General features: G+C 68.5%; 104 protein-coding genes (2 of these 104 cut by a window edge). 65 read left to right on the forward strand and 39 right to left on the reverse strand.

The genetic code is table 11. The features are described from left to right. On the reverse strand, positions 1-769 hold the 5' portion of the coding sequence (locus HNR11_RS06325; RefSeq protein WP_179441594.1) for a methyltransferase domain-containing protein. 11 nt of this gene lie to the left of the window's left edge; 769 of the gene's 780 nt are visible here — the first part of the coding sequence; the start codon lies at positions 767-769; its stop codon lies beyond the left edge, outside the window. A gap of 177 nt (positions 770-946) precedes the next feature. Between HNR11_RS06325 and HNR11_RS06330 the strand changes: the two genes are divergently transcribed. Then, positions 947-2392 (forward strand): hypothetical protein, encoded by a 1446-nt coding sequence (locus HNR11_RS06330; RefSeq protein WP_218849662.1) that lies wholly within the window; start codon positions 947-949, stop codon positions 2390-2392. Positions 2393-2425: 33 nt separating this feature from the next. On the opposite strand, the gene HNR11_RS06335 is transcribed toward HNR11_RS06330, so the two are convergent. Continuing rightward, the gene (locus HNR11_RS06335; RefSeq protein WP_179441596.1) at positions 2426-3385 is read right to left on the reverse strand and encodes a DMT family transporter; all 960 of its coding nucleotides are present in this window, start codon (positions 3383-3385) and stop codon (positions 2426-2428) included. A gap of 11 nt (positions 3386-3396) precedes the next feature. After that, entirely contained in the window at positions 3397-3708 is a 312-nt protein-coding gene (locus HNR11_RS06340; protein WP_179442888.1) for a metal-sensitive transcriptional regulator, read from the reverse strand. A 150-nt stretch (positions 3709-3858) separates the two neighbouring features. Between HNR11_RS06340 and HNR11_RS06345 the strand changes: the two genes are divergently transcribed. From HNR11_RS06345 to HNR11_RS06375, 7 genes are all read left to right on the forward strand, one after another. Then, positions 3859-4080 (forward strand): heavy-metal-associated domain-containing protein, encoded by a 222-nt coding sequence (locus tag HNR11_RS06345; protein WP_179441597.1) that lies wholly within the window; start codon positions 3859-3861, stop codon positions 4078-4080. Between the two features lie 41 nt (positions 4081-4121). Continuing rightward, positions 4122-6389 (forward strand): heavy metal translocating P-type ATPase, encoded by a 2268-nt coding sequence (locus HNR11_RS06350; RefSeq protein WP_179442889.1) that lies wholly within the window; start codon positions 4122-4124, stop codon positions 6387-6389. A 59-nt stretch (positions 6390-6448) separates the two neighbouring features. Beyond that, complete coding sequence (locus HNR11_RS06355; protein ID WP_179441598.1) at positions 6449-7318, forward strand: PhzF family phenazine biosynthesis protein; 870 nt, start codon at positions 6449-6451, stop codon at positions 7316-7318. A 179-nt stretch (positions 7319-7497) separates the two neighbouring features. Further along, the gene (locus HNR11_RS06360) at positions 7498-8163 is read left to right on the forward strand and encodes a GNAT family N-acetyltransferase (RefSeq protein WP_246310336.1); all 666 of its coding nucleotides are present in this window, start codon (positions 7498-7500) and stop codon (positions 8161-8163) included. A 109-nt stretch (positions 8164-8272) separates the two neighbouring features. Next, complete coding sequence (locus HNR11_RS06365) at positions 8273-9835, forward strand: HNH endonuclease signature motif containing protein (RefSeq protein WP_179441599.1); 1563 nt, start codon at positions 8273-8275, stop codon at positions 9833-9835. Between the two features lie 162 nt (positions 9836-9997). Beyond that, positions 9998-10789: an ABC transporter ATP-binding protein gene (locus tag HNR11_RS06370; protein WP_179441600.1), complete on the forward strand. Its 792-nt coding sequence runs from the start codon at positions 9998-10000 to the stop codon at positions 10787-10789. Between the two features lie 102 nt (positions 10790-10891). Next, positions 10892-11446 carry a dihydrofolate reductase family protein gene (locus tag HNR11_RS06375; protein ID WP_179441601.1) on the forward strand — a complete coding sequence of 185 codons (555 nt, stop codon included), beginning with the start codon at positions 10892-10894 and terminating at the stop codon, positions 11444-11446. 25 nt (positions 11447-11471) lie between these two features. Here the strand turns inward: HNR11_RS06375 and HNR11_RS06380 are convergent, their stop codons facing one another. Further along, positions 11472-12920: a GntR family transcriptional regulator gene (locus HNR11_RS06380; RefSeq protein WP_179441602.1), complete on the reverse strand. Its 1449-nt coding sequence runs from the start codon at positions 12918-12920 to the stop codon at positions 11472-11474. 164 nt (positions 12921-13084) lie between these two features. Here HNR11_RS06380 and HNR11_RS06385 point away from each other — a divergent pair, with 164 nt between their 5' ends. Continuing rightward, entirely contained in the window at positions 13085-16675 is a 3591-nt protein-coding gene (locus tag HNR11_RS06385) for a proline dehydrogenase family protein (RefSeq protein ID WP_179441603.1), read from the forward strand. 12 nt (positions 16676-16687) lie between these two features. On the opposite strand, the gene HNR11_RS06390 is transcribed toward HNR11_RS06385, so the two are convergent. Then, the gene (locus HNR11_RS06390) at positions 16688-18181 is read right to left on the reverse strand and encodes a M14 family zinc carboxypeptidase (protein ID WP_179441604.1); all 1494 of its coding nucleotides are present in this window, start codon (positions 18179-18181) and stop codon (positions 16688-16690) included. Between the two features lie 49 nt (positions 18182-18230). Here HNR11_RS06390 and HNR11_RS06395 point away from each other — a divergent pair, with 49 nt between their 5' ends. Together HNR11_RS06395 and HNR11_RS06400 are read left to right on the forward strand one after the other, a co-directional pair. Beyond that, positions 18231-18905, forward strand: a complete 675-nt coding sequence (locus tag HNR11_RS06395; RefSeq protein ID WP_179441605.1) for an FMN-binding negative transcriptional regulator — start codon at positions 18231-18233, stop codon at positions 18903-18905. Further along, positions 18902-20455 carry an amidohydrolase gene (locus tag HNR11_RS06400; protein ID WP_179441606.1) on the forward strand — a complete coding sequence of 518 codons (1554 nt, stop codon included), beginning with the start codon at positions 18902-18904 and terminating at the stop codon, positions 20453-20455. The genes HNR11_RS06395 and HNR11_RS06400 overlap by 4 nt, the downstream gene beginning before the upstream one ends. A 41-nt stretch (positions 20456-20496) precedes the next feature. Here HNR11_RS06400 and HNR11_RS06405 read toward each other — a convergent pair whose 3' ends face one another. Then, complete coding sequence (locus tag HNR11_RS06405) at positions 20497-21537, reverse strand: iron chelate uptake ABC transporter family permease subunit (RefSeq protein ID WP_179441607.1); 1041 nt, start codon at positions 21535-21537, stop codon at positions 20497-20499. Further along, positions 21534-22604, reverse strand: coding sequence for a FecCD family ABC transporter permease (locus tag HNR11_RS06410; protein WP_179441608.1), 1071 nt, complete (start codon positions 22602-22604; stop codon positions 21534-21536). The genes HNR11_RS06405 and HNR11_RS06410 overlap by 4 nt, the downstream gene beginning before the upstream one ends. 117 nt (positions 22605-22721) lie before the next feature. Here HNR11_RS06410 and HNR11_RS06415 point away from each other — a divergent pair, with 117 nt between their 5' ends. Together HNR11_RS06415 and HNR11_RS06420 are read left to right on the forward strand one after the other, a co-directional pair. After that, positions 22722-23741 carry an ABC transporter substrate-binding protein gene (locus HNR11_RS06415; RefSeq protein ID WP_246310337.1) on the forward strand — a complete coding sequence of 340 codons (1020 nt, stop codon included), beginning with the start codon at positions 22722-22724 and terminating at the stop codon, positions 23739-23741. Then, positions 23738-24757: a siderophore-interacting protein gene (locus HNR11_RS06420; protein ID WP_179441610.1), complete on the forward strand. Its 1020-nt coding sequence runs from the start codon at positions 23738-23740 to the stop codon at positions 24755-24757. Before HNR11_RS06415 ends, HNR11_RS06420 begins: the two co-directional genes overlap by 4 nt. A gap of 12 nt (positions 24758-24769) precedes the next feature. Here HNR11_RS06420 and HNR11_RS06425 read toward each other — a convergent pair whose 3' ends face one another. Continuing rightward, positions 24770-25996, reverse strand: a complete 1227-nt coding sequence (locus HNR11_RS06425) for a metal-dependent hydrolase family protein (RefSeq protein WP_179441611.1) — start codon at positions 25994-25996, stop codon at positions 24770-24772. An 85-nt stretch (positions 25997-26081) separates the two neighbouring features. Between HNR11_RS06425 and HNR11_RS06430 the strand changes: the two genes are divergently transcribed. The 5 genes from HNR11_RS06430 (at position 26082) to HNR11_RS06450 (ending at position 33544) form a co-directional block, all read left to right on the forward strand. Continuing rightward, the gene (locus HNR11_RS06430; RefSeq protein ID WP_179441612.1) at positions 26082-26924 is read left to right on the forward strand and encodes a MurR/RpiR family transcriptional regulator; all 843 of its coding nucleotides are present in this window, start codon (positions 26082-26084) and stop codon (positions 26922-26924) included. A gap of 103 nt (positions 26925-27027) precedes the next feature. After that, complete coding sequence (locus tag HNR11_RS06435) at positions 27028-28464, forward strand: sodium:solute symporter family protein (protein ID WP_179441613.1); 1437 nt, start codon at positions 27028-27030, stop codon at positions 28462-28464. Between the two features lie 251 nt (positions 28465-28715). Further along, positions 28716-29954 carry a 23S rRNA (adenine(2503)-C(2))-methyltransferase RlmN gene (gene rlmN, locus HNR11_RS06440; protein ID WP_179442891.1) on the forward strand — a complete coding sequence of 413 codons (1239 nt, stop codon included), beginning with the start codon at positions 28716-28718 and terminating at the stop codon, positions 29952-29954. Between the two features lie 15 nt (positions 29955-29969). Continuing rightward, on the forward strand, positions 29970-32339 hold the full coding sequence (locus HNR11_RS06445; protein ID WP_179441614.1) for an ATP-binding cassette domain-containing protein: 2370 nt from the start codon (positions 29970-29972) through the stop codon (positions 32337-32339). A 26-nt stretch (positions 32340-32365) separates the two neighbouring features. After that, positions 32366-33544: a pyridoxal phosphate-dependent aminotransferase gene (locus HNR11_RS06450; protein ID WP_179441615.1), complete on the forward strand. Its 1179-nt coding sequence runs from the start codon at positions 32366-32368 to the stop codon at positions 33542-33544. A 6-nt stretch (positions 33545-33550) separates the two neighbouring features. Here the strand turns inward: HNR11_RS06450 and HNR11_RS06455 are convergent, their stop codons facing one another. From HNR11_RS06455 to HNR11_RS06475, 5 genes are all read right to left on the reverse strand, one after another. Beyond that, positions 33551-35233: a molybdopterin-dependent oxidoreductase gene (locus HNR11_RS06455; protein WP_179441616.1), complete on the reverse strand. Its 1683-nt coding sequence runs from the start codon at positions 35231-35233 to the stop codon at positions 33551-33553. A gap of 45 nt (positions 35234-35278) precedes the next feature. Further along, a complete protein-coding gene (locus HNR11_RS06460) occupies positions 35279-36085 on the reverse strand; it encodes an anti-sigma factor (RefSeq protein ID WP_179441617.1) in 807 nt (268 codons plus the stop codon). After that, the gene (locus HNR11_RS06465; RefSeq protein WP_246310338.1) at positions 36082-36690 is read right to left on the reverse strand and encodes a sigma-70 family RNA polymerase sigma factor; all 609 of its coding nucleotides are present in this window, start codon (positions 36688-36690) and stop codon (positions 36082-36084) included. Before HNR11_RS06465 ends, HNR11_RS06460 begins: the two co-directional genes overlap by 4 nt. A 174-nt stretch (positions 36691-36864) precedes the next feature. Further along, a complete protein-coding gene (locus tag HNR11_RS06470) occupies positions 36865-37596 on the reverse strand; it encodes a fasciclin domain-containing protein (RefSeq protein WP_246310339.1) in 732 nt (243 codons plus the stop codon). Positions 37597-37738: 142 nt separating this feature from the next. Then, positions 37739-39214, reverse strand: coding sequence for an SDR family oxidoreductase (locus tag HNR11_RS06475; protein ID WP_179441618.1), 1476 nt, complete (start codon positions 39212-39214; stop codon positions 37739-37741). 292 nt (positions 39215-39506) lie between these two features. On the opposite strand from HNR11_RS06475, the gene idi reads away from it, so the two are divergent. From idi to HNR11_RS06505, 6 genes are read left to right on the forward strand one after another with little or no spacing between them, the layout of a single operon-like run. Then, entirely contained in the window at positions 39507-40115 is a 609-nt protein-coding gene (gene idi, locus HNR11_RS06480) for an isopentenyl-diphosphate Delta-isomerase (protein WP_179441619.1), read from the forward strand. Continuing rightward, positions 40112-40987: a squalene/phytoene synthase family protein gene (locus HNR11_RS06485; protein ID WP_179440559.1), complete on the forward strand. Its 876-nt coding sequence runs from the start codon at positions 40112-40114 to the stop codon at positions 40985-40987. The genes idi and HNR11_RS06485 overlap by 4 nt, the downstream gene beginning before the upstream one ends. Next, positions 40987-42639 carry a phytoene desaturase family protein gene (crtI, locus tag HNR11_RS06490; RefSeq protein WP_179441620.1) on the forward strand — a complete coding sequence of 551 codons (1653 nt, stop codon included), beginning with the start codon at positions 40987-40989 and terminating at the stop codon, positions 42637-42639. Before HNR11_RS06485 ends, crtI begins: the two co-directional genes overlap by 1 nt. Positions 42640-42645: 6 nt before the next feature. Continuing rightward, positions 42646-42999 (forward strand): lycopene cyclase domain-containing protein, encoded by a 354-nt coding sequence (locus tag HNR11_RS06495; RefSeq protein WP_157075397.1) that lies wholly within the window; start codon positions 42646-42648, stop codon positions 42997-42999. Further along, positions 43000-43350 carry a lycopene cyclase domain-containing protein gene (locus HNR11_RS06500; RefSeq protein ID WP_179441621.1) on the forward strand — a complete coding sequence of 117 codons (351 nt, stop codon included), beginning with the start codon at positions 43000-43002 and terminating at the stop codon, positions 43348-43350. It begins immediately after the preceding gene. Then, positions 43347-44219, forward strand: a complete 873-nt coding sequence (locus tag HNR11_RS06505; protein ID WP_179441622.1) for a prenyltransferase — start codon at positions 43347-43349, stop codon at positions 44217-44219. Before HNR11_RS06500 ends, HNR11_RS06505 begins: the two co-directional genes overlap by 4 nt. Before the next feature lie 19 nt (positions 44220-44238). On the opposite strand, the gene HNR11_RS06510 is transcribed toward HNR11_RS06505, so the two are convergent. From HNR11_RS06510 to purB, 3 genes are all read right to left on the reverse strand, one after another. Further along, on the reverse strand, positions 44239-44649 hold the full coding sequence (locus tag HNR11_RS06510) for a VOC family protein (protein ID WP_179441623.1): 411 nt from the start codon (positions 44647-44649) through the stop codon (positions 44239-44241). A 114-nt stretch (positions 44650-44763) separates the two neighbouring features. Further along, positions 44764-45351 (reverse strand): sugar O-acetyltransferase, encoded by a 588-nt coding sequence (locus tag HNR11_RS06515; protein WP_179441624.1) that lies wholly within the window; start codon positions 45349-45351, stop codon positions 44764-44766. Positions 45352-45359: 8 nt separating this feature from the next. Beyond that, positions 45360-46805, reverse strand: coding sequence for an adenylosuccinate lyase (purB, locus tag HNR11_RS06520; protein ID WP_179441625.1), 1446 nt, complete (start codon positions 46803-46805; stop codon positions 45360-45362). A 174-nt stretch (positions 46806-46979) separates the two neighbouring features. On the opposite strand from purB, the gene HNR11_RS06525 reads away from it, so the two are divergent. Then, positions 46980-47444 (forward strand): hypothetical protein, encoded by a 465-nt coding sequence (locus HNR11_RS06525; protein WP_179441626.1) that lies wholly within the window; start codon positions 46980-46982, stop codon positions 47442-47444. A 6-nt stretch (positions 47445-47450) separates the two neighbouring features. Beyond that, positions 47451-48956 (forward strand): alpha/beta hydrolase family protein, encoded by a 1506-nt coding sequence (locus HNR11_RS06530; protein ID WP_179441627.1) that lies wholly within the window; start codon positions 47451-47453, stop codon positions 48954-48956. On the opposite strand, the gene HNR11_RS06535 is transcribed toward HNR11_RS06530, so the two are convergent. Continuing rightward, on the reverse strand, positions 48912-49301 hold the full coding sequence (locus tag HNR11_RS06535) for a phage holin family protein (RefSeq protein WP_179441628.1): 390 nt from the start codon (positions 49299-49301) through the stop codon (positions 48912-48914). The genes HNR11_RS06530 and HNR11_RS06535 overlap by 45 nt on opposite strands. 1 nt (position 49302) lies before the next feature. Between HNR11_RS06535 and HNR11_RS06540 the strand changes: the two genes are divergently transcribed. From HNR11_RS06540 to HNR11_RS06555, 4 genes are all read left to right on the forward strand, one after another. Further along, complete coding sequence (locus HNR11_RS06540) at positions 49303-50409, forward strand: histidinol-phosphate transaminase (RefSeq protein ID WP_083504734.1); 1107 nt, start codon at positions 49303-49305, stop codon at positions 50407-50409. Between the two features lie 78 nt (positions 50410-50487). Then, positions 50488-51624: a thiamine pyrophosphate-dependent dehydrogenase E1 component subunit alpha gene (locus HNR11_RS06545; RefSeq protein WP_343050604.1), complete on the forward strand. Its 1137-nt coding sequence runs from the start codon at positions 50488-50490 to the stop codon at positions 51622-51624. Next, positions 51621-52616: an alpha-ketoacid dehydrogenase subunit beta gene (locus tag HNR11_RS06550; protein WP_058888255.1), complete on the forward strand. Its 996-nt coding sequence runs from the start codon at positions 51621-51623 to the stop codon at positions 52614-52616. The genes HNR11_RS06545 and HNR11_RS06550 overlap by 4 nt, the downstream gene beginning before the upstream one ends. A gap of 2 nt (positions 52617-52618) precedes the next feature. After that, complete coding sequence (locus HNR11_RS06555) at positions 52619-54163, forward strand: dihydrolipoamide acetyltransferase family protein (RefSeq protein WP_179441630.1); 1545 nt, start codon at positions 52619-52621, stop codon at positions 54161-54163. Positions 54164-54224: 61 nt separating this feature from the next. Here the strand turns inward: HNR11_RS06555 and HNR11_RS06560 are convergent, their stop codons facing one another. Next, entirely contained in the window at positions 54225-54932 is a 708-nt protein-coding gene (locus HNR11_RS06560; protein WP_179441631.1) for a GerMN domain-containing protein, read from the reverse strand. Positions 54933-55481: 549 nt separating this feature from the next. Between HNR11_RS06560 and HNR11_RS06565 the strand changes: the two genes are divergently transcribed. Both HNR11_RS06565 and HNR11_RS06570 read left to right on the forward strand, forming a co-directional pair. Beyond that, the gene (locus tag HNR11_RS06565) at positions 55482-56327 is read left to right on the forward strand and encodes an HpcH/HpaI aldolase/citrate lyase family protein (protein WP_058888258.1); all 846 of its coding nucleotides are present in this window, start codon (positions 55482-55484) and stop codon (positions 56325-56327) included. Between the two features lie 68 nt (positions 56328-56395). Further along, positions 56396-57511 (forward strand): enoyl-CoA hydratase/isomerase family protein, encoded by a 1116-nt coding sequence (locus tag HNR11_RS06570; protein ID WP_179441632.1) that lies wholly within the window; start codon positions 56396-56398, stop codon positions 57509-57511. A gap of 30 nt (positions 57512-57541) precedes the next feature. Here HNR11_RS06570 and ald read toward each other — a convergent pair whose 3' ends face one another. Beyond that, complete coding sequence (gene ald, locus HNR11_RS06575) at positions 57542-58654, reverse strand: alanine dehydrogenase (protein WP_179441633.1); 1113 nt, start codon at positions 58652-58654, stop codon at positions 57542-57544. A 243-nt stretch (positions 58655-58897) separates the two neighbouring features. Here ald and HNR11_RS06580 point away from each other — a divergent pair, with 243 nt between their 5' ends. Further along, positions 58898-59710, forward strand: a complete 813-nt coding sequence (locus HNR11_RS06580) for a winged helix-turn-helix transcriptional regulator (protein WP_246310340.1) — start codon at positions 58898-58900, stop codon at positions 59708-59710. Between the two features lie 57 nt (positions 59711-59767). Beyond that, the gene (locus HNR11_RS06585) at positions 59768-60322 is read left to right on the forward strand and encodes an acyl-CoA thioesterase (protein WP_179441634.1); all 555 of its coding nucleotides are present in this window, start codon (positions 59768-59770) and stop codon (positions 60320-60322) included. Positions 60323-60346: 24 nt separating this feature from the next. Here the strand turns inward: HNR11_RS06585 and HNR11_RS06590 are convergent, their stop codons facing one another. From HNR11_RS06590 to HNR11_RS06600, 3 genes are all read right to left on the reverse strand, one after another. Continuing rightward, the gene (locus tag HNR11_RS06590; RefSeq protein ID WP_179441635.1) at positions 60347-61591 is read right to left on the reverse strand and encodes a hypothetical protein; all 1245 of its coding nucleotides are present in this window, start codon (positions 61589-61591) and stop codon (positions 60347-60349) included. Between the two features lie 241 nt (positions 61592-61832). Next, positions 61833-62834, reverse strand: coding sequence for an aldo/keto reductase family protein (locus HNR11_RS06595; protein ID WP_179441636.1), 1002 nt, complete (start codon positions 62832-62834; stop codon positions 61833-61835). A 52-nt stretch (positions 62835-62886) separates the two neighbouring features. Next, entirely contained in the window at positions 62887-63555 is a 669-nt protein-coding gene (locus HNR11_RS06600; protein ID WP_179441637.1) for a GntR family transcriptional regulator, read from the reverse strand. Positions 63556-63682: 127 nt separating this feature from the next. Here HNR11_RS06600 and HNR11_RS06605 point away from each other — a divergent pair, with 127 nt between their 5' ends. Together HNR11_RS06605 and HNR11_RS06610 are read left to right on the forward strand one after the other, a co-directional pair. Further along, positions 63683-64714, forward strand: a complete 1032-nt coding sequence (locus HNR11_RS06605) for a D-2-hydroxyacid dehydrogenase (RefSeq protein ID WP_179441638.1) — start codon at positions 63683-63685, stop codon at positions 64712-64714. A gap of 115 nt (positions 64715-64829) precedes the next feature. Continuing rightward, positions 64830-66284, forward strand: coding sequence for an amidase (locus HNR11_RS06610; protein WP_179441639.1), 1455 nt, complete (start codon positions 64830-64832; stop codon positions 66282-66284). Here HNR11_RS06610 and HNR11_RS06615 read toward each other — a convergent pair. Beyond that, positions 66226-67149 (reverse strand): EamA family transporter, encoded by a 924-nt coding sequence (locus tag HNR11_RS06615; RefSeq protein WP_179441640.1) that lies wholly within the window; start codon positions 67147-67149, stop codon positions 66226-66228. The two genes, HNR11_RS06610 and HNR11_RS06615, sit on opposite strands and share 59 nt — an antisense overlap. Before the next feature lie 363 nt (positions 67150-67512). On the opposite strand from HNR11_RS06615, the gene rpmB reads away from it, so the two are divergent. From rpmB to HNR11_RS06675, 12 genes are all read left to right on the forward strand, one after another. Beyond that, complete coding sequence (gene rpmB, locus HNR11_RS06620; RefSeq protein ID WP_036474464.1) at positions 67513-67749, forward strand: 50S ribosomal protein L28; 237 nt, start codon at positions 67513-67515, stop codon at positions 67747-67749. Next, positions 67749-67916, forward strand: a complete 168-nt coding sequence (gene rpmG / locus HNR11_RS06625) for a 50S ribosomal protein L33 (protein WP_022872124.1) — start codon at positions 67749-67751, stop codon at positions 67914-67916. Before rpmB ends, rpmG begins: the two co-directional genes overlap by 1 nt. 2 nt (positions 67917-67918) lie before the next feature. Beyond that, a complete protein-coding gene (gene rpsN / locus HNR11_RS06630) occupies positions 67919-68224 on the forward strand; it encodes a 30S ribosomal protein S14 (RefSeq protein ID WP_179441641.1) in 306 nt (101 codons plus the stop codon). 469 nt (positions 68225-68693) lie between these two features. Then, on the forward strand, positions 68694-68978 hold the full coding sequence (locus HNR11_RS06635; RefSeq protein WP_036474622.1) for an HU family DNA-binding protein: 285 nt from the start codon (positions 68694-68696) through the stop codon (positions 68976-68978). Between the two features lie 175 nt (positions 68979-69153). Next, complete coding sequence (locus HNR11_RS06640; RefSeq protein ID WP_179441642.1) at positions 69154-69429, forward strand: hypothetical protein; 276 nt, start codon at positions 69154-69156, stop codon at positions 69427-69429. Next, entirely contained in the window at positions 69426-71576 is a 2151-nt protein-coding gene (locus tag HNR11_RS06645) for a cytochrome c oxidase assembly protein (protein ID WP_179441643.1), read from the forward strand. Before HNR11_RS06640 ends, HNR11_RS06645 begins: the two co-directional genes overlap by 4 nt. Beyond that, positions 71573-72424, forward strand: coding sequence for a hypothetical protein (locus HNR11_RS06650; protein WP_179441644.1), 852 nt, complete (start codon positions 71573-71575; stop codon positions 72422-72424). Before HNR11_RS06645 ends, HNR11_RS06650 begins: the two co-directional genes overlap by 4 nt. A gap of 26 nt (positions 72425-72450) precedes the next feature. Beyond that, positions 72451-74439: an NHL domain-containing thioredoxin family protein gene (locus HNR11_RS06655; RefSeq protein ID WP_179441645.1), complete on the forward strand. Its 1989-nt coding sequence runs from the start codon at positions 72451-72453 to the stop codon at positions 74437-74439. Positions 74440-74517: 78 nt separating this feature from the next. Continuing rightward, complete coding sequence (locus HNR11_RS06660; RefSeq protein WP_058888272.1) at positions 74518-74994, forward strand: flavodoxin domain-containing protein; 477 nt, start codon at positions 74518-74520, stop codon at positions 74992-74994. A gap of 26 nt (positions 74995-75020) precedes the next feature. Beyond that, a complete protein-coding gene (locus HNR11_RS06665) occupies positions 75021-75824 on the forward strand; it encodes a methionine ABC transporter ATP-binding protein (RefSeq protein WP_179441646.1) in 804 nt (267 codons plus the stop codon). Further along, a complete protein-coding gene (locus HNR11_RS06670; RefSeq protein WP_343050605.1) occupies positions 75821-76498 on the forward strand; it encodes a methionine ABC transporter permease in 678 nt (225 codons plus the stop codon). The genes HNR11_RS06665 and HNR11_RS06670 overlap by 4 nt, the downstream gene beginning before the upstream one ends. 121 nt (positions 76499-76619) lie before the next feature. Beyond that, on the forward strand, positions 76620-77459 hold the full coding sequence (locus tag HNR11_RS06675) for a MetQ/NlpA family ABC transporter substrate-binding protein (protein WP_246310341.1): 840 nt from the start codon (positions 76620-76622) through the stop codon (positions 77457-77459). Between the two features lie 31 nt (positions 77460-77490). On the opposite strand, the gene HNR11_RS06680 is transcribed toward HNR11_RS06675, so the two are convergent. Next, entirely contained in the window at positions 77491-77979 is a 489-nt protein-coding gene (locus tag HNR11_RS06680) for a pyrimidine dimer DNA glycosylase/endonuclease V (protein ID WP_179441647.1), read from the reverse strand. 144 nt (positions 77980-78123) lie between these two features. Between HNR11_RS06680 and HNR11_RS06685 the strand changes: the two genes are divergently transcribed. The 7 genes from HNR11_RS06685 to HNR11_RS06715 all read left to right on the forward strand — a co-directional run bounded on the left by HNR11_RS06685 (position 78124) and on the right by HNR11_RS06715 (position 85587). Further along, on the forward strand, positions 78124-78948 hold the full coding sequence (locus tag HNR11_RS06685) for an amino acid ABC transporter substrate-binding protein (protein ID WP_179441648.1): 825 nt from the start codon (positions 78124-78126) through the stop codon (positions 78946-78948). A gap of 14 nt (positions 78949-78962) precedes the next feature. Then, positions 78963-79622, forward strand: a complete 660-nt coding sequence (locus HNR11_RS06690) for an amino acid ABC transporter permease (RefSeq protein ID WP_343050692.1) — start codon at positions 78963-78965, stop codon at positions 79620-79622. Continuing rightward, the gene (locus HNR11_RS06695; protein WP_281366234.1) at positions 79609-80388 is read left to right on the forward strand and encodes an amino acid ABC transporter ATP-binding protein; all 780 of its coding nucleotides are present in this window, start codon (positions 79609-79611) and stop codon (positions 80386-80388) included. Before HNR11_RS06690 ends, HNR11_RS06695 begins: the two co-directional genes overlap by 14 nt. Positions 80389-80481: 93 nt before the next feature. Continuing rightward, positions 80482-80835 (forward strand): VOC family protein, encoded by a 354-nt coding sequence (locus tag HNR11_RS06700; protein ID WP_179441650.1) that lies wholly within the window; start codon positions 80482-80484, stop codon positions 80833-80835. Positions 80836-80924: 89 nt separating this feature from the next. After that, positions 80925-81878 (forward strand): L-lactate dehydrogenase, encoded by a 954-nt coding sequence (locus HNR11_RS06705; protein ID WP_179441651.1) that lies wholly within the window; start codon positions 80925-80927, stop codon positions 81876-81878. A gap of 136 nt (positions 81879-82014) precedes the next feature. Further along, positions 82015-83721, forward strand: a complete 1707-nt coding sequence (locus tag HNR11_RS06710; RefSeq protein WP_179441652.1) for a sensor histidine kinase — start codon at positions 82015-82017, stop codon at positions 83719-83721. A 12-nt stretch (positions 83722-83733) separates the two neighbouring features. After that, positions 83734-85587, forward strand: a complete 1854-nt coding sequence (locus HNR11_RS06715; RefSeq protein WP_179441653.1) for an XrtP-associated glycosyltransferase — start codon at positions 83734-83736, stop codon at positions 85585-85587. Positions 85588-85606: 19 nt separating this feature from the next. Here HNR11_RS06715 and HNR11_RS06720 read toward each other — a convergent pair whose 3' ends face one another. The 4 genes from HNR11_RS06720 to purS form a co-directional block, all read right to left on the reverse strand. Beyond that, a complete protein-coding gene (locus HNR11_RS06720; protein ID WP_179441654.1) occupies positions 85607-85981 on the reverse strand; it encodes a response regulator transcription factor in 375 nt (124 codons plus the stop codon). Between the two features lie 101 nt (positions 85982-86082). Beyond that, positions 86083-88443 carry a phosphoribosylformylglycinamidine synthase subunit PurL gene (purL, locus tag HNR11_RS06725; RefSeq protein ID WP_179441655.1) on the reverse strand — a complete coding sequence of 787 codons (2361 nt, stop codon included), beginning with the start codon at positions 88441-88443 and terminating at the stop codon, positions 86083-86085. A gap of 20 nt (positions 88444-88463) precedes the next feature. After that, positions 88464-89243: a phosphoribosylformylglycinamidine synthase subunit PurQ gene (gene purQ, locus HNR11_RS06730; protein ID WP_179441656.1), complete on the reverse strand. Its 780-nt coding sequence runs from the start codon at positions 89241-89243 to the stop codon at positions 88464-88466. Then, positions 89240-89497 carry a phosphoribosylformylglycinamidine synthase subunit PurS gene (gene purS, locus HNR11_RS06735; RefSeq protein ID WP_179441657.1) on the reverse strand — a complete coding sequence of 86 codons (258 nt, stop codon included), beginning with the start codon at positions 89495-89497 and terminating at the stop codon, positions 89240-89242. Before purS ends, purQ begins: the two co-directional genes overlap by 4 nt. Before the next feature lie 502 nt (positions 89498-89999). Between purS and HNR11_RS06740 the strand changes: the two genes are divergently transcribed. After that, positions 90000-90491 (forward strand): YchJ family protein, encoded by a 492-nt coding sequence (locus tag HNR11_RS06740; protein ID WP_179441658.1) that lies wholly within the window; start codon positions 90000-90002, stop codon positions 90489-90491. A gap of 200 nt (positions 90492-90691) precedes the next feature. Further along, a complete protein-coding gene (locus tag HNR11_RS06745; protein ID WP_179441659.1) occupies positions 90692-91348 on the forward strand; it encodes an NADPH-dependent F420 reductase in 657 nt (218 codons plus the stop codon). 57 nt (positions 91349-91405) lie between these two features. On the opposite strand, the gene HNR11_RS06750 is transcribed toward HNR11_RS06745, so the two are convergent. The 10 genes from HNR11_RS06750 to HNR11_RS06795 form a co-directional block, all read right to left on the reverse strand. Continuing rightward, positions 91406-92269 (reverse strand): 3-methyladenine DNA glycosylase, encoded by an 864-nt coding sequence (locus HNR11_RS06750; RefSeq protein ID WP_179441660.1) that lies wholly within the window; start codon positions 92267-92269, stop codon positions 91406-91408. A 128-nt stretch (positions 92270-92397) separates the two neighbouring features. Next, positions 92398-92985: a GNAT family N-acetyltransferase gene (locus HNR11_RS06755; protein WP_179441661.1), complete on the reverse strand. Its 588-nt coding sequence runs from the start codon at positions 92983-92985 to the stop codon at positions 92398-92400. A 7-nt stretch (positions 92986-92992) separates the two neighbouring features. Continuing rightward, positions 92993-94276 carry an aspartate kinase gene (locus HNR11_RS06760; protein WP_179441662.1) on the reverse strand — a complete coding sequence of 428 codons (1284 nt, stop codon included), beginning with the start codon at positions 94274-94276 and terminating at the stop codon, positions 92993-92995. 60 nt (positions 94277-94336) lie between these two features. After that, positions 94337-95131: an ectoine/hydroxyectoine ABC transporter ATP-binding protein EhuA gene (gene ehuA, locus HNR11_RS06765; RefSeq protein WP_179441663.1), complete on the reverse strand. Its 795-nt coding sequence runs from the start codon at positions 95129-95131 to the stop codon at positions 94337-94339. Then, positions 95115-95813, reverse strand: coding sequence for an ectoine/hydroxyectoine ABC transporter permease subunit EhuD (gene ehuD, locus HNR11_RS06770; RefSeq protein WP_179441664.1), 699 nt, complete (start codon positions 95811-95813; stop codon positions 95115-95117). The genes ehuA and ehuD overlap by 17 nt, the downstream gene beginning before the upstream one ends. Continuing rightward, complete coding sequence (locus HNR11_RS06775; RefSeq protein ID WP_179441665.1) at positions 95810-96568, reverse strand: ABC transporter permease subunit; 759 nt, start codon at positions 96566-96568, stop codon at positions 95810-95812. Before HNR11_RS06775 ends, ehuD begins: the two co-directional genes overlap by 4 nt. Positions 96569-96679: 111 nt before the next feature. Continuing rightward, the gene (locus tag HNR11_RS06780) at positions 96680-97582 is read right to left on the reverse strand and encodes a transporter substrate-binding domain-containing protein (protein WP_246310343.1); all 903 of its coding nucleotides are present in this window, start codon (positions 97580-97582) and stop codon (positions 96680-96682) included. Positions 97583-97915: 333 nt separating this feature from the next. Continuing rightward, positions 97916-98512, reverse strand: coding sequence for a recombination mediator RecR (recR, locus tag HNR11_RS06785; protein ID WP_179441666.1), 597 nt, complete (start codon positions 98510-98512; stop codon positions 97916-97918). A 48-nt stretch (positions 98513-98560) separates the two neighbouring features. Continuing rightward, positions 98561-101434, reverse strand: coding sequence for a DNA polymerase III subunit gamma and tau (locus tag HNR11_RS06790; RefSeq protein ID WP_179441667.1), 2874 nt, complete (start codon positions 101432-101434; stop codon positions 98561-98563). A 22-nt stretch (positions 101435-101456) separates the two neighbouring features. Next, positions 101457-102494, reverse strand: coding sequence for an acyltransferase family protein (locus tag HNR11_RS06795; protein ID WP_179441668.1), 1038 nt, complete (start codon positions 102492-102494; stop codon positions 101457-101459). Positions 102495-102758: 264 nt separating this feature from the next. On the opposite strand from HNR11_RS06795, the gene HNR11_RS06800 reads away from it, so the two are divergent. The 7 genes from HNR11_RS06800 to HNR11_RS06830 all read left to right on the forward strand — a co-directional run bounded on the left by HNR11_RS06800 (position 102759) and on the right by HNR11_RS06830 (position 110456). Then, the gene (locus HNR11_RS06800) at positions 102759-104123 is read left to right on the forward strand and encodes an MFS transporter (protein WP_179441669.1); all 1365 of its coding nucleotides are present in this window, start codon (positions 102759-102761) and stop codon (positions 104121-104123) included. A gap of 239 nt (positions 104124-104362) precedes the next feature. After that, complete coding sequence (locus tag HNR11_RS06805) at positions 104363-105439, forward strand: ABC transporter substrate-binding protein (RefSeq protein WP_179441670.1); 1077 nt, start codon at positions 104363-104365, stop codon at positions 105437-105439. Between the two features lie 183 nt (positions 105440-105622). Then, positions 105623-106573 (forward strand): ABC transporter permease, encoded by a 951-nt coding sequence (locus HNR11_RS06810; RefSeq protein ID WP_058888295.1) that lies wholly within the window; start codon positions 105623-105625, stop codon positions 106571-106573. Position 106574: 1 nt separating this feature from the next. Then, entirely contained in the window at positions 106575-107366 is a 792-nt protein-coding gene (locus tag HNR11_RS06815; protein WP_179441671.1) for an ABC transporter ATP-binding protein, read from the forward strand. Between the two features lie 174 nt (positions 107367-107540). Beyond that, positions 107541-108746: an acetyl-CoA C-acyltransferase gene (locus tag HNR11_RS06820; protein WP_179441672.1), complete on the forward strand. Its 1206-nt coding sequence runs from the start codon at positions 107541-107543 to the stop codon at positions 108744-108746. Positions 108747-108771: 25 nt separating this feature from the next. Further along, positions 108772-109578: an enoyl-CoA hydratase/isomerase family protein gene (locus HNR11_RS06825; RefSeq protein ID WP_179442899.1), complete on the forward strand. Its 807-nt coding sequence runs from the start codon at positions 108772-108774 to the stop codon at positions 109576-109578. Then, positions 109575-110456, forward strand: a complete 882-nt coding sequence (locus HNR11_RS06830) for a 3-hydroxyacyl-CoA dehydrogenase family protein (RefSeq protein ID WP_179441673.1) — start codon at positions 109575-109577, stop codon at positions 110454-110456. Before HNR11_RS06825 ends, HNR11_RS06830 begins: the two co-directional genes overlap by 4 nt. 109 nt (positions 110457-110565) lie before the next feature. On the opposite strand, the gene HNR11_RS06835 is transcribed toward HNR11_RS06830, so the two are convergent. After that, complete coding sequence (locus HNR11_RS06835) at positions 110566-111477, reverse strand: sugar-binding transcriptional regulator (protein ID WP_058888299.1); 912 nt, start codon at positions 111475-111477, stop codon at positions 110566-110568. Positions 111478-111705: 228 nt separating this feature from the next. On the opposite strand from HNR11_RS06835, the gene HNR11_RS06840 reads away from it, so the two are divergent. Beyond that, on the forward strand, positions 111706-112681 hold the 5' portion of the coding sequence (locus tag HNR11_RS06840) for a glycerol-3-phosphate dehydrogenase/oxidase (RefSeq protein WP_179441675.1). It continues 773 nt past the right edge of the window; only the first 976 of its 1749 coding nucleotides appear in the window; the start codon lies at positions 111706-111708; its stop codon lies off the right edge, out of view.

Consider the following 112681-nt stretch of genomic DNA (forward strand, 5'->3'; position numbering starts at 1 on the left):
GTGCGATGAAGAAGAGCCGCCGGAACGGCAGGATCGTGCCGATCCGGGTCGCCGGGTAGGCCTCGCGCAGCGCGGCCTTGTACTCCGCGGTGAACTCCTCCCGGAGATCCGCCGGCAGCGCCTGGAGCACCGGCCGGGCCGCCGCGGCGGAGATCCAGTCGAAGACCGGGTCCTCGCCGTGCAGCACGTGGTGGTAGCGGGTCTCCCAGGCCTCGACCTCCCAACCGGGCAGCGAGACGTCGAGCATGTACTCGTGAAGCTCGGAGGTGGGCTGGAGCAGGGAGTCGGGGTCGATATGAGCCGCGTAACGGGGCGCGGCGGCGAACTCGGCGAGCAGCCGGTGGCTCGGGGCGCCGAAGTTGCCCGGGACCTGCACGGCCAGCGCACCGCCGGGGGCCACGTTGTCCATGATGCTCGGAAGCAGCTCACGGTGCTCGGGGATCCACTGCAGCGCCGCATTGGAGACGATCAGATCCGCCTTCTCCTTCAGATGCAGGTCCCGGATGTCGGCCTGCGCGTAGGAGATGCGCTCGTCGTCGGTGGCCGCGTCGGCTCGCTGGAGCATCTCGGCCGAGGAATCGATGCCGGTGATCCATGCCGTGGGCCACATCCCTCGCAGCACCGGCATCCCGTTGCCAGGGCCACATCCGAGGTCCACGATCCGATCCGCCTTGGGGGAGCGCACGCGCTGGAGCAGGTCGATGAAGGGCTGGGTTCGTTCGGAGGCGTAGGTCAGATACGCGCCCGGGTTCCACTGGGTGCTGGGCATGGTCTGAGTCTAAATCGAGGGATTCCGGCACCGCCCGGGGCTCGACATAATCCGACACCAGGTTCTCCCCGCAGCAAAGGTGGTGTAGGCACCCCTGCGGCGCGACGACCAAGCACCCCGACTCGCTTTAATGCGAACGATTTGCAATTGACGCCGAGATAACTAAGAATGATTCGCATGAACACCAAACATCTCACGCTGCCCTCTGTCTTCATGATCTCCGCGCTCGCGCTGGTCTCCTGTGCTGATTCCGCCGCCGACGGGGACGCCTCCGAGGAGGAGCCCGCCGCCTCCGCCACCCCGACCTCCGAGAGCAGTGAGGGCGCCGACGGCGGTGGGGACGAGGCGACCTCCGACGCCGCGGCCGTGGAACCCACAGACCGCGAGACCCATGAGGCCGGCGGTCCCAGCCCCCGTCTGGCGGTCACCTACGACGGCGGAGTCGCCGTACTCGACGGGGCCACTCTGGAGGTGCTCAGCGAGGATGAGGCCGAGGGGTTCGTCCGGGTCAACCCTGCGGGGGATGGACGACACTTCTTCCTCACCGAAGGCGAGAGCTTCCGGCTGATCGATGGTGGTACCTGGGGCGAGCCGCATGGGGATCACGATCACTTCTACACCACCGATCCCTACGTCAGTGACCTCACCGTGGACGGTCCCGCTCCGGGCCACGTGGTCTCCCACGAGGGCATCGGCACGCTGTTCTTCGACGGCAACGGTGAGATCCACAGCTATGAGCTCTCCGAGCTTGCAGACCTCGACCTGGGATCCGAGGAGCAGCTCGAGACCGAGGTCGCCGAGACCGAGGAGGCGCACCACGGAGTCGCGGCAGTCTTCCCTGACGGTGGGCGCTTCGAGACGCTCGGCAACGAGGATGAACGCAACGGGGCCCGGGTGCTCGACGCCGACGGCGAAGAGGTCGCCCGCAGCGAGGAATGCCCCGGTGTGCACGGTGAAGCTGCAGGGCCCGAAGGCATGCTGGCCGTGGGATGTGAGGACGGTGTGCTGATCTTCGACGGCACCGAGTTCACCAAGATTCAGGCCGACGAGGAGTATGCCCGGATCGGCAACCTCTTCCCGGCAGAGGACTCCCCGATCTTCCTGGGCGACTACAACACCGACTCCGAGGGTGAGGAGCCGATGACCCAGGTCTCCCTGGTGGATGCCGCAAGCGGAGAGATCTCCACCGTGGACCTCGAGGCCGCGTATAACTTCCGCTCCCTGGCCCGCGGGCCCGAGGGGGAGGCGCTGGTGCTTGCTGAGGACGGTCAGCTGCACGTGATCGACCCGGAGACCGGCGAGCACACCGATCACCTGGAGATCATGGCGGAGTGGACCGAGCCCGAGGAGTGGCAGGAGCCGCGCCCGGCCATCCGGGTGGTCGACGACATCGCCTACATCACCGAGCCTGATGCGCAGACCCTGCACATGGTGGACCTCGGCTCCATGGAGATCATCAATTCCGCCGAGCTGGACTTCACCCCGAACGAGATCGCCGCCGTCGACGGCCGGGCAGCTGAAGGCGCGCAGGAGCACGAGGGCGAGCATGAAGAGGGTGACCACGATGACGATCACTCAGACCACGATCACTCAGACGAGGATCATGAGGATCACGATCACTGATCCGTGCCATGGGCAGTGAGCTGCGCTGAGCTCTCAGCGCGGAGAGCGTGAACGGCGACCCGCAGGGTCGTCCACGGGAAGGGTCGGAGGCACTGCGCCTCCGGCCCTTCTGCGTGCCGCCACCGCGGTCCACCAGGCGCCCCCGATGATCATCGCGCAGCCCACCAGCTGCCAGGCGCTGGGGATGTCTGCGAAGAGGATGGCGGCGAGCGCCACGGCGAACACCGCCGAGAGCAGCATCAGCGTGCTGGAGGCGGTCTCGGAGATCGCGGTCATGGCGATGTTGAAACACAGGTAGGTGAGCACCTGCCCCACGAAGGCCAGTGCGAGCATCGGAGCCCACTCCTGGAGTCCCTGGGGCACCTCGAGCCGACCCAGTCCGGCGGCGGTCAGCGCCGTCGTCACCCCGGCGGAGAGGCAGACCAGGCTCAGGATGGTGAACGGCGCAGACCGGTGCCGGCGCGGCGCGCGCGGCGCGGTGCGTCGGATGATCGCCAGATAGAGCGCATAACCGGTGCCGGCGGCGAGTCCGGCGAGCACGCCGGCCAGCTGCAGGTTCTCCAGGTCCAGCGCCCCGGCGGTCAGCGCGACTCCGGCGAGCATCAGCGGGGTGATCAGCGCCAGCTGACGCATCGGGCGCACGCCCTCCAGCGCCCAGGCGATCAGCGGCAGGATCACGACCTGAATGTTGATCAGCACCGTGGCGATGCCGGGTCCGATCATGGTGATCGAGGTGTTGTAGAAGCTGTAGTCCACACCCAGGGCGACGCCGGCGACCACGGCTCCGATCAGGGTGCGAGGCGGGACTCGGGCCGGCCCGGGCCTGCGCAGCAGCTCCCAGGCGGCCAGCGGCAGCAGCATCGGCACCGCGAGCAGGCAGCGCCAGGCAGCCACGCTGAGCGGTTCGCCGTCGATGGCGGAGATCATCGCCGCCGAGGCGGCCAGGGCCAGGGTGCCCAGCACCATCAGGACGACGCCGCGCGCTGGTGTCATCACCGGCACGCTCAGGACTTCACGAGGCGACGGATGGCCGCAGTGGCCTCCTTCAGCTTCGCCTCAGCCTCATCGCCGCCGACGGCGACCGCGTCTGCCACGCAGTGCCGCAGGTGGTCCTCCAGCAGTGCCATCGCCACATTCTCCAGGGCCGAGGTGGTCGCGCTGATCTGGGTGAGGATGTCGATGCAGTAGGTGTCCTCCTCCACCATCCGGTGGATCCCCCTGGTCTGCCCCTCGATCCGCCGCAGCCGCCCCAGGTATCGGTCCTTCTGCGTCATGTACCCGTGATGCTGCTCTTCGGTCGAGGTCGGTTCCGGCATGCCGGTCGAGTGCTCGAGCGCTGCGCTGTCCATGGGGTCCTCCTCAGATGGCCGAGGCCACCACTATATGAGCCGTGCTCCACAAATATACCCTTAGGGGGTATATTTGGGTGTATTCGTATGCTTTGCCGCACTGCTGAGGAGCCCATCATGACCGAGACTCGCCGTTACCGCGTCACCGGAATGTCCTGCGGCCACTGTGAGAGCGCGATCCGTTCGGAGGTGGAGCAGCTTCCCGGTGTCCTCGGGGTGGAGGTCAGTGCCCAGAGCGGTGAGCTGGCGATCACGCTCAGCGAGGACCCGGTGCTGCGCGACGATGCCGTGATCGCCGCGGTGGACGAGGCCGGCTACGACGCGCTGCGCCAGCCGTGAACGGCCCCCACCCGGCGCATATCGATCTCGAGATCGGTGGGATGACCTGCGCCGCCTGCGCCCAGCGGATCGAGCGCCGGCTGAACAAGCTCGACGGCGTCACGGCCACCGTGAACTACGCCACCGAGAAGGCCGCGGTGCAGGTCACGGATCATTCCGAGGCTGTCGTCGCCGAGCTCATCGCAGCAGTGGAGAAGACCGGGTACAGCGCACAGGAGCCGACGCCGCACACCGAGGAGCCATCCGCTGCGAGCCCGGCCGCCCGGGACCTGGCGGGGCTGCGTCGTCGTCTGCTGATCTCCGCCGTGCTCACCCTGCCGGTGGTGCTGCTGGCCATGATCCCCGCACTGCAGTTCCCCTGGTGGAACTGGGTCTCGCTGGCGCTGACCCTGCCGGTGGTGCTCTGGGCTGGCTGGCCCTTCCACCGCGCCGCGGCGCGCAACGCCCGCGCCGGCGCGGCTACCATGGACACGTTGATCTCGCTGGGCACGCTCGCTGCCCTGCTCTTCTCGCTCTACGCGATGCTCTTCGGCGCCGCCGGGGACCCGCGGCTGCGCCATGACTTCGTGTTCTTCGCCGAACCGCCCTGGGCCCCCGACGCCGGCCACGCGATGGGGGCCAGCAACATCTACTTCGAGGTGGCCGCCGCGGTCACCGTCTTCCTGCTGCTGGGCAGGTACTTCGAGAAGCGCTCGAAGTCCCAGGCGGGCCAGGCGCTGCGCTCGCTGCTGAACATGGGAGCCAAGGAGGTGGCGGTGCTGCGCGAGGGCGCCGAGGTGCTCATACCGGTCCGCGAGCTCGCCGTCGGGGACGAGTTCATCGTGCGCCCCGGGGAGAAGATCGCCACCGACGGCACCGTGGTCACCGGGGCCTCTGCGGTGGACATGTCCATGCTCACCGGGGAATCGGTGCCGGTGGAGGTCGCTGAGGGGGACAGCGTCACCGGCGCCACGGTGAACTCTTCCGGGCGGCTGATCGTCCGCGCCACACGGGTGGGGGCGGACACCCAGCTGGCCCAGATGGCTCGGCTCGTGGAGGAGGCGCAGTCGGGCAAGGCTGAGGTCCAACGCCTGGCGGACCGCGTCTCGGGGATCTTCGTACCCATCGTGCTGGCGATCGCGCTGGTCACCCTGCTGGTCTGGCTCATCCTGGGCCCCTCGGCGGAATCTGCGTTCACCGCCGCGGTGGCGGTGCTGATCATCGCCTGCCCCTGCGCGCTCGGGCTGGCCACCCCCACCGCGCTGCTGGTCGGCACCGGCCGCGGCGCGCAGCTGGGGATCCTGATCCGCGGCCCCGAGGTGCTCGAGGCATCCCGCGGGATCGACACCGTGGTCCTGGACAAGACCGGCACCGTGACCACCGGTGCGATGAAGCTGGCCGCGATGCATTCGGCGCGCGGCTGGTCGCTGCGCAACGCCGCCGGCGACGACGACGGCGGGGACGACGTCGAGCTGCTCCGTCTCGCCGGAGCCTTGGAGTCCGCCTCGGAGCACCCCATCGCGCGCGCCGTGACCAACGCGGCGCGCGAGACCCTCGGATCGGTCGCCGGGAAGCTGCCTGCTGTGAGCGACTTCAGCAACCACCAGGGCTACGGGGTCTCAGGGATCGTCTCTGGGCACACCGTGATGGTGGGTCGCCGCGATCTGCTGCGGCAGCAGGGGATCGAGGTCCCGGATGATCTGGCCGGGCTGCTCGCGCAGGCCGAGTCCCAGGGCTCCACCCCGGTGCTGGTCGCCGTGGACGGCGGGCTCGCCGGTGTGCTGATCGTCTCGGATGCGGTGAAGGAGACCTCGGCCGAGGCGATCGCGCGGCTTGGTGCCATGGGCCTTTCCACCGTGCTGCTGACCGGGGACAACTCCGGGGCTGCGCATCGGGTGGCCGCCGAGGTGGGCATCGAGGAGGTGATCGCCGAGGCGCTGCCGAAGGACAAGGTGGCGGCCATCCGCGCGCTGCAGCAGCAGGGCCGGACGGTGGCGATGGTCGGCGACGGGGTCAACGACGCGGCCGCGCTCGCCCAGGCGGACCTCGGGATCGCCATGGGCACCGGCACCGATGTGGCCATCAACGCCGCCGGGATCACCGTGATGCGCGGTGACCTGCGTGCGGTGGCGGACTCGCTGGCGCTCTCGCGCCGGACGCTGCGGGTGATCAGGTCCAACCTGTTCTGGGCCTTCGGCTACAACGTCGCGGCCATTCCGCTGGCCGCCTTGGGCCTGCTCAACCCGATGCTCGCCGGGGCGGCTATGGTCTTCTCCTCGCTCTCCGTGGTCGGCAACAGTCTGCGGCTGCGCGGCTTCAAGGGCGTCTGAGGAGCAGGTAAGGCCGGCGACGGCGGCCGGCCCCCAGGCCAGCTGTCTAAGATGAGCCCATGTTGAAGCCATTTCGCCAGGTAGACGTGTTCGGTGACGGAGCATTCATGGGCAACCCGGTCGCGGTGATCGCTGAGGCTGAGGGGCTCAGCGACGATGAGATGCGTGCCATCTCGCGCTGGACGAATCTCTCTGAGTGCACCTTTCTGCTGCCGCCGAGCACTCCGGAGGCGGACTATCGGGTCCGGATCTTCGCTCTGGACAAGGAGCTGCCCTTCGCCGGGCACCCCACCCTGGGCTCGGCCCGCGCCTGGCTGGACCTCGGGCACGAGCCGCGTTCGGCCGGCGTCGTCGTCCAGGAGTGTGGTGTCGGTCTGGTTCCGGTGCACCTCGGAGAGCAGGCGCTCTACTTCGGCGCACCCGGTCTGGTGCGTTCCGGGCCGATCCCTAAGGCGGCGCGGGAGATGCTCACCGAGGCGCTCGGCGTCACTGCCGAACAGGTGGTGGACGCGGCCTGGGTGGACAACGGTCCCGGCTGGGTCGCGGTCCTGCTGGACAGCGTTCAGACGGTGCTCGCTGTGACCCCGGACCTGACTCGGATCACCGATCCGGAATACCGTCACCTCGGCGTGGTGGCCCTGCAGCCAGAGGAAGCAGAGACCGATCTGGAGGTGCGCGCCTTCTTTCCGGACGACGCCGGGGCGCTGCGCGAGGATCCGGTGACCGGGAGCCTGAACGCGTCCGTGGCGCAGTGGCTGGAGTACTCGGGCAAGATGTCTCCGCCATACGTGGCCAGTCAGGGCACGGTGCTGCAGCGTCGCGGCCGGATCCACGTCGAGGGTGAGGGCGAGGCCCTGTGGGTCGGCGGCCGCGCCGAGGTCGTGGTCAGCGGGACCATCGACGTGGGGGAGCCGAGCGCATCGGTGTGACCGGTGCGCTGGCGGGGATCACCGTGCTGGCGGCGCTGGACTCGGGCCAGCTCGCGCAGGCTCGGGCCAGTTCGCGCAGGCTCGGGCCAGTTCGCGCAGGCTGGGGCCGAAAGGGTTGAGCGAATGACTGATTCAGGCAAGCCCGGCACGTCGCCCGCCGCGCCGCTCAGGGGGGTCTCATGGCCGTGGTGATCAGGCGGCCGCGTCCTGAGGATGCGGAGCGCATCGCGGCTGTGCACGTGGCCACCTGGAGAGAGACCTACATCAACCTGCTCCCGGAGGGGTTCTCCACCGAGGAGCACTCCCGCATGCGCCGCGAGACGTGGACGCGGATCCTCACCGAGCAGAAAGATGAGTGGAGCATCCGCGTCGCCGAGGTCGACGGCGAGATCATCGGCTTCGCGATGGCAGGCCCGGCGCAGGACGCGGCTGAGTCGCCTGACCTGCCTTCCCGCACTCTCTACACCCTCTATGTCCTCCGAAACCAACACGGGACCGGGGCGGGGCAGGCGTTGCTGGACTCGACCCTCGGGGCGGGTTCTGGCACTGGGTCGGACACGGACGTCGGCGCTGCGCCCGGCGCTGAGGTCGGCGCTGAGGTCGGCGCTGGGACCGGCAATGGGTCGGGCACTGAGGCTGGCGCTGGCGCTGGGGCTGGGGCTGAGGCTGAGGCTGGCGCAGCGCCGTTCGAGGGGGTTCGCGCTGAGCCGGTCAGTCTGTGGGTGGCCAGGCAGAATCCGCGAGCCATCGCCTTCTACCTCCGCAATGGGTTCCGGTTCGACGGGTCGGAGCAGCAGGATCCGGGTGCTCCCGCCATCACAGATGCCCGGATGGTGCGCCCTTAGCGGTCGCCCACCGAGTTCTCGGGCCGTGCCGCTAAGCGCGTCCAAATGAGATCAAATTGGCAGCAGCTAGACTCTTGAGCCTCATGCGATTAGAAGATATATTCGAATCATGCAAGTTGCACTCACTGATCCGAATGCAGAGCCTCTGCGGGAGTCGCAGCGGCAGCTGAATCGAGGTCAGGCGGAGCAGCTCAGACTGCTGGTGGACTACGTCGAGTCGTTCATGCGTGACACCGAGGTGATCGAGCCGGAGTTCATGAGCAGGGCGCGCGGTCGTGCAATCGCAGAATCGGCGGCCATCATGAATGCGGCCGAGGCGATGGGCGCCAGCGAGGGGCACGTCTACACCCAGTACCACCAGGCCTGCTTCGCCCGGCAGCATCTGCCACAGGTGTGGCGCTCCGTGCGTGCCGGGGATGTCCCCGTTCGCTCCCTGGTCCGAGTGGTCTCCGCGGCAGAGCGCCTGGTCTCGCCCACACACCGCGAACGGCTTGATGCGCAGGCCGCAGCCTACGCTCTGACACACCGTCCGGCGCGGCTGACGGCCTGGTTGAACCGCTTCGTGGCGCGGGCCGAACCGGCTCAGCATGAGCAGCGGTGTCGCCGCGGGCACGCAGAACGCCGGGTCTGGCTGGAGCATCTGGAGGATGGAGTCAGCATTCTGCACGCGATGCTGCCCACACTCACTGCCGAGGCGATCAAGAACCGCCTTGTCGATGTGGCCCGGAGCCCGAAGCAGGACGTGCCCTACGATCCCTGTGTGGAGCGGCCCGATGCGGGTCGGTCTGCCTCATCCCAAGGAGGCCCCGGCTCCTGTCATCCAGGGACCGTGCAGGGAGGATTTGACTGGCTCGGCCTGCCGAGCGAGGGGCCCGATGCTGGGCTGCATCATGGGTCGGCTCTCACGCGGGTCTCATCCGAAGAGAGTGTTGCTGCTTCGGGGGTCGGCGGTCGTCTCGAGCATGCCGGACCGCCGATGAGTCGAGAAGCCGGCGACCCCAGGAGTCAGGCCCAGCGGGAGGCGGATCTGCTCTCGAGCTGGCTGCTCACCGGAGAGACCGGCTCTGGTATTCCGATCAACGGCCACGTCGGCATCCTCATCGAGCCCGAGACCCTGCTGACAAGCTCCGGCGCCACGGGGGTCGCTCCAGGCGTCGGTATGCCTGCGTTGAGCCGCAATCGTCGCCACGCCTACCCGGTAGAGATGATCCGTCGGATCATCCTCAGCGACGAACACCGGATCACCTGGACCCCGGTCCCTTTCGAGGCCGCTTCGAGTGCTCCCGCAGATGCTGTCGCTGCTACTTCGGATGCTCCCGCGAACGCTGTCGCTGCGACCACAGGGGATCCGCCGGATGCTGCGTTTCAGTCCCAGCCTCCGCCGCTGCCCGAGCCCCCGACTCCACCGCTGCCCGAGCCCCTGGCACGGGTCTACGAAGGCCGGTTCGTTCCCAAGCTGCTTCGCCGGGCGATCGAGTTCCGCGATGGCACCTGCCAGGCACCAGGATGCATGGTCGCCGCCGAGCACTGCGACATCGATCATCAGATTCCCTGGCCGCACGGCGCGACCACGGCGTCCAACCTGTGGGCGCTGTGCCGCAAGCACCATCGACTCAAGACCGCCGGATTCTTAGACGTCCCCACGGACCGGCCACCCCCGGCGAGCCCGTAAGCTGGGCGCAGAACCAGTCCTGCACAGTCCTGCCGAGCGCAGCCCGCAGGATTCCCTTGCCCCACGCCCAGCCGGGCATCCCGCCTGGCATCCCGCCCGGCGCCCCGACGGGCAGCCCGACCAGTGCCCCCGGCGCGGGAGACCGCCGACACGAAGGATCCGATGACCGACGAATACCGGCTCTCCGCCTCAAGCCTCACCTCCGGGTACGAGGAGCGCCAGGTGCTTGAAGACCTGACCATCAGGATCCCGGACGGGTCGTTCACCGTCATCATGGGCCCGAACGCCTGCGGGAAGTCCACCCTGCTGCGCAGTCTCGCCCGACTGATCAAGCCCACCGGCGGGCAGGTCCTGCTCGATGGCGAATCCATCTTCAACATGCCGACCAAGGAACTCGCGCGCACGGTGGGGCTGCTGCCGCAGTCCGCGATCGCTCCGGACGGGATCACCGTCTTCGACCTGGTCTCGCGGGGACGCCATCCGCATCAGCACATGTTCAAGCGCTGGGGCCACGAGGATGAGGCAGCGGTCCGCTCCGCGCTGGAGAACACCGGGATGACCCAGCTTGCCAGCCGTGAGGTCGACGCCCTCTCCGGTGGCCAGCGCCAGCGCGCCTGGATCGCGATGGCTCTCGCGCAGGAGACTCCGCTGCTGCTGCTCGATGAGCCGACCACCTACCTGGACATCGCCCACCAGATAGAGATCCTTGAACTCTGCTCGCGGCTCCAGCGCGAAGGTCGCACCCTGGTCGCCGTGCTGCACGACATCAATCAGGTGCTGCGCTACGCCTCGCACATCGTCGCGATGAAGGACGGCCGCATCGCCGCCGAAGGAACCGCCGAGCAGGTCGGCACCGAGGAGACGATCCACAGCGTCTTCGGCGTGGACTCCCGCGTCATCGAGGACCCCGAGACCGGCAAACCGCTGATGATCCCCAAAGCGCCGGTGCACTGAGCCTTCCGCCATGGACCCCGCGCGTGTGAGACTGCAGCGCAGCGACACGAGAGACACCAGAACGCGAGACACCAGCACGCACGACAGATCCAGGAGGTCGCCATGGGGAACCTGATCTTCTTCATGCTGGTCTCCGCCGACGGCTATATCGCCGATGCGGCGGGCGACTTCCAGTGGGGTGAGCCCGATGAGGAGGTCATGGCCGCCATCAATGATCAGACTCGCAACATCGGCACCTACCTCTACGGGCGGAAGATCTATGAGCTGATGAGCGTCTGGGAGACGGACCCCTCCTTGGCCGAGGATTCTGCCGCCTCGGCGGAGTTCGCAGAGATCTGGACCGCCGCGGAGAAGATCGTGTACTCCACCACCCTCACCGAGGTCACCACGAGGCGCACCAGGATCGAGCGCGAGTTCGATCCGGCGCAGGTGCAGCGGCTCAAGGAGTCCAGCGCCAAGGACTTGACGATCGAGGGCCCCACGCTCGCGGCGCACGCGCTGCGCCACGGACTCGTGGACGAGATCCACATGCTCATCTGCCCCGTGGTGATCGGAGGCGGCCTCCGCATGCTCCCGGAGTTCAGGATCGCGATGACGCTGCGTGATGTGCACCGATTCAGCAACGGCATGGTGCAGCTGAGCTACACCGTCCCCTGATCGGGGCGGCAGGCGTGGCGAGCCCCTACCGGCTCAGCCGCGACCAGAGTTCCGCGTCGAAGGACTCCGGCGCCAGGGCTGACATGTGACGGACCGCGTTGTCCAGCTTCAACCGCCAGGCGCGCACCGCGGCCTCAGCGTCTCCGGCAAGCACCGCGGTGAGGATCCGCCGGTCGTCACTGACGATGCGCTCCACGGCGGGGCTGTAGTCCAAGCCCAGCACCGCGATGAACATCCGCACCCGCAGCGTCAGTGCGTGGAACCCCCGGGCTGACTGGCTCAAGCCCGAGGCCTCCGCCAGCTCCTGCTGGAACTGCAGGTCCGCCAGCCCGACGTCGGACCGGGTGCCCTGGGTGGCGGCCGCCTCCACAGCGCCCAGCGCCAGTCTCACCGGCAGCATCCGATGGCGTGGCTGCACGGCACAGGCGCGCAGCAGAACCATGCCGAGGTGCAGCCGCGCAGCATAGAGATCGACGACGTCGGCACCGGTCACCGCCGGCACCCTGAAGCTGCCCTGACTGGAGTCCAGCAGTCCGTCGTCGACCAGTCGACTCATCGCTGAGCGCACCGCCCCGGGGCTGAGCCCCAGCCGATCAGCGAGCACCCGGGGAGAGAGCCGGTCGCCCGCGCGGAAGCCTGAATTGGTGATCTCACGGCGCAGCGCGATCGCGATCTGCTCGGTCACCGAAAGCTCCACCTGCGAGAACCAACGGTTCCGCGGCGAGCGTTCCATGTCCGCGGCAAGCCCGAGGCTGTCCTGATCTGAGTCAGAAATGGAGCCGCTTTGTCGGAGGCTTCGCTGCCAGGAGCTGCCGTGCAGCCCCCTGCCGGCGCGGCGCGCAAGCAGGTCCAGAAGATCACCGGGGATCGCCTCGACGGTTGGGGCGCAGCGGTCGAGCAGGCGCGCAGTCCGGTCAAGGAACGCCTCCCAGTCCCGGTCCCTGGCGTCCCAGACGGCACACAGCCGGTCAGAGGCCGGGGGCATCACCTCGGCAGACGGAGCTTCGCCGGCGTCCCGAACCCGCCACCTCGAAGCCTCGGAGGCATGCAGCGAGGCCATCAGGGCAGTGGCTCGCCGATCGGCGACAGTCCTCTGCATAGTCGCGATGACTGCGCCACGGCCTCCCGAGGAGACAAGGGGCGCCGGAGTGAACCGCAGGATGATCTGCGGGAAGCGCACCTGCATCTCCAGCAGCACCAGCTCCCGTGCGGGCCCCGCCCCGGTGCCGATGTCCGGGCTGCTCTGCACCGCGCCGCTCCCCACGGTGCTGCTCTGCACCGCGCCGCCTCCGGCCCGTCGTAGCCGCCGGCCGGCGCGACTGACCAGCGTCTGACTCAATCCGGTGAGCTCGGCGACGCGTCGCGTGGAGAAGTCGGGCGTGCTCACTCGCGCCCCGGCAGTGGCCAGGACGGCGGCGACGATGTCGTCCGCGGTGTCCTGAATGCGCGGGCGGCCCCGACCTGCGGTCTCCATACACGCCAGTATCGCCTATTTATGACTCAAACGATGCCGCGCCTGCCCGTGCCGCGGTGCGCCTCACATGTGGTTCGCCACACACTGGAAGTCAGCAGTCCGAGCGCCCCGCCAGCTGAACCAGTACCTGCGCGTGAAATACCGCCGTGTGAAATGAGGCCCCGATGTCCAGTCTGAACACCGCCGAGCTCACCGACCTCTCCGAGGCCGCGGTCGCAAAGGTCACCCAGTGGCTGAAGCGCGGGTCCCACGCCCCGGCCGCGGGACATGCCTCCAAGCCCAGCAAGAACCATTCCGCGGCAGAGAAGTCTGCGCAGCGGCTCTCCGCGGTGCTCTCCCACCCCAATGGGCTGGACTTCACCGTGGGCTTCGTGGACCGGGTGATCCGCACCGAAGACACCAGGGCGGCGGCCTCCGCGCTGTCTGAGCTGGGCGGTCTGGCCCCGGACACGCTCTCTTCGCTGGACCGGGCGCAGATCCGTGCCGGCAGCGTGCTGGCCAAGACGCTGCCCGACGTCGTCGTCCCCGCCGCCCGGGCGCGGATGCGCTCGATGGTCGGCCATATGGTGGTCGACGCCCGGGACAAGCCCTTCGGCAAGGCCGTCGCTTCGATCAAGCAGGACGGGCACCGGCTGAACATCAACCTGCTCGGTGAGGCGGTGCTCGGCGAGGCCGAGGCGGACAAGCACCTGCAGGACACCGTGGACCTGCTGCGCCGCGAGGACGTCGACTACGTCTCGATCAAGGTCTCCTCCATCGCCTCGCAGATCTCCATGTGGGGCTTCGAAGAGACCGTGGACTACGTGGTCGCCCGGCTGATCCCGATGTACCAGGAGGCCGCCAAGGCGCCCGCCGGCTCCAAGTTCATCAACCTGGACATGGAGGAGTACCGCGACCTCAACCTGACCATCGCGGTGTTCAAGACCCTGCTCTCCCGCCCGGAGCTGAAGCACTACGAGGGCGGCATCGTGCTCCAGGCCTACCTCCCGGACGCGCTCGCCGCGACCCAGGAGCTGGCGGAGTTCGCCAACGCCCGCGTGGCCGCCGGAGGCGCGGGGATCAAGATCCGCCTGGTCAAGGGCGCGAACCTGGCGGTGGAGAAGGTCCACGGCGAGATCGCCGGCTGGCCGCAGGTGACCTGTGAGTCCAAGGAGGCCACCGACGCGAACTATAAGCTGGTCCTGCACTGGCTGCTCACCGAGGAGAACATGGCCGGAGTGAGGATCGGCGTGGCCGGGCACAACCTCTTCGACATCGCCTTCGCGCACCTGCTGGGGAACCAGCGCGGAGTCACCGGGCAGATGGAATTCGAGATGCTCCAGGGCATGGCCACCGAACAGGCCGAGGCGGTCAGCGCCGACGTCGGCCAGCTGCTGCTCTACGTGCCCGCCGTGCGCCCCGCCGAGTTCGACGTGGCCATCTCCTACCTGGTGCGCCGGCTCGAGGAGAACGCCGCCACCGAGAACTTCATGTCCGGCATCTTCGAGCTGGGCGTGGACGAATCCGGACGTGGCAGCGAGGTCTTCGAGCGCGAGGCCCAACGCTTCCGCCACTCACTGGCGCTGCTGGAGGAGATCCTCGCCAAGCACGGTCACACCGCACCCAGCCCGCAGCACACCCAGGACCGGAGTCGTGAAGAGCTGGCGAACGACGACGACGTCGCCCTCCTGCCTCCCTTCGTGAACGAGCCCGACACCGATCCTGCCCTGCCGGCGAACCAGCGCTGGGCCGCAGACGCGATCGCGCGCGCCTCGCAGCCAGGCTGGCTCGAGGCGCAGTCGCTGCCAGAGAAGATCAGCGGGGACCGGATCGACGAGCTGGTCGCCCAGGCCCGCGCTGCCGCTGAGCCGTGGGCGGCGCGCCCCGCCGTCGAACGCGCTCGGATCCTCTACCGGGCGGCCGACATCCTCGCCGCGCGACGCGGTCACCTGGTCTCCATCGCCGCCGCCGAGGTGGGCAAATCGGTGGCGCAGACAGACCCGGAGATCTCCGAGGCGATCGACTTCGCCCGCTACTACGCGCACAGCGCGCTGCAGATCGAGCAGGTGGAGCAGGCCCGATTCGTCCCGGACCGCCTGGTGCTGATCACCCCGCCGTGGAACTTCCCGCTGGCCATCCCTGCCGGCGGCACCTTCGCGGCGCTCGCCGCAGGTGCCGCGGTGATCCACAAGCCCTCGAACCACACCCCGCACTGCTCCATGGCGATCCTGGATGCGCTCTGGGAGGCCGGGGTTCCCCGCGATGTGCTGTACGGGGTCTACCCCTTCGAAGGAGCGGACGGCAAACGCCTGGTCTCCCACGACGGGGTCGACCGGGTGATCCTCACCGGCGCCTCCGAGACCGCGGCGATGTTCCGCTCCTGGAAGCCTGATCTGGCCATCAATGCCGAGACCTCGGGCAAGAACGCCCTGGTGGTCACCCCCTCGGCGGACCGGGACCTGGCGGTGGCCGATCTGGTCACCTCGGCCTTCGGTCACGCCGGGCAGAAATGCTCCGCCGCCTCCCTGGGCATCCTGGTCGGCAGCGTCTACGAATCCGAGCGGTTCCGGCGCCAGCTGGTGGACGCCGCCGCCTCGATGGTCGTGGACTGGCCCAGCAGCCTCGCCGCCACCGTCGGCCCGCTCACCGAGGCGCCCAGCGAGAAGCTGCAGCGGGCATTGACGACGCTCGAGCCCGGGGAGTCCTGGCTTCTGGAGCCCAGGCAGCTCGATGACACCGGACTGCTGTGGTCTCCGGGGATCAAGGACGGCGTGAAGCCAGGCTCCTTCTTCCACCTCACCGAGGTCTTCGGTCCGGTGCTGGGGCTCATGGAGGCCTCGGACCTCGAGGAGGCGATCTCGCTGCAGAACCAGGTCGATTTCGGGCTGACCGGCGGAATCCACTCCCTGGAGCCGGCAGAGGTCAGCGCCTGGCTGGATCAGGTCCAGGTGGGCAACGCCTACGTCAACCGGGGGATCACCGGGGCCATCGTCCAGCGGCAGTCCTTCGGCGGCTGGAAGCAGTCCTCCGTGGGGCTGGGCTCCAAGGCCGGCGGCCCCAACTACGTCATGCTCTTCGGGCGCTGGGAAGATGACACTGTGGGCGCCGATGCTGCTGTTGCAGGCGCAGCCGGGGTCACGCTCGAGGAGACCGTGGGCCGGCTCATGGACTCGGCAGTCAGCTCCGGAATCGTCTCCGGGGCGGACCGAGCCTGGCTGGCCGCCGCCGCTGCCGATGATCAGCGCTGGTGGGAGGCCGAGTTCGGTCGTCCCACCGACCGCACCGGGCTCAGCAGCGAGGCCAACATCTTCCGCTACCTCGGCGAGGACGTGCTGATGCGCGTCGGGGTCGACGCCACCGCGGTTCAGGTGCTGCGTGCGCTGATAGCCGCCCAGCGAGCCGGGGCCGATGTGCGCATCTCCGCCTATCCCAAGCTCCCGAGCGCGACCGCCAAGGCGCTCCAGCTGGGCCGCAAGATGCTGAAGCTGACCGCGGTCCAGGAGACCACAAGCCAGTTCGCCTCGGCGCTGGCCGGCGGCAGACACGATCGAGGCGTCGGAGTCCGGGTGCGCATGCTCGGCACCGTGGATGCCGAGCTGCGGACTCGGCTGGCGGAGCGCCCCGAGGTGGCGCTGCTCGCCGATGAGATCACCGCCTCGGGTCGCGTGGAGCTGCGCTACTGGCTCAAGGAGCAGGCGGTCTCCATGACGCTGCACCGCTTCGGCAACCCTGCCCGGGACTTCCACCGGCTGGCCCAGGAGCTCAAGGCGGACTGAGGCTGGACGGCTTCACTCGCCCTGGCGCCGCCGCAGCGTGTGGGCCGCCAGGGCGAGGACGGCGCCGTACTGCATTCCCGCAGCATCCTTGATCGGGATGGGCACCAGATCCGCCTCCTGAAGCTCGGCCTCGGCGAGCCAGTCGGCGTAGAGCTCGGCCAGCTCGGCAGCCAGTTCCTTCGCCGCGATCTCGCGCAGCGCGCGCAGGAACATCCCGCCGAATCGCAGCCGAAGCATGTGCAGGATCCCGGTCAGGCCATGAAGCTCGGCCACGGTGGCCTCACGCTGGCAGGCCGGGTCCGCGGACCTCGCGCGCTGAGACTCCGCGGCCTGACCCAGCAGTGGCAGGAACGCCCGACTGGCGCGCAGCAGCGCAGGTTCGGTGGGCGCAGGTGCAGGTGCAGCGTGTACGGACTCGGTGTGCGCGTCCCAGCGGCCGAGCAGCGCCATGAGCAGCTCCCCGGCCGCAGCCAGCTGGTCGGCCTGGGCTCGTAGTGCTGCGGCGTAGTCCTGCCCGCTGGGGGAGACGTCGTCGGCGAGCAGATGCTTCCACTGCGGCATCTCCGCGACCATGGAGAGCGTGCCGTGGCGGCGCGCATAGCCGGTGGAGGACTCCCCGGTGGATCCCTCCGGAAAGGGATCCAGCCCGAGCGCCTCGACCCAGTCGTAGGCCTCCTCCAAGGTCCCCATGGCGAAGACCCCGGGAGAGAGCACCTTGAAATGCGCGGCCTCCGGCTCTCCCCGGTGCAGCGGAATGCCCAGGGCGGCGGGGAGCTCGCTGAGCAGCTCGTGCAGCGGCTCGAGGTGGCTCGACGGCGCGGTATCGGTGGACGGCGCGGTACACAGCGTGTCGGAGAGGTAGTAGTACGCCCCGCCGGATTCCGCATTGTGCAGCGGCATGTAGAAGTCTGGCCTGGTCAGGTCGATGGCTCGCTGCAGTGCGCGGGTCTCCGGGAGCATCGCATCGAAATGTGCCGCCTTATACCGGAACGGGAAGGTCCACTCCACCTGCTCCGGGCCTGCCGGGCGGTAGAAGTTCTCGAAATACCGGGCCCGGTCCGCCGGGGTCTGGAACCATCCCTGGTTCAGGCGCATCGAGTCCGGGTCGGCACAGGGGATCACATGGAAGCTGGTGGCCAAGGCCCCGTGCAGCTTGGTGTCCTGAAGCAGCTGTCGCACCAGATGCAGCAGGGTCCAGGAGCCGATCGGCTCATTCGGGTGCACCCCGCCGGCCAGCAGCCCGGATAGCCCCGCCGTCGTCGGCCCTGATTCCGGATCATGCTCGGGCCCGGCGATCGAATACAGCAGGATCGGCTCCCCGGCGCGCGAGTGGCCCAACGGGGTCACGCTGAGCTGCTCCGGATGCTGCGCAGCAAGCTCCGCGAAGCTCGCATGCAGCTCATCCACCGTGGGGTAGTGGTGCACCTCAGGCAGCTTCGCGGCCCGGTCCAGGATCTCCTCCCTGGTCAGCGGTTCCAGGGCGGTGAGTCCGCTGGTGTGCGTCACGCGGGTCCTTCCACTTGGTGCGTCAGAGGCAGCTCCCTATCCTAGGGGGATGCGGCACAACCCGGACTACGCGCTCGAGGATCTCGAGGTCATCAAGGAGCTGATCACGGCGCACCCCTGGTGCACCTTCGTGGCCCATCCTGCGGCGGGCCTGAGTGCCTCGCACTACCCCGTGATCATTGATGACCAGGCAGATGCCGACGACGGCGAGCTGGTCCTGCTCAGCCACGTGGGTCGCCCCGATGAGGCCAAGCTCGGGCTGGGCGGCGCCGACGGGGTCGAGCCCGGTGAGCTGCTCGCCATCATCCAGGGGCCCCACGGCTACATCTCGCCGAGCTGGTACGGCTATGGGCCCAATGTGCCGACGTGGAACTTCGCGGCGGCCCACCTCTACGGCGTGCCCGAGGTGCTCTCAGATGCCGAGAACCTGGCAGTGCTGCACCGGCTGGTGGAGCACTTCGAGAGCCGGCTGCCTGACCCGCAGCTGCTGGACTCCAGCGCGGAGACCAGCGACTACGCCCAGCGCATCGTGCGCGGAACCGTCGGGTTCCGGATGCGCGTGACCCGCATCGAAGCCAAGGAGAAGATGAGCCAGGACAAGCCGATGGACTCAGTGCGCACCATCCTCGAGCAGCTGCGCGGAACCGGACCCTACGCCGATCCAGCGCTCGCGGATCGGATGGAGCGGGTCAACGGGGCCGCCCTCGAGGAGGGTGTTCGATGATTCCTGCCTCCGCTGACCTTGAGACACCCAGCCCCGCCGCTCACCCCGAGTCGCTGCTGCTGCGCAATGTGCGCCTGCCCGGAAGCGAGGTCCTCCACGAGGTGCAGCTGACCCAGGGGAGGATCGCCTCGCTCGCGGCAACCGATTCCACCGCAACCGACTCCCTGGACGCCGAGGGGCGCTTCCTGATCCCCGGACTGTGGGACCACCACGTGCACTTCACACAGTGGGTGATCGCTCGGCGGCGGCTCGATCTCGCCGCCACCACCAGTGCGGCGGAGGTGCTGCAGCTGGTGCGCGGTGCGCTCAGCGCCGATCCCGAGCTCAGCGCCGCAGCTTCGCAGGGGGCGGGCGCCGGCGTCGTCGGCTATGGCTTCCGGGACGGGCTCTGGCCCGACCTCCCCTCGCTGAGCAGCCTGGATCAGGCGACTGGCTCGGTGCCGGTGGGACTGATCAGCGGGGATCTGCACTGCATGTGGCTGAACTCCGCGCTGCAGACCCGGCTCGGAGTCTCCACCGACGCCAGCGGGCTGCTGCGCGAGGCCGACTCCTTCGCGGTGATGGACCAGCTCCAGGACCCCGCCTCGCTGACCCCGGAGATCTACCGGCAGACCGCTCAGGCGGCCGCCGAGCGCGGGGTGGTGGGGATCGTGGAGTTCGAGAACGCCGACAACATCTCGGCCTGGCCGCTGCGCACCGCGGCCGGGGTGGACTCGCTGCGCGTACAGGTCTCGGTCTGGCCAGACCGGCTGCAGTCCGCGCTGCTGGCCGGGATCTCCACCGGCGATGTGCTCGACGAGCGCGGGCTGGTGACCATGGGGCCGCTGAAGGTGATCTCCGATGGTTCACTGAACACCCGCACCGCATGGTGCTGGGACCCCTATCCCGAGGTGGACCTGATGCATCCGCACAGCTGCGGGATGCAGACCGTGCCGATGGAGGAGCTCCAGGAGGTGATGCGCCAGGCCCGCGACGGCGGCATCTCTGCGGCGATCCACGCGATCGGCGACCGGGCCAACACCGCCGTGCTGGACGCCTTCGAGGCCCTGGCCATGCCGGGGGTGATCGAGCACGCCCAGCTGCTGCGCTGGGAGGACATCCCACGGTTCGCCCGGCTGGGACTCACCGCCAGCGTGCAGCCGGAACATGCCATGGATGACCGGGATGTGGCCGACGCCTACTGGGCGGGGCGCACCGATCGTGCCTTCCCGCTGGACGCGCTCACCCGGGCCGGGGTCCCGCTGCGGCTGGGCTCCGACGCCCCGGTCTCTCCGCTGGATCCCTGGGTGGCCATCGCGGCCGCGGTGAGTCGAAGCCGGGACGGCCGGGACCCCTGGCACCCGGAGCAGCGTCTGGACCCGACCACCGCGCTCGCGGCAGCCACCCGGGGCGGGACCGCGACGGGCGGCCACCAGGTCCGAGCAGGCGATGCGGCGGATCTGGTGCTGGTGGAGAGTGATCCGCTAGCGGGTGAGGGCTCGGGTCTGCGCGAGATGGGAGTCGCCGCGACGCTGCTCGGCGGTCGGTTGACCTACGACGGGATCAGCTAGCCGGGATCGGCTGCGCGGCGCCAGTGCGGCGTCAGTGCCCGTCAGTCCTTCCGGGCCTGATAGGCCAGCAGGGCCGCCAGGTAGCCGCCGCCAAGCACCACGGTGACCATGCCCACCGGGATCGGCTGAGCCAGCGCCTGCTGCGCGATGAGGTCAGAGCCGAGCAGCACCAGCGCGCCCATCAGCGCCGAGTTCACCAGCGGGATCCCGGGCGAGCGGGCGAGCAGCCGCGCGATCTGCGGGGCCGCCAGGGCGACGAAGGCGATCGGGCCGGTGGCCGCGGTGACCAGCGCGGTGAGCAGCACCCCGATCCCCAGGATCGCGAGCCGGGTCGGTTCCACGCGCACCCCGTGGGAGGCCGCGACGTCGTCGCCGAGCTCCAGCTGACGCAGCGGTCGCACCGCGAGCAGCAGCAGCGGGGTCACCGCGAGCACGATCCCGATCGCCGGCAGGACCGCGGACCAGCTGGTCAGACCCAGTGACCCGGCGCCCCAGATGGCTGCGCCCATCGCGGTCTCGGACTGGGCGCGCAGCAGGATCCAGGAGTTCACCGCATGCAGCGCGGCGGTGATCCCGATGCCCACCACGATCAGCCGGAACCCCTGGACGCCGTCGCGGTAGGCCAGGAGATAGACGATCAGCGCGGTGCCCAGACCTCCGATCAGCGCGCCCAGCGAGGTGCCGATCGCCCCGCCGGCCACGGTCGCGCCACCGAGCCCCACCGTGGCGAGCAGGACACCGGTATACGCTCCGGTGGAGAAGCCGATGATGTCCGGGGAGCCCAGCGGGTTGCGGGTCAGGGTCTGGAACAGCGCCCCGGAGAGGGCCAGCGCGGTCCCGAACACCAGAGCGGCGGTGATCCTGGGCAGGCGCCACTGCAGCACCACGGTGGAGTCGAAGCCGCCGCCGCCGGTGAGCGCCACGAGCACCTCGGCAGGGTTCAGCGGGTAGTCGCCCATCCCCAGGGCGGTGATGCTCAGGATCACGATGCCGGTCAGCAGGCCCGCCGCGACCAGCCAGGAGCGCACCGGACGGTGGGTCAGCCGGGCCTGGCGAGTTCGCGAGCCGGCCCCGGCGCTCACAGCTTCAGCGCCTTGCGTCGGCGGATCAGCAGCACCAGCACCGGGGCGCCGAGCAGCGCGCTGACCAGCCCCACCGGCATCTCCCCGGGCCAGACGATCAGTCGAGCCACGATGTCGGCGGTGAGCATCAGGATCGGACCGAAGACCAGTGAGATCAGCAGCACCCAGCGCTGATCGGCCCCGGCGAAGAAGCGGGCAGCATGTGGGACCATCAGCCCGATGAAGGCGATCGGCCCGGCGATCGCGGCCGCGCCTCCGGCCAGGATGGTGATCGCCAGGATGCTCAGCACCCGGGTCTTCCACAGTGAGACTCCGAGCGCGGCCGCGAGCTCATCGCCCAGCGCCAGCGTGTTCAACCCCTTGCCCAGGGGCAGCGCCACGATCAGGGCCAGCAGCACCAGCGGTGCCACGGTCAGGGTCACGTCGAGTCCGCGACCGGCGAGGATCCCGGCCTCCCAGACCTGCAGCGCGCCGAAGGTGCGCGGGTCCGACAGGCGCAGGGCGCCGATGACCCCGGAGAGCACCGCGGAGAGTGCGACCCCGGCCAGGACCATCCGCATCGGGTCCACCTTGCCCGCGGACATCCCGCCGATCAGCGCCACGGCCACGGTCGCGAAGAACGCCCCGGCCAGGGCGAACCAGATATAGCCCAGCGGGGAGGTGATGCCGAAGCCGACGATCGCAATCGCCACCGCGAAGGCCGAGCCTGCGGAGACCCCGAGCAGGCCCGGCTCGGCCAGCGGGTTCCTGGTCAGCGACTGCATCAGCGCCCCGGCCACTGCCAGCGCGGCCCCGACGACGACGGCGGCCAGTGTCCTTGGCAGCCGCAGGCCTAGCACCGCGTGCCGGTCTGTCGCGCTGACCTCCCCGCCACTCAGCGCCGCCCAGACCGTGTCCATTCCGATGCCGCGGCTGCCGATGCTCACGCTGGCCAGGCACAGCAGCCCCAGGACCAGGAGCCCGAGCAGCAGCGCCAGCGTGGTGCGCGGCGTCGCGCTGCGGCCCAGGGCATGCGGGTGCAGCCCGGGGCGTCCTGGGCGTCTGAGCGTGCCGGATTCAGCGGTCATGCCGGATGAGTCTCGCCTTAGTGGGAAATGGATACTGTCTCGTGCTCTAATTTGTTCTATTCTGGGGGAGTGGTCAACAGGCCATCCTCACATCCTTTCATCACAAGGAGTATCCTCTTGCACGGATCTCGTCGTCTCACCGGCCTCGCACTCGGCGCCGCAGCCGCCCTTCTCCTCTCCGCCTGCGCGGACTCAGCCGGGCAGGACAGCGGCAGCGCAGAAGGCGGCGACGCGAGTCAGGACGCCGGGGCGTCCAGCGGGGCCTACCCGGCCACCATCGACACCGAGTTCGGCGAGGTCACCATCGAAGAGGCACCCGAGCGGGTCGTCGCCCTGGGCTGGGGCGACGCCGAGGTGGCACTGGACCTCGGGGTCGAACCAGTCGGCGCCTCGGACTGGCTGGGCTTCGAGGATCCGGACGGGATCGGGCCCTGGGTGGAGAACACCTACACCGAATCCCCGGAGATCCTCGGCACCCTGGAGCTCTCTTATGAGGCGGTGGCCGCCCTGGAGCCGGATCTGATCCTGGACGTGCGCAGCTCGGGGGACCAGGAACGCTACGACCGACTCAGCTCCATCGCCCCCACGGTCGGCGTGGCCCCCGGCGGAGCGGGCTACCTGACCGAGTCCGAGGACCAGGTGCGCATGATCGCCGCCGCACTGGGCCAGCCGGAGGCGGGCGAGGAGATGCTCGCCGAGCAGGAACAGGCCTTCGCCGCGGCCGTCGAGGAGAACCCGGAATGGGAGGGCCAGACCGCCACGGTGGCCTCCCGCACCGCCGAGGGCTGGGGCGCCTACACGGCGGCCGACGGCCGAGTCGCCTTCATGGAGGACCTCGGGTTCGTGCAGAACCCAGAGATCGCCGAGCTCGGTGGAGAGGGGGAGTTCAGCGTGAACATCTCCGATGAGCAGCTCGAGCTGCTCGACGCAGACCTGCTCCTCGGCTTCCCGATCTTCATCGAGGAGACCGAGATCACCGAGGATGCGGGGTGGACGAGCATCCCCGCCGTGGAGGACGGACGCGAGCTGGTGGTCACCGGAGACCTCGCCAACGCCTTCTCGCTGGGCACCCCCGAGGCGCAGATCTACGCGCTCGATGAGCTCAGCGCCGAGTTCGAGGAGATCCTGGGTCAATGAGTCTGCGCTCAAGCCTCGCCGCGGTGGCGGACCGTGCTGTGGGAGATGGCGACGCCGTCGACCCCGCCACGCTGAATCCGCAGCGCGCCTACGCCACCGTGGTGGCACGGGTGCAGCGGCTGAGTCCGAACTATCTGCGCTTCACGCTCGAAGCCGAGGAGCTGCGGCACTTCCACACCGGCGGGCTGGACCAGCGGATCAAGCTGCTGCTGCCCCGCGCCGACGGCACGCTGCCTGATCTGGGCCTCTTCGACCAGCCGCAGCCGGAGATGATGCAGTGGTACACCACCTGGCGTCAGCTCCCCGAAGCAGAGCGCAACCCGATCCGGACCTACACCGTGCGAGCCATCCGCCCGTGGGCGCAGCAGATCGATGTGGACTTCGTGGTCCACGGCACCGAGGGTCCCGCCTCCGCCTGGGCGATGCGCGCCGAGGTCGGCGACGAGCTGGTGGTCATCGGCCCGGACGGCCGGTCCACCCGGGCCGGCGGCGGAATCGAGTTCGACCCGCACACCGCGCGCGATGTCCTGCTGGCCGGCGATGAGACGGCGGTCCCCGCGATCTGCGCGATCCTCGAGATGCTGCCCGAGCGGGTCCACGGCGAGGCATACCTGGAGATCCCCACGCGCGCGGATGCCCTCGACGTGGCCAACAGCTCCGGGGTGGAGATCTTCTGGCTGCCCCGCGAGGGTGCCGCCCGCGGCGCTCCGCTGACCAGTGCCGTGCAGAACTGGGGCCGGCGGCGCGCGGAGATCTTCGCCCAGCGCCGCGCCTCCTGGCAGCCTGCCCGCGGTGAACCGGTGGGAGCACCCTCGGGCGCCGAGGACCTCGCGGAGCTCGGCGAGGACGACCTGCTCTGGGAGGTCGGGGACGCCGATGGCTTCCGCGAGTACGCCTGGCTGGCCGGTGAGGCCGGTGTGATCACCGGCCTGCGCCGTCACCTGGTCAAGGACGTCGGGCTCAGCCGAAAGCAGGTCTCCTTCATGGGTTATTGGAAGCAGGGCCGCGCCAGCTGAGCGCGGACGGCCTCAGCGCCCGGTCACCAGCTGGCCACGAGTGAAGACGTGACTGATCGAGCTCTCCGGGGTGCTCAGCACGCTGACATCTTCCAGGGGATTGCGCTCGAGCAGGACGATGTCGGCCGCGGCACCCTCTGAGAGCGTTCCGAGGTCCTGACGACGCAGCAGCTTGGCAGCGGTGGTGGTGGCGGAGCGCAGGACCGCGCCAGGAGACTGCACGCGAGCCCGGATGGCGAACTCATGGCTCTGCCAGCCGCGCATTCCTCCGAGCAGGTCAGAGCCATAGGCGATGTTGACGCCCCCCTCGTCGGCCAGCCGCAGCGCTTCGATGCCCGCGTGCAGGACGTTCTCGACCTTGTCCTGACTCTCCTGTGGCAGCCCGTGAGCTGCGCCCTCGGCCTTGAGTCGTTCATAGGTCACCAGAGTCGGCACCAGGAACGCATCGAACTCTCGGAAGAGCCGCACGCTCTCCTCATCGAGCAGGTTGCCATGTTCGATGGAGCGCACGCCGAGCTTCAGGCCCCGGTTGATCGCTCTGGCCGTGTAGGCGTGGCCCAGGGCATAGCGGTTGGCGGCCTCGGCCTCCTCGACGGCGGCGCGGATCTCCTCGTCGGAGAACTGCGTGGAATCCACACGATCTGTGGGTGACGCGACCCCTCCAGAGAGCATGAGCTTGATATGGTCCGCCCCGGTGCGCAGCTGGTGGCGCGCTGCCCGTCGCACCTCGGAGACCCCGTCGCAGACGACGCCCATATGTGGGCAGCACTGATGGGAGTCCATGACCGAGCTGCCAGGTGCGCGCATGTCGGCGTGACCCCCGGTCTGTGAGATCGCTTTTCCGCCGTAGAAGAGCCTTGGTGCCGGGAAGAGCTCTTCCTCGGCGGCTCGGGCCAGTCCGAAATCCGCTCCTCCGGCATCACGCAGCGTGGTGAATCCCCGGCCGAGGGCGTCCTGCATGGAGTTCATCGCAGTGATGGCGAGGTAGGAAGGCGACTCCTCGCCGAGCCGTCCCAGGTCCGCGGTGTTAGCGAGCACGTGGACATGGCAGTCGATCAATCCGGGCATCGCGATCCGACCGCCGGCGTCCAGCGCCTCGGCCTCCGGCTCGGCCTCCCCGCCGATCGAGGCGATACGATCGTGAGCGATCCTCAGGGTGGTGGGTTCAGAGACGGTCTCCGTCTCTGGATCCAAGATTCGCACGTTGGTGATCGCCCGGTGGGAGTTCTCGAGTTGCATCAGACAGCCTTTCTCGGTTCTGGCAGCGCAGATCGTTCTCGCGCGGTCTGGTCAACATAACGATATGCAAAGGACTTTGCAAAGCATGAGTCACAGCGTCTCCACCTGGGTGGACAAACTTGTCGGCGGCCGCAGTCCGTCCCCTGCGTTGGGTCGGGTCGTGGCGGTGCTGCGCGCCGATCCGGAGCTTGCCGCCTTCGCCACCACGGCGCAGCTAGCCGCTGTCGCGCAGGTGAATATCGGGACCGTGACCCGTGCTGCTCAGTTCCTGGGGTTCTCAGGATGGCCGGACCTGGTGCTGGACTACCGCGGGCGCTACCTTGCCACGCTGACCGCCGATCGGATCCTCAGCGGGTCGACCTCGGGGGTGAAGGGGCTGGCGTCGATCATGGAGGACGTGCGGGCTCTGGAGTCGCTTGGGTCAACCTTGGACGACACGGTGATCGAGGCCGGCGCCGAGCTGATCGGCGGGGCCAGGCGTGGCGTGGTGCTGGCTACGGGAATATTCGCCGGAGTCGCCGCTCAGCTGGCCCACGGGGCGCAGCTGCTCGGATGCGACCTCTCGCTCCAGACTGGCGCGGTCTCGGCGCAGATGACCGCCGTGCGACAGCTTGGGCCGGCGGATCTGGTCATCACGTTCAACATCTGGAAGACCACCGAGGCGGTCAACCAGCTCGCCCTCCTGGCCGCCGAGCGCGGAGTGCCGCTGCTGGCGATCGTGGACCGCTCCACCCCTGTGGCGCAGCGGGCGGATCTGGCGATCACGGTCCCCAGTGATTCGTCCCGGTATCTGCCTTCGAGTGTTCCCGCCACCTCAGTCATCCAGGCGCTGCTGATGGGTGTCGCCGAGCGCGATCGTGCGCGAGCCGAGGCCAGCCTGCGTGAAGCGGATGAGATGTGGAGCCGGGTCGGCGTCGTCGTGGACTAGGGCAGAGACTCGGGGTGGAAATACGGTAGTAATGCAATAAATGTTGCAATGCTGTTCGTGGGCCGTCACTATAGACGAGTTCCACGTCACACTCGCCTCTTGGATGGAGTACCGCACCGTGACCAATATCGTCGTCCTCGTCTGCTACCTGCTGCTGATGGTCGCCTTCGCCGCGTGGCTGGGCAAGCGCGCCAAGATCAAGACGGGGACAGACTTCGTCCTGGCTGGACAGTCCCTGCCCGCGTGGGTTCTCGCCGGGACCATGTTGACCACCTTTGTCGGCTCCGGATCGATCATCGGTGGTGCCAGCTTCGTGTTCCAGAACGGGCCGCTGCCGGGGATCTTCTTCTTCCTGGGAACTCTGCTGGGCGCACTCACTCTGGGGTTCCTGGCGCAGAAGATCCGCCGCAAGTCCTTCCACACCGTGCCGCAGCTGCTTCGGACCCGTTTCGGGCGCAACACCGGAACGATCGGGACGATCATCGTGCTGATCGCGTTCATGGGAATCGCCGCCACGCAGTTCACCGGCGCCGGGTACATCTTCAGCCTCATCACGCCGCTGAGCCAGACGCAAGGCGCCATCGTGGCAGTCCTTCTGATCACCTTCCTGGCCCTGGTGGGCGGTCTGAAGTCCGTGGCCTGGACGGACTTCCTCTCCGCCATCGTGATCATCCTCGGACTCGTCGTGGCGCTCGGCTACGTCTTCGTACAAGACCTGGGAGGCTTCGGCACCTACGTGGACCGGCTGGATCCGGCGCTGAGCACCATCACGGGGCCGCTGACGCCGCTGCAGATCCTTGGCTATTTCCTTCCGCTGTTCCTGCTCTGTCTCGGAGATCAGAACATGCATCAGAGGCTTTCGGCGGCCAAGAGCCCCCGGACAGCGCAGCGGGCGGCATTCCTGTTCTTCCTCGGTGGTCTCATGATGATCATTCCGATCATTCTGCTCGCGTCCTCGGCCACGATCGTAAACCCCGATTCCGCGCCTGATATGGCGGTCCTCGGGCTGGCCGCGGGCGGTTTCACTCCGGAGCTGGTCGGCGCAGTCATCCTGGTCACCGCTCTGGCGCTCATCGTGACCACCGGGTCGTCCTATCTGCTGACCTGCTCGGGAAACATCGTCTACGACCTGATCTTCCGGGATAGGGCACGACGCGATGCATCTGCCCCGGGCAGCCAGGTGCTCACGGCGCGACTCGCGGTGATCGTCATCGCGATCTGCGCATATGTGCTCGTCCAGTTCTTCCCCACGTTGCTGGATCTGCAGATGTATGCGTACACGATGTACGGCGCAGCCGTGACTCCGGCGGTGCTCGCCGCTCTGTTCTGGAAGCGTGTCAGCGCTGCCGGAGCCACTGCCTCGATGCTGACCGGTGGAGTGGTCACAGTGCTGTGGGAGCTCTTCGGAGAGGGCATCAACTCTGTCGTCGTCGCCTTCCCGGTCGCGGTGATCGCCTTGGTGGCCGTCTCGCTGGCGACCAGGCCTGCCCCGGTTCTGGAAGACAGCACCGCGGTGCAACGGGAGACCGCTGCGGTCTAGACGGCCTCAGCCCGACCCCCGGGGACGTAGTGCGCCGGGCTCGCGCCCATGGGAGACTGGCGGGGATGGCACATCCCAAGAATCCCCGCAACGAAGTCCGCTCCCGCGACGAGCGTGAGCCGAAGATCTCCGCGCCCAAGTCGGCTGCCGCCCGCAGCGCAGCTGGGGCGCCCAGGACGGCAGCCTCGGGTCCCTCCTCGGACGCGGCGCGCCCGCAGATCCGGCCCAAGGCGGAGGGCTGGCAGCAGCCTATGGACGCCGAGGGGCGACCGAAGCTGCAGTTCGCCCAGCCCAAGGTCAAGCAGCCGCCGAAGCATCTGGCGGACATGACCCTGCAGGAGCGCACCGATCGCGCCAAGGAGCTGGGGATCTCTGGGTTCCGCGCCAAGCAGCTCTCGGTGCACTACTTCCGGCACTACACCTCCGACCCGGAGCAGATGACCGATCTGCCCGCGGAGACCCGCGAACAGCTGGTGGATGAGTTCCTGCCGCCGCTGCTCACCGAGGTCCGCCGGCTCAAGACCGACGACGGCGCCACGATCAAGTTCCTCTGGCGGCTCTTCGACGGTGCCATGGTCGAGTCGGTGCTGATGCGCTACCGCAGCCGGATCACGCTGTGCATCTCCTCGCAGTGCGGCTGCGGGATGAACTGTCCCTTCTGCGCCACCGGACAGAACGGGCTGACCCGCAACATGTCCTCGGCTGAGATCGTGGACCAGATCGTCCAGGCGAACCGGGTGATCGCCGCCGGTGAGCTCGACGCCCCGAATGCGGCCGAGCTCGCCGAGGAGCAGGATCACGCAGCCCTGGGCGAGGAGACCGACTTCGCCGAGTCCGAGGAATCGGCAGCGGCGGGCAAGGGCGCGTCGTCGTCCTCTTCGGTGGGCCCGCAGCGGGTCTCCAACATCGTCTTCATGGGCATGGGCGAGCCGCTGGCGAACTATAAGCGCGTGATGAACGCCGTGCGCCGCATGGTGGACCCCGCCCCGGAGGGCCTGGGCATGAGCGCCCGCGGGATCACCATCTCCACCGTGGGACTGGTCCCGGCGATCCGGAAGCTCGCCGATGAGAACCTGCCGATCACCTTCGCGCTGAGCCTGCACGCGCCCGATGATGAGCTGCGCGATGAGCTGATCCCGGTGAATTCGCGCTGGAAGGCCGATGAGGCCATCGACGCCGCGTACCACTACTACCAGACCACCGGGCGTCGTGTCTCGATCGAGTACGCGCTGATCAAGGACATGAACGACCACCTGTGGCGCGCCGAGCTGCTGGCCGAGAAGCTCAACGCCCGGGGCCGCGGCTGGGTGCACGTGAACCCGATCCCGCTGAACCCGACTCCGGGCTCGATCTGGACCTCCTCGGAGCCGGAGGTGATGCGGGCCTTCGTGAACCGGCTCGAGTCCCTCGGAGTGCCCACCACGCTGCGTGACACCCGCGGCAAGGAGATCGACGGCGCCTGCGGCCAGCTCGCGGCCGCGGAAGAATGACCGGAGAAGACTGAGATGAACGACCCCTCGCGCCCCCACGACGTCATCGAGGTCATCGGTGCGAGAGAGAACAATCTCAAGGGATTCAGCCTGCAGATCCCGAAGCGGGCCCTGACCGTCTTCACCGGGGTCTCCGGTTCGGGCAAGTCCTCGCTGGTCTTCGGAACCATCGCCGCGGAGTCCCAGCGGATGATCAACGAGACCTACAGTGCGTTCCTGCAGGGCTTCATGCCGAGCCTGAGCCGACCCGAGGTGGAGGATCTGCAGGGGCTGACCGCGGCGATCGTGGTCAACCAGGAGCGCCTCGGGGCGAACAGCCGCTCCACCGTGGGGACCGTGACCGACGTCAACACGCTGCTGCGGATCCTGTTCAGCCGGATCGGGGAGCCGCAGATCGGCGGCCCGCAGGCCTTCTCCTTCAACGTGGCCAGCATCAGCGGGGCCGGTGCGGTCAGCTTTGAGCGCGGCGGAGAGAAGACCAAGGAGCGCCGCGAGTTCAGCATCACCGGTGGCATGTGCCCGCGCTGCGAGGGTCGCGGGCAGATCAACGACATCGACGTCGCCCAGCTGATCGATGAGTCGCTCTCGCTGAACCAGGGCGCCATCACGGTGCCCGGGTACAAGGCCGGGGGCTGGTCGGTGCGGTATTACTCCGAATCCGGCTTCTTCGATCCGGACAAGCCGGTGCGCGACTACTCGGAGCAGGAGCGCCACGATCTGCTGCACCGCGAGCCGGAGAAGGTCAAGATGAGCGGGATCAACATGACCTATCAGGGTCTGGTGCCGCAGGTGCGCAAGTCCATGCTCGCCAAGGACCGCGACGCGATGCAGCCGCATATCCGGGCGTTCGTGGACCGCGCGGTCACCTTCGTGGCCTGCCCGGAGTGCGAGGGGACCCGGCTGAGCGCGCTCACCCGTTCGGTGACCGTTCAGGGTCGCAACATCGCCGAGGTCTGCGCGATGCAGCTCAGCGACCTCGCCGGATGGCTGCGAACGGTTCAGGCCCCCGGGGTCGCTCCGCTGCGTGCCTCGCTGCTGGAGACCGTGGAGCACTTCATCGAGATCGGGCTGGGCTACCTCAGTCTGGACCGGCCAGCCGGCACGCTCTCCGGCGGTGAGGCGCAGCGGGTGAAGATGATCCGACACCTGGGCTCCGCGCTGACCGACATCACCTATGTCTTCGACGAGCCCACCATCGGGCTGCACCCGCATGACATCGACCGGATGAACACGATGCTGCTGCGACTGCGCGATAAGGGCAACACTGTGCTGGTGGTCGAGCACAAGCCGGAGACCATCGAGATCGCCGACCATGTGGTGGACCTGGGCCCACGGGCCGGGGAGGCCGGCGGGGAGCTCTGCTTCGAGGGCACCGTGGCGCAGCTGCGCGGCAGCGACACCCTCACCGGCCGGCACCTGGACTACCGGGCGCAGGTCAAGGACGAGGTCCGCTCGGCCACCGGGGAGATGCAGATCCGCGGAGCCCGGCGCAACAACCTGCGTGAGGTCGACGTGGACATCCCCACCGGGGTGCTCACCGTGATCACCGGAGTGGCCGGATCGGGAAAGTCCACGCTGATCGAGGGCAGCCTCGCCGGACGGGAGGGAGTGACCTTCATCGACCAGAGCGGGATCAAAGGCTCCTCGCGTTCGAACCCCGCCACCTACACCGGGCTGCTGGAGCCGATCCGAAAGGCCTTCGCCAAGGCCAACGGGGTCAAGCCCGCGCTGTTCAGCGCGAACTCCGAGGGGGCCTGCCCCACCTGCGGCGGCGCCGGGGTGATCTACACCGAACTGGGCGTCATGGAGACGGTGGCGAGCCCCTGTGAGGACTGTGAGGGCCGCCGCTTCCGGCGCGAGGTGCTGGCATACACGCTCGGCGACGAGCACGGCGGAGCCAAGAACATCAGTGAGGTGCTCAGCCTCTCGGTGGACCAGGCGCAGGCGTTCTTCTCCGCCGGGGCCGCCCGCGTCCCGGCCGCGATGAAGATCCTGACCCGACTCTCCGACGTCGGCCTGGGCTACCTGCGGCTGGGGCAGCCGCTGAACACGCTCTCCGGGGGTGAGCGGCAGCGGATCAAGCTGGCCACGAAGATGGCCGACCCCGGCGGGGTCTACGTCCTGGATGAACCCACCACCGGGCTGCACCTGGCTGACGTGGCGAACCTGCTGGGCCTGCTCGACCGGCTGGTGGACTCCGGAACCTCAGTGGTCGTGATCGAGCATCACCAGGCCGTGATGGCCCACGCGGACTGGATCATCGACATGGGGCCAGGGGCAGGCAGCGACGGCGGCCGGGTGGTCTTCACCGGCACCCCGGCCCAGCTGATCGCCCAGGCGCAGACGCTCACCGCGCAGCACCTGGCGCGCTACGTCGCCGGGTGATCGTTGGGTCTGGATAGGCTGGGGCGATGATGCCTTCGCAGAGATCACAGGTCCCCGGCTTCGAGGTGATGAGCATCCTGGCGCGGATCGATGCGATGCGCGCCGCCGGAAAGGACGTCGTCTCCCTGACCGCAGGAGAGCCCGGCTCCGGCGCCCCGGTGGCGGTCAACCAGGCGGCCGCGGCGATCCACGCCAGCAACACAGTGCTGAACTACACCGCGGCGATGGGGATCGCCCCGCTGCGCGAAGCGATCGCAGCACACTACGAAAGCTGGTACGGGGTCACTGTGCCGCCGGAGCGGATCGCGGTGACCACCGGCTCCTCGGGGGCCTTCATGCTCAGCTTCCTGGCGGCCTTCGACCCGGGAGACCGGGTCGCGCTGGCGCGCCCCGGGTACCCCGCCTACCGCAACATCCTCACCGCGCTCGGCATCGAGGTGGTGGACCTGGACTGCGGCCCGAAAGAGCGGTTCCAGCCCACGATCGCACAGCTGCAGGACCAGCTCGACGCCGGCAACTCCCTGGCCGGACTGATCCTCGCCTCACCGGCGAACCCCACCGGCACCATGGTTCAGCGGGCACAGCTGGAAGAGCTCGCCGCGTGGTGCGTCGAGCACGGAGTCCAGCTGATCAGCGATGAGATCTATCACGGGATCAGCTACGGGTCCGAGAACGTGAGCGCCACCGAGATGGGGGAGGACCCGGTGGTCATCTCCTCCTTCTCGAAATACTGGGGGATGCCCGGCTGGAGGCTGGGCTGGATGGTGCTCCCGGAGCACCTGGTGGACCCGGTGTCCCGGCTCGCCGGGAACGTGTCGCTCTGCCCGCCGCACGCCACCCAGCTCGCGGCCGTCGAGGCGTTCACGCCGGCTTCGCTCGACTTCGCCGCCTCGCAGGTGAGCGGTTATGCCGCTGCGCGCGAGCGCGTGCTGGGGCTGATCCCACAGCTGGGCTGGGGCGAGGTCGCCCCGGCCGACGGCGCCTTCTACGTCTACGCGCATCTGGGCGAGCAGCTCGAGCGCTTCGGTGATTCACCGGCCTACTGCGCAGCCCTGCTGGAGGGTGCCGGTGTCGCCGTCGTCCCAGGCACCGACTTCGATCCGGTGGCCGGGCAGCACTGGATCCGGCTCAGCCTGGCCCCCGGGGAGCAGGCTGTCGCGGAGGGACTGCGCCGGATCCTGGCATTCCAGGCCGTCCGGGCATGAGCCCGATCAGTCCACGCTGAATTCGATCCGGTGCTGACCGGTGGCGGCATTGGGGATCGGATCCCGGCGCTCATCGGTCTGGGTCTCCCCGGCGGCGTTGATCGCGCGCACGGTCACCGCATGTCGCCCTGAGCTGACATCGGCGAAGGTGTGCCGCCACTGCCGCCAGGTGTCGATGTTGACCTCATCGGCCAGCTCCACGGACTCCCAGTCCCCGTCGTCCAGGCGCACCTCGACCTCGGCGACACCCTCGTGCTGGGCCCAGGCGGTACCGGCGACGACGAGCTCCTCGCCGCTGTCCACGCGGGCCAGCGGGCGGGGCACATCGATCCGCGAGGCGACCAGGATCGGGCCCCTCGCGTCCCAGCCCCGATCGGTCCAGTACGCGGTCTCGGCATCGAAGCGAGTGACCTCCAGCTCGGTGACCCATTTGGTGGCCGAGACGTAGCCGTAGAGGCCCGGCACCACCAGCCGAGCCGGGTAGCCGTGCTGGGCGGGAAGCGGCTCGCCGTTCATCCCCACGGCCAGCAGGCAGGCGCGGTCCTCATCGGTGAGCACCTCCAGCGGGGTGGAGGCGGTCCAGCCGTCGATGGAGCGGGAGAGCACCATATCGGCCTCGCCCAGCGGGCGGGCCCGGGCGAGCAGCTCCCGGATCGGGTAGCCGAGCCAGGTGGCGTTGCCCAGCAGATCTCCGCCCACGGGGTTGGACACGCAGGTCAGGGTGATGTGGTGCTCCTCCAACGGCAGCTCCAGCAGCTCAGCCATGGTGATGGTGACCTCCTCCTCGACCAGGCCGTGGATCCGCAGCGTCCAGTCCTCGGGGGAGAGCTCCGGCACCACCAGGGCGGTGTCGATCCGGTAGAAGTCGTTGTTCGGGGTGATGAACGGTGCGACCCCGTCCACCCCGACGCTGGCCCCGGCCGGGATCGCCGGGGCGGGCACCGCGGGGGCGGGCAGGACCAGCCGTGCTGCGGCCTCCCCGGCGCCGACGCCGAAGGCGTTGACCGAGCGGCCGAAGGTGATCGAGCCCGCGGCGATGGCGGTGCCGGCGGCTGCCAGGCCCAGGAAGCGGCGCCGCGAATGGGCGCGGTCATCTTCGGTGCTGGGGCGGTCGGCGGCGGGGGATGAGGTGGCGGAGGGGGTTGTGGGTGAGCCGGCGCTCGAGCCAGCACGGTCGGCCTGGGAGGCGCGGGTGAAGCCCGTGGCCGCGCCGCTGAGCAGCAGCAGGCTCACGATGCCGAGTCCGCCGCCGATCAGGGTCGGCAGTGCGTCCAGCGGCGAGCTCTCGGGTCGCAGCAGCACCACGACGAGCAGGGTCACCACGACCGCGGAGAACACGATCACGGCCAGGCGCAGGCTGCGCCGGGCCAGGGCCCCGATCAGGGCCGCCAGGATCATCCCCACGATGCCCATGCTCAGGTAGAGCACCAGCTTGTTGTTGCTCCCGAAGTAGGAGATCGCGAAATCCTGCAGCCAGCTCGGTGAGAGCGTGATGATCGTGGAGCCCAGCGAGACCAGCGGAGAGGAGGCGGGACCGAAGAGCCTGGAGATGAGATCCGCCAGGCCCAGGAAGATCGCCGCGGCAAGGACACCTGCCAGCAGGTGCGGGATCAGGTCACGTCGGCGCCGAGGATCTCGGCCTGCGGCTGGTTCCTGGGTGCCGGGCGTCTCGTGCACTGTCTCAGTCATGTCTTGAGTTCGTAGCCGAGGCGGCATTCGGATGGGTGGACCGGGTCAGAGATCTGCGAGAACCACGGGGTCGCTGGTGGGGGCCTCGGAGCCGCCCGCCGGTTCCACCGTGACGCCGAAGGTCATGTCCTGGTCCATGGGGAGGTCCGTGAGCAGCTCGGTGCTGGTGCCGGTCATCAGTCCGGCGCTGTGCGGGCCCTCTTCATCGATCAGCCAGAGCTGCATGGTCTGGTCCTCACTGAGCTCGGGCATGTCGTGAGGTGTCAGGTGCAGCATCTGCTCGGAGACCGAGTAGGCCAGGGTCAGCCGTCCGCCCACGGTCGCCTCCGCCTCGGTGAAGGCCAGATCAGAGGCGCTGAGCAGACGCTGGGTACGCTCGCGCTCCGCCTCCGCCACGGTCAGCGATTCCTGGATCTCGGTGGTGTCCTGCTGCTGGTTGATTAGCGCTCCGGCCAGGACCGCGGAGAGCAGCAGCAAGGTGGAGGCGGCCAGCGCGAAGAGCATCGTGGCCGGTCGGCGCGACCGCGACGCCGCAGCCGGGCGCTCCCGCTGCTCCTGCGGTGCGTCAGGGGCTGACGCGGGGGCTGGCACAGTGGCTGACACATCCTCCGGCGCCGAGTCAGGCGCCTGCTGGTGCAGCCGGGGGATGGCGAGGATCGCCGCTTCGGTCTCTGGGCTGGGCGCGATGGCGTCATCAGACTCGGCCAGCAGTCCCAGCGTCTCGCTGAAGGACTGGACCTCCTCGGCGAAGCTGGGGTCGGTGGCCTCGAGGTCGAGGGCCTGGAGCATCTCGGCATCGGCCAGGGTCCCGAGGGCAAGGCCAGCTGCCAGGTATTCGCGATCGGCGTTCATCCGGCACCTCCTAACTGGGCCCTGAGTCTTCGCATGCCGTCTCGTATTCTGGATTTCACTGTCCCAAGCGGGACATCGAGTCGCGTGGCGATCTCTGAGTGAGACAGTTCCTGGTAGTAGGCCATCGCAATCGCGGTGGCCTGCTCTTCGGGGAGTCTCTGCAGCGCGGTGCGCGCCCGATCTGCCTCCACCTGTGTGAGGACTGAGTCCTGGACATCTGGCTCATGCTCGTGAGCCTGCTTCACCCCCTGGGTGAAGTCTCGGTTCTGCTGGGCCTGGACCGCTCGTACCCGGTCGATCGCTCGACGCCGGCACATCGTGGTCAGCCAGGCCCGTCCGCTTCCGGCGTTCGGCCGGTAGCTCTTGGCGTTGATCCAGACTTCGGTGAAGATCTCTTGGAGAACTTCCTCCGCCAGGGATCTGTTCCGCAGCACCCGAAGTGCAGTCGCCAACAGAATCGAGCCCTGGTCGTGGTAGAGCTGCTCGAAGGCCCGCTCGTCGCCCTGCTGGATCCGCAGCAGCAGATCGCCGCAGGGATCCGCCGAGCCGTCCACCGGAATCTGCGCGCCGTCGGCCGCTGACCCGGACCTGCCCATCTCTTGCATCCCAACAGGATGCCACATCCTGGGCGGAGACCTTCGCATCGACTGGCGTCTTGCAGCTGGTGTGTGAACTGACGACGGCGGCGCCCGCATCCCGAGATCAGGGTGGGTGCGCGGCGCCGCCGGGTCGTTCAGAACTGCTCAGGAGCGCTCAGCGGTGACCGAGCCCAGCGAGGATCACTCCTCGGCAGCTGCTGGCATCAGCACGGCGTCGACCATGTAGACGGTGGCGTTGTCGGTCATCACGCCGCCGCAGACCAGGCCGGCCTCGTCGAACATCAGATCGTCGCCTTCGCCCTCGACGGTCACGGTGGCGCCGTTGACGGTCTCGTGCTCGCCGGCGATCTCATCGGGGGAGAGCTGGCCGGGGATGACGTGGTAGGTCAGCACATCGGTGAGCATGTCGGCATCCTCGACCACAGCGTTGAGGTCTTCTTCAGGGATGGCGGCGAATGCGTCATCGGTGGGAGCGATCACGGTGAACTCGTCACCATTGAGCGTGTCCACCAGGTCCACATCGGGGTTCAGCTCGCCGGAGACTGCCGCGGTCAGCGTGGTCAGCATCGGGTTGTTCGAGGCGGCGGTGGCCACCGGATCCTGGGCCATGCCCTCGACCGAGCCGTCGCCCTCGGGGACCTGCTCGGCGTAGTCGGCACAGCTGGCGCCGACCAGGTTGGCCGCCGGATCAGCCTCGTCCATGGACTCCGACTCCTCATCCATGGGCTCCTCGGACTCCATGGACTCGGTCTCTTCATCCATGGGAGCCTCTGACTCCATGGTCTCCTCGGTCATCTCCTGGTCGGACTCTGCTGCCGGCTCTTCGGCGTCGCCGCCGCAGGCGCTGAGGCCCAGCAGGGCCACCATGCCGATTCCGAGCAGGGACGAGGTCTTGCGCATCTCGGTCTTCATGACTGAATCTCCTGTTGATCGCACTTGGTCTGTGTCACGGCCTCTGGTCGGGGTATCGACCAGGCCATGTACGCAGAGTTCGGAGCGGGGACAGGATCGGATGGTGATTTGTTGAAAAACTTTCCCGAGGGTCAGATCCGGGTCATCTGCGCGTGCTCGACTGCTCGGCCTCGGCGAGGATCCGGGCCGCCATCTTGCGGAAGATGATCGCGTGGAACGGGGTCACCCCGAGCCAGTAGGCCCGACCGGCGAGGCCGCGCGGGAAGAAGATCGCTCGCTGCCGGTAGCGCGAGCCGGTCCCCTCCGGTTCCACCATGAACTCCAGCCACGCCTGACCGGGCACCTTCATCTCTGCGCGCAGGCGCAGCAGCCTGCCGCGCTCCAGGTCCTCTACCCGCCACCAGTCGAGGGTGTCACCAAGTGCGAGCTGGCCCCGGCTGCGCCGGCCGCGGCCCATGCCGACCCCGCCGACGAGCTTGTCCGCGAGTCCCCGCAGCGCCCAGGCCCGAGAGAGCGAGAAGTATCCGGTCTCTCCGCCGATGCCTTCGATGATCGCGAAGACCGCGTCAGGTGAGGCGGTGGAGAGCCGCTCACGCTCATCGACCAACACCGAGCGTCCGGTCCAGTCCGGGTCCGAGGGCAGCGATTCCGAGGGCACGTCCAGCGGGTGCGCCGCGGCCCAGGTGGTCTCCACCCGATCGGCGGAGATCTTGTCCAGAGCCAGCCGCACAGAGGTCTCATAGTCGGTGAGCCCCTCCTGGGGTGGGGCGATGATGTCGTCGATGACGTGGTCCTTGACCACGCAGTCATGCTGGAGCGATTCCACCAGCGGGATGGCCAGCGTGCGCGGGATCGGGGTGACCAGGTTGACCCACTGCGCGGCGAGCCAGGGGGTGAGCACCGGCAGCGCGATCACTCGAGGTTCGTTGAGCTCCGCGGTGCGGGCGTAGATCTTCATCAGCTCGGCGTAGCTGTGCACATCAGGTCCGCCGATGTCGGCGCGGACGCTTTCGCTCAGCTCGATGTCCATGGCGCGGGTCAGGTAGTGCAGCGCATCGCGCACGGCGATGGGCTGGATCTGGTTCAGCACCCACTTCGGGGCCGGCATCACCGGGAGCACATCGGTGAGGTGGCGGATCATCTCGAAGCTGGCGGAGCCGGAACCGATCACCAGTCCGGCCTGCAGGGTCAGGGTGGGCACACCGCTGGACTCCAGCACCTCGCCCACATGGACCCGGGAGCGCAGGTGAGCGCTGAGCTCGCCCTCGTTCGCGTCCGGGTGCAGACCTGCCAGGTAGACGATGTGGTCGACGCCGGCAGCCTTGGCGGCGCCGCCCAGCACCTCGGCGCAACGTTCGTCGAGCTCCTCGAAGCTGCGGTCGGAGGTCATGGAGTGCACCAGGAAGTACGCCGTGTCGGCGCCTTCGCAGAGCTCACGGGCCGCCTCGGGGTCGGTCAGGTCACCCTCGACGACGGTGACCTCGTCCCGCCACGGGACATCGCGCAGCGCATCCGCCCGGCGCGTGAGCACGCGCACCTCATGTCCTGCACTGAGCAGCTGTGGCACCAGCCGCCCTCCGATATACCCCGTCGCTCCGGTCACCGCTGCTGTTGCCATCTGGCCCACATCCTCGCTCGAAGATCTCCGCGGCCGGACAGTCCTGACCTGCCGCGGCACGTCCCGGCCAATCTAACACCGACGTCTCGGCGGACTCTGTGAAAGTCACCCCGAGTCATCCCGCCCTCCTGCTCGGCGATGTCGGCGCGGTGCTTGGCGGCCTCGGCGCGGTGCTCGGCGGGCTCGGCCCGGTGTCCCGAGTGGGTCGCACAGGCGTCACGGGGGCGTCTTATCCACGCCGCGACGGTCATGTGTCCCGCGGGCGGGCGGCTCGGGTAGCTATGCTCGATCCATGACCTCAGGCACGTCCTCGACCGAGGAACACGTCGTTCTCCTTTCCGAGGCAGGTGCGCCCGTCGGCTCGGCCCCCAAGGCCACGGTGCACACTGCCGAGACCCCGCTGCACCTGGGGTTCTCCTGCTACCTCTTCGACGCCGCGGGCAGGCTGCTGCTCACCCGCCGGGCGCTGTCGAAGACCACCTGGCCGGGTGTGTGGACCAACAGCTTCTGTGGGCACCCCGGAATGGGGGAGGAGCTCACCGAGGCGGTGCGCCGTCGGGCCCGCGACGAGCTCGGCGCGGAGCTCACCGAGATCCGCCCGCTGCTGCCGGAGTTCAGGTATCGCGCGGTGGACGCCAGCGGTGTCGTCGAGAACGAGATCTGCCCGGTCTTCACTGCGGTGCTGGACTCAGAGCTCACCCCGGCGGACGCTGAGGTCAGCCAGTGGCAATGGGTGGACGCCGAGGCGCTGAAGCGGGCCGTGGCGGAGGCGCCCTACGCGTTCAGCCCCTGGATGGTCGAGCAGCTCGCCGCCCTCGCGCAGCGCGAGCCCGCAGATCAGCCCGACGCCGCAGATCAGAACAGCCTCGCGCCGCGGCCCGGCTGGGGTGCCCCCGCGTGAGCGCACCCGTCGATCCGGCCGAGCACTTCACCCAGACCGCCCGTGCTGCGGCGGACCGTGTGATCTCCTCCTACTCGACCTCGTTCGGGCTGGCGACGAAGCTGTTGGGACCGCGCCACCGCAGCCATGTGCGCAGCCTCTACGCCCTTGTGAGGGTGGCCGACGAGGTCGTCGACGGCGCCGCCAGCGCCGCCGGCCTGGACCCGGCTGAGAAGGCCGAGGCGCTGGAGCACTACGCCGAGGAGACCCGCCGCGCGATGCAGCGGGGCTACAGCACCGACCTGGTGGTGCATGCCTTCGCGCGCACCGCTCTGGAGGCGCAGATCGGAGCGGATCTGATCGATCCGTTCTTCGACTCGATGCGTGCTGATCTGGAACCTGCCGCCTATGGCGCCGCCGAGCATCAGGACTACGTCTACGGCTCCGCCGAGGTGATCGGGCTGATGTGCCTGCAGGTGTTCCTGCGCGAGGAGCAGCCGACACCGGCGGAGCGAGAGACCCTGGTCCATGGGGCACGGGCGCTGGGAGCGGCGTTCCAGAACATCAACTTCCTGCGCGACCTGGCAGAGGACACCGGCGAGCTCGGACGCGATTATCTGGGCGGCGGGACCGGGATGACCGAGGCCCAGCGCCAACAGTGGGTGGACACGGTCCGGCTCCAGCTCGCCGATGCCCGCGCCGCCATGCCGCTGCTGCCGCGCGATGCGCGGACCGCGGTGCGCAGCGCCTGTGCACTCTTCGAAGCGCTGCTGGAGAAGATCGCGGTGACCCCGGTCGAGGAGCTCTACCATTCCCGGGTCCGGGTCTCCAACGCCTGCAAAGCAGGACTGGCCGCCCGGGCCGCCCTGAGAACACGACTGGAGACCCACTGATGCCTCGCACCATAGTGATCGGCGCCGGAGTCGCCGGACTTGCCAGCGCCGCGCTGCTGGCCCGAGAAGGCCATGACGTCCTGGTCCTGGAGAAGGGGGAGCGGACCGGAGGCCGCGCCGGGATGCTGGCGGAGGACGGCTTCCGATTCGACACCGGACCCTCGTGGTACCTGATGCCCTCGGTGTTCGAACACTTCTACAACCTGATGGGCACCACGGCGGCCGAGCAGCTCACCCTGGTGGACCTGGACCCGGCCTACCGGGTCTACTCCGAGCCCGAACCCGGCCAGGCGCCCCCTGCCCCGGTGGATCTGCCCAAGGGTGCGGAGCGGGTCCGGGCCCTCTTCGAGGAGCTTGAACCTGGCAGCGGCCCGGCCCTGGAGAAGTACATCGCGTCCGCCAAGCGCACCACCGCGATCGCCGAGCGCCGCTTCCTCTACAACCCGTTCAAGCGGCTGAACAACCTGGCGGTGCCCGAGGTGCTCAAGTCCGCGCCGGAGCTCGCGCAGCTGCTGCTGACCTCACTGGAACGTTTCGTGCAGCGCCGGTTCAAGCACCCGGTGCTGCGCCAGATCCTCGGCTACCCCGCAGTCTTCCTGGGCACCCGCCCGCAGGACGCCCCGGCCATGTACCACCTGATGAGCGCCTTGGACCTCGACGACGGCGTGCGCTACCCGATGGGTGGATTCTGGGAGGTCCTTGCGAGCTTCCGACGGCTGGCTGAGGGCGCGGGAGCCCAGATCACCACCGGCGCGGAGGTCATCGAGATCCTCACCGAAGCCTCACCGCGCACCGGGTTCGGCTCCCGGCTCAAGACCGGCGGACAGCGCGTCGCCACGGGCGTGCGCTGGCGCGACGAGCATGGCACCGTGCACACCGAGCACGCCGATCATGTGGTCTCCGCGGCCGATCTGCACCACACCGAGACCGCCCTGCTCGCCGAGGCGGACCGCAGCTACCCCGAGAGCTGGTGGGACAAGGTCACCTCCGGCCCCGGCGCAGTGCTGGTGATGCTGGGCGTGCGCGGGAAGCTCCCCGAGCTGGCCCACCACTCGCTGTTCTTCACCCAGGACTGGACGGCGAACTTCGAGTCCATCTTCGGGGAGAACCCCTCCATCCCGACGCCGGCCTCCTCCTACGTCTGCCGAGCCAGCGCAAGCGAGCCGGGTCTGGCGCCGGAGGACCATGAGAACCTCTTCGTGCTGATCCCGGTCCCGGCCGACCTCTCCCTGGGTGCCGGCGGTCGCGACGGCGCCGGGGACCCGGCCGTGGAGCAGATCGCGCAGGCCGCGATCGAGCAGATCGGCGGCTGGGCGGGGATCGAGGACTTCGAAGAGAGGATCGTGCTGCGCGAGACCATCGGCCCGGCCGATTTCGCGGCGGACTACAACTCCTGGCGGGGGTCGGTGCTGGGACAGGCGCACACGCTGCTGCAGTCCGCGATGTTCCGCCCGCAGAACGTCTCACCGAAGGTGCGCGGCCTCTATTACGCCGGAGGCACCGTGGCGCCGGGCATCGGGGTGCCGATGTGCCTGATCAGCGCGGAGCTGGTGCTCAAGCATCTGCGACGCGACTACAGCGCCGGCCCGCTGCGTCCGGACTCCCTGGGCGCCGACACTCTGGAGACCCGCGCTGGCGGGAAGGCGGGCTGAGCGAGCGTGTCCTTCCTCTACCTGGCCGGACTGCTGGGAGCCGCCTTCTGCATGCTGCTCATCGATCGGCGCTTCCGGCTCTTCTTCTTCGCGGATCCGCGCGTGGCCACGCTGGTGACCTTGCTCGGCGTCGTCTTCTTCCTGCTCTGGGACTTCGCCGGGATCGGACTGGGGATCTTCCTGATGGGGGAGAGCCGCTACCTCACCGGGGTGGTGCTCGGACCTGAGATGCCGCTGGAGGAGCCGGTGTTCCTGGCGTTTCTGAGCCTGTGCACCATGATCATCTACACCGGTGCTGCGAAGTTCCTCAGCCACCGGGCGCAACGTCGCTCGAGCACACCCAGTGCGGGGGTGTCCTGAATGGCGTACCTGTGGCTGAGCCTGGCCTTCATGGTGCCGGCGGTGCTCGCCGCGGTGCTGCTGCGCCGCGAGATCCACTGGGGCGCGGTGGGCCTGACGACGCTGGTCCTGCTGAGCCTGACCGCGGTGTTCGACAATGTGATCATCGGCCTGGACATCGTGCGCTACGGCCACGAACAGCTGATGGGCCTCTACCTGGGCCTGGCTCCGCTGGAGGACTTCAGCTACTCGCTGGCCGCAGTGCTGGGGCTGCCTGCTCTGTGGCATCTGATGCGGCGTCGGAAGCTGGCCCGCGCCGCTGACCGGCCCGTGCCCAGTGTCCAGCCCCGCGCCGGGCGGGGACGCCGATGAACGGGAGCCTGATCCGCGAGCTGCTGTTGTCCTCACGCCCGCTCAGCTGGATCAACACGGCGTTCCCCTTCGCCGCGGCGTACCTCTTCGCGACGCGCGAGCTCGACTGGGTGCTGGTGCTCGGCGCACTGTTCTTCCTGGTCCCCTATAACGTGGCGATGTACGGGATCAACGACGTCTTCGACTACGAATCTGACCTGCGCAACCCGCGCAAGGGCGGGATCGAGGGCGCGCTGCTGGATCCCTCGCTGCACTCGACCGTGCTGTGGATCTCTGCGCTGAGCACACTGCCGCCGGCGCTGCTGCTGATGCTCGGCGGCGGCCCCGCCACCTGGGCCGCGATGCTGGTGAGCCTGTTCGCCGTCGCCGCCTATTCGGTCAAGGGGCTCCGGTTCAAGGAGCGTCCGTTCCTGGACTCGGTGACCTCCAGCACGCACTTCGTGAGCCCTGCCGTGGTCGGTTTCGCGCTCGCCCACGACCGGGTCGGCTACACCCCGAGTCCCACGGTGATGATCATCCTGGCCGCGTTCTTCCTCTGGGGAATGGCCGCCCATGCCTTCGGTGCGGTCCAGGATGTGGTGCCCGACCGGGAGGGCGGGATCTCCTCGGTGGCGACCGCGATCGGGGCGCGGCCCACGGTGCGGATGGCGGTGCTGCTCTGGGCCGGTGCCGGTGTGCTGCTGCTCCTGGCGCCATGGCCCACCCCGCTCGCGGCGCTGCTGGTGGTCCCCTATGTGGCGATCTCCCTGCCCTGGTTCAACGTCACCGATGCGACCTCGGCCGGGGTGAACGCCGCGTGGCGCCGCTTCATCTGGCTGAACTACGGCTGCGGGTTCCTCGGCACGATGCTGCTGATCTGGGTGTGGTGAAGCGCGGTGTGGTCCGGAGTCAGTGCGAGGCGTTGACCATCCACGGGACCCCGAACTTGTCGGTGAGCATCCCGAAGGTGTCGCCCCAGGGTGACTTCGCCAGGGGCTCGGTGACCTGCGCTCCCTCGGCGAGCTTCTCCCACCACTGCACCAGGGTCGCATGCTCGGCGTCATCGGCTTCGCTGTTGCTCAGCGTCACGGTGCCCAGGACGCTGGTCATGCCTTCGGGGGCGTCGGCGGCCATCAGGTGGATCCCACGCTCGAGGAACAGCGACCCATGCATGATCTGGTCCTTGGTCTCATCCTCGGCGCCCATGCCCTCGGCAAAGGTCATCATCTGCATGTCCCCGCCGAAGACCGAGTGATAGAACTCCAGGGCGTGGCGGGCGGTTCCGGGGAACTGCAGGTAGGGGGTCAGGCCGATGGTCATGACGAGCCTTTCGTGGTGGGTCTCAGGTTGACCCCGCCATTCTGACCTGACCGCGCGTCCAGCGGAAGAGCTGCAGGCCCCGCGAACCGGACGCCGTGCGGGTGCGGGTGCGGCTCAGCTCTGCAGTGACCGGATGACCCGCGCCGGGTTTCCCACCGCGACGGAGTCCGCGGGGATGTCGCGGGTGACCACGGAGCCGGCACCGATCACGGCGTTGCGGCCGATGGTGACCCCGGGGCAGACGATCACGCCGCCGCCGAGCCAGACGTTCTCCTCGAGCGTGATCGGCTCAGCGGACTCCCACTTCTGCCGCCGCGGGCCCGGCTCCAACGGGTGGATCGGGGTCAGCAGCTGCACATTGGGGCCCAGCAGGCAGTCGGCGCCGATCCGGATCGGAGCGACGTCCAGAGCCACCAGGCCGGTGTTGATGAAGACCCGGTCACCGATGGAGATATGCGCGCCATAGTCCACTGAGAGCGGGGGACGGATCGCCACGTCCTCGCCGAGCTCACCGATCAGCTGGGGCAGCAGGGCGGCGGCGTCGTCGTCCTGACCCTGGGATGCAGCCTGGCTGTAGCGGTGCGCCAGCTGATGCGCCGCCAATGCCCGCTGCAGGATCTCCTCATCGGCCCGGTACCAGTGCCCGTCGCGCAGCCGCTGGTACTGGGTCCGGTGGTCATCGGCGAAGGGCCCGTGATCCATGCGCTCGATCAGCCGAACTCTCGGGCGAGGTGAGCGGCCAGGCCGGTGTAGCTGCCGGGGGTCAGCTGCGCGAGTCGAGCCTCGGCCTCCTTGCTCAGTCCCAGTCCGGTGACGAACTCCTTGAGCTTCTCCGCGTCCACCCGGCGACCACGGGTGAGCTCCTTGAGCCGCTCATAGGGGTCCTCCATGCCGGCGACCCCGGCGATCGCCTCGGCGCGCATCACGGTCTGGATGGCTTCGCCGAGGACCTCCCAGTTCGCGTCGAGATCCGCCGCGATCACCTCCGCGGCGACGTCGAGCTGCTTGAGTCCCTTGCTGATGTTGCTCAGCGCCAGCACCGAGTGCCCGATCGCGGTGCCGATGTTGCGCTGTCCGGAGGAGTCGGTGAGGTCGCGCTGCCAGCGGGACTCCACCAGGGTGGCGCCCAGCGCGTCGAGCAGCGCGTTGGAGATCTCCAGGTTGGCCTCGGCGTTCTCGAAGCGGATCGGGTTGACCTTATGCGGCATGGTGGAGGAGCCGGTGGCCCCGGCCACCGGGATCTGCCGGAAGAACCCGATCGAGATGTAGCTCCAGACGTCCACGCAGAGCCCGTGCAGGATCCGGTTGAACCGGGCCATGTCCGCGTAGAGCTCGGCCTGGTAGTCGTGAGACTCGATCTGGGTGGTCAGCGGGTTGAAGGTCAGGCCCAGCTTCTCCACGAAGCGCTGCGCCAGTGACGGCCAGTCCGCCTCGGGCGCGGCGGCCAGGTGCGCCGCGTAGGTGCCGGTGGCGCCGTTGATCTTGCCCAGGAACTCCTGGGACTCGATCCGGCGCAGCTGCCGGCGCAGCCGGTGCACGAAGACCGCGACCTCCTTGCCCAGCGTGGTCGGGGTGGCAGGCTGTCCGTGGGTGCGCGAGAGCATCGGCACCTCGGCGGCGTCCTGGGCCAGCGTGGCCAGTCCGTCCAGGGCGGTGCGGGCGGCAGGCAGCCAGACCTCGGCCACGGCGTCGCGGATCCCCAGCGCGTAGGAGAGGTTGTTGATGTCCTCGCTGGTGCACCCGAAGTGCACCAGCGGGGTGAGCTCGCTCAGCCCCAGCCCCTCCAGGCGGCGCGCGATGAAGTACTCCACGGCCTTCACATCGTGGTGGGTCTGCGCCTCGATGGCGCCGAGCTCCCGAAGCTGCTCGGTGCCGAACTCAGAGACGATGCCGCGCAGCCCGCTGACCTGCTCCTCTGTGAGGGTGGGGAGCCCGGAGAGCACCTGCTCGGCGCAGAGGTGGATGAACCATTCCACCTCCACGTGGAGCCGGTGCCGGTTCAGCGCCGCCTCGGAGAGGTGATCCACCAGCGGCGCCACGGCGCTGCGGTAGCGCCCGTCCAGCGCGCCCAGCGCGATCTGCGGCTGCGCATCGGCGAGCCGGACGCGGTTCGAAGAGTCGGTGGTCGCGGCGGAAGCATCAGTGGAGTTGGCCATGGCGTCGATTCTTTCATGAGTTTTCCCCAGTCCCGGCGACGACGACGCCGACGTCACGGGTCTTCCACCAGCGCCGCGGCCCCGGGAAGCCCAACGGCTGCCGTGCCTAGATTGATCACTCTCAGCGGGAACAGCGGGCCTCGCGAATCCCCCAGGCACAAGGAGTGATCAGGCGTGATCTTCTCTCGGGCGGCACAGCAGTTCGACGAGGCGGCAGAGCACTATGAGCAGGCGGCCCGGCGACTGGGTGAGATCGTCGAGCACGGCGATGACTGTTTGCGGGCGGTCTTCGCCGGGTGTGAGCATCTGCAATGGCGCTCGCCCGCGGCGCAGGCGTTCACCGCGCTGACCTTCTACCACGTCGAGCAGTGCCGGCGGCGGCAGTCCCGGGCAGCCGAGATGTCCGTCGCTGCGCGGGTGATCGCCGCAGACCTGCGCGAGCAGGCTCACCTCGCTCGGCTGCTGGCTCTCGCGGTGGACGCCGCAGAGCAGACCCTGCCCGCCCTGGCAGTCGAGGGTCCCCGGGCGCACCTGATCCACGGCGCCAGGGGCGCATCGCGCAGCGCCAAGGGGTTCCTGGATTTCGTGGAGTCCTGTGGCGGGCTACCGCTGGCTCATCTGGCCGCAGCGGACCGGTGAGCTGCGATGTTCGTGATCACCGAGGACCATTTCGGCGGGCCCACCCCGCGTGAGTTCACCGTGCAGGCCCACGGGGGACCCACCGAGGTGAACCTGGTGCTGGAGAGTCTGCTGGTCGCCGCCCAGGGGCTGAGTGTGGCCAGCAGCATCGCGGAGGAGCAGCGCGACGCGCTGGGAGCTCTGAGCGCCGAGCTCTTCGGCTCCGGGTCCGCGCTCGCGCTGCACTGGCGGATCCCGCTGCTGGGTGCGCAGCTGGGGATCAGCCTCGCAGAGACGGCGGCGGGGGTCTTCGCCATGGAACAGACGGCCCAGGCGGTGCGCACCGCCCAGGAGCGCTACCGGGAGACCGAGGCGCAGCTGGCGGCCGCACTGGGCACCGCGCGCCACCTCGCGCAGTTCCCCGAGATCCAGCCGCACCTGCTGGACCCGCAGGGAGACAAGGCGCTCGCCGACGCCTGGGGTCGCACCGCACTGGTCAGCCTGAGTCAGGGCTCGCAGCTGCTGCTGAGCCTGCTCGCCAGGAAACACCCGATGCTCCGGGCCTCCGGGGAGGGGCTCGGGCTGGTCACCCAGTCACTGCTGGAGAAGGCCCGCCGGGTCTCCCGTGAGAGCACCCAGACGCTGAGTCCGCAGACCCAAGCCCTGCCCGGTGAACCGGTGGAACGGCTCAGCGAGCACCTGCAGGCCCAGACCGAGGTCGCCGCGCTCGGAGACTTCAGCATCTCCTCACGGGAGCAGCCGGGTGGACGTCCGCGTCACGTCATCCACATCCCCGGGCTCGAGCTGCCCGAGGAGCTTGCGGAGCTGGATCTCGACGGCCTGGCCGCCGGCGAGCTGGACCTCAGCGCAGGGCGCGGCCTCAACAGCCTCCTGGACGCGGGGACCAACGACTCCGCGCACCTCCAAGGCGTGATCGACAAGGCGCTGGAGGACTCCGGAGCGCTGCCAGGCGACGAACTGGTCATCACCGGATACTCCCTGGGCGGGCTGCACGCGTTGAACATCGCCTCCGGCGGTGCCCTGGCGAAGAAGTATCGGATCTCTCAGGTCGCCACGGTGGCCGCGCCGAACCGGGCGGGAGCCACGCTCCCCGGCATCCGGACCACCAGCTTCCAGGACGCCAATGACCCGGTGCCTGGCCTGCTCGGCGGGCCCGGTGAACTCTCCGCCGATCGGATCCGGGTCACCTACGAGCACCAGGACCCCACGGCGCAGCCCGGCGGGATCTTCGGTGCCAGCCACAGCTTCACCCACAACATCGATGCCATCACCCGGCTGCAGGACGAGGCCCCCGCACATCTGGACGAGGGTCAGCGGGCCCAGCTCGAAGAGCTCGACGAGGCGCTTCGCGGGGACCCTCAGGCCCGGGTCTATTCCACCGAATGGGACTCCGAGGGGGTGGCGCAGCTCGAGGCGGCCGTGACCGAACTGGCGGGCCGGCTGCAGGAGTTCCCCGAGCGCGGCGCCTCAGGTGTTGAGCGGACGCAGGATGAACTGGTTGAGCAGCGCTGAGACCAGGGCCACCACGATGGACCCGAGGACCGCGCTCCAGAAGAAGTCCGCCACCACGAAGTGCACCGGGGTCCAGGAGGTCAGCCATGCGGTGAGCATCAGCATGCCGGCGTTGATGACCACGGCGAAGAGTCCCAGGGTGAGGCAGGTGATCGGCAGCGAGAGCAGCGAGATGATCGGCTTGATCACCACATTGACCAGACCGAAGACGGCCCCGACGAAGAGGAAGGCCAGGATGGTCGCACCGGTGCCCTGTTCGGCGCCGTCGACGTAGATGCCGGGAACGAGGAAGGCCGCGGCGGCGAGGGCCAGGGCATTCAAAATAATTGCCAGTAGGATTCTCACGATGACTATGTTCTCACGCGCCGGGTCGATCACCCCACGGGAAAGCGTCAGCCTTCTGCCCGCCTATGCCGCAGGCAAGCCGCCACGGGCAGCCGAGGGTCTCACGCCGTATAAGCTCTCCTCCAATGAGAACCCGCTGGGGCCGGTCCCCGCGGTCACTCAGGCGATGGCAGCCGTGGACACCTTGCACCGCTACCCGCACCCCAACGCCGAGAATCTCCGCGCCGGGCTGGCTGAGGTCCTCGAGGTCCCGGTGGAGGACATCGTCGCGGGCACCGGAAGCCTCGGGGCGCTGACCCAGATCATCAACGCCTTCGCCGGTTCCAACAGCGACGGCAGCCAGGACGAGGTCATCTACGCCTGGCGCTCCTTCGAGGCCTACCCGATCGTGGTGCGCACGGCCGGTGCCAAGGACGTCGCCGTCCCGGTGGCCGAAGACGGCCGTCACGACCTCGAGGCGATGCTCGCCGCGATCACCGCACAGACCAAGGTGCTGCTGCTGTGCACCCCGAACAATCCCACCGGGCCGGCGCTGCGGCACAGCGAGGTCGAGGCCTTCCTGGCGAAGGTGCCGGGCGACGTCGTCGTGGTCATCGATGAGGCCTACCAGGAGTTCGTCCGCACCGAGGACCCGCTGGACGCGCTCGCCCTGTACCGCAGGCACCCCAATGTGGCGGTGCTGCGGACCTTCTCCAAGGCCCACGGGCTGGCCGCGCTGCGCGTGGGCTATTCCATCGCCGGTCCCGAGATCACCCGACACCTGCGCGTGGTGGCGGCACCCTTCGGCGTCTCCACCCTGGCCGAGGTCGCGGCGCTGGCCTCCCTGGAGCACCTGGATCAGGTCATGGAGCGGGTGGACTCGCTGGTCGCCGAGCGGGACCGGGTCGCCGCCGCTCTGGCCGAGGCCGGCTGGACGATCCCCGAGGCGCAGGGCAACTTCGTCTGGCTCCCGCTCAGGGAGCGCACCGCGGAGTTCACCGAGGCTGCCGGGCTGCAGGCGCTGGCGGTCCGCGGCTTCCCCGGGGAGGGGGTCCGGGTCACCATCGGCGAGGTCGAAGCCAATGATCGATTCATCGAGTTGTGCCGGACCTACAGGTTCGAAGCCTGAGTCGAGCTGACACAATGAGCGATGGCCGTCCTGACCTGCAGGGTGGCCATCAGCGGTGCCGTCGGAGAGGATCACACTGTGCAGCCAGAAGAGGTGCAGCCCGTCCAGCTGCTCACCCCTGAGGGAAAGCTTGCCGAGAACGAGGTCTACAGCCCGTTCATCGCAGAGCTGGGTGCGGAGCAGCTCCGTGAGCTCTACCGCTATATGGCCATGGAGCGTCGGCTCGACGCCGAGGCCACCTCGCTGCAGCGTCAGGGCCAGCTCGCGCTCTGGGCCCCGGCGCTGGGTCAGGAGGCCGCCCAGGTGGGAACCATCGCGGCGATCAAACCCTCGGACATGGTGTTCCCCACCTACCGTGAGCACGCCATGGCGCTCTACCGCGGGATCTCGCCGGAGGAGCTGCTGACCATGTTCCGGGCCACCCGGCACACCGGCTGGGACCCGCGCAAGCACAACTTCCACATCTACACCCTGGTGCTCGCCGCGCAGACCCTCCACGCGGCAGGCTGGGCGATGGGGATCAACCAGGACCTGCGGCTGGGCAGCCTGTCGCGGGACCGCGCCGAGGACGAGATCGTCGTGGCCTGCATCGGCGACGGTGCCACCAGCCAGGGCGACGCCCACGAATCCATGGTCTTCGCCGCCTCCTACGAGCTGCCCCTGCTCTACTTCATCCAGAACAACCACTGGGCAATCTCGGTGCCCACCCGGACCCAGTCCCGCAGCCCGCTGGTGAACCGCGCCACGGGCTACGGCTTCGAGGGCGTCCGGGTCGACGGCAACGACGTGCTGGCGAGCTACGCGGTCGCGGCCAAGCTCTCCGCAGAGATCCGTGCCGGCGCGGGACCCAAGCTCATCGAGTCGGTCACCTACCGGATGGGCGCCCACACCACGGCGGATGACCCCACCAAATACCGCAGCTCCGAAGAGGAGCAGCTCTGGAAGGGCCGGGACCCGATCGCGCGCTACCAGACCTGGCTGCGCGCCGCAGGCCACGCCGATGAGGGCTTCTTCGCCGAGGTCGACGCCGAGTACAAGGACCTCGCCGCCGATATGCGGCGCTCCGTGCTGGCCATGGAGTCCATCGATCTGGAACGAGTCTTCGACACCGTGTACTCAGAGCCGCACCGCCAGGTCGAGACCGAGAAGGCCTGGCTGAAGGACTACGAAGCAGGATTCGCCGAGGAGCAGACGGAGGCGGGCACCGCAGGATGAGCGCGATCAAAGAGATGGTCATGGCCAAGGCGATCACCGCGGCCCTGCGCGATGAGCTCGCTGCGGATGAGAAGACGCTGCTCATCGGCGAGGACATCGGGGCGCTCGGCGGCGTCTTCCGGGTCACCGAGGGGCTGCAGGCCGAGTTCGGCACGCACCGGGTGATCGACTCGCCGCTGGCCGAGTCCGGCATCGTCGGCACCAGCATCGGCATGGCGATGCGCGGCTACCGCCCAGTGGCCGAGATCCAGTTCGACGGCTTCGTCTTCCCCGCGTTCAACCAGATCACCACCCAGCTGGCCAAGATGCACAACCGCACCGACGGCCGGGTCAAGGTCCCGGTGACGATCAGACTGCCCTATGGAGGGCATATCGGCTCGATCGAACACCACTCCGAATCTCCTGAGGCGCTCTTCGCGCACACCGCGGGGCTGCGCATCGTGGCGCCGTCGAACCCGCAGGACGCCTACTGGATGACCCGCCAGGCCATCGTCAGCGACGACCCGGTGATCATCCTCGAGCCCAAGCGCCGCTACTGGCTCAAGGGCAAGGTCGACCTGGAGAACCCGGCACCGGACGCGTTCCGCGCCCAGGTCATCCGCGAGGGCACCGATGCCACGATCGCCACCTACGGTCCGCTGGTGCCGGTGGCGCTGGCCGCGGCCGAGGCCGCCCGGGCGGAGGACCGCAGCATCGAGGTGGTGGACATCCGCTCGATCAGCCCGCTCGACGACGAGACCATCGCCCGCTCGGCCGCGAAGACCCAGCGGCTGATCGTCGCCCATGAGGCACCGACCTTCGGCGGGATCGGCGGAGAGATCGCCGCACGCGTGGCCGAACGCGCCCATCACCGACTGCTGTCCCCGGTGCTGCGCGTGGGCGGATTCCACATGCCCTACCCGCCCTCGTCCCAGGAGCACCGCTACCTTCCAGACATCGATCGGATGCTGGAAGCCGTGGACCGCAGCTTCAGCTACCAGAGGAGTGCCTGAGCATGGCTGAGACCTTCAACCTTCCCGACGTCGGCGAGGGCCTGACCGAGGCCGAGGTCGTCACCTGGCGCACCACGGTGGGCGCGACCGTGGAGGTCAACGACATCGTGGTCGAGATCGAGACTGCGAAGTCCCTGGTCGAGCTGCCGGTGCCCTACGCCGGCGTCGTCACCGAGCTGCTCGCCGCCGAGGGCGAAACCGTCGAGGTCGGCGCCCCGCTGATCCGGATCGCCGCCGAGGGGGAGGAGACCCGGACTGACCCGGACTCGGGCTCCGCCGAACCTGATCTCGGCTCAGGTGCCGACTTGGGCGCGGACTCGGGTGTGCCAGAGAGCGGCGAGCAGCCCGCAGCGGAGGGGAAGCCGGGCCGCCAGCGCTCCGGCCGCGCGAAGAAGGCCGCCGCCCAGAAGCGCGAGAAATCAGAGCGCGGGAGCTCCGAGCGCGCAGACTCGACCGCTGAGTCGAGCTCCGCACAGAACGAGGCCCTGGTCGGGTCCGGCCCCAAGGCCGACTCCACCGCTCGCCGCGTCCGGACCCGCTCCACGGCGCCGGACCTGATCGACCTCGAGGGCCTGGAGATCGCCGCCCCCGCCCCTGCCGGCGGGGCGTACACCGACATCGCCGACATCGTCGCCCGGGCCAGTCCTCCGGTGCGCGCCCTGGCCAAGCGCCTCGGCGTCGCCGTCTGGGAGCTCGTCGGCTCCGGTCGCAATGGGCAGATCACCCGAGACGACGTGGAGCGCCAGGCGCAGCAGAAGCGCGAACAGCGCGCCTCAGGGCAGACCCCGGCGACCGGGGCTCCGGCGACCGGTCATCGCAAGGCCACTCCGGCCGAGGAGGGGCTGCTCTACGAGGGTCCGCGCGAGGAGAACATCCAGGTCCGGGGTGTGCGCAAGGCGACTGCGCGCAACGTGACCGCCTCGGCGACCACCGTGCCGCATGTCTCGGTGTTCAAAGAGGTCGATGTCACGCGCACCATGGAGCTGCGCCAGGTGTTGAAGAAGGACCCCTCCTATGAGGGGCTGAGCGTGTCCCCGATGCTCTTCGCCGCCAAGGCGATCATCTGGGCGGCGCGGCGCAACCCGCAGGTCAACGCCACCTGGCATGACACGCACTACACGTTGAGGAACTACGTCAACCTCGGGGTCGCCGCCGCGACCCCGCGCGGGCTTGTGGTCCCGGTGATCCATGAGGCCCATGCCTTCAACACCCGCGGCCTGGCCGCGGCTCTCACGGCGCTGACCATCGACGCACGCGAGGGCCGGACCACCCCGGGGGAGATGCAGGGCGGCACGGTCTCGATCACCAATATCGGCACCCTGGGGCTGGACAGCGGAACCCCGATCCTGCCGCCGGGCCAGGCCTCGATCGTGGCGCTGGGCGCGGTGCGGAAGAAGCCCTGGGTCGTGGAGGGACAGATCGTGCCGCGGGATGTGATGGTGATCGGCGGGTCCTTCGATCATCGGCTCATCGACGGGGACCTCGCGGGCCGGTTCATCTCCGACGTGGCCGCGGTGATGGAGCAGCCCGGCCTGCTGATCGATTAGCCCTGCGGCCGCCCTCCAGCCGCCTCGCCGGTGGCCGGGGGCGCTTTGGTCGGTCCAGTGTTCAACGCTCGATCTGACCGATCTGCAGCGGCTCGCGGTCCACGGGCAGTCCCAGCAGCTGGGCCAGCGGTTGACCATCGACGGTCACCTCGCTGGAGGTGGCGCCGGTGGCCATGCGCGCCGTGGTCTCGATCTGGGTCAGGATCTGCCAGGACTCACACTCTCCTGAGCTGAGCGGCTGACCGCTCAGTGCCACCAGCACTGTGCCCTCTTCGACCTCCACCGAGTCGACTTCCAGCTCCTCGGAGGCGGCGAGCGGGTTGGTGAAGGCCGGCGACCCGTGGGAGACGAGCTGGTCCTCGATCAGGAACTCCAGCGCCGCGACCGCCGGATCCTCGGTGACCATCGGCACCGAGCGGATGACCGAGACGGTGTCGCCGCAGCCGAACGCCTCGGTGCGGGCGATCTCGATCTCCTGGGTCTGCTGCGCCCCGTCGGTCTCCTGGACCGGGCTGCCCGGCGCCTGGTCGTCCTCCAAGGTGCCCCCTGGCTGCGAGGTGTCCTGTGTCTGAGCGTCCGGGCTGAGCATCGCCAGCGGGAGCCGCACTGAGTCGTCTCCCTCCACCTCGGGCTGCGGAATCGCGTTCTCAACAGGGTCCTGTTCCCCCGACTCCGGATCCGAGGAGCCGCAGCCCGCGAGCAGCAGTGCCAGCCCGAGGCAGCTCGCAGCGGCGCGCGTGCGAGCGCGGGGGCGGAGGGTGGCAGTCATGGCACCAGAATAAGAGCTGGGTCCCGGCACACCGAATCGGCTCCCTCGCTGAGGTGGGCTTTGGCCGCATCCCAGCGCTTGGGTGTCGCGGCGCCTGGGTGCCGCAGGGGAGTGGCTGGCGCGCGGCCCGGGGCCCTCGCGGGCGGGGGTGCAATGACGGGGGTCGACCCTCCGCCCGCGGCGTGGGTTCAGGAAACCGGATGCACTCGGGGCGGCAGTGGTGCACCCGGCCAGCAGTTCCTTCCCACAGGGCGAGCGCGGCCAGGAGATCGGGGGTCCTGAAACCGCGTCCGGGATCAAAGCCCAAGCCATATATTTCAAACTTGAACTTCAATCACCTTCGAGTCTGCGATGCCGCCGGTCCGATGTCAACATCTCACCAGCGCCAGGTGCCGCAGCGCCCAAGGCGTGCCCCGCGTGCCTCCGCCCGCCCCTGCTTCACCTGCGCGCCCTGCGTCCCGCAGCCTGTCCGCCGGACAACTCCTGGTGGGGCGCGTTCTCTCCGCAGCCGCCACCGGCTCCGGAGGGCATCTCCGGTAGGCTGGAGCCATGCCCATCCGGAACCGTCGCGCGGCCGCGCTTCCCGCCAAACTTTCCCGCTCCTGGCTGTTGATCAACGCCGCCAAGGAGCAGGACTTCGCACCCGGACTGGCCAGCGAGGCCGACTCTGTGATCTTCGACCTGGAGGCCTCGGTCCCCGACGACGGCAAGGTCGCCGCCCGTGAGGCGGTGCTGCGCGCACTCAACGGCGGCATGACCGCCTGGGTCCGGGTCAGCCCCACCACCTCCGAGCACTGGGAGGAGGACCTCGCCGTGCTCTCCCGCGCGGACGGGCTGCGCGGGGTGATGCTCGCTGAGACCGAGCACCCCGAGCAGGTCACCTACACCGCGATGCGACTGCGCGCCGGGACTCCGGTCATCGCGCTCATCGAATCCGCGCTCGGCGTGGAGAACGCCACCCAGATCGCCTCAGCCCCGGGCACCTTCCGGCTGGCCTTCGGCACCAACGACTTCCGCAAGGACGTGGGCGTCTCCGCCGACCCCATGGCGCTGGCCTACGCGCGGGCCCGACTGGTCATCGCCTCCCGCGTCGGAGGGCTCCCCGGGGCCATCGACGGGCCGACCGCCGCCGACGCGGATCCGGCGCAGACCGCCGAGGCCTGCGCCGTGACCGCCAGCATGGGCATGACCGGCAAGCTCTCGCTGAACCGGGCGCAGGTCGAGCACATCAACACCGGCCTGGCCCCATCAGAGGACGAGCTGAACTGGGCTCGCGAGCTCATCGAAGCCCACGAGGCCGGAGGCTCCATCGGCGACGGCTCGTATCTGCCGCGCCTCGCCCGGGCCCAGAAGATCGCCTCCCTGGCGGACTCCTACGGGCTCTGGAACGCCTGACCCCCGCCCGGGGCTGGCGCCGAGGACACTTTTGAGTCACGTGCCGGGCCCCGTGTAACCTCTGTCACATGGGCAGGGAGACGTATACCGGTGATGTGGCCTTCGAGCTGCGCGGACATCTTGGCATCATCACACTGAATCGACCGCATGCGGTGAATGCGCTGACCCAGTTGATGTGTGAGTGCCTCCTGGTCCAGCTCCAGGACTGGGCCGTGGACGATCGGGTGGATCAGGTGCTCATCCGCGGGGCCGGAGACCGAGGTCTCTGCGCCGGCGGCGACGTCTCCAGCCTCTACCAGGAGATGGTCCGGCTCCAGGAGCACGACGGCGGCGGGATCCTCCCCGACGGGACGCCCGGCTACGCCGCCGACTTCGTCAGCGAGGCCTTCCTGGCCACCGAGTACGCGCTGAACCTCACCATCGCCGAGTACCCCAAGCCCTACATCGCCCTGATGGACGGGCTGGTGCTCGGCGGCGGCATCGGGGTCTCCGCCCACGGATCCCACCGCGTGGTCACCGAACGCACCCGCGCCGGCATGCCCGAGACCACCATCGGCTTCGCCCCCGACGTCGGAGGCACCTGGCTCCTGGGCAGGGCTCCGGGGTTCCTGGGGCTGCACGCGGGACTCACCGGCGCCCACCTCCACGCCGCCGACACCCTCGCCCTGGGCCTGGCCGACGTCGAAGTGCGCAGCGAGGACCTGCCTGAACTGACCCAGGCGCTGAGCACGGAGTCGGTGGCCAAGGTGCTGCCCCGATTCACCCAGACACCGGACGCCTCCGCACTTGCGCAGTCGCAGACCTGGATCGATGAGGCCTACGCCGCGCCGAGCGTGGAGGAGCTGCTTGATCGCCTCGACGAGCTCGCGCCGACCGCACCGGACGCGGCGACCGCTGTGAAGTCCCTGCGCGGGAAGTCCCCGACCTCTTTGAAAGTCACGCACCGCGCGATCCTCGCCGCCCAGCAGCTCTCCCTGCCTGCAGCGCTCGAGCAGGAGTTCACCATCGCAGTGCACATGCTGCGCTCGGCGGACTTCCGAGAGGGCATCCGAGCCCAGGTCATCGATAAGGACCGGACCCCGCGCTGGAGTCCCGGAACGCTCGAGGCGGTGGACGCGGCGCTGGTGGAGACCTACTTCACTGCGGTGCCCGGGCGCGAGCTCGAAGACCGCCAGAGCTTCTGAGCTGGGGCAGGCCTGAGCGGCCCCAGCTGCTCAGGCCAGCACGTCCGCCATGGCGCGGTGCGGCGCGCCCAGGGCCTGGGCCACGGGGGCGTTGGTGAGCTCCCCGGCGTGGACGTTGAGCCCGTTGGCCAGATGCGGGTCCTCCCGCAGCGCCTGCTTCCATCCCTTGTCCGCCAGGGCGAAGATATAGCGCAGCGTGGAGTTCGTCAGGGCGGCCGTGGAGGTGTGCGGCACCGCCCCGGGCATGTTCGCCACGCAGTAGTAGATCTGCTCCCCGATATGGAAGGTGGGATCGGCGTGGGTGGTGGGGCGGGAGCCCTCGAAGCAGCCCCCCTGGTCGATCGCGATGTCCACCAGGACCGAGCCCGGACGCATGGCGGCGGCCATCTCCCGGGTCACCAGCTTCGGGGCGGTCGCTCCCGGGACCAGCACCGAACCGATCACCAGATCGGCGGCGGCGACCTCCTCGGTCAGGGTCAGCGTGTTCGAGGCCAGCGTGGTCAGACCGCGTCCGGAGAGTGCCGAGAGCTCGCGGAGCCGTTCGATGTTCAGGTCCAGCACCGTGACATCGGCACCCATGCCCAGTGCGGTCAGCGCCGCCTGCTCCCCGGCCTTGCCGCCGCCGATGACGACCACCTTCGCGGGGCGGGCGCCGGGGACGCCGCCGATCAGGATGCCCGGGCCCCCCTGGGAGTGCATCAGATGGTAGGCGCCCACCTGCGGCGCCAGGCGCCCGGCGACCTCACTCATCGGAGCCAGCAGCGGCAGGCCGTGGGAGCCGGTGACGGTCTCATAGGCGATCGCCGTGACGCCGCGCTCCTGCAGGGCGCGGGCACAGTCCGGTTCCGCTGCGAGGTGCAGATAGGTGAAGAGCACCTGACCAGAGCGCATCCGGGGGAACTCCTCCGCCTGCGGCTCCTTGACCTTCAGAATCATCTCGGCCTGCTCCCAGACCGCGTCGGCGCCGTCGAGGATCTCGGCACCCGCGGCCCGGTAGTCCTGATCCGTGAAGCCGGAACCGGTGCCGGCTCCGGCCTCCAGCAGCACCCGGTGTCCGCGGCCCGTGAGGTCCACCGCTCCGGCGGGGGTCAGCGCCACTCGATACTCGTTGTTCTTCACTTCGGCGGGGACTCCGATGATCATCTGTTCTCCTCAGTAGGTGCCAGGTGGGGCGGGTCAGCGGGTGAACCAGTGACGGACGGAGGGTGATGTCGGTCACTGCGGACAGTCTTTCACGAAATCGGATCCCGCTTCGAGGTGCTCAGGGGTCAGGCTGTTGTTGCGCCTGGGGCTTCGGCCTAGGATCGAAGGTCGAGAGTCTGTAGAGTTCCGGGACATCTGCCACGTCCTGAGGAGGCAGTTCAGGAAGAAATGGCGGGAGGTGTCATGGCGGGGGAGAACGGTGCCGGGCCTGCGCAAGGATCCCCGGAGACGACCCTGCGGCCCGCCGAGCCGCCCAGGCTCGCGGTCTCCTCCCCGGTGCTGATCCTGGGTGGTCCCTCGCCGGCTGCCTCGGAGCTCAGCCAGCGACTGCGTGGGATCGACGTGAAGGTGCTGCTGGCCTCCAGCGCAGAGGCCGCCCGGCAGGCGATCCAGGTGGAGACCCCGGAGCTGTTCGTGGTCGATGCCCGATCCAGTCGCCAGGTGAGCGATATGGAACAGGTTCTTCAGGACCTGCGCTCAAGCGCAGACCCGTCGGCGGTGCTGCACTGGTTTGACGCCGGGATCGAGCTGGAATCGGTGCTGAGGGCCGTGCACCCCCAGGATGACCACATGGCCGGAGCAATCACGGTGCAGGAGGCGCTGCGCCGACTGCACTTCATCACGGCTCGGCTCCCGCAGCGCAGTGAAGGGGAGCGGCTGCTGGTCGGGGACCTCGAGCTGGACACCGCCGCGCGCACCGTGCGCCGCGGCGGACGCGACATCGACCTCTCCGACACGGAGTTTCGGCTGCTGAGACTCCTGATGCTGCACGCCAGGACGGTGCTGCCCAAGGCGGAGATCCTGCAGCAGGTCTGGGAGTACGAGTTCGCCGGGCAGGCGAACATCGTGGAGCTCTACATCTCCTATGTGCGCAAGAAGATCGAGGCCGACATGCCCCGCATGATCCACACCGTCCGTGGAGCGGGCTACGTGCTGCGCGCCGCCGAATCCAGCACCGCTGGTTCCCTCTCGGCGCCCTCCGCGGCATCGGGGTGAACTCGCGCACCGCAGACCAAGTTATTACTCAGCGGTAGCTTATGGCACACTGGGCCCATGCATGTGATCTTCCGCACCCTGCTGGTGCTGCTGCGCGCCCGACGTCGACCTCCCATCTCTGTCTGGGAGTCTTCGGTGCTCACCCTGCGAGCACTGCCCACCGACATCGACATCGCCCGGCACATCAACAACGGCCAGTACTTCTCGCTCTTCGACCTCGGCCGATTCGATCTGATGGCGCGCTCTGGCCTGTGGGCGCAGATGAAGAAGCGCGGATGGTCCCCGGTGGTCCAGTCCGAGCAGATCACCTTCCGACGCTCGGTCACCTTCATGAAGCGGTTCGAGATCCATACCCGGATGATCGGCTTCGATGAGAAGTGCTTCTACTTCGAACAGCGCGCAGTGGTCGACGGCGAGATCTACGTCCGCGCGCATATCGCGGGACGGCTGCTCTCCCGCAACGGGCCGGTCTCCAACGCCGAGATCCTCGACGCGATCCAGGACCTCGGGCATGAGGTGCCCGAAGACCTCAGGATCGGGGAGGAGCTTGCGAACTGGCGCCGTGACTCCGCGCTTCCGGCGGCGCGGAAGCCGGCCCCCAACACCTGGTGAGCCTGATCGGCGGGCGGAGCCTGATCAGCGGGTGGAGCCTGATCGGCGAGACGCCAACATCATGGCCGCAGCACCGGCGAGGATCGCCAGCAGCGCCAGCGTGAGGGCGATGGCGGTCTGGGCGGTGCTCAAACCGGTCGCCGCAAGCGCCGAGTCCTCCGCCGGCTGAGCCGACGCCGGGTCCTCGTGGGAGTCCCCACGCTCACGCGTCGGTGAGGCCGAGTCTGGGGAGCTGGGGGATCCCTGACCTGGCAGCGCGTAGCCGGGCATGCCGGGAATGGGAGGGCCGCTGAGCCTCGAGTCGGAGGTCGCCCCCGCGGAGCTGCTCGGGGAGCTGCTCGCAGTGCTGGGAGCGGTGGCCGACCCGGGGCGCTCTGTGCTCGGGCTGCCCGGCGCTGGATCCAGCTGGCTCGGTGGGGCGGGCTGCTCGGCGTCGTCGGCGTCGCCGGGCGTGGATGCCAGACCGATGTTGCAGCGGTCCGAGACCGGGTCGCCGTTGGGATCGACTCCCCGAACCGCGAAATCATCCTGGGAGGCACCGGGAGGCAGCGGCGAGGGTGCCTGGTAATAGACCACGCCACCCTCGATCCAGATCTCTGCTCCGGTCAGGCTCGAGCCCACGGTGAGGTCGCTCAGGCTGCTGCTCATCTGAAGCCGCAGCGTCTGGGTCTGACCGGGGTAGGCGAATGCCGAGCCGCACTGCAGATAGTGCTCGCCCTGCGCGGGGGCCGAGGTCCCCTCACCGGGATCGGAAGGGAGGCCTGGCGGGGGCTCCTCCTCGGAGGGTTCGGGCTCGGGAGTCTCCGGACCCGGGGCGCTGGGATCTGCGGGATCCGGCTCGGTGCTCCCGGGGTCCGTGGGCTCCGGCTGGGTGGGCTCTGGCTGTGTCGGGCCCGGCTCGGTGGGTTCTGGCTCTGTGGGATCCGGTTCCGTGGGTTCCGGCTGCGTCGGGCCCGGCGCGGGAGTCTCCGTGGGGTCCCCCGGCACGGTCGGATCCAGCGGCGCCTCGGTCGGATCCTCGCTGAGACCCTCGACAGGGTCCGACGGTTCAGGGCTGGACTCTTCAGAGGGTGCATCCGGCGTTGCACTGGATGGCGCAGGACTCGCGCCCTGGGCGTCCTGGGTCGAGCTGGGACCGACGGCGTCGTCCTGGGCCTGCATCGTGGCAGGGGGTTCAGAGACTGGCGCGGGGGATGCGACGGCGGCCGCGGGGGACGCACCCAGGAGCAGGGTCACGCTGAGCAGGGCGGCACCGCTGAGGGGGGCCACACCCCGTGCTCCAGGCTTCATCCGGTCCCGCCCCCTCGTCATCTGGCCGCGCTCATGTTCAGCCGGCTGTCCATGTCTTCAGTCCAGCGGCCAGTGTACGTTCCACGCCCTGAATTTCATAACGATACGGTAAAGGTGACCAGATTTTGAGACCTGTGAATCGACGAGGCCCCCGGTGCGCTGCGGCACCGGGGGCCTCGCCGTTGGACCGCTGCGCGGCCGGCGGAGAGTCGGGGCGTGCTCAGCTCAGCCGGGTCTCGGGGGACTTCGTCAGGCGGGCATCCTGCTCGGCGAGATCCCCGATCACCGCGTCGATCGCGTGCATCGCGGCATCATCCAGGGTGACCCCGGCCGCAGCGACGTTGCCTGCGATCTGTTCCGGCCGAGACGCGCCGACCAGGGCGGAGGCGACGTTCGGGTTCTGCAGCACCCAGGCCACGGCGAGCTGTGCGAGATCCAGCCCGTGGTCTGCCGCGATCGGTTTGAGATTCTGCACCGCGGTGAGGATCTCCTCGTCCATATAGCGCTCGATGAACTTTCCGGCCTCCTTGTCCGAGGCGCGAGAGCCCTCAGGCGCGGGCTGACCCGGCAGGTATTTCCCGGTCAGCACGCCCTGGGCGATGGGGGACCACACGATCTGGGAGATCCCGAGATCCTCGGAGGCCGGCACGACCTCGGGTTCGATGACTCGCCAGAGCATGTTGTACTGCGGCTGATTGCTGATCAGCTGCACGCCCAGGTCCTTGGCCAATGCGTGGCCGGCGCGCAGCTGATCGGCGGTCCACTCGGAGACCCCGATGTAGAGCGCCTTCCCGGCGCGCACCACATCGGCGAAGGCCTGCATGGTCTCCTCCAGCGGCGTCTCATAGTCATAACGGTGTGCCTGATAGAGATCGACGTAGTCGGTGCCCAGCCGGGTCAGTGAGCCGTTGATCGACTCCAGGATGTGCTTGCGAGAGAGTCCGGTGTCGTTGGGGCCCTTGGGGCCGGTGGGGAAGTAGACCTTGGTGAAGATCTCCAGGGATTCCCGGCGCTGACCTGCCAATGCGTCGCCGAGCACCTGCTCTGCCACGGTGTTGGCATAGACGTCAGCGGTGTCGAAGGTGGTGATTCCGGCGTCGAGGGCGGCGTGGACGCAGCTGGTCGCGACCTCGTTCTCGATCTGGGAGCCGTGGGTCAACCAGTTTCCATAGGTGATCTCTGAGATCTTCAAGCCTGAATGTCCGAGATATCTGAATTCCATCACTTGACCCTAGCGCCGTCTGCTCTGCCGGGCCATAGGTTTGGCCAAGAGTTCACCGAGACGCTCTGACCAGGCGATCCAAGGCTTCCTGCATATGTTCCTCGATCTCGCGCACCAGCCCTGCGTCATCTCCGGAGGCGATGGCCTCGACGATGCGGGAATGTTCTGCGACCTGATCCTCCGGGTCGAAATAGGTGCCCTGCAGCGCCGTCATGCACATCCTGGTCTCCACCATCAGGGTCTCGTGGACTCGGTGGAGCCGCGGGCTGCCCGCGAGGCTCACCAGCTCCTCATGGAAGGCGAAGTCTGCATCTGCCAGCGCCTGCAGGTCCCCGGAGGCGGCGGCTGCGGACATCGCGGCCGCGCGGGCTCGCAGTCTCGCGGCACCTTCACCCGCTGACTCCCCGTGGGCCACTGCCCGGGCCGCGGCAGTCTCGATCGCGGTGCGGGTGAGGTAGAGGTCGCGGATCTCGGTCTCGTCGAGCTCCTTCACGAAGAGCCCCCGGTTGAGCTCGCTGCGCACCAGCCCCTCCTGGACCAGCCGCTGCATGGCCTCGCGCAGCGGGCCGCGGCTCACGCCGAACTCGGCGGCCAGCGTGGCTTCAGAGAGCTGGGCGCCCGCGGGCAGCGCGCCGCGCATGATGCCCTCGCGCAGCTGGCGGGTGATCAGCGAGGAGGTGGATTCGCGGGGGACGGGCTGGAAGCCTGATGCAGAACTCATGGCATCTCCGGATTGTTGACAATCTTCACAGGTATTCATAGCATAGCCGCACCTGGCGAGGGAAGCTCAGCAGCGGGGGACAGCCCCGGCCGGGCAGCCATCATGAGCCAGAGAGGGGCAGGTGGATATGACAACAGCACGACCGATCATCACCGTTCTGTGTCCGCGAGCCGATCCCGGGGCAGCGCCAGCAGCCGATCAGCCTGCCGAGCTGCACCGACCTGAGCTGCATCTGCCCGAAGGGCTGGAGTCCCTGCAGGCGCGCGCAGAGCTGCGCTACACCGACGCCGATGGGCTTGGGGCCGCGATCGAAGGCGCCCAGGTGCTCTTCCTCTGGGACTTCTTCTCCCCCGCGGTGCAGCAGGCCTGGCCCCGGGCGGGTGCCCTGGAATGGATCCATGTGGCCGCCGCGGGGGTGGACGCCCTGATGTTCGACGAGCTCAGCGGCTCTGAGGTGGCCGTGACCAACGCGCAGGGCATCTTTGACCGTCCGATCGCGGAGTACGTGCTGGCCGCGATCTTCGCCCACGCCAAAGACTTCGCGGCAAGCCAGCGTCACCAGCAGCAGGCGCAGTGGGTCCACCGCGAGACCCAGAGGGTGCAGGGCACCTCGGCGCTGATCATCGGCACCGGGGCGATCGGGCGCGAGACCGCGCGCCTGCTGCGTGCGGTGGGGATCAACGTCACCGGCGCCGGGCGCACTGCGCGGGAAGAGGACCCCGACTTCGGCACTGTGGTGCAGAGTGCACAGCTTCCGCAGCACATCGACGGCTTCGACCACATCATCAATGCCGCACCGCTCACCGCGCAGACGACCGGGCTGATCGGGGCGGAGTCGCTGGCAGCGGTGCGCCCCGGCGCGCACCTGATCAATATCGGGCGCGGTGAATCGGTGGACGAGACGGCGCTTCTCGAGGCGCTGCAGACCGGGAACCTGGCGCGCGCCACCCTCGACGTCTTCGCCCAGGAGCCGCTGCCAGAAGACTCCCCGCTCTGGGCGATGGACTCGGTGACCATCTCCGCGCACATGTCAGGAGACGTGCACGGCTGGCGTGCGGCGCTGGCGGAACAGTTCCGGGACAACGCCGAGCGCTGGCTCGACGGGCAGGAGCTGAAGAACCTCGTGGACACTGCCAAGGGATACGTCCCCCGGCACTGAGCGCAGCCCAGCACCGCCGAGTCCTGCCGGACACCCCGCCCGCCGACCACCGATCGATCCCACCCATAAGCCGCACCAGATGAGTCCTAGGACTCCAGATCCAGAGGAGGGGCGCATGACGCACCTTGCCGACCTGACCGCCGTCGAACTGCTCGCGGGGTACCGCTCGGGTGACTTCACCCCGGTGGACGCCACCGAGGCGGCCCTGGAACGGATCGAGCAGCGCGACCCCGCGGTGAACGCGTTCGTGCTGGTGGACCGGGATGCTGCGCTGGACTCCGCTCGAGCCTCCGCGCGGCGCTGGGCCTCAGGACAGACCCTCGGTCCCGGAGACGGGGTGCCGACCTCGATCAAGGACATCTTCCCGACCGTGGGCTGGCCCACCCTGCGCGGCAGCCGGCTGATCGATGAAGCCGGGCCCTGGGACTTCGACGCGCCCTGCGTGGCGCGGCTGCGTGAGACCGGTGCGGTGCTGCTGGGCAAGACCACCACGCCGGAGTTCGCGTGGAAGGGCACCACCGACTCGGGGCGCTTCGGTGCGACCACCAACCCCTGGGACCCGGCGCTGACCGCCGGCGGATCCTCCGGAGGTGCGGCCGCCGCAGTAGGCGCCGGGATGGGCCCCTGGGCGGTGGGCACCGACGGCGGCGGCTCGGTCCGGATCCCGGCGTCGTTCACCGGCACGGTGGCGATCAAGGCCACCTACGGCACCGTGCCGATGTACCCGGCCAGCCCCTTCGGGACTCTTGCCCACGCCGGGCCGATGGCGCGCACGGTCACCGACACCGCCCTGCTGCTCGATGTGATCGCCGGCTTCGATGCCCGGGACTGGTCCGCCCTGCCCTCACAGACCCGACCATTCTCCGCCGACCTCACGGAACTAGAGGTCGACGGCGGCTCGCTGGCCGGGGTGCGGATCGGGTATTCCCCGACCCTGGGATTCGGCAGCAACGCCCCGGAGGTCGAGGCCCGGGTTGAGGAGGCGGTAGCCGTGCTGGCCTCGCTCGGCGCCCAGGTCGAGAAGGTGGACCCCGACATCACGGACCCGGTGGAGGCCTTCCACGTGCTCTGGTTCACCGGAGCCGCGAAGGTCCTGGAGGCCTACGGCCCCGGCGCGCTGGAGAAGGTGGATCCAGGGCTGCGGGCCGGAATCGAGCAGTACGCCGACGCCTCGGCGCTGGACTACCTCACCGCCACCGGGGTGCGCATGGACATGGGTGTGCGGATGGGAGCCTTCCATCAGAAGTACGACCTGCTGGTGACCCCCACCATGCCGATCCCAGCCTTCGATGCGAGCCGGCAGGCTCCGGCGGGCTGGCGCTCGGACCTGTGGACCAGCTGGACCCCGTACACCTACCCGTTCAACATGACCCAACAGCCTGCCGTCTCGGTCCCCTGCGGACTGACCGCCGCCGGGCTGCCGGTGGGCCTGCAGATCGTCGCCGCCCGGACCCGGGACCGCTCGGTGCTCCGCGCCGCACGGGCCTACGAGCTGGCCAGCGGGGAGAGGTTCAGCGCACCGGTGGCGCCTGCGGCACGTGTCGAGCCGGCCGGCGAAGCTGCGCGATAGCCACCCCGGTCAGGGTCACTGCGCCGCCGATGATCCCCAGCAGCGGCGGAACCTCGCCGAGGGTGAGCCATGACATGACCACGACGACGGCGGGCACCGCCAGGGTGCATGCGGCCACCTTGCCGGTGGGGAAGTGGTTCATCGCGTAGCCCCAGAACCAGAAGCCCAGAGCGGTGGGCCCGATCCCCATGTACACCGCGCCGAGGATCACCGGGGTCGAGGTCGTCTGCAGCTGGTCCCAGGTGGCGCCGAGGAAGGGAAGCAGGGCGATGGTCCCAGCGGCGCAGGCCAGCCAGGTCGCGGTCAGCGGGTCGGTGTGCCGCAGTGCGAGCTTCTGGATCAGCATGCCCCCGGCGTAGAGGAACGCCGCGAGCAGGGCGATGCCCAGCCCGGCCAGCGCCAGCTGGCCGGTGGAGCCCGCCACGGTGATCAGTCCGATCCCGCACAGCGAGACCACCATGCCCGCGAAGAGCCGGGAGGAGAACGACTCCTTGAAGAACACCACCGCGCCGACTCCGACCATCAGGGGGGCCAGGTTCACCACCATCGCGATGGTCCCGGCGTCGATGTAGTGCCCGGCGAGGTTGAAGACCACCGTGTAGAGCGCGAACCAGATGACCCCGAAGAGAGCAGTCAGCCCGAGCGCGGGTCGGCTGGGCGGGTGCAGGTTCCCCCGGCGGACCCAGAGCAGCAGCGCGCTCAGCGTCACCGTGCCGGCGAGCAGCCGCAGCAGGGCGAGCGGGCCGGGGGAGAGCTCCCCCGCGGAGTAGCGGATCAGGACGAAGGAGGAGGCCCACATCAGCACGGTGGCGACGATGGCCGCCACGGGAAGCGCGGGGAGGGTGCGGGCGGCGTTGCGAGTCACGCCATGACTGTACCGCCGGCCCAGGGCCGACTCCCGCACCCGCTTTGCCGAATCCCCGGGCGCGGGCTACCATAGACAGTCGCAAGCCGTGCTGCGCTGTGCACATGCGTGTCCTCTTGGAGCGAGGACCGGGTGGGCCTCAGCGCCGGAAAGCAGCATGGTCGATTGTGAAGCCTGGATTCCAGAGCACCACATCAAGCACCACCGTCCGTTCAGCGTTTCGCTGGACGAATGAGAAGACACTTCGGTTGGATCTCACCCAGCCTGGTCCGTCCTCGCAAGTAACGGTGTCATAGCTGGTGGCGGGACCCAGAATCGGGGACCGCCCGTATACATTCACGTACTTACGCAAGAGGAGTGATCATGGCAGCACGTTGCCAGGTGACCGGAGTGGGGCCGCAGTTCGGCAACTCAATCTCCCACTCGCATCGGCGCACCAAGCGCCGGTTCGACCCGAACATCCAGAAGAAGCGCTACTGGGTTCCCTCGCTGGGACGCAATGTGACGCTGACCTTGTCCGTGAAGGGCATCAAGACCATCGACGTCCGCGGCATCGACGTTGTCGTTGCCGAGCTGATCGAGAAGGGTGAGAAGCTCTAATGGCCAAGGACAAGGACGTACGTCCCATCATCAAGCTGAAGTCGACGGCCGGCACCGGGTTCACCTACGTGACCCGCAAGAACCGCCGCAACAACCCCGACCGCATCGTGCTCAAGAAGTATGACCCGGTCGTTCGCAAGCACGTCGACTTCCGAGAGGAGCGCTGATCATGGCTAAGAAATCCAAGATCGCAAAGAACGAACAGCGCAAGGTCATCGTTGAGCGCTACGCCGAGAAGCGTCTGCAGCTGAAGAAGACCCTGATCGATCCCAATGCCTCGGACGAGGACCGCGAGGCAGCTCGCGTGGGTCTGCAGAAGCTTCCCCGCGATGCTTCCCCGATCCGCGTGCGCAACCGCGACTCCATCGATGGTCGCCCCCGCGGCACCTTCCAGAAGTTCGGCATCTCGCGCATCCGCTTCCGCGACATGGCGCACAACGGTGAGCTTCCCGGCATCACCAAGTCGTCCTGGTGATCAGCCGAGGCTGAATCGAGAACACCTTTTCTAGGGGTGGGTCGCCTTCGGGTGGCCCACCCTTTGAAGTGGTTGTACGATACACACTGTGTTCTAGATTGAACCCCCGGAGCCGCGCACCGAGCGTGTGCGCTCCGCAAAGACCGCCACCCGTGCGGAGGCTGCTGTTCCTCACCCCCTGGAGGAACAGCATCAGTCCTCCCGCGGGTGGTTTTTTCATGCCACCCATCCCAGCGACCAGGCACCGTCTCAGATCCTCGTCTGCGGTGTTCGCGGAGCGGAGAATGCGGCCCTCGGGCCCAGGATCACGCGGTTCTATGCTGGTTCCGCCGGGCCTGCGTGGTAAGTTGCCGTTCTGAAAGCCCCACGCGGCATGACCGGCCCGCCGCCGCAGAAGATCGCGGCAGCGGCACGCATTGAGCAGGTCGTGCCGGGGACTGCCACCGAATAAGTCCAGGAGGACAAACACATGGCACTGAACCGCAGCGAGCTCGTCGCAGCAGTCGCAGAGAAGTCCGGAAACTCCCAGGCCGCCGTCAACGGCGTCCTGGACTCGGTCTTCGAGGTCTTCACCGAGCAGGTGTCCAAGGGCGAGAAGGTCACCATTCCCGGCTGGCTGGCCGTGGAGCGCACCAAGCGCGCCGCCCGCACCGGACGCAACCCGCAGACCGGTGAGACCATCCAGATCCCCGAGGGCTACTCGGTCAAGCTCTCCGCAGGTTCGAAGCTGAAGGCCGCTGCCACCGGCAAGTGAGCCCGCGCCGCCGCGGCGCTCCGCAGACCGGAGAGCCACGGCCCGCCTGAGAACATCGGCCCCTCGCCCGGAGAACGGGTAAGGGGCCGATGTCGTCAGAGCCGGGTCTTCTACACGGCGTAGAATCGTGGCAGGCGCAAACCCTGACGACCCCGCAGGAAGGTGCAGCATCGCCATGACAGCCCCACTATCCCTGAGCACTGCCACAGCTACAGCCTCAGCCACGGCCGCCGCGCCTGCGATGCCAGGGTGGGCCCCGCTGGTCTTCGGGATCGCCAGCCTGCTCGTGCTGGTCCTGGTGATCGTGTTGGCGCGGCGGAAGATGCACGAGTCAGCGCGCTGGCAGCAGTCCACGCGCCCCGAACCCGAGCGCGATGACCCCCAGCAGGGTCCCCCGCCCGGCTCCTCGCAGGATCCCCGCATTGATCCGCCCAGGAACGACGGCGCGTGAGCACCTCCGCCCCCACCCTGACCTCGGGCACCCGTGTCTGGACTGCGCCGCTGCCGCTGACGGCCGCCGCGCTGTGCGCCGGACTGCTGGCCCTGATCGTCACCGGTGTCCTCTCCGGCAGCACCGCGCCCAGCGAGCTCTCCGACCCCGGAGCGCCCACCCGGTGGGGTCTGCCGGTGGCCCGTTTCATCCATCACCTCGCCATGGCCACGGCGATCGCCGCAGTGATCCTGGCCGCCGTGGCGGTGCCCCCGCAGGCAGGTCCTCGGCGGCGCCGGAAGCTTGCCGGTGAGGGTGCCGCTGCCGAGCACCCGCTGTTCACCCGGACCATGCAGATCGCTGGTCTCGCCGGAGTGGTCTGGACCGTGGCAGCGGTGGCGGTGCTGGTGCTGACCTTCTCCTCGCTCTCAGGACTCGCGCTCTCCTCATCGGACTCCTTCGCCGCCGGGTTCTTCGACTACGTGCAGTCCATCCCGACCGGGCAGGCCTGGGCCGCGGTGGTGCTGATCGCCGCGGTCTTCGCCACCTTCGTGACCGCGGTCCGCGCCCCTGCGGGACTGTTCTTCATCGCCGTGCTGGGACTCACCGCCATCGTCCCGATGGCGCTGGTCGGGCATTCGGCCTCCGGCGATGACCACTACGCGGCGGTGAACTCGCTGGGACTGCACCTGCTCGGCGTCGTGATCTGGGTGGGCGGCCTCGTGGTGCTGGCGCTGCTGAGCCCGGCGCTGAGCCGAGATGCAGCCCAGACCCGGGTGTCGGGCGTCGCAGCGCCTGTGACCGAGGCGAGCCCGCGCAGCGCGGAGGCCCCCGCGACCCAGGCGCCTGGTATGACCGAGACGCTGCTGCGGCGCTATTCCACCCTGGCGGGGCTGGCCCTGATCACCGTGGCAGCCTCCGGGGTCATCAACGCAAGCCTGCGCATCGAGACCCTCGAGCAGCTCACCGCCACCAGCTATGGCCTGATGATCTCTGCGAAGCTGCTGGCCACCCTCGCCCTGGCCGGCATCGGCTGGATGCACCGGTCCTGGATCATTCCTCGGCTGGGCAGCGGGGCGCGACCGTCCGGCCTGCTCTTCCAGCTGATCCTCGTGGAGATCGCCATCATGGCGGCTGTGATCGGAATCAGCTCCATCCTCGGGCGCACCGCGCCCCCGGTGCCCGAGGAGCTTCCCCCCGACGCCACCCCGGCGCGGACGCTCACCGGCTACGACCTTCCCCCTGAGCCCACCGGCAGCCTCTGGCTGACCCTGTGGCGCCCGGACTGGCTCTGGGTCGCCGTCGTCGTCTTCCTCGCCGCCTGGTACCTGCTCGCCATGGTGCGGCTGCGTCGGCGCGGAGACTCCTGGCCGGTCCTGCGCGCCGCGAGCTGGCTCTTCGGCCTGCTGGTGCTGCTCTGGGTGACCTCCGGCGGGCCAGCGGTGTACGGGATGGTGCTCTTCTCAGGGCACATGATCCAGCACATGACGCTGACCATGGTGGCGCCGCTGTTCATGGTCATGGGCTCCCCGGTGACCCTGGCGCTGCGCGCACTGGACGTGCGCACCGACGGCACCCGCGGCCCCCGAGAGTGGATCCTCTGGCTGGTGCACTCGCGCTTCTCGAAGGTGATCACGCACCCGATCGTCGCGGCGGTGAACTTCGCCGGGTCGCTGCTGATCTTCTACTACACCCCGGTCTTCGGCCTGGTGCTGGAGTACCACGTGGGCCACGAGCTGATGATCTTCCACTTCCTGGCCACCGGCTACATCTTCGCGCTGGTGCTCATCGGCCAGGACCCCCTGCCGGCGCGGCCCGCGCACCCGATGCGGCTGATCATCCTGCTCGCCACCATGGTCTTCCATGCCTTCCTGGCGGTGGCGATGACCAGCTCGGACCAGCTGATCCAGGCCGCCTGGTTCGGCAACATGGGCCACGACTGGGGCTTCACCGCGCTGGAGGATCAGCGCAGCGGAGGCGAACTGATGTGGGCGCTGGGAGAGATCCCCGCGATCCTGATGTCCTTCGTGGCCGGGGTCATCTGGTCCCGGGACGATAAGCGCGAGACCAAGCGGTTGGACCGCGAGGCCGACCGCACCGGAGACGCCGAGCTCCACGACTACAACGACATGTTCGCCCAGATGGCCGAACGGGATGGACCACGATGAGGCCACCAGGGATCGCGGCAGCGGCATCGGCGTTCGCCGGGGTGCTGTTGCTCACCGCCTGCGGCTCGGACACCGGTGCCACAGCCCCGGAGGATCCCGATCACGCCGGGGTCAGCCCAGGGGAGGCCGCCCCCAATGGCGCGGGTGAGGGCGGGACTGGCGAGGGCGGCACTGGCGAGGGCGGGGCTGTTCTCAGCGCCCCGGAACGGCTGATCGCCGCGGCCCAGGAAGGCGCCGGGCGTGCCTCCAGCTTCGGGTTCAACGAGATGGGATTCGTCTCCGACGAGGTCGCCGACTCCTATCGCGCGCTGCTCCAGGAGAACTCCCTGGCCGGGGAGGACCCCGAGGCGCAGGTGAGCCCGGCCTCCTGCGCGCAGCCGCTGGCCGCCGTCGACTTCTCCCCGCTGCTGCTTGAAGAGGCGGTGCGCGCAGACTACTTCGCCGAGAGCTTCGACGGGGCCGGTTCGATCGAGCTGGCCACCCTTCAGAGCCCGGCGGATGAGCAGCGCGTGGCCGAGCACCGGGAGAACGTGGCGGAGCTGCTTGAATCCTGCCAGGACACCGAGTTCACCCTGGACGGAGTGGACTACGAGCTGCGCATCCAGGAGCCGACGCTGCAGGACCAGGATGAGGTCTCCGCGGAGCAGGTTCAGGACACCGTGGCCTACTCCTGGCGGCGCAGCGGCGGGGATGGAACAACTTTCGCCCAGATCCTGTTCACGCAGGTGGGCAGTGACATCATCATGGTCTCCTTCACCGGCGGGGAGGCGGCAGAATCGGCCGAGTTCACCGCGATCGCGGAGGCCATCGCCGCCGAGGCGTCCGCCGCGCTGGAGACCGAAGAATAGCCAAGCAGAACAGAGGGAGTTCCCGTATGACTGAGACGATTCGCCGCGCCGAGCGGGTGCGCGCATCCGAGCTTCTGGGGCGAGGGTGGCTGAACACCGGCGGCAAGGACGTCTCTTTGGAGGACCTGCGCGGGAAGATCGTGATCCTGGACTTCTGGACCTTCTGCTGCATCAACTGCCTGCACGTGCTCGACGAGCTGCGCCCGCTGGAGCAGCGCTTCAGCGACGTCCTGGTCACCGTGGGCGTGCACTCCCCGAAGTTCGAGCATGAGGCAGACCCGGACGCGCTCGCCGCCGCCGTCGAACGCTACGAGATCGCCCACCCGGTCTTGGACGACCCGAACCTGACCACCTGGCAGGCCTACGCAGCACGCGCCTGGCCGACCCTGGTGGTCCTCGACCCGGAGGGCTACATCGCCGCGCACCTCGCCGGAGAGGGCCACGTGGCCGGACTGACCTCGCTGGTGGAGGAGCTCGTGGCAGAGCACGAGGCCAAGGGAACCCTGCACCGCGGCGACGGGCCCTATGTCCCGCCCGAGCCGGTCTCGCGCACGCTGCGCTTCCCCGGCAAGGCGGTCCCGGTGACTCGTGAGCTCGGTGGATCCGATTCCTCCCACGGGCACTTCCTGGTCTCTGACACCGGCCACCACCGGATCGTGGAGCTCGACACCGACCTGACCACGGTGGTGCGCTCCTGGGGTGGAGGAGAGGACCACGAGAAGGGTCACCGCGACGGCGACCCCGCCTCCGCCCGGTTCAACGAGCCCCAGGGCCTGACCGTGCTCCCGGCCGAGCTGGCGCAGCAGGTCGGCTACGACATCGTGGTCGCCGACACGGTGAACCACCGGCTCCGCGGGATCAACGCCGAGACCGGAGCAGTCACCACGCTGGCCGGCAACGGCGTGCAGCGACTCCTCGACGCCGAGCGCGCCCGCTCCGGAGCGATCGAGTCCGGCAGCCTGGGCACCGAGCCGCTGGAGATCTCGCTGTCCTCTCCCTGGGACGTGCTGTGGTCGGCGACCCTGGGCCGGGTGGTCATCGCGATGGCCGGCACCCACCAGATCTTCACCTTCGACCCCGCCACCGGGGAGCTCTCGATCTTCGCCGGCACCGGCCTGGAGGGGCTGCTCGACGGCTCCGCCGAGGCCGCATGGTTCGCGCAGACCTCCGGGCTCACCGAGGACGCCGACGGGGATATCTGGATCGCCGATTCCGAGACCTCCTCGCTGCGCGTGATCCGCACCGGCGCTGATTCTGACGCTGCGCCGGGCGAGGCGGCGACCCCGGAGGTGGAGACCCTGATCGGCGAGGGCCTCTTCGACTTCGGCTTCCGCGACGGAGCCCCGGAGCAGGCCCGGCTGCAGCATCCGCTGGGCGTGACCGCGCTGCCCGACGGCTCTGTGCTGCTGGCCGATACCTATAACGGTGCGATCCGGCGCTACCGCGGTGGGCACCTTGCTGCGGACGGCACCACCGTCGCGGCCAGCGTCTCCACCGTGGCGCGCGGACTGAAGGAACCCTCAGATGTCCTGCTCGACGCCGACGGCACCAACCTGCTCGTCGTGGAGACCAACGCCCATGAGCTGGTGCGCATCGCGGTGCCCCAGGAGTACCTCACCGTGGATGAGGGCGCCACGCAGAGCCAGCGACCGACCACGGCGGTGTCTCCGGGCGAGTTCTCCCTGGCCATCGGCTTCTCCGCCCCCACTGGGCAGAAGCTCGACGACCGGTGGGGCGACCCCACCCAGCTCAAGGTCTCCTCCTCCCCGGAGAACCTGCTCCTGGACGGTGCGGGGAACTCCGAGGGGCTGCGCCGCACGCTGCAGCTGAACCCTGAGGTCACCGAGGGGGTGCTGCACATCACCGCGCGCGCCGCCGCCTGCGACGGCGCCGAGGGCGAAGAGATCCCGATGCACGCCGCCTGCCATCTCTACCAGCAGGACTGGGGCATCCCGGTCCGGCTGGAAGCCGGCGCCCAGGATGAGCTGACCCTGGACCTGCGCGGAGTCCGATGACCGGGGCGCTCCCGCAGCGACACCGGCGTTGATAGGCTCAGAGGAGAACCCAAGTTTCTGCGAGAGGGCGGATGAACCATGACCACGATGGTCGTTGTTGCGAGCAAGCACGGGTCCACCGCGGAGATCGGCGAGCATATCGCCGCCACGTTGAAGGCCCGCGGCGTCTCCGCGCATGTCAAAGAGGTCTCCGAGGCCGGGAAGTGGCTCTTCGAGACCGATAACGTGGTCCTGGGCGTGCCGGTCTACCGGCAGAAGCTGTGGGGTCCGGGGATGATGTTCCTCGACGCCAACCGCACCGAGCTCGGCGGCAAGCCGCTGTTCCTCTTCGCCTCCGGGGGCGGGCCCAGCCTCGCGCCCGAGCTGGCCGAGACCCTGCGCAGCTACCCGCACCGCGAGGTCGCCTACTTCCGGGGTGCGATCGATGCCGAGAAGCTCAGCTTCTTCGAGAAGCTGCAGCTCAAGGTGGTCAAGGCGCCGGAGAATGCCGACTACCGTGACTGGCCGGGGATCGAGGACTGGTCACAGTCGTTGATCGCCTACGGCCTGAGCTGAGCTGATCCGTTGTTCCTGCGTCACCGATGATCGAGTTCGATCAGGTCACCAAGAGCTACACCCAGCGCGGCGCCCCGCGGGGCAGGTCCGTGAACGCCCTGGACAAGGTCAGTCTCAGCATCGGTGAGTCAGAGATCTTCGGGGTGGTCGGTGAGTCCGGGTCGGGCAAGTCCACCCTGCTGCGTCTGGTCAACGCCTTGGAGATGCCCACCTCCGGTGCTGTCACCGTCAACGGGGTCAACCTCGCGGCCCTGCGGCCGCGCGCCCGCCGGGCCCAACGGCGCCGGATCGGGATGGTCTTCCAGCAGTTCAACCTGCTGGCGAACAAGACCGTGGCGGCCAACGTCGCGCTGCCGCTGAGCCTGCACCGATCCCGCGGCGGCTTCCGCAGCCGCGCCGCCGAAGCGCAGGTCCCGCCCTCGCGCACGCAGGACCGCGCCCGCGAGATGCTGGACTTCGTGAACCTGGGCGGGCATGCCGAGAAGCACCCCGCCCAGCTCAGCGGCGGTGAGAAGCAACGGGTGGCGATCGCGCGAGCCCTGGTCAACGAACCCGACATCCTGCTCTGCGACGAGCCGACCTCCGCGCTGGACGGTCAGCACACCGACGAGGTCATCGCGACCCTGCTGCGGGTGCGCGCCGAGATGGGGACCTCGATCCTCCTGGTCAGCCATGAGCTCGAAGTGATCCGGGGCACCTGTGACCGGGCCGCGATCCTGGAGTCCGGGCGGCTGACCGGGATCGCGGAGATCGCCGGGCTGGGTGCGCGCGAGACGTACGACAGCTACTCGGAGCGGGCCCGCGCCTACCTCGAGGGGGACCAGGAGTGAACGAGCTGGCCCGGCGGCTGGGCGAGTACCAGGATGAGATCATCACCTCGATCCTGGAGACCGCGGCGATGCTCGGCTGGTCCCTGCTCGCTGCGGTGCTGGTCGGACTGCCCATGGGGACCGGGATGTACCTGGCCCGCCGCGGCGGCCCGAAGGAGCGCGGCTGGGTCTACGCCGGGCTCAACGGCTTCGTCAACGTGGTCCGCTCGGTGCCGTTCCTGCTCTTCGTGGTGGCGCTGATCCCGTTCACCCGCTGGGCGGTGGGAACCTCCTTCGGGACCACCGCGGCCGCGGTCCCGCTCTCCTTCGTGGCGGTCGCGCTCTACGCCCGCTGGGTGGAGCAGACCCTGGTGGACATCCCCCGGGACACTGTGGAGCTGGCTGACTCCCTGGGCGCGAACACCTTCCAGCTGGTCACCCGGTTCCTCTACCCCGAGGCGCGCTCCGGGCTGGTGCTCTCGATGACCACGGTGACCATCTCGATGATCTCCTACTCCACCATCATGGGGGTCGTGGGCGGCGGCGGCGTCGGCGACTTCGCGATCCGCTACGGCTACCAGCGCTATGAGTACGACATCATGTACGTGACCATCGCGCTGATCGTGGTGATCGTGATGCTGATCCAGGCATCCGGCACTCGACTCTCCATGGCGCTGGACCACCGGTCCCGCTGAGCCGTGACAGGTGCTGCAGGCCAGTCCGGCGCGGTGATGCCGGGCTGGCATAACTGAGCCGTCGGCGTCGTTGACACCACTGGGCCCGGTCCGGGTCCGTCCCTTCCGAACGAGGAGCATCTTGACTGCCCAACTGCAGAACCGTCCTGTCCGTGCGCTCAGCGGGGCCGCCGTCGTCCTCGCCCTGTTCGCCACCGCCGCCTGCTCCTCAGGCGAGTCCGGGGCCGAGGGTGATGACACGGTGATCCAGGTCGCCTCGCACACCACGCCGATGACCGATGTGGTCGAGGCCGCCGCCGAGGTGGCGCAGGAGGACGGCTACACCATCGAGCTGGTCGAGGTCAGCGACAACGTCCAGTACAACCGGCTGCTCGCCGACGGCGAGGTCGACGCGAACTTCGCCCAGCATGAGCCGTATATGCAGGCCTATAACGCAGAGCACGACGCCGAGCTCAGCGTCGTCGCCCCGATCTACAACGCCCGAGTCGGCTTCTACTCGCGGGACTACGATTCGCTGGAGGAGATCCCCGACGGCGCCCAGATCGCGCTGCCCAACGACGAGTCCAACGAGGGTCGCGCGCTGGCGATCCTGGCCGATCAGGGGCTGATCACCCTGACCGAGGGTGTCGGCTTCGAGGGGACCCTCGATGACGTCGAGGAGAACCCCAAGGACCTGGAATGGGTCCAGGTGGACCTGCTGAACCTGACCTCGGCCTATGACGAGGACGGCATCGCCGCGGTCTTCAACTACCCGACCTACATCTCCAGCCTCGGGCTGACCCCGGAGGATGCGATCGCAGTGGAGGAGAACATCGACGAGCGCTTCGCGATCTCGCTGGTGGCCCGCGAGGGTGACCTCGACTCGGAGCAGATCGAGGCCCTCGAGCGCGCCATGACCAGCGATGAGGTCCGGGACTTCCTGGTCGAAGAACATGACGAGACCCTGATGCCGGCCTTCTGAGCTGCGGCGCCGGCCCGGTCGGCCCCGCCGCTCAGTGGGCGGGGTGACCGGGCCGCCGGCTCGGATCCGCCTTCTCCCAGGCCTCGACGGGGCCCGGGACGACGCGCAGCAACGGGTGCGCCGCCGGGGTCAGGGTCGCGTACTCAGGCAGCCCGCCCAGCGCCTGGTGATTCTGCTGCGCCTTCTCCGGGGAGCGAGTGACCAGCTTGGCGCTGAGGTGTTCCCATTCCAGGAGCAGCTGACCCGAGGTCACCGGTATCGGCTCCGGTGCGATGCTGCTGTGAATCTTGCCCGCGTCGAAGCGGTAGCCGCGCGCCCGCGCCTCCTCTAGCACCCCGTTGAGGTAGCCGCCGACGGCGCTCATGGGATCGGCCTGGGCGCGGAAACGCACCAGCTGCGGATGGCTGGTGTAGCCCTTAGTCCGTCCCAGCAGCACCGCCTGGGCCAGCAGGGTCTCCCGCCAGCAGGCCACCAGCCCTTGCCGGTCGAGGTAGCGGGGGTTCAGACTCCAGATGCGCATCCGTCCAGGTTAACCGGCCCCCGCGACGTCTGGCGTAACAGAGCACCCGGTTTCGAGCAGCGCGAATGATACCGTTCTTTGCCTGTCCATGACCTGACCATTACGTGCCGGTCCCACCGACGCTTCACCCTAGGGGCACCACCTATGACCACACGCCTGCTCTCGACTCTCGCCCTCTCCGCCGCCGCGGCGCTGACGCTGTCCTCCTGCGGCGGCGATGACGCGGGGCAGGATGATGCCTCGTCGGAGGAGTCGGCCTCAGGCCTGACCCTGGAGCAGGTTCAGGACGCCGGGGTGCTCACCATCGGCACCGAAGGGACCTACCGTCCATTCAGCTTCCACGAGGGCGGCGCCGGTGAGCTCACCGGCTACGACGTGGAGATCGTCACTGCGGTGGCCGAGGAGCTCGGCGTGGAGGCCGAGTTCGAGGAGACGCAGTGGGACGCGATGTTCGCCGGCCTGGAGTCCGCGCGCTTCGACGTGATCGCCAACCAGGTCTCGATCACCGAGGACCGCCAGGAGAGCTACCTGTTCTCGGAGCCCTACACCGTCTCCAACGGCGTGATCGTCACCCTGGCCGAGAATGAGGAGATCACCAGCTTCGAGGACCTCGACGGCGCCACCACCGCGCAGTCGCTGACCTCGAACTGGAACGAGCTGGCCCAGGAGTCCGGCGCCGACGTCGAAGCCGTCGAAGGCTGGGCGCAGTCAGTGACCCTGCTGGAGCAGGGCCGGGTGGACGCCACCATCAATGACAAGCTCACCTACCTGGACTACCAGGAGACCGAGGGCAACGAGAACATCAAGATCGCCGCCGAGACCGAGGACCAGTCGCAGTCAGCGCTGACCTTCCGGCAGGGCAGCGAGTCCCTGGTCGAGGCAGTCGATGAGGCGCTGGCCACCCTGGCCGAGGACGGCACGCTCACCGAGATCTCCGAGAAGTACTTCGGCGCCGACGTCACGCAATGATGGAGCTGCCCGACATCAACTGGCAGCTGGCGATCGACTCGTTCTGGCCGCTGCTGCGCGGCGGGCTGACCGGGACCATCCCGCTGACCCTGGCCAGCTTCAGCCTCGGACTGGCGCTCGCCCTGGTGCTGGCGCTGATGCGGATCGGCGGGAACAGGCTGCTCTCCGGGATTGCCCGGGTCTACATCTCGATCATCCGGGGCACTCCGCTGCTGGTGCAGCTGTTCGTGATCTTCTATGGGCTGCCCTCGATCGGTCTCACCATCGACCCCTGGCCCAGTGCGGTGGTCGCGTTCTCGATGAACGTCGGCGGCTACGCCGCAGAGGTCATCCGGGCGGCCATCCTCTCGGTCCCCAAGGGCCAGTGGGAGGCCGGCTACACGATCGGAATGTCCCGGAACCAGACGCTGCGCCGTCTGATCCTGCCGCAGGCGGCCCGGGTCTCGGTGCCGCCGCTGTCGAACACCTTCATCTCCCTGGTCAAGGACACCTCGCTGGCCTCGCTGATCCTGGTCACCGAGATGTTCCGGGTGGCTCAGGAGATCGCCGCCTTCAGCCAGGAGTTCATGCTGATCTATGTGGAGGCCGCCATGATCTACTGGGTCTTCTGCCTCGTGCTCTCCACCGTGCAGGACCGCCTGGAGCGCAGATTGGATCGCTATGTCGCCCACTGAACCTTCACGCACCGACCCGCTGCTGCGGGTGGCCGGACTGAACAAGTCCTTCGGGGACAACGAGGTGCTGCGCTCCATCGATCTGAGCGTGGAGACCGGGAAGGTGCTCGCGCTGATCGGGCCCTCCGGCTCCGGCAAGACCACCGTGCTGCGCTGCCTCAACGGCCTGGAACAGCCCGACGCCGGGACCGTGAAGTTCGCCGGGGGCCCCGCCGTGAGCTTCACCGAGAAGACCACGCGCCGGGAGAAGGAGTCGCTGCGCACCCGCTCGGCGATGGTCTTCCAGGGATACAACCTCTTCCCGCACAAGACCGTGCTGCAGAACGTCACCGAAGGGCCGATCCAGGTCCAGAAGCGACCCAAGGCTGAGGCCATCGCCGAGGCCGAACGCCTGCTCGAGCGGGTAGGCCTTGCCGAGAAGCGCGACGACTACCCGCATCAGCTCTCCGGGGGACAGCAGCAACGGGTGGGCATCGTCCGGGCCCTGGCCCAGCAGCCCTCGCTGCTGCTCTTCGACGAGCCGACCTCCGCGCTGGACCCCGAGCTGGTCGGCGATGTGCTCACCGTGATCAAGGAGCTCGCCGAGGAAGGCTGGACGATGGTCCTGGTGACCCACGAGCTCGCCTTCGCCCGCGAGGTCGCCGACACGGTGGCCTTCATGGACGGCGGGGTCGTCGTGGAGCAGGGGCCCGCCCAGGAGGTGCTGCGCACGCCGAAGCAGGAGCGGACCCGGTCCTTCGTGCACCGGCTGCTCAACCCGTTCTGAACGGGGCCGACCACCCGCCGCGGCTGAGCGGGCAGACGGGGCTGACCAGGACGACCCTTGACCGGGCAGCCGGCCCGGCGCAGACTTGGCCGCATGAAGATCACAGCACACACCGTCGTCTTCGACGCCGCGGACCTGGAGGCTGAGAGCAGCTTCTGGGCGAAGCTGCTCGGCGGAGAGGTGCGCGCCGAGTCTGACTGGCACACCGTCCTCGTCGAGGGCGCGGCCCCGGTCGCGGTGCAGCTGGCTCCGGAGCATCAGCCGCCGCAGTGGCCCGAGGGTCGGCCGCAGCAGATCCACCTGGACCTCGACGTGGAGGACATCACGGCTGCCCACACCGAGGTCGTGCAGCTCGGGGCGCAGGTGCTGCAGATGGCCACGGGGACCCAGCGCTTCAACGTCTACGCCGACCCCGCCGGGCATCCGTTCTGTCTCTGCTGGGACTGACCGGGACTGAATGGGACTGAGCCCAGCGGCCGCGCAGCTTCTCCGCAGGGCCCCTGTTCGAGTCCGGCGAGCTGTGGCAGGCTGAGCCCATGAGCGCCATCGAGAACTCGACCCTGGCCATCGTCGGAGCCGGAAGCGTGGGCACCGCCACCGCCTATGCGGCCATGATCCGCGGCTCCGCCCGGCATGTGCGCCTCTATGACATCGACGCCGCCCGGGTGGAGGCGGAGGTCCTCGACCTCGCCCACGGCAGTCAGTTCACCGGTGCCTCGGACATCGACGGCGGCGCGGACCTGCGGCACGTGGAAGGCGCCGACGTCGTCGTGATCACCGCCGGGGCGAAGCAGCACCCCGGCCAGACCCGGCTGGATCTGGCCGGCACCAATGTGGAGATCCTGCGCGGCATGCTTCCCCAGCTGCTGGAGCGCGCCCCCGACGCGGTGTTCCTGCTGGTCACCAATCCCTGCGACGTGCTCACCGTGGCCGCGCAGCAGATCACCGGACTGCCCAGTTCCCGGGTGTTCTCCTCAGGGACCGTGCTGGACACCGCTCGGCTGCGCTGGAAGCTGGCGCAGCGCGCCGGTGTGGCGCAGTCCAGCGTGCACGCCCACATCGTGGGTGAGCACGGCGACACCGAGTTTCCGCTCTGGTCAGCGGCCAGCATCGGGGTGACCCCGCTGCTTCAGTGGGAGCGCGAGGGCCTGAGGGTCTTCGACCACGAGGAGCTGGAGTCCCTCGCAGACCAGGTGCGCAACGCGGCGTACCAGGTGATCGCCGGCAAAGGGGCCACCAACTACGCGATCGGTCTCTCCGCCGTCAGGATCGTGGAGGCGGTGTTGGGTGACGAGCACGCGATCCTTCCCGTGAGCAGCGTGCTCGACGGGTTCCTCGGCATCCACGGGGTGGCGCTGTCCATCCCGACCGTGGTCTCCGCCCGCGGGGTGCAGCCGGTGACGAGCACCCCCTTCGCGGAGAATGAGGCCCAGGCGCTGCGCGAGTCCGCCCGCGCACTGGAACGCGTGCAGGCCTCGCTGGGACTCTGAGCGGCGGGTCTGAGCTGCGGGTCTGAGCGGCGGGTCTGGGCTGAGGTTCTCAGCAGGGGCTCCGGACCGGGTGCTAGCGTGTCGCTCCAGGTCGGCGCGTCGGGAGCCGGCTGCACACCAGTAAAGTGGTGGCATTATGACCCGATTCCGGACCTTCGTGGGGGCGCTGCTCTACCACTCCAGCGGCAAGACCTTCGCCCTCATCCAGCAGCTCACCTTCGTCGCGGTGCTCGCGACGCCGGTGCTGATGCTGCTGATCTTCGAGCCGGAGACCTCCTCGGTCCTCGGGGCGGCGCTGGGGCTCGGCGTGCTGTTCGCGGCGACCCTCGCGGTCGTGCTGGCTCCACGCAGCGGAGTCCCTCGGGTGTTGGAATGGCTGGTGCCGGTGGCCGGCATCGTCGCCTGCGGGATCTGCCGCTATGCCACCTACCCCGAGGGTGCCGTGATCTCCACGCTGAGCCTGGTGCCCTCGCTGTGGCTGGTGGTGGGCTTCCGGCAACGCGGGGCCGCAGTGGCGGTGCTGATGGTGGTCCTGTCGATCAGCATCCCTTCGTTCTTCGTCATCGAAGAGACGATGAACTTCTCCACCGTCTCCCGGTTCCTGGTGTTCCCGGTCGCACTCGCGCTGATGTCATTCGCCGTGATCGGGATCTTGCAGACCCTTGAGGCCAAGACAATCCATGCCAGGCAGTCGCTGTTGAGCGAGCGCCGCTCGCTCGCCCAGTTCGAGCGCACCGATCGGCTGCTGCGTGGAGTCTTGGAGAACCTCAACGTCGGGGTGCTCGTGATGGACGCTGATGGCAACGACGTGATGACCAACCGGGCGCAGCGCGAGATCCACAGCCTGGCCTCACCGGAGACCAACCCGGACCGGACCGAGGCCGGTCACCTGGTGTTCTACACCGATGGCAGCTCGATCCCTGCCGCGAGCCGGCCGGCGGCGCGGGCCAACCGGGGCGAGGAGTTCGACAACCTTGAATTCCTGGTCGGGGCACCGGGGCCGACGCAGCGGGTCATCTCGGTCACCGCCCGCGCGGTCTGGGCGGAACAGGGCGACCGTGATGCCTCCTTCCTGATCTTCCGCGACGTGACCGAGCAGCACAACCTGCTTCGCGCCCAGCAGGAGGTGATCGCCGCGGTCTCCCATGAGATGCGCACCCCGCTGACCTCCATCGTCGGGTTCACCGACTTCACCGAGGACGCCATGCTGGACCTCGAGGATTCCCCCGCCCGGGTCGCCGCTCTGGATCAGCTCTCCGTGATCCGCCGCAATGCGGAGAAGCTGAGCAAACTGGTGGAGGACCTGCTGCTGGAGCAGCAGGCGGCGGTGGGCCGGCTGACCCTGGATCTGGAACCGGTCAGCGTGACTCGGCTGGTCACCGATTGTGTGGAGGGGCTCCAGCCGCTGGCCGCGCAGCGGGAGATCTCGCTGAGCCTGAGCATCGATCACTGTGCCGAGGTGGTCGCCGACTCTCTGCGGGTCTCCCAGGTCCTGGACAACCTGGTGGGCAACGCCTTGAAGTACACCCACACCGGTGGCCGGGTCACCGTGAGCGTGGGTCCTGCCGGGGACGGCGGGGACGGCGTCGTCGTCCAGGTCGCCGATGACGGCCCGGGCATGACGCAGAAGGAGGCGAGCCAGGTGTTCACCCCGTTCTACCGGGCCCGTTCGGCGCGTCAGTCCGCCACGGCAGGGGCCGGTCTCGGTCTGGCCCTGTCCCAGTCCATCGTGGAGGCCCACGGCGGCACCATCAGCGTGCGTGCCTCACCGGGGGAGGGCGCCCGGTTCAGCTTCACCCTGAGCAATCACATCACCGACCGTCCACAGCGGACCCGAGCCTGAACAGGACGATCTATGAGTGCCGACCCTGCCACCGACGCCGCGCCGCAGCGGAATCGTCGCGTCCCCGCCCTGGCGGTTCTGTGCTGCATCCTCTACGGGGCGCTCGCCGCCTCGGTCTTCTGCTTCTCCGGAGCCTTCGGCCAGTTCGGGACCAACCCGTGGCGCGACGCGGCCCTGGTCATCGTCACGATCATCTCCTCGCTGGCGCTGAGCTATATCAGCCTGCTGGTCTACACCTACCTGTTCCGGGCGCGGAACACCCCGGGTGACGCCTCCGCCCTGACCTGGCATGTGATGATCCCGTGCCGGGATGAGGAGAGCGTGATCGCCGAGACGGTCTCTGCGGCCCGGACCACCTTCCCGCAGCTCCATGTCTGGGTCATCGACGACGACAGCGAGGACTCGACGGCCTCGATCGTGCGCAAGCTGCAGGACTTCGACGACAAGGTCCACCTGATCTCCCGCCGTCGGCCCAATGCCAGGACAGGCAAGGGCCACGCGCTCAACGCCGCGTACCAGGTGATCTCCGCGGCCGCGGGGGAGGACCGGGAACAGCGCCACCGCACGGTCATCGGGGTCCTCGACGCCGACGGGTTCCTCTCCGGCAACGCGCTGGACCTGCTGGCCGGACCGGACTCCTTCGGCGACGACATGGTGGGGGCGGTGCAGCTGGAGGTATGGATGAAGAACCGCGGAGACCGGCGACCGCGTCCGCTCTCGGGCGGGCTGAAGAACCTGCTCGGAAAGCTGCTGATCCGCATGCAGGACATCGAGTTCCGCACCTCGAACTCTGCGATGCAGATGCTGCGGATCCAGACCGGCACGGTCGGGATGGGCGGCAACGGGCAGTTCACCCGACTCTCGGTGCTCGATGATCTCGATGCCGACTACGGTCAGCCCTGGGGCAAGAAGCTCAGCGAGGACTATGAGCTGGGGCTGAACATCATCACCCGGGGCCACCGCACGCACTATGTTCCCGAAGCCCATGTCTCTCAGGAGGCGCTGCCGTTCACCCGCCGGCTGCTCACCCAGCGCACCCGCTGGGCGCAGGGCAACCTGGAGTGCGCCGAGATCCTCCCCGGGCTGCGCCGCAGCGGAAACCTGCGACGGGCCGGCTGGGCGGAGATCCACTACTTCATGGGACAGCCCTGGCTGCTGATGATCAATCTGCTGCTTGGACCGCTGCTGCTGGTGCTCGCGGTGATCGAGGGACGGATCGGCTTCGCCTCCGGGGAGCCCATGGAATGGGTGGTGCTGCTGGCGGCGGTGTTCATCATCCTGCCGTACTTCCTCTGGGGGATCCTCTATAAATATGTCTGCCGCGAGGACATCAGCCTGCTCAGCGGGATGTTCTTCGGAGCGGGGTACCTGTTTTACGTGTACCTGACCTACCTCTACTACCCACGAGCAATGACCCGGATGGCCACCGGCCGCAACTCCTGGGCGAAGACCGCCCGGAACGCCGACGGCCTGCTCGGGATCCCCGCCGCGGGCCCGGGTCCCGCGCTGCTGCAGCTTCCGCTGCTGGAGGCCGACATCATCACCAGCCTGGCCGAGGAGCTCGACGGCGCCGAGGACTACGCCCGCGAGCTGGTGAGCACCTTCGGCCTGATCTGGCCGCGACGCTTCGCGAACCTGCGCCTGGCCGTCGCCGCAGAGGACCACACCGCCACCGCCGATGCACTGGCCAGCATCCGGGTCTCCTCAGAGATGCTCGGGGCCGAACGACTGGCCCAGACCGCGCGGGACCTCGGGGCGCACCTGGGAGACTCGGACTACCAGGCGCTGCGCCGCGAGCTGCCGCTGGTCGCCTCGGTCGGAGAAGAGACCGTCGAGGTGATCCGGGAACGCTTCATCGCGGCATGAGCCGACCGGTGAGAGAGGCTCAGGAGACCTCTGCGCCCACCAGCTCGAGGAACTTCTGCTTCAGCTCACGGGGCCGGAACGGCTTGGTGATGTAGAGATCGGCGCCCGCGGCCTCCCCAGAGGACTGATCCGCCACCCCGGAGCGTGCGCTGACCATCACGATGCGCCCGGCAAAGTTCGGGCGGACCCGGCGGACCACCTCCAGGCCGTCGATGTCGGGGAGCCCGACGTCCACGCTGAGCAGCGCGTACGCCTCGGACTCGGCCCGGGAGACGCCCTCTTCACCGTTGGGCACGGTGTCCACGGTGAATCCGGCCTGAGTCAGCACCATCTCCAGCAGACGCCGGATGTCGTCGTCGTCCTCGATGACCAGTGCGCGCGGGGTGTCCTGCATGGTGTTCCTCTCCTTGGATCTGAACACCATCCTAGGCGAGATAACCCCAGGTCACACGGGTGCGTGGCAATTCAACGCCACGCACCCGGGTGCATCAGATGCTACTTCTCCGTGCGCAGCGCCTCGGTGGCCTCCCCGAGGGCGGCAAACCGAGAGGGGATCACCGCGCTCCAGGCCTCGCGGAGCTCGTCCAGACCCAGGGTGAAGCTGGCCCCCTCGAAGGGACCCGCGACCTCAAGGTCACCGGAGCTGGCGTCCACCACCCCGATGCGCAGCGCCGCGAAGCCCCGCGCCGAGGTCATGTCGGTGAAGCGCAGCTCCTCGGAGCGTGGCAGCGCGACCAGGGCGCGGGCCTGGGACTCGCTGAAGAGCGCGGTGAAGGCATCCACGCCGTCGCGCTCGCAGATCCCGTCCACGGCCACCCGGGCGCCCACGCCGAAGCGCAGGCTCATCTCGGCCAGGCCGGCGGCGAGCCCGCCCTCGGAGAGGTCGTGGGCGGCGTCGATCATGCCGTCCCGAGACGCGTTGATCAGGATCTCACCGAGCATCTTCTCCGCCTCCAGGTCCACCGTCGGCGGCAGCCCGCCCAGGTGGTCGCGTCCGCGGGCGAACTCGGAGCCGTCGAGCTCATCGCGCGTGGTGCCCAGCAGGTAGATCGCCTGGCCGTCGGCCCAGCGTTCGAACCCGGAGGGGGTGCGGCGTCCGACGTCGTCGAACTTGCCCAGCACGCCCACCACCGGGGTGGGGTGGATCGCCCGGCCGGCGGTCTGGTTGTACAGCGAGACGTTGCCGCCGGTGACCGGGATGCCGAGGGTCTTGCAGCCGTCGGCCAGGCCGCGCACGGCTTCGGCGAACTGCCACATGACCTCGGGGTCTTCGGGGGAGCCGAAGTTCAGGCAGTCCGAGACCGCCATCGGGATCGCACCCGAGGTGGCCACATTGCGGTAGGACTCGGCCAGCGCCAGCTGCGCACCGGCATAGGGATCCAGGTAGGCGTAGCGGGCGTTGGCGTCGGTGGAGAGCCCGACGCCGAGCCCGGTCTCCTCATCCACCCGGATCACCCCGGAGTCATCAGGCTGGGACAGCGCGGTGTTTCCGCCCACGAAGCGGTCGTACTGATCGGTGATCCAGGAGACGTCGGCCATGTTCGGGCTGGTCATCAGGTCCACCACGGCGGCGCCGAGCTCCTGGCCGGTCTGGGGCAGGTTCTGCCCCGCGGCCGAGGAGCGGAAGGCGTCGGCCTGCAGCGCGTCCTGCCAGTCCGGGCGGTGGTAGGGCCGCTCGTAGACCGGGCCGTCGTGGGCCACGGTGCGCGGGTCCACGTCGACGATGGTCTCGCCGTCCCATTCGATGATCAGCCGGCCGGTGTCGGTGACCTCGCCGAGCCAGGAGTATTCGACCTCCCACTTGGCCATGACGCGCTCGAACTCGGCGGCGTTGGCTGGGGTGACCACGGCCATCATGCGTTCCTGGGATTCCGACATCAGGATCTCGCCGGGGGTCAGCGAGGGGTCGCGCAGCAGCACGTTTCTCAGCTCCACGTGCATCCCGCCCTCGCCGTTGGAGGCCAGTTCAGAGGTTGCGCAGGAGATCCCTGCGGCGCCCAGGTCCTGGATGCCCTCGACCAGCTCAGCGTGGAAGAGCTCGAGGCAGCACTCGATGAGCACCCTCTCCGCGAAGGGGTCCCCGACCTGCACGGCGGGGCGCTTGGAGGGCTTGGAGTCGTCGAAGGACTCCGAGGCCAGCACCGAGGCGCCGCCGATCCCGTCGCCGCCGGTGCGCGCCCCGAAGAGCACCACCTTGTTGCCCACGCCCGAGGCGTTGGCCAGGCGGATGTCCTCGTGGCGCATCACGCCCACGGCCAGCGCGTTGACCAGCGGGTTGTCCTGGTAGACGGAGTCGAAGACGACCTCGCCGCCGATGTTGGGCAGGCCCAGGGAGTTGCCGTAGCCACCGATGCCGGAGACCACGCCGGGCAGCACTCGCTTGGTATCGGGGTGGTCGATGTCGCCGAAGCGCAGCGGGTCCATCACTGCGACCGGGCGGGCGCCCATGGAGATGATGTCCCGCACGATCCCACCGACCCCGGTGGCCGCACCCTGGTAGGGCTCCACGAAGCTGGGGTGGTTGTGGGACTCGATCTTGAAGGTCACGGCCCAGCCGTCACCAAGGTTGGTCACACCGGCGTTCTCACCGATGCCGACCATCAGGTCCTTCTTCATCTCCTCGGTGACCTTCTCGCCGAACTGGCGCAGGTGGACCTTAGAGGACTTATACGAGCAGTGCTCGGACCACATCACCGAGTACATGGCCAGCTCGGCCGCCGTCGGACGCCGGCCCAGGATCTCCACGATCCGGTCGTACTCATCGGACTTCAGCCCGAGCTCCGCCCAGGGCAGGTCGGTCTCCGGGGTGGTGGCGGCGTGCTCCACGGTGTCGATGTTGAATTCTTTGTCTGTCACAGTCGGCTCGCTCACTGGGCTCACTGGGCACCTCCGGCAAGAGATGCGATCACGGAGGTGAAGATGGTCAGTCCGTCGGTGCCGCTGCGCATCCCGGTGGCGTCATCGGGACCGTAGCCGGCTTCCACGGCGTGCTCAGGGTGCGGCATCAGGCCCACCACGTTGCCGGTCTCATTGCTCACCCCGGCGATGCCGTTGCGGGATCCGTTGGGGTTCTCGCCCACGTAGCGGAAGACCACGCGGCCCTCGGCCTCCAGGGCTTCGAGGGTCTCGGGGTCAGCCAGGTACTGACCGTCCTGGTTCTTCAGCGGGATCGCGATCAGCTCATCAGCGGTGAACTGGGAGGTCCAGGCGGTGGAGGTGTTCTCCACGCGCAGCACCTGGTCGCGGCAGAGGAACTTCAGGTGATCGTTCTTCACCATGGAGCCGGGCAGCAGGTGGGATTCGGTGAGCATCTGGAAGCCGTTGCAGATGCCCAGCACCGGGAGTCGGGTGCCTGAGCTGGCGGTGGCGGCGGAGATGATCTTGTTCATCATCGGGGCGAAGCGGGCGATCGCTCCGGCGCGCAGGTAATCCCCATAGGAGAAGCCTCCGGGGAGCACGATCGCGTCCACGCCCTGCAGCGATTCATCCGCGTGCCAGAGCGGGACCGCGGTGCCCCCGCCGAGGCGGACCGCGCGCGCGGCGTCGCGGTCATCGAGGGTGCCGGGAAAGGTGACGACGCCGATGCGCGCGCCGTCCAGCGGGGTCGCGGCGGGGGAGGCGTGGAAGTCCCCGATCAGAGGAGTCTCCGTGCTCATGCAGCGTCCTCATCGACGCGCACGCTGATCACGTCTTCGATCACCGGGTTGGAGAGCATCTCTGCCGCGGCCGTGCGAGCACTCTCCAGCACCTGCTCGGTGACGTCACCCTCGACGGTGAGCTCGAAGCGCTTGCCCTGACGGACCCCGGAGAAATCGGTGAAGCCCAGGTGGGGCAGCGCGGAGGCGATGGCCTTGCCCTGGGGATCGAGAATCTCGGGCTTGGGCATGACCTCGACGATGATGCGCGGCATAGGGTCTCCTGTGCGATGGTGCGGGTGGATGAGCCCGCGGGACCGCGACGAGGTGCCGTCTCACGCACTGCCACGTCCAGATCAGCACGGCTGAGGACGACGGCGGCACGCTCCGCGAGCTTGCCGGATCAGTCTACCGGGTGCCTGCGGGGGAGGGCGCCGCTGGGGTTGGGGGCTCGAAGACGGGGTGGGGATCCGGGTGGGGACCCGGGTGGGGGCCCGGGTGGGGCGGTTGCGGGAGCGCGCGGGCGGTCAACGGGGGGGATTCCCGTGCGTTCGGCGCCAGCTGCGATCGCTGGGGCGCATACGGTTGGAATCCTCAATAGAACCGTCCCCGACGCAACTGTTCTCGCCCCAGGGATGGTGGGGTGCCGGGGATGGTGGGGAGCCGGGGATCGTGCCGGAGCGAGGGGCGGCGGGGGAGCCGGAGTGCCTGGGGGAGGGGGCGCCGGAGCGAGGGACGGCGGGGGCGCCGTCGGGATCCGGGTGAGATGCTGGTCCGATGACGCAGAACCCGCGATTCCCGCCCGGTGCAGGACAGCCCGACGCCGAACAACCCGACCCCGCACGGCGCTGCCCCTGCGGATCTGGCGAGAACTACGCCGGCTGCTGTGCGCGCTTCCATCAGGGCGCGCCCGCTCCGACCGCCGAGGCGTTGATGCGGTCCCGCTACAGCGCGAACGCCCTGCTCGGTGAGGATCCGGCATTCTTCGCGGCCTACCTGCACCGCACCTGGGCCGCCGAGACTCGGCCCGCGCTGGGCGATCTCACCGCACCGGGTCCGGTCTGGCGTGGACTGCGCATCGTGGACACGACGGCGGGCGGCCCGTTCCACGACACCGGGAGCGTCGAGTTCGTGGCCAGCTACCAGGACGACGCCGGCCCCGAACCCCGGAGAGCCGGCGCTGCCCCGGTCCGGGGCAGGCTGCATGAGCTCAGCCGGTTCCGTCGAGAGTCCGGTCAATGGCTCTACGTGGACGGGGACCTCAGCTGACCCCGTGCCTGCACCAGAACCTGTGCCTGCACCAGAACATGCCAGCACCTGGGCCCCTGCCTGCGGATGAGCGTCGGGATCTGCTGTGATGCACCCGGCATCCGCGCAGTGGAACAAATCCCCGCGGGCGCACGTTACGTCTGGCGGAATCTTGCAGTTTTGAAGAATCGGCCAGGAGCTGGCCGAGGGACGGGATCGCTATGACGCAGTCGCCACTGACCATCGGAGTGCTCGGCGCGGGCCGGGTGGGCACCGCCGTCGCACGTCAGGCCGTGCGTGCTGGTCACACCGTGCACATCGCCACGGCCAGGCCCGCGGCGGAGATCGCACTGCTCACCGAGGTGATCGTGCCTGGTGCCACCGCGGTGGATCGGGAGCAGCTGCGTGGGGCTGACATCATCGTGCTCGCGGTGCCGCTGCACAAGTACCGCAGCATCGACACCTCGGTGCTCAGCGGTCAGGTGGTCATCGACACCATGAACTACTGGGCCCCGGTGGATGGCTTCATCGACGAGTTCGAGACCGGCGCCAGCACCAGCGAGGTCATCGCCGAGTTCCTCGGTGATGCACGTGTGGTCAAGACGCTGAACCACATCGGCTACGGCGATCTGGAGATCGACTCCTACCCCGCAGGGGATCCGCAGCGCCGGGCGCTCGCCGTCGCCGGAGACGACACCGCTGCCAAAGCCCTGGTCCAGGACTTCGTGGACTCCCTCGGCTACGACGCCGTGGACGCCGGGCCGCTGGCCGCCGGGAAGTCCTTCGAGAACGGGACCGAGATCTTCAACGGCCGGCACGACGCCGCGCGGATGCGGGACCTGCTCAGCGAATGCGGCCGGGTGCTCGCCCACGCCTGAGCGGTGCCCCAGGTTCCCTCTGATCAGGCGCTCTTGCATCCGCCTGATCAGTCGGAGTCAGGGCTGGTCCTCAAGCTGGTCCAGCACCGCCAGCAGCTTCCCGCGCAGCACCTGGGACTCCTCGGCGAAGCCCTTCTGCGCCCGGGCGTAGGCGGCGCGGCCGGCCGGGGTCTCGATCGGCACCGGCTCGTAGCCCCAGTCGCTCAGGTCATAGGGCGAGGCGCGCATGTCGAGCCGACGGATCCTTGAGGCGAGGTCGAAGCACTCCAGCAGCAGGTCGCTGCTGACTGCGGGGATGAGCTTATAGGCCCATTTATAGAGGTCCATGTTCGCGTGCAGGCAGCCCGGCTGCTCCATCTGAGTCTGAGATTCCCGGGTCGGCTCCAAGGCGTTGAGCGGCCGTGCCGAGGGCGTGTAGAACCGGTAGGCATCGAAATGGGTGCACCGGATGTTCGCCGCCTCCACCACCTCGTCGGTGCCCGCGGCGCCGAGCCGCAGCGGAACCTGGTCGTGGCGCTGGCCGTGCTGAACCGACTTGTACACCATGGCCCACTCATGCAGACCGAAGCAGCCAAGCTGTGCGGGAGCCGCCGCCGTCGTGCTCAACAGACGCCGGGCGAAGCCGATCATGGACGCCCGGTCCTCACGGAAGCCCTCGACGTCGAGGGTCACCCCGGCAGCAGTGCGCCGGTAGTGCTTCCAGTCGGCCCGCTCAGAGTCCTGCGCGCCCTCCAGGAGGAACCCCACCCCGGGATGCCAGCGCGAGAGCTTGCCGGGGGAGTGCGAGTAGTAGGTGAAGAGGAAGTCCTCCACCGGGTGCTTCGCGCCGGCGTGACGCCGCGCCAGGAAGTCCTCGGTGAGCCGGTCCACCGCGATCTGATGCGCGGCGGCCCGTTCCCGGTGCTCCTGCTCAGGAAGCACGGTCAAACCACGTGTTGCCTCAACAGAAGCTGGTGTCTGGGTTACCATCGGGTATATCACTCGTACCAAGTGCGCAGGCGGCAGGGAACCCGTAAAGGGTACACCTGCCGCCTGTGTGCTTGAGTCGCCTATTCCGCGCCAGCGTCAGGCCCCTCCAGCTCCCGGCGCATGATCCAGCGCGGCCGGTGACCGCTGTGCGCGGTGGTGGGCCCGGCGACGTGGAAGCCATGGGCCGCGAAGAGCTCCGTGGTGCCGACGTAGCCGCTGATCACGTCCACCCGATTGCCGTCCTGGAGCTCCATCGGATAGCCCTCGAGCACCGTCGCGCCATGCTCGGCGGCATGGGCCACGGCGCCGTCGAGCAGGTCATGCATCAGCCCGCGCTTGCGGAAGCCCGGGCGGACGACGAAGCAGACCACAGACCAGGGGTCCTGGTCATCCAGGAACGGGATGGTCCGGGAGTTCATCAGTCGGCGGTAGCTGCTGCGCGGGGCCACCGAGCACCAGCCGGCCGGGGTGTCATCGACGAAGGCGATCACTCCCGGGCCGGGCTCGGCGCGGCAGAGCTCTTCCATGAAGGCCGGCCGGTCCGGACCCGAGACCCGGGAGTCCCGGTAGGACATACACCAGCACCCCAGGCCGCCGGGCTTCTTCACCCCAACGACCTCGTAGAAGTCCTCGAAGCGCCCGACGGCGGGGCGGATGGTGGTGCCCATCGTGGTTCTATCGGCCGGTGCCGGCGTAGACCGTGGCCTCTTCGTCGGAGTCCAGGCCGAAGGCGGTGTGGATCGCGGCCACCGCGCGGTCCAGCAGCTCGACGTCGGTGATCACCGAGACGCGGATCTCCGAGGTCGAGATCAGGCCGATGTTGATCCCTGCGTCGCGCAGGGCGGTGAAGAACCGGGCCGAGACGCCGGGGTGGTTGCGCATCCCGCCGCCGATCAGGGAGACCTTCCCGACCTGGGGCACGAAGTCCATGGACTCGAACCCAATGGTGTCCTTATGCGCGTTGAGCATCTCCTGGGCGCGTTCGCCGTCCTCACCGGGCAGGGTGAAGGAGATGTTGGTGGTCTTGGTCGCCATGGAGACGTCCTGGACGATCATGTCGATGTTGATCGCGCCTTCGGCGATGAGGTTGAAGATCTCAGCCGCCTTGCCGGGCACATCGGGGACACCGGTGATGGTGAGTTTGCCTTCGGATGCGTCATGAGAGACGCCGGAGATGATCGGCTGTTCCAAGGGTTCGCCTTCCTGAATCTTGACGGTGTCTTTCGGGTCGGGAATGACCCAGGTGCCTTCGAGCTGGCTGAATGAGGAGCGGACGTGGAGCTTCACACCGAACCGGCGGGCGTACTCCACCGAGCGCAGGTGCAGCACCTTGGTGCCGGCGGCCGCCATCTCCAGCATCTCGTCGCTGGAGATCTCATCGATCTTCCGGGCGGTCTTGACCACCCGCGGGTCGGCGGTGAAGACCCCGTCCACGTCGGTGTAGATCTCACAGGCGTCGGCGTGCAGCGCTGCGGCCAGTGCGACCGCGGTGGTGTCTGAGCCGCCGCGGCCCATGGTGGTGATGTCCCGGGATTCCCGGCTCATGCCCTGGAACCCGGCGACGATGCCGACATGGCCGGCGTCGAGGGATTCCTGAACGCGCAGCGGGGAGACCTCGATGATGCGGGCCTTGCCGTGGATGGCGTCGGTGATCATACCGGCCTGGGAGCCGGTGAAGGACTGCGCGGATTCGCCCAGCTCGTGGATGGCCATGGCCAGCAGCGCCATGGACATGCGCTCGCCGGAGGAGAGCAGGATGTCCATCTCTCGGGACGGCGGCGCCGCGGTGATCTGGCCTGCGAGGTCGAGCAGGTCATCGGTGGTGTCACCCATGGCGGAGACCACCACCACGACCTGGTGACCGGCACGCTTGGTGTCGACGATCCGCCTCGCCACTCGTTTGATGCTCTCGGCGTCGGCAACGGATGATCCGCCGTATTTCTGAACGATCAGGCTCATGACAGCTTGTCTCACTCCTGGTGTGTTGAACGGGGGAACTTGGGTCAAGTCTAAATCTGCTCAGGCGTCGCGGAGCACGGCGCTGAGGAACTGCCGGGTGCGCTCATGGGTGGGGGCGGAGAAGATCTTCTCCGGTGCGCCCTCCTCCACCACACGGCCGCCGTCGAACATCATCACCTTGTGCGAGACGTCCCGGGCGAAGCTCATCTCATGGGTCACGATCAGCATGGTGACGTTCGTGGTGTCTGCGACCTTGCGCAGGATGTTGAGCACGTCTCCGACGACCTCGGGGTCCAGCGCGGAGGTGACCTCATCCAGTAGCAGGATCTCCGGGTCCATGGCCAGCGCGCGGGCGATGGCGACGCGCTGCTGCTGCCCGCCGGAGAGGCTCATCGGGTGCTGATCGGCCTTGTCCGGCAGCCCGACCTGTTCCAGCAGGGAATGGGCCTTCGCGGTGGCCTCGGCCTTGGACTGGCCCAACACATGGACCGGGGCCTCGATGATGTTCTCCAGCACGGTCATGTTCGGGAACAGGTTGAACTGCTGGAAGACCATGCCGATCCTGGTGCGCAGCCGCTTCTGCTCCTTCGGGGAGACGGCGACGCGCTTGCCGTCCTTCTCACGGTGGGTGAGCGGCTCGCCGTCGACGAAGATGTAGCCGCCGGTGAGCTCCTCCAGGGTCATCACCAGGCGCAGGATGGTGGTCTTTCCCGAACCGGAGGGGCCGATCAGGGTCACCCGCTCGCCGCGCCGGACGGAGAAGTTCAGGTCTTTGAGCACGATGTTGTCCCCGAAGCGCTTCTCGACATCGACGAACTCGATGACCGGAGTCTCGGCATCATTTGGCGTAGGCAAGGCGCTTCTCCAGACGGTTGATCAGCAGTGCAGTGGGATAGCTGGCGGCGAGGAAGATCAGGCCAGCGATGGTGATGGCCTCGGTGTAGCGGAAGGTCTGAGCCCCGATGGTCTGCGCGACGCGGACCATCTCGGCCACCGAGATCACGAACAGGAACGGGGTGTCCTTGAACATGGAGATCGCGTAGTTGCCCAGCGAGGGAATGGTGGAGCGCAGCGCCTGAGGGATGATCACGCGCCGCCAGGTGCGACCGGCGCTCATCGAGAGCGCCTTGGTCGCCTCCCACTGACCCGTGGGCACGGAATCGATCCCGGCCCGGTAGACCTCGGACATGTAGGTGGCGTAGTGGATTCCGAAGACGATGAACCCGATGGTCAGCGGGTCCATCCAGGTGAAGCCGTAGTACAGCACCAACAGCTGGACCACCAGCGGGGTCATCCGGATGAAGTTCGCCACCCAGCGCACCACGAAGGCCAGCGGGCGGGGAAGCACTCGCAGCAGGATCGCGATCACCAGGCCGAGGACGGCGGCGATCGCGGTGCTGACCACAGTGACCAGCAGGGTGACCTGGAGGAAGGCCGCGAGGATATCCGGGAAGATCTCGACGGCGAAGTCCCAGTCCCAGACGTTGCCGGTGGTCTCTGGGGCAGGTTCTGCGGTGAATGGAACGACGGGGATCATGAGGCACCCCCTGGCTGCCGAACGCCGGTGACGATCTTGGGTCTGGTGGAGAGGATCTCCCGGATGCTCGGGCCCTGCCCCAGCTTGTTCTTCGCGCGGGTCTCCAGAAGTCGCATTCCCTGGGTGAGCAGCAGCGCGAAGAGGAAATACCCGATCAGGCCCACGAAGGCGTAGGCGAACCAGGCGTCGGTGACCCGGCGCAGCTGATCCAGTTCAAAGTTGAAGTCGTTGAGCCCGACGACGTAGACCACTGCCGAGCCTTTGAGCAGGTGCACCAGCAGGTTGGCGAGGGAAGGGATCATCAGCGCCCAGGCCTGCGGGAAGATGATCCGACGGATCTTGTGCGGCCAGGACATGGACAGCGCCACGGTGGCTTCCCACTGTCCCGAGGACACCGAGGTCAGCGAGGCGCGGACGGCCTCTGCGCCATAGGCTCCGTAGTTCATGCCCAATGCGACCACACCGACGGTGAAGGCGCTCTCCAGGGTCAGGCCGAAGAGGGGCAGCACGTAGTAGACCCAGAACAGCTGCACCAGCAGCGAGGTGCCGCGGAAGAACTCGATGATGACCCGCGCCGGGCCTCGGAACCAGAGATTCGGGCTGCCTGCCATCAGGCCCAGGGTCACGGCGATGATGAAGGCAAGCACTGCTCCGAGCAGCGTGAGCTGCACGGTGAGCAGGAATCCGTCCCAGAGTCTGGGCCCGAAATTCTGAAGAATCTCGAGGTACTGCTGCTGTTGATCTAACCAGTCCACGGTTGGGGGTCTTTCCTCTCTGCTGGAGGTCGCGCCACCGAAGTGGTCTCACCGAAGCGGTGGTCGGCCCTTGGGCAGGGCCGACCACCGGTGGATTCTGAGGTTCTCAGCTCAGTCTTCGATGTCCTGGAGCGACTCCAGGTCGCCCTCGCAGAGTGCCTCTGCGGTCAGGTCAGCCGGGGGAATCTCGGCCTCGGTGAAGCCGTATTCACCGATGATCTCCAGCAGCTCGCCACTTTCCTTCAGCTCCGCGAGGTGCTCGTTGTACTCCTCGAGCATCTCTGAGCCCTGCGGGAAGACCGTGGAGCCGGCGCCGTACTGCAGCGTGCCGTCCATGTCATGGACGAAGCCCTCGGTGACCTCGACGCCCTCGGTGTCGCCAGCCATGGCATTCAGCGAGATAGCGGTCAGGGCGAACACGTCGGCGCGCCCGCCGGTGACCATGTCCATGCCGTCGTCGGGTGACCCGACTCCCTCGGCGTCGATGCCAAGCTCGTCCACGTATGAGGCCTCGATGCCAGAGGACAACGTGGCGAGGGTGAGGTCCTCACCAGACTCCATGGCCTCGGCGACATCGTTGAGGTTCTCCACACCGTAGGGGTTGCCCTCTTCCACCAGCAGAGCAGTGGTGTACATGATCTCGGGCTCTGCGAACGAGGCCTCTGAGCAGCGTTCTGGAGTGATGGACATGCCGGCGGAGACTGCATCGTAGCGCCCGGCCCCGAGCCCTGGGATGAGGCTGTCCCAATCGGGGACCAGCTCGGCCTCGACGGTGTAACCCATCTCGCCGAAGATCTCCTCGGCCAGCGCGATGGTGGCGCCTTCCTGCTCGCCCTCCTCGGTCATATAGGAGTAGGGCTCTTCGCCGTTGATCGCCACGGTGATGACATCCTCGCCGCCACCGTCGGCCTCGCCGTTCGCGCCCTCGTCGCCGTCACCGCAGGCGGTCAGTGCCAGCAGTGCGGCGGCGCTCACGGCGCCTGCGCGGACTGCCATCGAAGTCTTCTTCATCATCAGTGCTTACCTCATCCTCTGGTGTGCGTCTGGTGCGAGTGAGCGGGACCCCGGACTCGAGAACAGCGCGGGTGTCGCCTGTCTCAACACGCTAGACCGAGAAATCAGATTTGGAAACTGATTTCTGTCGGATCGACAAGGTTGGGAGGCATTCGGAGGATCGTGGAATAGAAGAAAGAATTGTGGAGCGTGAACCGGGTGTCGCCGCTGCTTCCCCCGTGCCGCAAGGCCAGCGGCGCCTGGGAAAACGGATCGAAATACACGCCCATAGAAACCTGAGTATTACCTGATCACGCTTGCATAACTATCTGTGCAGAGGTCCCGGCGCAGGGTTCAGGACATCACCGTACGGCCCTCGAAGGCCCGTCCCAGCGTGACATCGTCGGCGTACTCCAGGTCCCCTCCCACGGGGAGCCCCGAGGCAAGCCGCGTCAGCTTGATGCCGATGGAGCCGAGCATCCGGTAGAGATACGTGGCGGTGGCCTCGCCTTCGAGGTTCGGGTCGGTGGCCACGATGACCTCGGTGATGGTGTCGTCGGAGAGTCGGCTGAGCAGTTCGCGGATGTGCAGCTGATCAGGTCCCACGCCGGCGATCGGATTGATGGAGCCGCCGAGCACGTGGTAGCGGCCGCGGAAGGAGCGGGTGCGTTCGATCGCCATCACGTCCTTGGACTCTTCCACCACGCAGAGCAGGCTGGGATCACGTCGGCTGTCCTGACAGATCCGGCAGGTGTTCTCCTCAGAGACGTTGAAGCAGATCGCGCAGAACTTGACCTTCTCCTTGACCGTGGTGATCGCGTCGGCCAGGCGCTTCATATCCTCGCCGTCGGCCTCCAGGATGTGGAAGGCCACGCGCTGCGCCGATTTCGGACCGATGCCGGGGAGCCGCCCGAGTTCGTCGATCAGGTCTTGGACTGCGCCTTCATACACGGTGTGGACGAGCCTTCCTTCAGGGGTGGAGATCCAGTCTAGCGGGGCTCACTCGTTGAGCCGGCGCTCCTCCAGCAAGGTGGCACCGAGGTGCTTCTCGAACGCCTTTCGCCCGAAGACTCCGGAGTGCTCCAGCGGGACGTCGTCCTCGCTGGCGACATCCTCCGGCTCACCCTGTGCCCAGGACGGCGGTGCGCTCTGGTCATAGTCACTCGGTGGCCCCGAGTCCCATGCCGGGTCCGGTGGGGGAGCCGGATGCGAGGGATCATCCGCCGGCGGCTCCGCGGCGTAGGCCGGTGCTGGCCCGCCACCACGCTGGGCCAGACGACGCCGGATCTCCGCCGCGCGGCTTGGTGCGCCACCGCCGGGCTGGCCGCTCGGTGCGGGGGAGCCCTGCGGGGCGGCGGCGCCTCCGTCGGCCGGGTGCTGCGGCGCGTTGCCCTGAGAGGAGGCGCCGGGAGAGGAGGCGCCTTGGGGTGCGGCTCCGGAGGAGGCGGTGCCCTGAGCCTGCCCGGCGTCGGCTGGGCTGGACCAGCGCGGACCGGTTCCGGCGCGGCGGGCGAACGCCGGCACCGGGGTCTTCTCCGCCTGCGGCTTATAGGCATCCTCGCTCTCGGAGCCGGCTGCTGGTGCCTCGCGGTCGAAGCGTGCCGGCGCCTCGGGGCTCAGGTGCGGTGCCGCCTCGGGGGAGACGGCGGAGGGTGCGCCTGCTCGGGACTGCGCAGCAGCGGAGACCTCGGAATCCGTGGACTCGGGGTCCGAGGGGTCCAGATCCTTCGCATCGGGGTCCTGGGAGTCGGCCGTGGTGTCCAGGTCGGCAGCGATGTCAGACTCAGCCGGGTGTTCCGAGGGTGGGGCCGCGGGCCGCTCGGGGGGCGCCTCGGCGAAACCGGGATCATGGGGCTCCGGCGGCTCCTGAAGGACCCAGGCGGGCGTGTCGTCCGCAGGCTGATCCGGTGTGGCCGCCGGGCTCAGCCGGCGTTCAGCTTTTGGGCCCCCACCACCGCCCGCCGAAGAGGTGCCCCCGGTGCCGAGCTTGAAGCGGACCTTCATGCCCAGGACGTCCTCGATCGCGGCGTTCATCGCCTGCTCGCCGTGCCGGTTCGCGAACGTGGTCCGCGCTCCCTCATTGGCGAACTCCAGACCCAGGGTTTGACCGTCGAAGCCGCCCATGCTGACATTGCCCTTGACCAGCATCCACAGCATCCGGGACTGGGACTTCAGGGAATCCACGATGTCCGGCCAGGCGCGACGCATCATCTCATCCGTGGATCCGCCGGCGCCCTGCGAGCCCTGGCCGGCAGTGCTTGGAGCTGTCGGCGAGGCAGTGGTCGAAGTGGCCGGCGAGGCAGTGCTTGGAGCTGTCGGCGAGGCATTGGTCGAAGCGGCCGGCGAGGCGGGCTGTGGCTCCTGCCGCCCGGGGCCATCTGAGCTCCGCGCCTGCGGTTCGCTGGTCTCGCGCCCGGAGGCGTTCCAGGTCGCGGTCCCCGGTTGCGTCGCGTTGGCTCCAGGGGGAGTGGGAGCGGTGTCAGGGCTGGTTCCGGGGGCGGCCCATTTCGGGTCTGCCGAGGAATCCGGCTCGGCAGGTGCCCCCGGTGCCGAGTCGGATCCGGGTGCTGAGTCGGATCCAGACGCTGAGTTGGATCCAGACGCTGAGTCGGCTCCAGCTGCGGTGTCTGCGCTGCCGGCGCTGGCGGCCGCATCCTCGGTCGACTCGGCGGCTTCGTTCGTGGGACTGGGGGTCACCCCGGCCCCGGCGGAGAAGTCCAGCCTGCGCTCCACGCGTTCCAGCCGCGCCGCCACCGAGGCGTGGCCCTGCTCGGCGTGGGGCAGCAGCAGTCGCGCCATCAGCAGCTCCAGATGCAGCCGCGGCGAGGTGGCGCCGACCATGTCGGTCAGCGCCTGAGCGCTGATGTCCGCGGCGCGGGAGAGCTCCGCAGAGCCCAGCTGGCCCGCCTGGGTCTGCATGGAACGGATCTGGTCCTCCGGGACCCCGCGCAGGATCGCGCCGGGGTTCTCCGGGACTGACTTCACCACGATCAGGTCGCGCAGCCGCTCCAGCAGGTCCTCGACGAACCGGCGCGGATCCTGCCCGGACTGCACGACGCGGTCCACCACCGAGAAGGCCTTCGCGCCGTCAAGGGCGGCCACGGATTCGACGACCTCGTCGAGCATCGTGGCGTGGGTGAAGCCGAGCAGCGCCGTCGCCCGGTCATAGTCCAAGGTGCGCTCGGCGGAGCCGGCGATCAGCTGATCGAGCACCGAGAGCGTGTCGCGCACCGAGCCGCCGCCGGCGCGGATGACCAGGGGCAGCACGCCGGGCGCCACCGTGACGCCCTCCTGCTCGCAGAGCCGGTGCAGATAGTCCATCAGCGGCTCGGGCGGGACCAGCCGGAACGGGTAGTGGTGGGTGCGCGAACGGATGGTGCCGATGACCTTGTCCGGCTCGGTGGTCGCAAAGATGAACTTGATGTGTTCCGGGGGCTCTTCAACGATCTTCAGCAGCGCGTTGAAGCCTGCGGCGGTGACCATATGAGCCTCATCGATGATGAAGATCTTGTAGCGGTCCCGGACTGGGGCGAAGGTGGCGCGCTCGCGCAGGTCCCGGGCATCGTCGACGCCGCCGTGGCTGGCGGCGTCGATCTCGATGACGTCCAGCGCGCCGGGTCCGCCGGTGGCGAGGTCCACACAGGAGTCGCAGGTCCCGCACGGGGTGCCGGTGGGGCCCTGCGCGCAGTTCAGGCATCGGGCCAGGATGCGGGCGGAGGTGGTCTTCCCGCAGCCGCGCGGTCCGGAGAAGAGATAGGCGTGGGAGACCGCGTCCTTGCCCAGGGCTGTCATCAGTGGCGCAGTGACGTGCTCCTGCCCGATCACGTCGGCGAAAGAGTCGGGTCGATAGCGGCGGTACAGGGCGGTGCTCACAGTGAGAAACCTTATCTGCTTGCTAGGACATGCGCATGCGGTCGGAGCCCCGGCCCGACTCCTGGTTCCGTGCCGCCAGCCTGGATGCCACATGGCGATCACCCGGCGCGGTGTAGAGCCACCGGGTCCAAGGGCGCAGCCAGACGGCGAGCAGGCTCATCAGCAGGCCGCCGATGGTGCAGCCCGCGACGTGGAGCACCGGGTCCACCCCGATCTCGCTGAGTCCACGGTGGATCAGGATGATGATCGGGAAGTGACTGACGTAGACCACGAGGGAATTGCGGCCGGTCCACTGCATGAAGCTGTTGATCCGCCCCGCCGGGATCCGCGGCGCCACCCAGAGGATGACCGCGATCCCGATCATGGCGGTGGGGGCGGCGTAGAGGCTGCCGGCGCGGAACTCGCGATCTTCGAGTCCGTGATCGGCCAGCAGCGCCATGAGCACGGCGAGTGCGGCGATCAGCAGCCACGGCGCCGTGGCCCATCGAAGCAGCATCCTGGCGCAAGCCGCACCCAGGAAGAAGAAGGCTCCGTAGTAGAGGGTCCGGCTGACAAGCGAGTTCTCCAACTCGGTGAAGTGCCTGGTCACCAGCATCAGAAGAAAGACGACGACGGCGATCCCGCTGAGCAGTCCCGGCCGGGGCACTGCGGGCTTGAGCAGCATCCCCACCAGGTAGCAGATGGTGAGCGCCATCAGGAACCAGAGGTAGTCCCCGGTGAGCCAATACTCCAGCCGTCCCGGGCCGCCGTGATAGATCAGCACGCCGAACCCGACGAGCCAGATCATCAGCGGCCAGACGATGCTGGCGAACTTCCCCCACAGATAGAGGGCGGGGGGCTTGACCAGGGAACGGGGGAGCAGCGTGCCGGAGAGGAACATCAGCAGCGGCATCCGGAAGGGCTCGAGGTAGAGATTCAGCTGGGCCCACTCATCCACGCCCAGGCCGTTGGCCCGGGGGATGTCGGAGCCGTGCAGCACCACGACCAGCAGCACGGCCACCCCGCGCAGCAGGTCCATCCACTGCATGCGTGGTGCGGGGTGGGCGGGTGTCGAGGGCATGATTCTGCGCGCGGCTCTCTCGAGGGCTGGGAGGGTCATCGGGCCGCACAGCGGTGCTGCGTCCCGGTGGAATCACTGTATCGGACGGCATTCTCGCTCTTCACCCCACCGACCAACCGTTCGGTCATTAATTCTGGTACATTAGCGCTCGTGTCCGTGACCTGGGTCACAGGAGGTGTCCCCAGAATCACTCGAACACCAGAATCGCTCGAACATCAGAATCACTCGAACGTCATCGTGACGTGTCCAGCCTTTGGAGCAGCTATGAGCCAGACCACCTACCTCAGCAACGAGGGGCATGACCTGACTCGCGAGGAGAAGAAGGTCCTCGCGGGAACCCTCGTCGGCACCACCATCGAGTGGTACGACTTCTTCATCTACGCGCAGGCGGCCGGCTTCGTGCTGGCGGTGCTGTACTTCGAGCCGCTCGGCGAGGACAACGCGGCGCTGGCGCAGATCGTCGCCTGGGCCTCGGTCGGCATCTCCTTCCTCTTCCGCCCGCTGGGCGCGATCCTCGCCGGCTGGGTCGGTGACCGGTACGGACGCAAGATGGTCCTGGTGATCACCCTGATGGGCATGGGCGGAGCCACCGTGCTCATCGGCCTTCTGCCCACCTACGCCACCTGGGGCGTGCTGGCACCGATCCTGCTGATCACCCTGCGCGTGCTGCAGGGCCTCTCCGCCGGTGGCGAATGGGGCGGCGCAGCGCTGCTCGCCGTGGAACACGCCCCCCGGCACAAGCGCGGACTCTTCGGTGCCTACCCGCAGATCGGTGTGCCGCTGGGCATGCTGCTCGCCACCGGGTTCATGTTCGCGCTCAATGCCATGACCACCGAGGAGCAGTTCCTCCAGTGGGGCTGGCGCGTGCCGTTCCTGTTCTCCTTCGTGCTCATCATCGTGGGCTTCCTGATCCGGCTCAAGGTCGACGAGTCCCCGGTCTTCGTCGAGATGAAGGCCCGCAAGAAGGAATCCTCGGCACCGCTGAAGGAACTGGTGACCACGCATAAGAAGTACACCTTCCTCGCCGCGCTGATCTTCGCCGCGAACAACGCCGCCGGCTACCTGGTGATCGCCTTCTTCGCCGCCTACGGCGTGAACACGCTGGGCATGGATCGCAACGACACCCTGATCGCGTCCCTGATCGGCGGCGTCGGCTGGTTCATCTTCACCCTCTTCGGCGGGTACATCTCCGACCGCATCGGCCGGGTCAAGACCTTCCAGATCGGCTACGGCATCATCATCGTCTGGGCGATCCCGATGTGGTTCCTGCTGGACACCGCCTCGCTGCCGCTCTTCGCGCTGGCCATCTTCATCCTGACCATCGGGCTGGGCCCCTCCTATGGTCCGCAGTCCGCGCTCTACGCCGAGATGTTCCCGGCGAACATCCGCTTCTCGGGTGTGTCCATCGGCTACGCGCTGGGCTCCATCATCGGCGGTGCCTTCGCCGCCACCATCGCCCAGACCATCCTGAACACCACCGGCCAGTCCTGGCTGATCGGTCTCTACATCGCGATCCTGGCGACGGTCTCCTTCATCTCGGTCTCGATGGTGCCCAAGAAGCTCCAGGGCATCAACCTCAACGACGACAGCGAACGCGAAGAGGTCACAGTGACCTCCGGGTCGCGCTGACCTGCCGACGCGCCGACATGCCCAGGCGCTGACCTGGAGCAGGATAATCTCTGTTCCACACCGTGGAAACACGGCGGCCACCGGGCAGAGAAGCATCACCCGCACCACCTGTAGCACCCGCACCACCTGCTTCACCGTAGAAGCAGCATCACCGCAATACCTGAATCACGCACCGCATCACCCGGAGATCCACACAGGCGATCTGCGCCGGGGATGATGCACCTAGATGAGGAGCACCTATGCGTTCACGCAGCACCACGATGAGGCTCTCGGCGGCGCTCGCCGCCACTGCTCTGATGCTCACCGCCTGTGGCGGCGAGACCCAGGGCGAGGACACCGAGGGCGAGGCCGGCGAAGAAGGCGGCAGCTACTCGATCGGTATCACCCAGATCGTCTCCCACCCGTCCCTGGACGAGGCCCGCGACGGCTTCAAGGCAGCCTTCGAGGATGCCGGTGTCGAGGTGGAATGGGATGAGCAGAACGCCCAGGGCGAGCAGGCCACGGCGAGCAACATCGCCGGGACCTTCGCGACCTCGGATCTGGATCTGGTCCATGCCATCGCCACGCCCACCGCACAGGCAGCCGCCCAGGCCGTCACGGACAAGCCGATCGTGTTCTCCGCGGTCACCGACCCTGAGGAAGCCGGTCTGGTGGACTCCTGGGAGGAGCCCGGCGGCAACATCACCGGCGCCTCGGACCTGAACCCGGTGATGGAGCAGTTCGAGCTGCTGCAGGAGATCGCCCCGGATGCTGAGACCGTGGGCATCGTCTACTCCTCCGGAGAGACCAACTCCGCCGTGCAGGTGGAGCTCGCCCAGGAGGCCGCCGACGAGCTCGGCCTGGAGATCCAGGAAGCGACCATCTCGAACTCCTCCGAGGTCCAGCAGGGCGTTGAGTCCCTCGACGTCGACGCGATCTGGGTCCCGACCGACAACGCCGTGGTCTCCGCGCTGGAGTCCGTGCTGCAGTACGGCCAGCAGAACTCGATCCCGGTGATCGCCTCCGAGGGTGACTCCGTGATCCGCGGATCGGTGGCCACCTACGGCATCAACTACGGCGACCTCGGTCGCCAGGCCGGAGAGATGGCGCTGCGGATCCTGCAGGACGGCGAGGACCCTGCGTCCATGGCCGTGGAGACCCAGGAGACCCTGGAGCTGATCGTGAACCCCGAGGCCGCCGAGGCCATGGGCGTCGAGCTGGACCAGGAGCTGCTGGACCGGGCCGACACCGTCGTCGGTGAGGATGTCGAGGCCGAGGACCCCGCCGAGGCAGACGAGGCTGAGGGTGACGAGGACGCTGAAGAGGAAGAGGAGTGACCCACCGCGGGTGACTCCGCGCCACTGCGCGGAACCGGATGGGTCGGCGTCGTCGTCGGCCATCACCAAGAGATGACCACCGGGCCGGGCGCCGGGACAGCCGCACCAGGCTGTGCCGGCGCCCGTGGCCTGGGTGGACGTGGACCCGCCGTCGGCCGAGGCCGCGACGATGATTGAGGACACATGATCACTGCATTCGAGCTCGGGCTGATCTACGCGATCATGGCCCTGGGCGTGTACCTGACATTCAGAATTCTGAACTTTCCCGACCTGACCGTCGACGGGTCCTTCACCTCCGGCGCGGCGACGGCGGCGATCCTGATCACCAATGAGGTGGACCCCTTCCTGGCCACCGCCGCGGCCTTCGTGGTGGGCAGCCTGGCCGGGATGATCACCGGCCTGCTGCACACCAAGGGCAACATCAACGGTCTGCTGGCGGGGATCCTGACCATGATCGGGTTGTACTCGATCAACCTGCGCATCATGGACGGGGCCAACGTGCCCCTGCTGGGCCAGGACACCGTGATCTCCATGATGCGCGGCTTCACCGGCGTGGGCTGGACCTCGGTGGCGGTGCTCGCTGTCGTCGCCCTGATCTTCAAGCTGGTGATGGACTGGTACCTGCAGACCGATAATGGTCTGGCGCTGCGTGCCACCGGTGACAACGAGCAGATGATCAGCTCCTTCGCCGTGAGCACCGACCGGCAGAAGATCATCGGCCTGATGCTCTCCAACGGACTGGTCGGCATCGCCGGCGCCGTGGTCGCCCAGCACCAGGGATTCGCCGACATCGGGATGGGCATCGGCCTGATCCTGGTCGGGCTGGCCTCGGTGATCGTGGGGCAGGCCATCTTCGGCAGCCGCACCGTCATCCAGGCCACCCTCGCAGTGATCCTGGGCGCGGTGGTCTACCGGCTCGCGATCCAATTCGCGCTGAACATCGGGCTGAACCCGAATGACATGAAGCTGATGTCCGCGGTGCTGGTCGTGGCGGCGCTGCTGCTGCCGCAGTGGAAGGGCTTCTCGAAGCTGAGTCTGCGCCGGAAGTCCTCCTCCCCGCTCGCGGAGGCCGCGGGACCGCTGACCACCTCCGATGCACACCTGCCGAAGTCCTCGGCAGAGAAGGGAGCCTGAGATGTTGACCGTCGCTTCAGTCTCCAAGACGTTCTTCCCGCACACCGTCAACGAGCGCCGCGCGCTGGTGGATGTGAACCTCGAGCTGAGCGAAGGGGACTTCGTCACCGTCATCGGCTCCAACGGCGCGGGCAAGTCCACGCTGCTCAACACCGTGGCCGGCCGGATCCACCAGGACACCGGTGTGGTCTCCCTGGACGGTGCCGACGTCAGCAGGCTCAAAGAACACCAGCGGGCCGCCAAGGTCGGCCGGGTCTTCCAGGACCCGATGGCCGGCACCGCGCCGAACCTGAGCATCGAGGAGAACCTCTCACTGGCGGATCGCCGCGGACGCCCGCGCGGGCTCTCCCGCGGAGTCACCAAGGCCAAGCGCGAACGCTTCGCCGAGGCGCTCAAGCAGCTGGAGCTGGGCCTGGAGGGCCGGCTGAAGACCAAGGTCGGGCTGCTCTCCGGAGGTCAGCGGCAGGCGCTGAGCCTGCTCATGGCCACCTACTCGGACCCGCGCGTGCTGCTGCTCGATGAGCACACCGCGGCGCTTGATCCGCAGCGCGCAGACCTGGTCACCCGGCTGACCCGCAGCGTGGTCCAGGACAAGGGCCTGACCACGCTGATGGTCACCCACAACATGGTCCAGGCCCTGGAGGTGGGCAACCGACTGATCATGATGCATGAGGGCCGGATCATCCTCGATGTCGGCGCCGAGCAGAAGTCGCAGATGACCCCGCAGGACCTGCTCGCCGAGTTCGGCAAGCTCAAGGGCGCGGTGGTCGACGACAAGACGCTGCTGCAGTAGGACCGCAGCGGGACAGCAGGGGCGGGTCAGTGAGGGGCGGAGTCTCAGGTTGAGGCGCCGCCCCTTGCTGTGTCCCCTGCTGTGCAGCCACCTGCTGTGATTGACCGCACAGGCCACTCGTGGAAGAGTACTAGGTGAACGATCGGTCAGTTATTCCTGTGAAAGGCGCATGACGTGGCGATCAGCCCTGCATATCTTGTCTCTGGCACCCGCACGCCGGTCGGCCGCTACGGCGGCGCGCTGTCCTCGGTGCGCCCCGATGACCTCGCCGCCCTGGTGGTGCGCCAGGTGGTCGAGGAGTCCGGGATCGACCCCGCCGACGTCGATGAGGTGATCCTCGGCAACGCCAACGGCGCCGGTGAGGAGAACCGCAATGTGGCCCGGATGGCCTGGCTGCTCGCCGGCTTCCCGGACAGCGTCCCCGGCATCACGGTCAACCGACTCTGTGCCTCCGGGATGAGCGCGATCTCCCAGGCCCAGCACATGATCGCCGCCGGCGCCGCAGACATCGTCGTCGCCGGGGGAGTGGAGTCCATGTCCCGGGCGCCCTGGGTGATGGCCAAGCCCACGACTGCCTTCGCCAAGCCCGGCGAGGTGGTGGACACCTCCATCGGTTGGCGCTTCACCAATCCTGAGTTCCTGGCCATCGAGAAGCGCACCTTCTCCATGCCCGAGACCGCCGAGGAGGTCGCCCGGGTCGAGGGCGTCTCTCGGGAGGACGCCGACGCCTTCGCCGCGGAATCCCAGCGCCGCGCGCTGGCCGCGATCGACGCCGGCCGGCTGGCCCGGGAGATCACCCCGGTCCAGGTGCACGGGCGCAAGGGCGCGGTCACCGTGGTGGACACCGACGAGGGCCCCCGGCGCGGGGTCACCGCGGAATCCCTGGCGGGACTGCGCCCCGTCGTCGCCGGGGGCTCGGTGGTCACCGCAGGCAACGCCTCCTCACTCAACGACGGCGCCTCTGCAGTCATCGTGGCCTCCGAGGCCGCCGTCGAGAAGTACGGACTGACCCCCCGGGCACGGATCGCCGGCGGCGCCAACGCCGGCCTGGCCCCGGAGATCATGGGCATGGGCCCGGTCCCGGCCACACGCAAGGCCATGGCCCGCGCCGGGTGGGAGATCCCCGAGCTCGGCGCCGTGGAGCTCAATGAGGCCTTCGCCACCCAGTCCCTGGCCAGCATGCGCGAGCTCGGCCTGGACCCGGCCATCGTCAACGCCGACGGCGGCGCGATCGCCCTGGGCCATCCGCTGGGCTCCTCCGGCTGCCGGATCGTGCTGACCCTGGCACGGCGCATGGAGGACGAAGGCGTGACCCGCGGACTGGCGACCATGTGTGTGGGCGTGGGCCAGGGATCTGCCCTGCTGCTGGAGCGGGTCTGAGGCCATGAGCGCACAGGATTCCACCATGCTCGACGCCGCCAGCTTCTCCACGCTCACGGTCACCGAGTCGCCCGATCGGCTGCACGCCCAGCTGGACCGTCCCGAGGTCCGCAACGCCATCGACGCGAGGATGATCACCGAGCTGCACGCCGTCTGCGCGCACCTGGAGCACCACCCGAAGGTGCTGATCCTCTCCGGGACCGAATCCGGGGGCAAGGGCATCTTCGCCTCCGGAGCCGACATCGCGGAACTCAGAGAACGACGCCGCGCGGACGCCCTGCGCGGGGTCAACTCCACCGCCTTCGAACGCCTCGCCAAGCTGCCCATGCCGGTGATCGCCGCACTGGACGGCTACGCCCTCGGTGGCGGGGCGGAGCTGGCCTGGGCGGCCGACTTCCGCCTGGGCACCCCGGAGGTGAAGATCGGGCAGCCCGAGACCGGGCTGGGCATCATCCCCGCCGCCGGAGCGCTCTGGCGGCTGCGCGAGCTCGCCGGGGAGGGCATCGCCAAGGAGATCCTGCTCGCCGGGCGGATCCTTGACGCCCAGGAGGCCCTGGAGCACGGACTGCTGGGCGCGATCCACCCGACGGAGGGGCTGCTCGATGCCGCTCATGCGCTCGCAGACCGGATCGCCAAGCAGGACCCGCTGGCCGTGCGGATCAGCAAACAGGTCTTCGCCATGCCCCGCGAGGCCCACCCGCAGATCGACAACCTCGCCCAGGCGATCCTCTTCGAGTCCGAGGCCAAGTTCGATCGGATGCAGGCCTTCCTGGACCGCCGCGAGGCCAAGGCTGCCGCGAAGACAGAATCAACCTCAGGAGAGAACCGATGAGCACCCCGAGCCCAGCCGCACAGTCCTTCCCCGCCGTCGTCGGCGTGCTCGGGGGAGGCCGGATGGGCGCCGGGATCGCCCACGCCTTCCTTGTGGCCGGGGCCGCGGAGGTCATCGTCGTCGATGTCTCCGAGATGGCGGCGCAGGCCGCCGCCGCGCGGATCACCAAGGACCTCGAAGCCTCGCTGACCCGGGGCAAGATCAACGGTGAGCTTTCCGACTGGACGGACCGGCTGACCGCCACCGCGGAGGTCGGCGCGTTCGCGCGCTGCGGCCTGGTGGTCGAGGCGGTGCCCGAGGATATGGAGCTGAAGGTGGAGTCGCTGCGCCGTGCCGAGGCGCAGCTGGCGCCCGAGGCGTGGCTGGCCACGAACACCTCCTCGCTGTCGATCACCGATCTCGCCGAGCAGCTGCAGCGCCCCGAGCGATTCTGCGGACTGCACTTCTTCAACCCGGTGCCCGCCTCGAAGCTGGTGGAGGTGGTCCTCGCCGAGCGCACCGGAGCGGAGCTCGCCGCGCTGAGCCCGCGCTGGGTCGAGGCGCTGGGGAAGACCCCCGTGGTGGTCAAGGACGCACCCGGCTTCGCCTCCTCCCGGCTGGGGGTGGCCATCGGGCTTGAAGCCATCAGGATGGTCGAAGAGGGCGTCGCGGCTCCGGCGGACATCGACAACGCGATGGTGCTGGGCTATAGGTTCCCGATCGGCCCGCTGGCACTGACCGACATCGTCGGCCTGGACGTGCGGCTGGGCATCGCGGAGTACCTGGAGTCGCAGCTGGGGGAGCGGTTCGCTCCGCCGAAGCTGATGCGCGAGATGGTCGCCCGCGGGGAGCTGGGCAAGAAGTCCGGGAAGGGCTTCTACGACTACCCCGAAGCCTGAGGTCCAGCGCTCCCAGAGTCTGAAGCCCCGGCCGCTGAGGCCCCGGCCACGGGAGCGCCGCCGTCTGGAAGCGCCTGCCACTGAAGCCGGCTCACCGGCCCGCCGCGCGCTACACCTCCTGGACCAGCCAGCGTGCGGTGGCCTCATCCAGGATCAGATCCGTGGGAAGCCCGGCCGCCAGCGCTCCGCGGAGGCCGCTGATCTTGGTCTCCCCGGAGACGATGCAGATCCGCCGCGGCACCCGGAGCAGCAGCTCCAGGTCAGGTCCGGTGCTGCGCTGATTGATCTGTAGATCCTGGTGGCTCCCGTCGGAGCGGAAGAACATCGTGGCCACGTCCCCGACCACGCCCTCAGCGTCCAGCGCGCGCAGGTCCGCATCGTCGAGGTAGCCGCCGGAGTACACGTGGCTGGGAATCCCGGAGTTCGTCGAGCCGACGCCGAAGATGGCCATGGTCATGCGCTGCTGCAGCCCAAGGATCCGCTGCACGCTGCGTTCGGCCCACATGGCGGTCTTGGTGTCGGCGTGATCGAAGAAGGCCGGCACCGGGAACTGCTCGACCCGGGCGCCGTAGGCGTGACCGAACCGACGCAGGATCTCACTGGCATAGGCGATTCCGGTGGTCTGCGTGTTGCCGGCCCCATTGAGCTGGACGATGGTGCTGTCATGGGTGATCCGTCGGCTCAGATGCTGACTCACCGCGCTGAGCGTGGACCCCCAGGCCACCCCGATGATCGCGTTGGAATCGACGAGCGGGCCGATGGTCCGTGCCGCCTGGATCGCCACCCGGTCCAGCGCCTCGGAATCACTGATCAGATCCGAGACCGGCACCACATGGGCCTCGACGCCGAAGCGGCGCCGGATCTCGTGCTCCAGATACGGTGCCCGGTGCGCGGGATTGTTGACCTGGATCTCGACCAGACCGGTATCCCGGGCCAATGAGAGCAGCCTGGAGACCGTGGAGCGCGAGGTGCGCAGCTCCCTGGCGATGGCGTTCATGGTCAGGTCCTGGAGGTAGTACATCTGCGCCGCGCGCAGCGCGTCGCTGCTGCGGGAGCGCGCCGGCTCCCGGGTGGATGAATGTGCACCCGAAGTGGGCCTATCCTTCTCAGTCGCGGCGTTGATGGCGATTCCCTTCGTCGAGCGTGCACGTCTGTGCACCACCATTGACTATCTGTCCCAAAGTTTCAAGAGTGGTCCTATGCACACGGAGGACCCCGATGCACCCAGCACTGCCCTGAGGAGAATGTGATGCCCGACACAACGGTGACCAATGGTGAGACTCGCACACCCGCGCAGCGCGCAGAAGTTCGTCGGCTCAAGGAGACCCCCCGAGCCTCCGTGCTGATCATCGGCGGCGGGATCAACGGTGTGGGCACCTTCCGCGATCTCGCACTGCAGGGTGTCGACGTGGCACTGGTGGAACGCGGAGACTACTGCCAGGGCGCCTCCGGGGCGTCCTCGCACATGATCCACGGTGGGATCCGCTACCTGGAGAACGGCGAGTTCCGGCTGGTCCGCGAATCCGTGGTGGAGCGCAACGGACTGCTGAAGACCGCACCGCACTACGTCAAGCCGCTGCAGACCACCATCCCGATCTTCAGCACCTTCTCCGGGATCCTTGCGGCACCGCTGCGGTTCATCACGCACCGCCAGCAGGGCCAGCCCCGGGAGCGTGGAGCGTTCCTGATCAAGGCCGGACTGACCATGTATGACTGGTTCTCCCGCGACGGCGGCGCCGTTCCCCGCCACCGCTTCGCCGGCCGCCGCTCCTCCCTCTCCCAGCTGCCCGACCTGCGTCCGGATGTCCGCTACACCGCGACCTACTTCGACGCCTCGGTGCACAACCCGGAGCGGATGACCCTGGACGTGCTGCGCGACGGTCTCAACGCCAACGCCGAGGTTCGGGCCACCAACTACGTCAGCGCGGTGGCTCGCGATGGGGAGACGGTGACGCTGCGCGATGAGCTCACCGGAGATGAGTTCCCCTTCACCGCCGACGTGATCGTCAACGCCACCGGCGCCTGGGTGGACGGGACCAACGAGTCCCTCGGTGAGCCCAGCGCCTTCATGGGCGGGACCAAGGGCTCGCACATCGTCCTGGACCACCCGGAGCTGCTGGCCGCCTGCGCGGGCCGCGAGATGTTCTTCGAGAACACCGACGGTCGCATCGTGCTGATCTACCCCATCGAGGATCGGGTGCTGGTGGGCACCACCGATATCGACG

The organism is Nesterenkonia sandarakina (assembly GCF_013410215.1).
GTDB lineage: Bacteria > Actinomycetota > Actinomycetes > Actinomycetales > Micrococcaceae > Nesterenkonia > Nesterenkonia sandarakina.

What these genes read in the sequence shown, in the direction of transcription:
- HNR11_RS06330 (WP_218849662.1), top strand. Translation starts at nt 947, where the DNA reads ATGAACACCAAACATCTCACGCTGCCCTCTGTCTTCATGATCTCCGCG.
- HNR11_RS06335 (WP_179441596.1), bottom strand. Translation starts at nt 3,385, where the DNA reads ATGACACCAGCGCGCGGCGTCGTCCTGATGGTGCTGGGCACCCTGGCC.
- HNR11_RS06340 (WP_179442888.1), bottom strand. Translation starts at nt 3,708, where the DNA reads ATGCCGGAACCGACCTCGACCGAAGAGCAGCATCACGGGTACATGACG.
- HNR11_RS06345 (WP_179441597.1), top strand. Translation starts at nt 3,859, where the DNA reads ATGACCGAGACTCGCCGTTACCGCGTCACCGGAATGTCCTGCGGCCAC.
- HNR11_RS06350 (WP_179442889.1), top strand. Translation starts at nt 4,122, where the DNA reads ATGACCTGCGCCGCCTGCGCCCAGCGGATCGAGCGCCGGCTGAACAAG.
- HNR11_RS06355 (WP_179441598.1), top strand. Translation starts at nt 6,449, where the DNA reads ATGTTGAAGCCATTTCGCCAGGTAGACGTGTTCGGTGACGGAGCATTC.
- HNR11_RS06360 (WP_246310336.1), top strand. Translation starts at nt 7,498, where the DNA reads ATGGCCGTGGTGATCAGGCGGCCGCGTCCTGAGGATGCGGAGCGCATC.
- HNR11_RS06365 (WP_179441599.1), top strand. Translation starts at nt 8,273, where the DNA reads ATGCAAGTTGCACTCACTGATCCGAATGCAGAGCCTCTGCGGGAGTCG.
- HNR11_RS06370 (WP_179441600.1), top strand. Translation starts at nt 9,998, where the DNA reads ATGACCGACGAATACCGGCTCTCCGCCTCAAGCCTCACCTCCGGGTAC.
- HNR11_RS06375 (WP_179441601.1), top strand. Translation starts at nt 10,892, where the DNA reads ATGGGGAACCTGATCTTCTTCATGCTGGTCTCCGCCGACGGCTATATC.
- HNR11_RS06380 (WP_179441602.1), bottom strand. Translation starts at nt 12,920, where the DNA reads ATGGAGACCGCAGGTCGGGGCCGCCCGCGCATTCAGGACACCGCGGAC.
- HNR11_RS06385 (WP_179441603.1), top strand. Translation starts at nt 13,085, where the DNA reads ATGTCCAGTCTGAACACCGCCGAGCTCACCGACCTCTCCGAGGCCGCG.
- HNR11_RS06395 (WP_179441605.1), top strand. Translation starts at nt 18,231, where the DNA reads ATGCGGCACAACCCGGACTACGCGCTCGAGGATCTCGAGGTCATCAAG.
- HNR11_RS06400 (WP_179441606.1), top strand. Translation starts at nt 18,902, where the DNA reads ATGATTCCTGCCTCCGCTGACCTTGAGACACCCAGCCCCGCCGCTCAC.
- HNR11_RS06410 (WP_179441608.1), bottom strand. Translation starts at nt 22,604, where the DNA reads ATGACCGCTGAATCCGGCACGCTCAGACGCCCAGGACGCCCCGGGCTG.
- HNR11_RS06420 (WP_179441610.1), top strand. Translation starts at nt 23,738, where the DNA reads ATGAGTCTGCGCTCAAGCCTCGCCGCGGTGGCGGACCGTGCTGTGGGA.
- HNR11_RS06425 (WP_179441611.1), bottom strand. Translation starts at nt 25,996, where the DNA reads ATGCAACTCGAGAACTCCCACCGGGCGATCACCAACGTGCGAATCTTG.
- HNR11_RS06430 (WP_179441612.1), top strand. Translation starts at nt 26,082, where the DNA reads ATGAGTCACAGCGTCTCCACCTGGGTGGACAAACTTGTCGGCGGCCGC.
- HNR11_RS06435 (WP_179441613.1), top strand. Translation starts at nt 27,028, where the DNA reads ATGGAGTACCGCACCGTGACCAATATCGTCGTCCTCGTCTGCTACCTG.
- rlmN (WP_179442891.1), top strand. Translation starts at nt 28,716, where the DNA reads ATGGACGCCGAGGGGCGACCGAAGCTGCAGTTCGCCCAGCCCAAGGTC.
- HNR11_RS06445 (WP_179441614.1), top strand. Translation starts at nt 29,970, where the DNA reads ATGAACGACCCCTCGCGCCCCCACGACGTCATCGAGGTCATCGGTGCG.
- HNR11_RS06450 (WP_179441615.1), top strand. Translation starts at nt 32,366, where the DNA reads ATGATGCCTTCGCAGAGATCACAGGTCCCCGGCTTCGAGGTGATGAGC.
- HNR11_RS06455 (WP_179441616.1), bottom strand. Translation starts at nt 35,233, where the DNA reads ATGACTGAGACAGTGCACGAGACGCCCGGCACCCAGGAACCAGCCGCA.
- HNR11_RS06460 (WP_179441617.1), bottom strand. Translation starts at nt 36,085, where the DNA reads ATGAACGCCGATCGCGAATACCTGGCAGCTGGCCTTGCCCTCGGGACC.
- HNR11_RS06465 (WP_246310338.1), bottom strand. Translation starts at nt 36,690, where the DNA reads ATGCAAGAGATGGGCAGGTCCGGGTCAGCGGCCGACGGCGCGCAGATT.
- HNR11_RS06470 (WP_246310339.1), bottom strand. Translation starts at nt 37,596, where the DNA reads ATGAAGACCGAGATGCGCAAGACCTCGTCCCTGCTCGGAATCGGCATG.
- HNR11_RS06475 (WP_179441618.1), bottom strand. Translation starts at nt 39,214, where the DNA reads ATGGCAACAGCAGCGGTGACCGGAGCGACGGGGTATATCGGAGGGCGG.
- idi (WP_179441619.1), top strand. Translation starts at nt 39,507, where the DNA reads ATGACCTCAGGCACGTCCTCGACCGAGGAACACGTCGTTCTCCTTTCC.
- crtI (WP_179441620.1), top strand. Translation starts at nt 40,987, where the DNA reads ATGCCTCGCACCATAGTGATCGGCGCCGGAGTCGCCGGACTTGCCAGC.
- HNR11_RS06500 (WP_179441621.1), top strand. Translation starts at nt 43,000, where the DNA reads ATGGCGTACCTGTGGCTGAGCCTGGCCTTCATGGTGCCGGCGGTGCTC.
- HNR11_RS06505 (WP_179441622.1), top strand. Translation starts at nt 43,347, where the DNA reads ATGAACGGGAGCCTGATCCGCGAGCTGCTGTTGTCCTCACGCCCGCTC.
- HNR11_RS06510 (WP_179441623.1), bottom strand. Translation starts at nt 44,649, where the DNA reads ATGACCATCGGCCTGACCCCCTACCTGCAGTTCCCCGGAACCGCCCGC.
- HNR11_RS06515 (WP_179441624.1), bottom strand. Translation starts at nt 45,351, where the DNA reads ATGGATCACGGGCCCTTCGCCGATGACCACCGGACCCAGTACCAGCGG.
- purB (WP_179441625.1), bottom strand. Translation starts at nt 46,805, where the DNA reads ATGGCCAACTCCACTGATGCTTCCGCCGCGACCACCGACTCTTCGAAC.
- HNR11_RS06530 (WP_179441627.1), top strand. Translation starts at nt 47,451, where the DNA reads ATGTTCGTGATCACCGAGGACCATTTCGGCGGGCCCACCCCGCGTGAG.
- HNR11_RS06540 (WP_083504734.1), top strand. Translation starts at nt 49,303, where the DNA reads ATGACTATGTTCTCACGCGCCGGGTCGATCACCCCACGGGAAAGCGTC.
- HNR11_RS06550 (WP_058888255.1), top strand. Translation starts at nt 51,621, where the DNA reads ATGAGCGCGATCAAAGAGATGGTCATGGCCAAGGCGATCACCGCGGCC.
- HNR11_RS06555 (WP_179441630.1), top strand. Translation starts at nt 52,619, where the DNA reads ATGGCTGAGACCTTCAACCTTCCCGACGTCGGCGAGGGCCTGACCGAG.
- HNR11_RS06560 (WP_179441631.1), bottom strand. Translation starts at nt 54,932, where the DNA reads ATGACTGCCACCCTCCGCCCCCGCGCTCGCACGCGCGCCGCTGCGAGC.
- HNR11_RS06565 (WP_058888258.1), top strand. Translation starts at nt 55,482, where the DNA reads ATGCCCATCCGGAACCGTCGCGCGGCCGCGCTTCCCGCCAAACTTTCC.
- HNR11_RS06570 (WP_179441632.1), top strand. Translation starts at nt 56,396, where the DNA reads ATGGGCAGGGAGACGTATACCGGTGATGTGGCCTTCGAGCTGCGCGGA.
- ald (WP_179441633.1), bottom strand. Translation starts at nt 58,654, where the DNA reads ATGATCATCGGAGTCCCCGCCGAAGTGAAGAACAACGAGTATCGAGTG.
- HNR11_RS06580 (WP_246310340.1), top strand. Translation starts at nt 58,898, where the DNA reads ATGGCGGGGGAGAACGGTGCCGGGCCTGCGCAAGGATCCCCGGAGACG.
- HNR11_RS06585 (WP_179441634.1), top strand. Translation starts at nt 59,768, where the DNA reads ATGCATGTGATCTTCCGCACCCTGCTGGTGCTGCTGCGCGCCCGACGT.
- HNR11_RS06595 (WP_179441636.1), bottom strand. Translation starts at nt 62,834, where the DNA reads ATGGAATTCAGATATCTCGGACATTCAGGCTTGAAGATCTCAGAGATC.
- HNR11_RS06600 (WP_179441637.1), bottom strand. Translation starts at nt 63,555, where the DNA reads ATGAGTTCTGCATCAGGCTTCCAGCCCGTCCCCCGCGAATCCACCTCC.
- HNR11_RS06605 (WP_179441638.1), top strand. Translation starts at nt 63,683, where the DNA reads ATGACAACAGCACGACCGATCATCACCGTTCTGTGTCCGCGAGCCGAT.
- HNR11_RS06610 (WP_179441639.1), top strand. Translation starts at nt 64,830, where the DNA reads ATGACGCACCTTGCCGACCTGACCGCCGTCGAACTGCTCGCGGGGTAC.
- rpmB (WP_036474464.1), top strand. Translation starts at nt 67,513, where the DNA reads ATGGCAGCACGTTGCCAGGTGACCGGAGTGGGGCCGCAGTTCGGCAAC.
- rpmG (WP_022872124.1), top strand. Translation starts at nt 67,749, where the DNA reads ATGGCCAAGGACAAGGACGTACGTCCCATCATCAAGCTGAAGTCGACG.
- rpsN (WP_179441641.1), top strand. Translation starts at nt 67,919, where the DNA reads ATGGCTAAGAAATCCAAGATCGCAAAGAACGAACAGCGCAAGGTCATC.
- HNR11_RS06635 (WP_036474622.1), top strand. Translation starts at nt 68,694, where the DNA reads ATGGCACTGAACCGCAGCGAGCTCGTCGCAGCAGTCGCAGAGAAGTCC.
- HNR11_RS06640 (WP_179441642.1), top strand. Translation starts at nt 69,154, where the DNA reads ATGACAGCCCCACTATCCCTGAGCACTGCCACAGCTACAGCCTCAGCC.
- HNR11_RS06650 (WP_179441644.1), top strand. Translation starts at nt 71,573, where the DNA reads ATGAGGCCACCAGGGATCGCGGCAGCGGCATCGGCGTTCGCCGGGGTG.
- HNR11_RS06655 (WP_179441645.1), top strand. Translation starts at nt 72,451, where the DNA reads ATGACTGAGACGATTCGCCGCGCCGAGCGGGTGCGCGCATCCGAGCTT.
- HNR11_RS06660 (WP_058888272.1), top strand. Translation starts at nt 74,518, where the DNA reads ATGACCACGATGGTCGTTGTTGCGAGCAAGCACGGGTCCACCGCGGAG.
- HNR11_RS06665 (WP_179441646.1), top strand. Translation starts at nt 75,021, where the DNA reads ATGATCGAGTTCGATCAGGTCACCAAGAGCTACACCCAGCGCGGCGCC.
- HNR11_RS06680 (WP_179441647.1), bottom strand. Translation starts at nt 77,979, where the DNA reads ATGCGCATCTGGAGTCTGAACCCCCGCTACCTCGACCGGCAAGGGCTG.
- HNR11_RS06685 (WP_179441648.1), top strand. Translation starts at nt 78,124, where the DNA reads ATGACCACACGCCTGCTCTCGACTCTCGCCCTCTCCGCCGCCGCGGCG.
- HNR11_RS06695 (WP_281366234.1), top strand. Translation starts at nt 79,609, where the DNA reads ATGTCGCCCACTGAACCTTCACGCACCGACCCGCTGCTGCGGGTGGCC.
- HNR11_RS06700 (WP_179441650.1), top strand. Translation starts at nt 80,482, where the DNA reads ATGAAGATCACAGCACACACCGTCGTCTTCGACGCCGCGGACCTGGAG.
- HNR11_RS06705 (WP_179441651.1), top strand. Translation starts at nt 80,925, where the DNA reads ATGAGCGCCATCGAGAACTCGACCCTGGCCATCGTCGGAGCCGGAAGC.
- HNR11_RS06710 (WP_179441652.1), top strand. Translation starts at nt 82,015, where the DNA reads ATGACCCGATTCCGGACCTTCGTGGGGGCGCTGCTCTACCACTCCAGC.
- HNR11_RS06715 (WP_179441653.1), top strand. Translation starts at nt 83,734, where the DNA reads ATGAGTGCCGACCCTGCCACCGACGCCGCGCCGCAGCGGAATCGTCGC.
- HNR11_RS06720 (WP_179441654.1), bottom strand. Translation starts at nt 85,981, where the DNA reads ATGCAGGACACCCCGCGCGCACTGGTCATCGAGGACGACGACGACATC.
- purQ (WP_179441656.1), bottom strand. Translation starts at nt 89,243, where the DNA reads ATGAGCACGGAGACTCCTCTGATCGGGGACTTCCACGCCTCCCCCGCC.
- purS (WP_179441657.1), bottom strand. Translation starts at nt 89,497, where the DNA reads ATGCCGCGCATCATCGTCGAGGTCATGCCCAAGCCCGAGATTCTCGAT.
- HNR11_RS06740 (WP_179441658.1), top strand. Translation starts at nt 90,000, where the DNA reads ATGACGCAGAACCCGCGATTCCCGCCCGGTGCAGGACAGCCCGACGCC.
- HNR11_RS06745 (WP_179441659.1), top strand. Translation starts at nt 90,692, where the DNA reads ATGACGCAGTCGCCACTGACCATCGGAGTGCTCGGCGCGGGCCGGGTG.
- HNR11_RS06755 (WP_179441661.1), bottom strand. Translation starts at nt 92,985, where the DNA reads ATGGGCACCACCATCCGCCCCGCCGTCGGGCGCTTCGAGGACTTCTAC.
- HNR11_RS06760 (WP_179441662.1), bottom strand. Translation starts at nt 94,276, where the DNA reads ATGAGCCTGATCGTTCAGAAATACGGCGGATCATCCGTTGCCGACGCC.
- ehuD (WP_179441664.1), bottom strand. Translation starts at nt 95,813, where the DNA reads ATGATCCCCGTCGTTCCATTCACCGCAGAACCTGCCCCAGAGACCACC.
- HNR11_RS06780 (WP_246310343.1), bottom strand. Translation starts at nt 97,582, where the DNA reads ATGATGAAGAAGACTTCGATGGCAGTCCGCGCAGGCGCCGTGAGCGCC.
- HNR11_RS06795 (WP_179441668.1), bottom strand. Translation starts at nt 102,494, where the DNA reads ATGCCCTCGACACCCGCCCACCCCGCACCACGCATGCAGTGGATGGAC.
- HNR11_RS06800 (WP_179441669.1), top strand. Translation starts at nt 102,759, where the DNA reads ATGAGCCAGACCACCTACCTCAGCAACGAGGGGCATGACCTGACTCGC.
- HNR11_RS06805 (WP_179441670.1), top strand. Translation starts at nt 104,363, where the DNA reads ATGCGTTCACGCAGCACCACGATGAGGCTCTCGGCGGCGCTCGCCGCC.
- HNR11_RS06810 (WP_058888295.1), top strand. Translation starts at nt 105,623, where the DNA reads ATGATCACTGCATTCGAGCTCGGGCTGATCTACGCGATCATGGCCCTG.
- HNR11_RS06815 (WP_179441671.1), top strand. Translation starts at nt 106,575, where the DNA reads ATGTTGACCGTCGCTTCAGTCTCCAAGACGTTCTTCCCGCACACCGTC.
- HNR11_RS06825 (WP_179442899.1), top strand. Translation starts at nt 108,772, where the DNA reads ATGCTCGACGCCGCCAGCTTCTCCACGCTCACGGTCACCGAGTCGCCC.
- HNR11_RS06830 (WP_179441673.1), top strand. Translation starts at nt 109,575, where the DNA reads ATGAGCACCCCGAGCCCAGCCGCACAGTCCTTCCCCGCCGTCGTCGGC.
- HNR11_RS06835 (WP_058888299.1), bottom strand. Translation starts at nt 111,477, where the DNA reads ATGTACTACCTCCAGGACCTGACCATGAACGCCATCGCCAGGGAGCTG.